The sequence below is a fragment of the Bacillota bacterium genome, from assembly GCA_012842395.1.
Lineage (GTDB): Bacteria > Bacillota > SHA-98 > UBA4971 > UBA4971 > UBA6256.
On the sequence record DUSX01000009.1, the window covers coordinates 57,672 to 173,014 of the forward strand.

93 protein-coding genes, 3 tRNA genes, 1 pseudogene and 1 riboswitch (2 of these 98 cut by a window edge) are annotated in these 115,343 nt (G+C 63.8%); of the genes and pseudogenes, 69 read left to right on the plus strand and 28 right to left on the minus strand.

From position 1 onward, the window contains the following. From galT to GX515_03785, 9 genes are all read left to right on the plus strand, one after another. On the plus strand, nucleotides 1–166 hold the end of the coding sequence (galT, locus tag GX515_03745) for a galactose-1-phosphate uridylyltransferase (protein ID HHY32130.1). It extends 887 nt beyond the left edge of the window; the window shows 166 of its 1,053 coding nt (coding positions 888–1,053); its start codon lies off the left edge, out of view; it ends in the stop codon at nucleotides 164–166. A gap of 33 nt (nucleotides 167–199) precedes the next feature. Further along, a riboswitch (glycine riboswitch) is annotated at nucleotides 200–355 on the plus strand. A 384-nt stretch (nucleotides 356–739) separates the two neighbouring features. Further along, the gene (gene gcvT, locus GX515_03750) at nucleotides 740–1,834 is read left to right on the plus strand and encodes a glycine cleavage system aminomethyltransferase GcvT (protein HHY32131.1); all 1,095 of its coding nucleotides are present in this window, start codon (nucleotides 740–742) and stop codon (nucleotides 1,832–1,834) included. Between the two features lie 414 nt (nucleotides 1,835–2,248). After that, complete coding sequence (gcvH, locus tag GX515_03755; GenBank protein ID HHY32132.1) at nucleotides 2,249–2,650, plus strand: glycine cleavage system protein GcvH; 402 nt, start codon at nucleotides 2,249–2,251, stop codon at nucleotides 2,648–2,650. Next, the gene (locus GX515_03760; protein HHY32133.1) at nucleotides 2,647–3,987 is read left to right on the plus strand and encodes an aminomethyl-transferring glycine dehydrogenase subunit GcvPA; all 1,341 of its coding nucleotides are present in this window, start codon (nucleotides 2,647–2,649) and stop codon (nucleotides 3,985–3,987) included. Before gcvH ends, GX515_03760 begins: the two co-directional genes overlap by 4 nt. Further along, entirely contained in the window at nucleotides 3,984–5,465 is a 1,482-nt protein-coding gene (locus tag GX515_03765) for an aminomethyl-transferring glycine dehydrogenase subunit GcvPB (protein HHY32134.1), read from the plus strand. Before GX515_03760 ends, GX515_03765 begins: the two co-directional genes overlap by 4 nt. A 203-nt stretch (nucleotides 5,466–5,668) precedes the next feature. Beyond that, nucleotides 5,669–6,538: a radical SAM protein gene (locus tag GX515_03770; GenBank protein ID HHY32135.1), complete on the plus strand. Its 870-nt coding sequence runs from the start codon at nucleotides 5,669–5,671 to the stop codon at nucleotides 6,536–6,538. Further along, nucleotides 6,535–7,518 carry a radical SAM protein gene (locus GX515_03775; GenBank protein ID HHY32136.1) on the plus strand — a complete coding sequence of 328 codons (984 nt, stop codon included), beginning with the start codon at nucleotides 6,535–6,537 and terminating at the stop codon, nucleotides 7,516–7,518. The genes GX515_03770 and GX515_03775 overlap by 4 nt, the downstream gene beginning before the upstream one ends. A gap of 123 nt (nucleotides 7,519–7,641) precedes the next feature. Then, nucleotides 7,642–8,523: a lipoate--protein ligase family protein gene (locus GX515_03780; GenBank protein HHY32137.1), complete on the plus strand. Its 882-nt coding sequence runs from the start codon at nucleotides 7,642–7,644 to the stop codon at nucleotides 8,521–8,523. Between the two features lie 168 nt (nucleotides 8,524–8,691). Beyond that, complete coding sequence (locus GX515_03785; protein HHY32138.1) at nucleotides 8,692–10,053, plus strand: glycerate kinase; 1,362 nt, start codon at nucleotides 8,692–8,694, stop codon at nucleotides 10,051–10,053. A 70-nt stretch (nucleotides 10,054–10,123) separates the two neighbouring features. On the opposite strand, the gene GX515_03790 is transcribed toward GX515_03785, so the two are convergent. Further along, nucleotides 10,124–10,897, minus strand: coding sequence for a LysE family transporter (locus GX515_03790; protein ID HHY32139.1), 774 nt, complete (start codon nucleotides 10,895–10,897; stop codon nucleotides 10,124–10,126). A 462-nt stretch (nucleotides 10,898–11,359) separates the two neighbouring features. On the opposite strand from GX515_03790, the gene GX515_03795 reads away from it, so the two are divergent. The 16 genes from GX515_03795 to GX515_03870 all read left to right on the plus strand — a co-directional run bounded on the left by GX515_03795 (nucleotide 11,360) and on the right by GX515_03870 (nucleotide 26,457). Then, entirely contained in the window at nucleotides 11,360–12,193 is an 834-nt protein-coding gene (locus GX515_03795) for a phosphate ABC transporter substrate-binding protein (protein HHY32140.1), read from the plus strand. Nucleotides 12,194–12,371: 178 nt separating this feature from the next. Beyond that, on the plus strand, nucleotides 12,372–13,268 hold the full coding sequence (gene pstC / locus GX515_03800) for a phosphate ABC transporter permease subunit PstC (GenBank protein HHY32141.1): 897 nt from the start codon (nucleotides 12,372–12,374) through the stop codon (nucleotides 13,266–13,268). Nucleotides 13,269–13,417: 149 nt separating this feature from the next. Next, the gene (gene pstA, locus GX515_03805; GenBank protein HHY32142.1) at nucleotides 13,418–14,236 is read left to right on the plus strand and encodes a phosphate ABC transporter permease PstA; all 819 of its coding nucleotides are present in this window, start codon (nucleotides 13,418–13,420) and stop codon (nucleotides 14,234–14,236) included. Between the two features lie 243 nt (nucleotides 14,237–14,479). After that, on the plus strand, nucleotides 14,480–14,803 hold the full coding sequence (locus tag GX515_03810; protein ID HHY32143.1) for a phage holin family protein: 324 nt from the start codon (nucleotides 14,480–14,482) through the stop codon (nucleotides 14,801–14,803). A gap of 491 nt (nucleotides 14,804–15,294) precedes the next feature. After that, entirely contained in the window at nucleotides 15,295–16,236 is a 942-nt protein-coding gene (locus GX515_03815) for a mechanosensitive ion channel family protein (GenBank protein HHY32144.1), read from the plus strand. A gap of 101 nt (nucleotides 16,237–16,337) precedes the next feature. Further along, a complete protein-coding gene (locus GX515_03820) occupies nucleotides 16,338–16,571 on the plus strand; it encodes a DUF951 domain-containing protein (GenBank protein ID HHY32145.1) in 234 nt (77 codons plus the stop codon). A 2-nt stretch (nucleotides 16,572–16,573) separates the two neighbouring features. Next, the gene (gene ychF, locus GX515_03825) at nucleotides 16,574–17,677 is read left to right on the plus strand and encodes a redox-regulated ATPase YchF (GenBank protein ID HHY32146.1); all 1,104 of its coding nucleotides are present in this window, start codon (nucleotides 16,574–16,576) and stop codon (nucleotides 17,675–17,677) included. A 163-nt stretch (nucleotides 17,678–17,840) separates the two neighbouring features. Then, on the plus strand, nucleotides 17,841–18,128 hold the full coding sequence (locus GX515_03830; protein HHY32147.1) for a 30S ribosomal protein S6: 288 nt from the start codon (nucleotides 17,841–17,843) through the stop codon (nucleotides 18,126–18,128). Between the two features lie 26 nt (nucleotides 18,129–18,154). Next, nucleotides 18,155–18,583 (plus strand): single-stranded DNA-binding protein, encoded by a 429-nt coding sequence (ssb, locus tag GX515_03835; GenBank protein HHY32148.1) that lies wholly within the window; start codon nucleotides 18,155–18,157, stop codon nucleotides 18,581–18,583. 190 nt (nucleotides 18,584–18,773) lie between these two features. Beyond that, nucleotides 18,774–19,007, plus strand: coding sequence for a 30S ribosomal protein S18 (locus GX515_03840; protein HHY32149.1), 234 nt, complete (start codon nucleotides 18,774–18,776; stop codon nucleotides 19,005–19,007). Between the two features lie 398 nt (nucleotides 19,008–19,405). Then, nucleotides 19,406–19,753, plus strand: coding sequence for a hypothetical protein (locus GX515_03845; GenBank protein ID HHY32150.1), 348 nt, complete (start codon nucleotides 19,406–19,408; stop codon nucleotides 19,751–19,753). A gap of 4 nt (nucleotides 19,754–19,757) precedes the next feature. Next, nucleotides 19,758–20,717 carry a YybS family protein gene (locus tag GX515_03850; GenBank protein HHY32151.1) on the plus strand — a complete coding sequence of 320 codons (960 nt, stop codon included), beginning with the start codon at nucleotides 19,758–19,760 and terminating at the stop codon, nucleotides 20,715–20,717. Further along, complete coding sequence (locus GX515_03855; protein HHY32152.1) at nucleotides 20,714–21,181, plus strand: 50S ribosomal protein L9; 468 nt, start codon at nucleotides 20,714–20,716, stop codon at nucleotides 21,179–21,181. Before GX515_03850 ends, GX515_03855 begins: the two co-directional genes overlap by 4 nt. Continuing rightward, a complete protein-coding gene (gene lonC / locus GX515_03860) occupies nucleotides 21,178–23,220 on the plus strand; it encodes an ATP-dependent protease, Lon family (GenBank protein ID HHY32153.1) in 2,043 nt (680 codons plus the stop codon). Before GX515_03855 ends, lonC begins: the two co-directional genes overlap by 4 nt. Before the next feature lie 427 nt (nucleotides 23,221–23,647). Next, nucleotides 23,648–25,000: a replicative DNA helicase gene (dnaB, locus tag GX515_03865; protein ID HHY32154.1), complete on the plus strand. Its 1,353-nt coding sequence runs from the start codon at nucleotides 23,648–23,650 to the stop codon at nucleotides 24,998–25,000. Nucleotides 25,001–25,173: 173 nt separating this feature from the next. Further along, on the plus strand, nucleotides 25,174–26,457 hold the full coding sequence (locus tag GX515_03870; protein HHY32155.1) for an adenylosuccinate synthase: 1,284 nt from the start codon (nucleotides 25,174–25,176) through the stop codon (nucleotides 26,455–26,457). A 121-nt stretch (nucleotides 26,458–26,578) separates the two neighbouring features. Here GX515_03870 and GX515_03875 read toward each other — a convergent pair whose 3' ends face one another. Then, nucleotides 26,579–27,070, minus strand: a complete 492-nt coding sequence (locus GX515_03875) for a ferritin-like domain-containing protein (GenBank protein HHY32156.1) — start codon at nucleotides 27,068–27,070, stop codon at nucleotides 26,579–26,581. Nucleotides 27,071–27,267: 197 nt separating this feature from the next. Between GX515_03875 and GX515_03880 the strand changes: the two genes are divergently transcribed. Together GX515_03880 and GX515_03885 are read left to right on the plus strand one after the other, a co-directional pair. Beyond that, nucleotides 27,268–28,071 carry an AzlC family ABC transporter permease gene (locus GX515_03880; protein HHY32157.1) on the plus strand — a complete coding sequence of 268 codons (804 nt, stop codon included), beginning with the start codon at nucleotides 27,268–27,270 and terminating at the stop codon, nucleotides 28,069–28,071. Nucleotides 28,072–28,091: 20 nt separating this feature from the next. Beyond that, on the plus strand, nucleotides 28,092–28,421 hold the full coding sequence (locus GX515_03885; GenBank protein ID HHY32158.1) for an AzlD domain-containing protein: 330 nt from the start codon (nucleotides 28,092–28,094) through the stop codon (nucleotides 28,419–28,421). A 60-nt stretch (nucleotides 28,422–28,481) separates the two neighbouring features. On the opposite strand, the gene GX515_03890 is transcribed toward GX515_03885, so the two are convergent. After that, the gene (locus GX515_03890; protein ID HHY32159.1) at nucleotides 28,482–29,369 is read right to left on the minus strand and encodes a radical SAM protein; all 888 of its coding nucleotides are present in this window, start codon (nucleotides 29,367–29,369) and stop codon (nucleotides 28,482–28,484) included. 24 nt (nucleotides 29,370–29,393) lie between these two features. On the opposite strand from GX515_03890, the gene GX515_03895 reads away from it, so the two are divergent. After that, the gene (locus GX515_03895; GenBank protein ID HHY32160.1) at nucleotides 29,394–29,777 is read left to right on the plus strand and encodes a C_GCAxxG_C_C family protein; all 384 of its coding nucleotides are present in this window, start codon (nucleotides 29,394–29,396) and stop codon (nucleotides 29,775–29,777) included. A gap of 91 nt (nucleotides 29,778–29,868) precedes the next feature. Here the strand turns inward: GX515_03895 and GX515_03900 are convergent. From GX515_03900 to GX515_03945, 10 genes are all read right to left on the minus strand, one after another. Beyond that, nucleotides 29,869–29,943: transfer RNA gene (locus tag GX515_03900), tRNA-Gly, on the minus strand. A gap of 138 nt (nucleotides 29,944–30,081) precedes the next feature. Next, nucleotides 30,082–30,158: transfer RNA gene (locus tag GX515_03905), tRNA-Val, on the minus strand. Nucleotides 30,159–30,328: 170 nt separating this feature from the next. After that, nucleotides 30,329–30,404, minus strand: a tRNA-Glu gene (locus GX515_03910). A gap of 144 nt (nucleotides 30,405–30,548) precedes the next feature. Then, complete coding sequence (locus GX515_03915) at nucleotides 30,549–31,406, minus strand: metal ABC transporter permease (protein HHY32161.1); 858 nt, start codon at nucleotides 31,404–31,406, stop codon at nucleotides 30,549–30,551. Next, the gene (locus GX515_03920; GenBank protein ID HHY32162.1) at nucleotides 31,400–32,191 is read right to left on the minus strand and encodes a metal ABC transporter ATP-binding protein; all 792 of its coding nucleotides are present in this window, start codon (nucleotides 32,189–32,191) and stop codon (nucleotides 31,400–31,402) included. Before GX515_03920 ends, GX515_03915 begins: the two co-directional genes overlap by 7 nt. Before the next feature lie 135 nt (nucleotides 32,192–32,326). Beyond that, on the minus strand, nucleotides 32,327–33,304 hold the full coding sequence (locus tag GX515_03925) for a zinc ABC transporter solute-binding protein (GenBank protein HHY32163.1): 978 nt from the start codon (nucleotides 33,302–33,304) through the stop codon (nucleotides 32,327–32,329). Further along, a complete protein-coding gene (locus tag GX515_03930; protein HHY32164.1) occupies nucleotides 33,271–33,714 on the minus strand; it encodes a transcriptional repressor in 444 nt (147 codons plus the stop codon). Before GX515_03930 ends, GX515_03925 begins: the two co-directional genes overlap by 34 nt. 338 nt (nucleotides 33,715–34,052) lie before the next feature. Then, nucleotides 34,053–34,295 (minus strand): hypothetical protein, encoded by a 243-nt coding sequence (locus GX515_03935; GenBank protein ID HHY32165.1) that lies wholly within the window; start codon nucleotides 34,293–34,295, stop codon nucleotides 34,053–34,055. Between the two features lie 100 nt (nucleotides 34,296–34,395). Next, complete coding sequence (locus GX515_03940; GenBank protein HHY32166.1) at nucleotides 34,396–35,799, minus strand: Ger(x)C family spore germination protein; 1,404 nt, start codon at nucleotides 35,797–35,799, stop codon at nucleotides 34,396–34,398. A 16-nt stretch (nucleotides 35,800–35,815) separates the two neighbouring features. Beyond that, nucleotides 35,816–37,660, minus strand: coding sequence for a spore germination protein (locus tag GX515_03945; protein ID HHY32167.1), 1,845 nt, complete (start codon nucleotides 37,658–37,660; stop codon nucleotides 35,816–35,818). Between the two features lie 116 nt (nucleotides 37,661–37,776). Between GX515_03945 and GX515_03950 the strand changes: the two genes are divergently transcribed. The 3 genes from GX515_03950 to GX515_03960 all read left to right on the plus strand — a co-directional run bounded on the left by GX515_03950 (nucleotide 37,777) and on the right by GX515_03960 (nucleotide 41,174). Then, nucleotides 37,777–39,006: an endospore germination permease gene (locus GX515_03950; GenBank protein ID HHY32168.1), complete on the plus strand. Its 1,230-nt coding sequence runs from the start codon at nucleotides 37,777–37,779 to the stop codon at nucleotides 39,004–39,006. A gap of 188 nt (nucleotides 39,007–39,194) precedes the next feature. Beyond that, the gene (locus GX515_03955) at nucleotides 39,195–39,824 is read left to right on the plus strand and encodes an HD domain-containing protein (protein HHY32169.1); all 630 of its coding nucleotides are present in this window, start codon (nucleotides 39,195–39,197) and stop codon (nucleotides 39,822–39,824) included. A 114-nt stretch (nucleotides 39,825–39,938) separates the two neighbouring features. Continuing rightward, on the plus strand, nucleotides 39,939–41,174 hold the full coding sequence (locus GX515_03960; protein ID HHY32170.1) for a hypothetical protein: 1,236 nt from the start codon (nucleotides 39,939–39,941) through the stop codon (nucleotides 41,172–41,174). Here the strand turns inward: GX515_03960 and GX515_03965 are convergent. Then, on the minus strand, nucleotides 41,150–42,187 hold the full coding sequence (locus GX515_03965; GenBank protein ID HHY32171.1) for an ABC transporter ATP-binding protein: 1,038 nt from the start codon (nucleotides 42,185–42,187) through the stop codon (nucleotides 41,150–41,152). The two genes, GX515_03960 and GX515_03965, sit on opposite strands and share 25 nt — an antisense overlap. Nucleotides 42,188–43,000: 813 nt before the next feature. On the opposite strand from GX515_03965, the gene GX515_03970 reads away from it, so the two are divergent. Both GX515_03970 and GX515_03975 read left to right on the plus strand, forming a co-directional pair. Next, entirely contained in the window at nucleotides 43,001–44,728 is a 1,728-nt protein-coding gene (locus tag GX515_03970) for a S8 family serine peptidase (protein ID HHY32172.1), read from the plus strand. A gap of 5 nt (nucleotides 44,729–44,733) precedes the next feature. Beyond that, nucleotides 44,734–45,237, plus strand: coding sequence for a hypothetical protein (locus tag GX515_03975; protein ID HHY32173.1), 504 nt, complete (start codon nucleotides 44,734–44,736; stop codon nucleotides 45,235–45,237). 392 nt (nucleotides 45,238–45,629) lie between these two features. On the opposite strand, the gene GX515_03980 is transcribed toward GX515_03975, so the two are convergent. Continuing rightward, nucleotides 45,630–48,203: a leucine--tRNA ligase gene (locus GX515_03980; GenBank protein HHY32174.1), complete on the minus strand. Its 2,574-nt coding sequence runs from the start codon at nucleotides 48,201–48,203 to the stop codon at nucleotides 45,630–45,632. Between the two features lie 1,658 nt (nucleotides 48,204–49,861). Here GX515_03980 and GX515_03985 point away from each other — a divergent pair. The 4 genes from GX515_03985 to GX515_04000 all read left to right on the plus strand — a co-directional run bounded on the left by GX515_03985 (nucleotide 49,862) and on the right by GX515_04000 (nucleotide 56,055). Beyond that, nucleotides 49,862–51,052: a pyridoxal phosphate-dependent aminotransferase gene (locus GX515_03985; GenBank protein HHY32175.1), complete on the plus strand. Its 1,191-nt coding sequence runs from the start codon at nucleotides 49,862–49,864 to the stop codon at nucleotides 51,050–51,052. 354 nt (nucleotides 51,053–51,406) lie between these two features. Then, nucleotides 51,407–52,516 (plus strand): GNAT family N-acetyltransferase, encoded by a 1,110-nt coding sequence (locus GX515_03990; protein ID HHY32176.1) that lies wholly within the window; start codon nucleotides 51,407–51,409, stop codon nucleotides 52,514–52,516. Between the two features lie 465 nt (nucleotides 52,517–52,981). Continuing rightward, complete coding sequence (locus GX515_03995) at nucleotides 52,982–53,956, plus strand: caspase family protein (protein HHY32177.1); 975 nt, start codon at nucleotides 52,982–52,984, stop codon at nucleotides 53,954–53,956. A 389-nt stretch (nucleotides 53,957–54,345) separates the two neighbouring features. Further along, a complete protein-coding gene (locus GX515_04000) occupies nucleotides 54,346–56,055 on the plus strand; it encodes a hypothetical protein (protein HHY32178.1) in 1,710 nt (569 codons plus the stop codon). Between the two features lie 78 nt (nucleotides 56,056–56,133). Here GX515_04000 and GX515_04005 read toward each other — a convergent pair whose 3' ends face one another. From GX515_04005 to GX515_04025, 5 genes are all read right to left on the minus strand, one after another. Then, on the minus strand, nucleotides 56,134–57,168 hold the full coding sequence (locus GX515_04005) for an ArsA family ATPase (GenBank protein ID HHY32179.1): 1,035 nt from the start codon (nucleotides 57,166–57,168) through the stop codon (nucleotides 56,134–56,136). 2 nt (nucleotides 57,169–57,170) lie between these two features. Continuing rightward, nucleotides 57,171–58,148: a TRC40/GET3/ArsA family transport-energizing ATPase gene (locus GX515_04010; GenBank protein HHY32180.1), complete on the minus strand. Its 978-nt coding sequence runs from the start codon at nucleotides 58,146–58,148 to the stop codon at nucleotides 57,171–57,173. Nucleotides 58,149–58,217: 69 nt separating this feature from the next. Further along, nucleotides 58,218–58,436 (minus strand): hypothetical protein, encoded by a 219-nt coding sequence (locus tag GX515_04015; protein ID HHY32181.1) that lies wholly within the window; start codon nucleotides 58,434–58,436, stop codon nucleotides 58,218–58,220. Between the two features lie 85 nt (nucleotides 58,437–58,521). Continuing rightward, a complete protein-coding gene (locus GX515_04020; GenBank protein ID HHY32182.1) occupies nucleotides 58,522–58,791 on the minus strand; it encodes a hypothetical protein in 270 nt (89 codons plus the stop codon). A gap of 465 nt (nucleotides 58,792–59,256) precedes the next feature. Next, nucleotides 59,257–60,966, minus strand: a complete 1,710-nt coding sequence (locus tag GX515_04025; protein HHY32183.1) for a hypothetical protein — start codon at nucleotides 60,964–60,966, stop codon at nucleotides 59,257–59,259. 517 nt (nucleotides 60,967–61,483) lie between these two features. Here GX515_04025 and GX515_04030 point away from each other — a divergent pair. The 9 genes from GX515_04030 (at nucleotide 61,484) to GX515_04070 (ending at nucleotide 70,303) form a co-directional block, all read left to right on the plus strand. Next, nucleotides 61,484–62,626 (plus strand): L,D-transpeptidase family protein, encoded by a 1,143-nt coding sequence (locus tag GX515_04030; GenBank protein HHY32184.1) that lies wholly within the window; start codon nucleotides 61,484–61,486, stop codon nucleotides 62,624–62,626. A 76-nt stretch (nucleotides 62,627–62,702) separates the two neighbouring features. Continuing rightward, a complete protein-coding gene (locus GX515_04035; protein ID HHY32185.1) occupies nucleotides 62,703–64,199 on the plus strand; it encodes an extracellular solute-binding protein in 1,497 nt (498 codons plus the stop codon). Between the two features lie 77 nt (nucleotides 64,200–64,276). Then, a complete protein-coding gene (locus GX515_04040; protein ID HHY32186.1) occupies nucleotides 64,277–64,879 on the plus strand; it encodes a radical SAM protein in 603 nt (200 codons plus the stop codon). 406 nt (nucleotides 64,880–65,285) lie between these two features. Continuing rightward, nucleotides 65,286–66,314 (plus strand): DUF348 domain-containing protein, encoded by a 1,029-nt coding sequence (locus tag GX515_04045; protein ID HHY32187.1) that lies wholly within the window; start codon nucleotides 65,286–65,288, stop codon nucleotides 66,312–66,314. Further along, nucleotides 66,284–67,219, plus strand: a complete 936-nt coding sequence (gene rsmA, locus GX515_04050; protein ID HHY32188.1) for a ribosomal RNA small subunit methyltransferase A — start codon at nucleotides 66,284–66,286, stop codon at nucleotides 67,217–67,219. The genes GX515_04045 and rsmA overlap by 31 nt, the downstream gene beginning before the upstream one ends. A gap of 16 nt (nucleotides 67,220–67,235) precedes the next feature. Beyond that, nucleotides 67,236–67,706 (plus strand): hypothetical protein, encoded by a 471-nt coding sequence (locus tag GX515_04055; protein HHY32189.1) that lies wholly within the window; start codon nucleotides 67,236–67,238, stop codon nucleotides 67,704–67,706. 92 nt (nucleotides 67,707–67,798) lie between these two features. Next, entirely contained in the window at nucleotides 67,799–68,704 is a 906-nt protein-coding gene (gene yabG, locus GX515_04060) for a sporulation peptidase YabG (GenBank protein HHY32190.1), read from the plus strand. Between the two features lie 223 nt (nucleotides 68,705–68,927). Then, complete coding sequence (locus GX515_04065; protein HHY32191.1) at nucleotides 68,928–69,203, plus strand: Veg protein; 276 nt, start codon at nucleotides 68,928–68,930, stop codon at nucleotides 69,201–69,203. Between the two features lie 320 nt (nucleotides 69,204–69,523). Beyond that, nucleotides 69,524–70,303: a sporulation protein gene (locus GX515_04070; GenBank protein HHY32192.1), complete on the plus strand. Its 780-nt coding sequence runs from the start codon at nucleotides 69,524–69,526 to the stop codon at nucleotides 70,301–70,303. A 100-nt stretch (nucleotides 70,304–70,403) separates the two neighbouring features. Here the strand turns inward: GX515_04070 and GX515_04075 are convergent, their stop codons facing one another. After that, complete coding sequence (locus GX515_04075) at nucleotides 70,404–71,177, minus strand: hypothetical protein (protein ID HHY32193.1); 774 nt, start codon at nucleotides 71,175–71,177, stop codon at nucleotides 70,404–70,406. A 121-nt stretch (nucleotides 71,178–71,298) separates the two neighbouring features. On the opposite strand from GX515_04075, the gene GX515_04080 reads away from it, so the two are divergent. The 16 genes from GX515_04080 (at nucleotide 71,299) to GX515_04155 (ending at nucleotide 97,995) form a co-directional block, all read left to right on the plus strand. Then, the gene (locus GX515_04080) at nucleotides 71,299–73,725 is read left to right on the plus strand and encodes a glycosyltransferase (GenBank protein HHY32194.1); all 2,427 of its coding nucleotides are present in this window, start codon (nucleotides 71,299–71,301) and stop codon (nucleotides 73,723–73,725) included. Beyond that, nucleotides 73,715–75,181 (plus strand): glycosyltransferase, encoded by a 1,467-nt coding sequence (locus tag GX515_04085; protein HHY32195.1) that lies wholly within the window; start codon nucleotides 73,715–73,717, stop codon nucleotides 75,179–75,181. The genes GX515_04080 and GX515_04085 overlap by 11 nt, the downstream gene beginning before the upstream one ends. A gap of 8 nt (nucleotides 75,182–75,189) precedes the next feature. Next, on the plus strand, nucleotides 75,190–75,903 hold the full coding sequence (locus GX515_04090) for a glycosyltransferase family 2 protein (protein ID HHY32196.1): 714 nt from the start codon (nucleotides 75,190–75,192) through the stop codon (nucleotides 75,901–75,903). Further along, entirely contained in the window at nucleotides 75,900–77,156 is a 1,257-nt protein-coding gene (locus tag GX515_04095) for a glycosyltransferase family 4 protein (GenBank protein HHY32197.1), read from the plus strand. The genes GX515_04090 and GX515_04095 overlap by 4 nt, the downstream gene beginning before the upstream one ends. Nucleotides 77,157–77,412: 256 nt before the next feature. Then, nucleotides 77,413–79,362 carry a DUF3794 domain-containing protein gene (locus GX515_04100; GenBank protein HHY32198.1) on the plus strand — a complete coding sequence of 650 codons (1,950 nt, stop codon included), beginning with the start codon at nucleotides 77,413–77,415 and terminating at the stop codon, nucleotides 79,360–79,362. A gap of 986 nt (nucleotides 79,363–80,348) precedes the next feature. Then, a complete protein-coding gene (locus GX515_04105) occupies nucleotides 80,349–81,665 on the plus strand; it encodes a DUF3794 domain-containing protein (GenBank protein HHY32199.1) in 1,317 nt (438 codons plus the stop codon). Between the two features lie 278 nt (nucleotides 81,666–81,943). Next, nucleotides 81,944–83,020 (plus strand): glycosyltransferase family 4 protein, encoded by a 1,077-nt coding sequence (locus GX515_04110; protein HHY32200.1) that lies wholly within the window; start codon nucleotides 81,944–81,946, stop codon nucleotides 83,018–83,020. A 95-nt stretch (nucleotides 83,021–83,115) separates the two neighbouring features. After that, a complete protein-coding gene (locus tag GX515_04115) occupies nucleotides 83,116–83,799 on the plus strand; it encodes a hypothetical protein (GenBank protein ID HHY32201.1) in 684 nt (227 codons plus the stop codon). A 193-nt stretch (nucleotides 83,800–83,992) separates the two neighbouring features. After that, complete coding sequence (locus tag GX515_04120) at nucleotides 83,993–85,510, plus strand: LysM peptidoglycan-binding domain-containing protein (GenBank protein HHY32202.1); 1,518 nt, start codon at nucleotides 83,993–83,995, stop codon at nucleotides 85,508–85,510. Between the two features lie 68 nt (nucleotides 85,511–85,578). After that, a complete protein-coding gene (locus GX515_04125) occupies nucleotides 85,579–86,649 on the plus strand; it encodes a GDP-mannose 4,6-dehydratase (protein HHY32203.1) in 1,071 nt (356 codons plus the stop codon). Then, the gene (locus GX515_04130; GenBank protein ID HHY32204.1) at nucleotides 86,646–87,731 is read left to right on the plus strand and encodes an NDP-sugar synthase; all 1,086 of its coding nucleotides are present in this window, start codon (nucleotides 86,646–86,648) and stop codon (nucleotides 87,729–87,731) included. Before GX515_04125 ends, GX515_04130 begins: the two co-directional genes overlap by 4 nt. A gap of 164 nt (nucleotides 87,732–87,895) precedes the next feature. After that, on the plus strand, nucleotides 87,896–89,488 hold the full coding sequence (locus tag GX515_04135) for a DUF3794 domain-containing protein (GenBank protein HHY32205.1): 1,593 nt from the start codon (nucleotides 87,896–87,898) through the stop codon (nucleotides 89,486–89,488). Nucleotides 89,489–89,696: 208 nt separating this feature from the next. Further along, the gene (locus GX515_04140) at nucleotides 89,697–91,115 is read left to right on the plus strand and encodes a DUF3794 domain-containing protein (GenBank protein HHY32206.1); all 1,419 of its coding nucleotides are present in this window, start codon (nucleotides 89,697–89,699) and stop codon (nucleotides 91,113–91,115) included. A 731-nt stretch (nucleotides 91,116–91,846) separates the two neighbouring features. Beyond that, nucleotides 91,847–93,427, plus strand: a complete 1,581-nt coding sequence (locus GX515_04145) for a DUF3794 domain-containing protein (protein HHY32207.1) — start codon at nucleotides 91,847–91,849, stop codon at nucleotides 93,425–93,427. A gap of 508 nt (nucleotides 93,428–93,935) precedes the next feature. Further along, nucleotides 93,936–94,448: a DUF2284 domain-containing protein gene (locus tag GX515_04150; protein HHY32208.1), complete on the plus strand. Its 513-nt coding sequence runs from the start codon at nucleotides 93,936–93,938 to the stop codon at nucleotides 94,446–94,448. A gap of 703 nt (nucleotides 94,449–95,151) precedes the next feature. Then, a complete protein-coding gene (locus GX515_04155; GenBank protein ID HHY32209.1) occupies nucleotides 95,152–97,995 on the plus strand; it encodes a DEAD/DEAH box helicase in 2,844 nt (947 codons plus the stop codon). 130 nt (nucleotides 97,996–98,125) lie between these two features. On the opposite strand, the gene GX515_04160 is transcribed toward GX515_04155, so the two are convergent. Both GX515_04160 and GX515_04165 read right to left on the minus strand, forming a co-directional pair. Next, nucleotides 98,126–99,337, minus strand: a complete 1,212-nt coding sequence (locus GX515_04160; protein ID HHY32210.1) for a PLP-dependent aminotransferase family protein — start codon at nucleotides 99,335–99,337, stop codon at nucleotides 98,126–98,128. Nucleotides 99,338–100,077: 740 nt separating this feature from the next. Then, entirely contained in the window at nucleotides 100,078–100,947 is an 870-nt protein-coding gene (locus tag GX515_04165; GenBank protein ID HHY32211.1) for a phosphatase PAP2 family protein, read from the minus strand. A 361-nt stretch (nucleotides 100,948–101,308) separates the two neighbouring features. Here GX515_04165 and GX515_04170 point away from each other — a divergent pair, with 361 nt between their 5' ends. The 4 genes from GX515_04170 (at nucleotide 101,309) to GX515_04185 (ending at nucleotide 104,642) form a co-directional block, all read left to right on the plus strand. Continuing rightward, nucleotides 101,309–101,713, plus strand: a complete 405-nt coding sequence (locus GX515_04170; GenBank protein HHY32212.1) for a hypothetical protein — start codon at nucleotides 101,309–101,311, stop codon at nucleotides 101,711–101,713. 82 nt (nucleotides 101,714–101,795) lie between these two features. Beyond that, on the plus strand, nucleotides 101,796–103,025 hold the full coding sequence (locus GX515_04175; GenBank protein HHY32213.1) for a phosphopentomutase: 1,230 nt from the start codon (nucleotides 101,796–101,798) through the stop codon (nucleotides 103,023–103,025). Between the two features lie 348 nt (nucleotides 103,026–103,373). Further along, entirely contained in the window at nucleotides 103,374–104,276 is a 903-nt protein-coding gene (locus GX515_04180) for a nucleoside phosphorylase (protein HHY32214.1), read from the plus strand. A gap of 213 nt (nucleotides 104,277–104,489) precedes the next feature. Further along, nucleotides 104,490–104,642 (plus strand): hypothetical protein, encoded by a 153-nt coding sequence (locus tag GX515_04185; GenBank protein ID HHY32215.1) that lies wholly within the window; start codon nucleotides 104,490–104,492, stop codon nucleotides 104,640–104,642. 654 nt (nucleotides 104,643–105,296) lie between these two features. On the opposite strand, the pseudogene GX515_04190 reads toward GX515_04185, so the two are convergent. The 5 genes and pseudogenes from GX515_04190 to GX515_04210 all read right to left on the minus strand — a co-directional run bounded on the left by GX515_04190 (nucleotide 105,297) and on the right by GX515_04210 (nucleotide 109,247). After that, nucleotides 105,297–105,488, minus strand: a pseudogene (locus GX515_04190) (hypothetical protein). Between the two features lie 199 nt (nucleotides 105,489–105,687). Then, nucleotides 105,688–106,911 carry a cation:proton antiporter gene (locus GX515_04195; protein HHY32216.1) on the minus strand — a complete coding sequence of 408 codons (1,224 nt, stop codon included), beginning with the start codon at nucleotides 106,909–106,911 and terminating at the stop codon, nucleotides 105,688–105,690. Nucleotides 106,912–106,944: 33 nt separating this feature from the next. Continuing rightward, nucleotides 106,945–107,325 carry a hypothetical protein gene (locus GX515_04200; protein HHY32217.1) on the minus strand — a complete coding sequence of 127 codons (381 nt, stop codon included), beginning with the start codon at nucleotides 107,323–107,325 and terminating at the stop codon, nucleotides 106,945–106,947. Between the two features lie 33 nt (nucleotides 107,326–107,358). Further along, nucleotides 107,359–108,417 (minus strand): hypothetical protein, encoded by a 1,059-nt coding sequence (locus GX515_04205; protein HHY32218.1) that lies wholly within the window; start codon nucleotides 108,415–108,417, stop codon nucleotides 107,359–107,361. Between the two features lie 314 nt (nucleotides 108,418–108,731). Then, nucleotides 108,732–109,247 (minus strand): nitroreductase, encoded by a 516-nt coding sequence (locus GX515_04210; protein HHY32219.1) that lies wholly within the window; start codon nucleotides 109,245–109,247, stop codon nucleotides 108,732–108,734. Nucleotides 109,248–109,519: 272 nt separating this feature from the next. On the opposite strand from GX515_04210, the gene GX515_04215 reads away from it, so the two are divergent. The 3 genes from GX515_04215 to GX515_04225 form a co-directional block, all read left to right on the plus strand. Then, nucleotides 109,520–110,740, plus strand: coding sequence for a glycosyltransferase family 4 protein (locus GX515_04215; GenBank protein HHY32220.1), 1,221 nt, complete (start codon nucleotides 109,520–109,522; stop codon nucleotides 110,738–110,740). A 433-nt stretch (nucleotides 110,741–111,173) separates the two neighbouring features. Continuing rightward, nucleotides 111,174–113,174: a DUF1957 domain-containing protein gene (locus GX515_04220; GenBank protein HHY32221.1), complete on the plus strand. Its 2,001-nt coding sequence runs from the start codon at nucleotides 111,174–111,176 to the stop codon at nucleotides 113,172–113,174. A gap of 33 nt (nucleotides 113,175–113,207) precedes the next feature. Then, a protein-coding gene (locus GX515_04225) for an NTP transferase domain-containing protein (protein HHY32222.1) crosses the window boundary here: on the plus strand, nucleotides 113,208–115,343 show its 5' portion. It continues 396 nt past the right edge of the window; only the first 2,136 of its 2,532 coding nucleotides appear in the window; its start codon is at nucleotides 113,208–113,210; the stop codon falls past the right edge of the window.

Here is a 115,343-nt window from a genome sequence, read left to right on the forward strand (position 1 = left end):
TTACCACTGGCACATCGAGATCTTCCCGAAACTCACTGTGGCTGCGGGATTCGAGTTCGGGATGGGCGTATACATCAACGTCACAACGCCAGAGAGCGCGGCGGAATTCCTCAGAAACCAGATTGAAAGAGTGCGGTCCGGGAGGAATTCCGGGTCTCAACGCTAATATGATATACTGCAACAAGAGAATAGCGGCCGGATGAAGCTGGAGGGAGATGCTCGGCTGCCGCGGGAGGCGATGTGCAACCGCCGGCATGGCGGGGCGCACGGGCGGCGGCGCGAGAGCCGAAGGAGCAAGACGCTTGTTTGCCACGCAGGCGTCCAAACTCTCAGGCAAAAGCACCTTCACTGACGGCGCTCTGGAGAGGCACCCCTGAGCTGCAGGCGTATTTTACTAGACGCTGCGCACGAGGCCTGATCGTACCGATGAGGTGCCGCCGACGGAGTAACCCGCCTGCCGTGCTTTGCTTGCTGCTTGGTGCGGGCGCGGCCGGTGCGGGAATCTCTCAGGCGTCAGGACAGAGAAACGGGCAACACGTTTGCCCGTTTTATGTTTTCCAAGGGTTTTCTCAAGCACGACGGTGCGGGTCCTCGCGCGCGCCCTCGCGCCGAATGCGGCGCGGCCGCCGGCGGCGCGCGGACGGGGACTCGAGACCGGGACTCGACGGGGGCCTGGGTTCTGTGCCAACGAGAGACTGAGATCCTGGAGGTGGGGCAAGTGAGCTCTGGAGGGGTCGAGATGAGGAAGACGCCGTTCTATGACCTCCACGTGAGTCACGGCGCGAGGATGATCGAGTTCGGCGGCTGGCAGATGCCCGTTTATTACCGTGGAATCATTGAGGAGCACAGGAAGGTCAGGGAAAAGGTTGGATTGTTCGACCTGTCACACATGGGCGAGATCGAGGTCAAAGGTCCGGGGGCGCTCGAATTCATCCAGAAGATGACCACCAATGACGCGTCGCGCCTAAACGTCGGCCAGGTGCAGTATTCAGTCATGTGCTATCCGGATGGTGGCGCCGTGGACGACATCCTTGTCTGCAGGATGGCGGATAGGTTCTATCTGGTGGTGAATGCCTCCAACGCCGCGAAGGACCTGGACTGGCTGAAGACTCACGCCGGCGCCGATGTCACCGTGACAGACCTCTCGGACGAAACCGCCCTCCTTGCGATCCAAGGGCCCGAGTCTGCGGCGGTGCTGGCCAGGCTGACCGACGTACACTTGGACGGTCTCTACTACTACCATTTCGCGGAAGGCAAGGTGGCCGGGGTAGACTGCATCGTCTCGCGCACTGGATACACCGGTGAGGACGGCTTCGAGCTCTTCTTCCATCCGCGCCATGCCCGGCACATGTGGGACGCCCTCCTGGAGGCGGGGCGCACGTTCGACATCGAGCCCGTCGGGCTGGGGGCGCGCGACACGCTCAGATTGGAGATGGGGTACGCCCTGTATGGTCACGAGTTGGATCCAAGCACGAACCCGCTCGAGGCGGGGCTGGGCTGGGTCGTAGCGATGGACAAGGGCGAGTTCATCGGCAGGGACGCGCTCGCCGCGGCGAAAGAGAGGGGGCTTTCGCGGCGGCTCATAGGCTTCAAGCTGCTCGAACGAGGCGTGCCGAGGGCGCACTGCGAGATCACGAAAGACGGCATGGTGATCGGAGAGGCTACGAGCGCGTCGCTGTCCCCGTTCCTTGGCGTGGGAATCGGCATGTGTTACGTGACGCCGGACGCGGCGAAGCCTGGGACGCGCTTCGATGTCATCATAAGGGGCAAGGGGGTGGCAGCGGAAGCCGTGAGGCCGCCGTTCGTGAAGCCTCGCGTGCGCAAGGCGAAGTGAAGAACCAGAGCGTGGGAGCTTGGGGCTGGGAATTCGCTGGGCGCGCGGGCGCGCGCCCGCGAGACGCTGTTTCACGTGGAACAAGAATACATTCTTGGGTGCGTTTGCCGAGCTAGAGACCATATGAGCCGCCTGGCCCTCCACACCGAGCAGCTTGAGGCGCCTTCCGCTCGCCGCCCGTTGGTTTGAGGCGTAGCCGCGGGCGAATACTCTAAACAGACTGGTGGGTTCGGTGCGAGCAAGCTCGGCGCGGGCTGCAGGGCGCCGACGCAGGGTGAGCAGGACAGCCGTCGCCCGGAAACGACGGCGTGCTCAAGCGCGGACGAGAGCGGAGAGATCCGCTCGTACTCGGGAAAGACAGCCGGCGGCCACGTCACAAACCCAATCAGGTTAGCCAATCAGGTTAGAAGGAGGATGGAGCGCATGTATCCCCGGGATCTCAAGTATACGGTCAAGCACGAGTGGGTTCGTGTGGAAGGTGGGCTTGCAACGGTGGGTGTCACCTCTTTCGCCCAGGAGCAGCTGGGTGCCATTGTTGGAGTAGGCCTCCCTGACGAAGGCGTTGAGTTGGATCAAGGCGAGCCCCTGGCCGACCTAGACTCCATGAAAACCGCTGACCAAGTCTTCGCCCCGGTGAGCGGCAAGGTGGTAAAGGTCAACCGGGCCCTTGAGGAGCACCCGGAGTTCATTAACGATGACCCGTATGGGGACGGATGGGTCGCGGTCATCGAGATGGCCCGTCCCAGCGAGCTTGACGACCTTATGACCGCTGACGAGTACGAAGCCTTTGTAGCCAAGGAGGCGAGCGGAGAATGAACTACGTCCCCCATACCGACCGGGACCGTAGTGAAATGCTCGCCCAAATCGGGGTCTCCAGCATCGACGAGCTCTTCTCCGACGTGCCCGCGGAGGTCAGGCTCAAGCGGGCCCTTCGCCTCCCGGAGCCGATGTCCGAGTATGAGCTCGCCCGGCACATGGCCGCGCTTGCGAAAAGGAACGCCACGACGGACGACCTGGTATCGTTCCTCGGGGCCGGGTCGTACGACCACTTCGTGCCAAGCGTGGTGCGGCACATCGTGTCGCGGTCGGAGTTCTACACGGCTTACACGCCTTACCAGGCCGAGATAAGCCAGGGTATGCTCCAGGCCATCTTCGAGTACCAGACACTGATGTGCGAGCTCGTCGCCATGGACGTGAGCAACGCGTCGCTCTACGACGGCGCGACGGCGGTCGCGGAGGCGGCTACGATGGCATGCCGCCAAGCCCGGCGCCAGCGAGTGGTGGTCTCCAGGGGGGTACACCCTGAGTACCGGGCCACGCTCAAGACCTACGCGCGAAACCTCGGGATAGAGGTGGTCGAGGCCGCCTTATCCGACGGGGTCACCGACCTCGAGGACCTGGACCGGGTCACGTCCCCGGCGACCGCGTGCGTGATCCTGCAGAACCCGAACTTCCTCGGGTCTGTGGAACACATGGACGCAGCTGCCGAGATCGCCCACGCGAGCGGCGCGCTCTTCGTGGCGTCCGTGGATCCGATCTCCCTGGGTGTCCTCGCTCCTCCTGGGGAGTACGGGGCTGACATCGCGGTCGGCGAAGGGCAGGGCCTCGGAAGCCCCATGAGCTATGGCGGCCCATACCTGGGCTTCCTCGCGTGCAGGCAGGAGTTGGTGAGAAACATGCCGGGCCGTGTAGCGGGTGAAACCCGCGATCCCGAGGGGCGGAGGGGCTACATTCTCACACTCCAGGCCAGGGAGCAGCACATCAGGAGGGAGCGCGCCACGTCCAACATCTGCTCCAACGAGGCCCTATCGGCCTTGGCCGCGGCGGTATACCTCTCGTGGCTAGGGAAGAGCGGGATAAGAGAGGTCGGCGAGCTGTGCCTCCAGAAGGCGCACTACGCCTTCGACAGGATCACGGCGATCCCCGGGTTCGGGCCCGCAAGCTCCGCGCCATTCTTCAAGGAGTTCGCGGTGCGGATGCCCGTTCCGCCGGAAGAGGCCGGCAAGGCCCTGGCGCGTTCGAACATCCTTGCCGGACTGCCGCTCGGTCGATTCTACCCGGACCTCGGCGATGCCATGCTCATAGCTGTCACCGAGAAACGGACGAAAGAAGAGATAGACTCATTCTGCCGTGCACTGGAGGGATTGGCATGACCATGCCGCTCATCTTCGAGCGAAGCGAGGCCGGCAGGAAGGCATATTCCCTGCCTCCGTGCGACGTCCCGAGGAAGGACGTCACCGAGCTGCTCCCCGGCTGGGCGCTCCGGAAGACCCCTCCAGCCCTGCCGGAGGTGAGCGAGGTAGACCTGGTCCGACACTATACCAAGCTTTCCCAGCGCAACCACGGGGTTGACGTGGGGTTCTACCCTCTCGGCTCATGCACGATGAAGTATAACCCCAAGGTGAACGAGGATGCTGCCGCGTTGCCGGGGTTCACCAACCTCCACCCGTACGAGCCCGAGGACCTCGTCCAGGGCGCTCTAGAGCTCATGTATGAACTGGGGCGCTACCTCTGCGAGATCGGCGGCATGGACGAGATCACGCTGCAGCCTGCGGCGGGCGCCCACGGCGAGCTCACGGGGCTCATGATCATAAGAGCCTATCACGAGAGCCGCGGGGACGGCGCGAAACGCACGAAGGTGATCGTCCCCGATTCCGCCCACGGCACGAACCCCGCAAGCGCGGCGTTTTGCGGGTACAAGGTGGTGGAGGTGAAATCCGACGCGCGCGGTGGTGTCGACCTCGACTCGCTCAGGGCGGTGATGTCCGACGAGGTAGCCGCGCTCATGCTCACAAACCCCAACACGCTGGGGCTCTTCGACGAGAATATCGTGGAGATCGCCAATATAGTGCACGAGGCTGGGGGCCTTTTGTACTACGACGGCGCGAACATGAACGCCATCATGGGCATCGCTCGGCCTGGGGACATGGGGTTCGACGTGCTCCACTTCAACCTTCACAAGACGTTCTCCACGCCTCACGGCGGCGGCGGCCCGGGATCGGGGCCCGTGGCCGTGAAGAAAGCGCTCGCTCCGTTCTTGCCGGTCCCAGTCGTGGACAAAAAGGACGGGCGATTCGTGTTGGACTATGACAGGCCGCAATCCATCGGTAAGGTGAAGGCCTTCTACGGCAACTTCAATGTGATGGTCAAGGCGTACGCGTACATCAGGGCCCTCGGCGCGAGAGGCCTGCGCGAGGCAAGCGAGAACGCGGTTCTCAACGCGAACTACCTGATGAGAAAGCTTGCGCCCTACTATCACCTGCCGTATGATCGACACTGCAAGCATGAGTTCGTCCTCTCAGCGGCACATCAGCTCGCGTGCGGGGTCCACACCGCAGACATCGCGAAGATGCTCCTGGACTACGGGTTCCATGCCCCCACGGTGTACTTCCCCCTCATTGTGAGGGAAGCCATCATGGTGGAGCCCACGGAGACAGAGTCCAAGGGCACGTTGGACGCGTTCGCAGCCGCGATGGTCGAGATCGCCCGCCTGGCGGAGACGAACCCGGAGGTTCTGCACTCTGCACCCCACAAGATGGTTGTGGGGAGGCTGGACGACGTCACCGCGGCACGCAGGCCCGTGCTGCGCTGGAGGCAAGGAGAGCAGGCGAGCGGAGATTGCGGGAATTGATGAGTGTCCGCGGGTCAGGTGTCGGGGAGACTGGAGATCGCTCTGCCACGGCCGCGTGCAGCCGTGACCTGTGTGCGCGTGTCCGTCCCGTTCCTGGCGCCGTTCCTGGCGAGGTCCGGGACGGACACGAGTGCCTCGGACATGGACGGGTCTGGGCGCCCCGCGCGGACGCGCGCCCGGCGTCGGAGGCGCCCGACGCCGATCTGCCACCGGCCCTGCAGGCGCTCCTGGACAAGGCCTGGGAGGCCCGGCGAGCGGCCTTCGGCGACGCCATCGAGTGGGTGAACCCTGTGCGCACAGCGGTTCTGAGCGTGACGGGGACCGCGTGTGCGCTCGGGTGCGCCCATTGCGGAGGCCACTACCTCAAACACATGATTCCGATCGATAGGTGGCCCGAAGTGGCCGCGGATGAGGGTGTGAAGAGCTGCCTCGTGAGCGGCGGGTGCGACCTGCGGGGCAGGGTGCCCGTGGCGGCGCACATGGACGCTTTGACGGAGCTCGCGGCGAGGTTCCGGCTGAACCTTCACCTCGGGCTCGCCGACGAGGCGGACGTGGCGCGACTTGCCGCGCTGCGTCCGGTGGTCTCGTTCGACCTCGTGGCGGACGACGCCACGGTCCGAGAGGTGTACGGGCTGGACAGGCCGGCTGCCGACTTCGTCTCGACCTACAGCCTTTTGAGGCGTTATGTGCGTGTCGTGCCGCACGTGTGCATCGGGCTCCGGGGTGGGGAACCATCAGGCGAGCTTGAAGCGCTCCAGGCGCTCGCGCGACTCGGAGCTGACGCGATCATCTTCATCGTCTTCGTTCCAACCCCGGGCACGCGTTACGCGTCCCGGAAGCCGCCTGCCCTCGAAAAAGCGGTCGAAGTGATTGCCCGCGCCCGGCTGATGTTTCCCGAGACCCCGATATACCTCGGATGCATGCGCCCTCGCGGTGCTTACCGGGAGGCCCTGGACGCACTGGCAGTCCGGGCGGGTGTCAACAGGATAGTGGTACCGTCGCCCCGGGCGCGTGGGGAGGCCGAGTCGCTGGGCCTCTCCGCAAAGTGGCGAGAGGAGTGCTGCGCGTTGTGAGCGAAAAGATCAGGGTATCAACGGGAAGCGCGGCGGTCCTGGGCCTTTTGGACGCCCGCCTCGACGACGCGCCGACCACCATCTATCTCCTGACGGGCGGCCGGTGCGCCGCCACGTGCGCGTTCTGTCCGCAGGCGAGGACGAGCAGCTCGCCCGACGACCTGCTGTCCCGCGTCAGCTGGCCCGAGTTTGAGGTGGATCGGGTCCTCGAAGCGCTCGATGGACGCCGGCCCGCGGGCGCGAAACGCGTGTGCGTCCAGGTCACCCGCACGCCGGGCGGGCGTGCGGCCCTGCGCCGGCTCCTTCCGGCGTTGCACGCGCTCAGGCGGGGAGACGCTGCGCGCTTCGAGATATCCGTCTGCTACCATCCCGCCACGGCGGCCGAGGCGGGCGAGGTGCTCGCCCTAGGCGCCGACAGGATCGGGATCGCCCTGGACGCGGCGTGTCCGGAGGTTCACGCGAGGACCAAACCGGGCTCGTGGGCGAGCACGATGTCGCTTCTCGAGGAGGCTGCCAGCCTTTTCCCGGGGCGCGTGAGCACGCACCTGATCGTGGGCCTCGGCGAGACGGAAGAGCACATGGTGCGGGTCATGCGGCGTCTCGCCGCGGCGGGCATCACGATCGGCCTCTTCGCATTCACGCCGGTGAAGGGCACCGCCATGGAGCGAGTGCCGCAGCCGCCCATCGATGCTTACCGCCGGGTGCAGCTGGCACGGCACATCATCGTGAACGGGCTCGAGGGCGAACAGGGGTTCAAGTTCAGCAGCGGGCGCATCGTGGGCTTCGGGATGGAGCCGCTGAGAGTCCTCGAGATCGCCCGCAGCGGGGCGCCGTTCCGGACGTCTGGCTGTCCGGGCTGCAACAGGCCCTATTACAACGAGCGGCCTGGCGCGATCATGTACAACTACCCTAGGCCCCTCACCCCTGCCGAGGCGGAGAGGGCCGTCTTTGAGGCGCGCCTGTCGGCGGAGAGCGTCTAAGCATGGCGCAACAAGTTTTCAAGCTTGCCGTCCTCCAGCGGCAACACTGACGACCCTGAACAGCAGTCGCGCGCTCATGAGCATCTCGCACTCGCGGTGACCAACTTAGTGGGGGATTCAGCTGTGGACATGAAATGGAGGCTTCTCCGAACGGGGCACAGGCCGGGCGCATGGAACATGGCGGTGGACGAGGCCATTATGGTGCAGGTGGCGGCGGGCGCTTCGCCTCCTACGTTCAGGCTCTTCGAGTGGGACCCGCCGAGCCTGTCGCTGGGCCGGGTGCAGTCTTTCCAGAGGGATGTGGATGCGGAGGCATGCAGGAGGCTCGGGGTTGACGTCGTGCGCCGGCCCACCGGCGGCAGGGCCGTCCTGCACGATGTGGAGGTCACGTACAGCCTGATCATGAGCCAGAATGATCCCGTGCTCCCGGCGGGGCTGGGAGAGTCGTTCAGCCTTGCGACCCAGGGCATCATAAAGGGGCTCAGGCTCCTGGGGGTCGAGGCGGAGATCCGCGGGCGCGACGAGGGCGATGGATCGGGTCACGTTGCTGGTGCGCCGGCCGAGGCCGTGGGCGCGGCTGGTCCGGTGCGCACCGGGGCGTGCTTCGACTCGCCGTCCTGGTATGAGGTGGTTTCAGGTGGGCGGAAGCTCGTGGGAAGCGCTCAAGCTCGGCTGATGGGCGTCTTCCTCCAGCACGGATCGATCCTCATCGAGCTCGATGCGGAGAAGCTTTGTTCCCTGCTCAGGTTCGACTCGGAGGACGAAAGGGCCGTGGCTGTGAGACACTTGCGGTCCCACGCCACCTCGATCTCGGAGATCCTCGGGCGCCGGGTGAGCTTCCGGGAGGTCGAGGACGCGGTGATCGCCGGAATGCGCTCCCACATATCTCCGATTGAGCTCGTCGAAGGAGAGCTCACTGCCGAGGAAACCGCCCTGGCAAATACCCTTATTTCCCGGAAATACGGCTCGCCTTCCTGGACCGTGCACCGTAAGGCGGAGGCTTGACACAAGGGACTGAAATGGACTAGCATGTCGCGGAAAACGTGCCTTCGCGCGGGGCGGGCGCCGTGCGCGTGTGAGCGTGACGGAGCGCCCGCGCGCAGTGTGGCCCCGCCGAAGGGTGGCGCGAACTTTTGGCGACATACTTAGCGCAGCGGAGAGGAGGCTTGCGGAATGGTGTCAGATGAGACCGACGCCCGGGGGAGCGCCGCGCGGGAGCCTCTGCGGCGCGACGCGCTTGCCATCATGAGAGCGGCGTTGGCGGCCGTGGATCCCTACGAGGCGGTGAAACGTCAGCTGTCGCTCGAAGGGGATATCCTCACGATAGGGGGACGGCGTTACGACCTTGCGAAGATCGCCCACGTGTATGTGGTGGGCGCTGGCAAGGCGAGCGCCCGCATGGCGCTTGCGGTGGAAGAGGTCCTGGGGGACCGGGTGACAGCGGGGCTCGTGAACGTAAAGTACGGTCACTCCGAGGCGTTGAGCAAGGTCCGCGTTCGGGAGGCGGGGCACCCGGTTCCCGATGCCGCAGGGCTCGAGGGTGCGCGCGAAATGCTGGACCTCGCGAGCGCGGCCGGGGAGGACGATCTCATCATCTGCCTCATCTCGGGCGGCGGGTCGAGCCTCCTGCCGCTTCCGGCGCCCGGCATCGGGCTTTCGGACAAGCAGGCGACGACGCAGGCCCTTCTGAGGTGCGGCGCCACGATCCATGAGATGAACGCGGTCAGGAAACACATCTCCCTCGTAAAAGGCGGCGGCCTTGCCCGGGCGGCCGCGCCGGCCCATGTGGTCTCGCTCATCCTTTCGGACGTGATCGGGGACGACCTCGATGTAATCGCCTCGGGCCCCACGGTCCCGGATACGAGCACGTTCGCCCGGGCCTTCGAGGTGCTGGATCGTTACGGCGCGCTCGAGACCGTCCCGGCAGCGGTCAGGCATCGCCTTGAGGCGGGGGTGCGGGGCGAGGTTCCCGAGACGCCGAAGCCTGGAGATCCGCTCTTCGAGAAGGTGGCCAACATCATCGTCGCCAGTAATGCCCTGGCAGTTGACGCCGCGGCCCGGAGCGCCACTCGGCTGGGTTACAATCCCCTCGTGCTGTCGTCGCGCGTTCAAGGCGAGGCCAGAGAGGTGGGGCGCGTGCTCGCCGCCATCGCACGTGAGATCCGTGCGAGCGACCGCCCCGTGCCCAGGCCCGCATGCGTGTTGGCGGGAGGTGAGACCACGGTGACGCTCAAGGGTGCCGGGCTCGGAGGACGCAACCAAGAGCTCGCGCTGGCGGCCGCGCTCGACATCGAAGGTCTCGACGGCGTGCTCGTGATGGCTGTGGGCACCGACGGCACGGACGGCCCGACGGATGCGGCGGGCGCTATCGCCTTCGGCGACACGGTGGCGCGGGCGCGCGAGGCCGGGCTTGACCCCCGAGCGTATCTCCGGGACAACGATTCGTACCATTTCTTTGACGCGCTGGGCGACCTCGTTATCACAGGCCCCACGCGCACCAACGTCATGGACATCATCGCGGTCCTCGTAAGGTAGTCGCGGGGTGCGCCCAGCAGAGCCCGGGCTCGGCGGCTCGATGGCGGCGGCAGGTGGCCGCCGTGGATCACTATCCTGAAAGCATGATTATCCCGGCCAAGGCGAAGTACACCGCGAGCACCACGAGGAAGCATCCGCACACCAGAAGGACGGCCCTGTATACGGCGTCGTTGAGCAGTCTCCTTCCGGTCACCACTATCAACGAAACCAGGAAGTACCACGCGAAGTCGGAGGAGATGTGGCCAGCGTAGAAGGCCGCGGAGGCCGCGCGTCCTTGCTGAAGGGCAAGCCCGACCGAGGTCGCGCCGATGGTGGCCCACCAGAGTGTCCAGTAGGGGTTGGAGACGGTTGCCAGCGCGCCGGCCGCAAAGGAAGCGACGTCTCCGCGCGCGGCCGACAGCTTGCCCGAGGCCCGAAGATGCGGCCCCGCCTCAGGCGCTGGCGCTCGCTGCTGCCCCCTGACAGCCACGGGCATCGGGGCAGCGCTCCATGCCGTCTTGATGGTGCCGTACGCCATCCACGCGAGCATGACGCTCCCGGCAAGCCCTATGGCCCCAGCCACAGGCCGCCTCGAAAGGATCCCGCCGAGCCCGAAGGCGAAACCGACAACCACCATGAGCTCCAACACTCCGTGCGCGGTTACCGCGAGCATGCCCCCGCGGAGCCCCCGTCTCGACGTCTCGCTGATGTTGACCACGAGGAGGCTTCCCGGCATCATCGCGCCGGAGAGGCCCACGACAAAAGCGCTGGCGAATATGGCTGCGATGTTCATCGTCTCTTTCACCGTCCGCTCCGCAAGTTGTCGTTCTACATTCATCACGCGTGCCAAGATTCCTCCAAGCATGGCGCCGAGACTCCTCGTCTTTTCTCAAGAGGCGGCTGAGGTCGGCAGTGGTGGCCGCAGGTGGCCGTACGGCAGGGCGTGGGAGAGACCTTGTCGCGTCCGCGGCGCCCGTCCCCGCCCGCGCCCCACTCCGGCGGGCGCTGACCGTCCATCTCCCCTTAACCAGCGTGTCACAATCGTTAACATGGGCGTCACATGCGGGTAAACTCGGTATGCAATAATAGCCGTGGCTCGAGCGGCTCGAGCCGAACATGAGCCAGCGTCCAGCTCCACGCGCTCGCCGGAGGAAACGCGCGACCCGTCTCAACCGGGGCTACTGCCGAGCCGGGCCGTGGCGGTAGGTGGGGGTCGCCGCCCCGCTCCATCACCACGCGCCGACCCGGCAGACGGGAACGCTGGGATGCAAGTTCATCCGAAGGAGGTTTTTGGAGCATGAAGTTGGACACAAAGAGCGAGAGCTTCATGAAAGCGGCGCCTGCTCTCATCCTCGCTCTCGTGCTGTGTGTAAGCCTCTCCGTAGGGCGGGTTGAAGCGAGGAGCCAGATAACCATCCAGGGCTCCACGACAGTCCTTCCCATCGCCCAGAGGGCGGCCGAGGTCTTCATGGCGAAGCATCCGGAGGTATCCATCTCCGTCAGGGGCGGTGGCTCTGGCAACGGCATAGCCGCGCTTGTCGATAAGGCCGTCCAGATCGCGACCGCCTCTCGCTTCATCAAGTTTGACGAGGTCAAGAAGGCGGTAGCAAACGGGGTGTACCCGGTCCCGCACCGGGTTGCCTTGGACGGCATCGCCGTGATCGTGAACCCTCAGAACCCCGTGGACAAGCTCACCGTCGGTCAACTGAAAAAGATATTCGCGGGCGAGATCACTAACTGGAAACAGGTCGGCGGGCGCGACCTGAAGATCGTGGTCGTGTCCCGCGACTCGAGCTCGGGAACGTTCGAGACATTCCAAGAGCTCGTGCTTCAAGGGGCGAGGGTCGCTGCCAGCGCCCTGTTGCAAGCCTCCAACGGCGCGGTGGCGGATGTGGTGACCAGGACCCCAGGAGCGGTGGGTTACGTCGGCCTCGGATATTTATCCGGCAAAGTGAAGGCTCTCAGGATCGGCACGACTGACAAGGCTTACGTGGACCCGTCAGTGGCGACGGTGCAGGCAGGGCAGTACCCGCTCGCGAGAGCGCTTTACATGTTCACAGACGGCTGGCCCACCGGCGATGAGGCGAGGTTCATAGACTTCGTGTTGAGCGCGGAGGGCCAAAGGATAGCGCAGGAGGAGGGCTTCGTCCCCCTCCGTTAACCCGCCGCGTCAGCCGGCCGCATGTGGCTCGGCAGCTCTCTTGGGCCGTCGGTCATAGCACAAAGCGCGCGGACAGCGCGGAAGGCACGCGGGCCGCGGAAGGACGGAGGGACGGAAGGAAGGCCGCGACGACCTTCCACAGGCGCGTCACGGAGACCCTGGCGCGGAAGCGGGAGGGATGGAATTGCGGAACCGAGTTCGAATACGCGAGACCCTCATATCGATCGTTCTCACCGTCGTTGCGTTCTCGTCGTTGGCGTTTCTCGTCGGCATCGTGCTCGTCCTCTTCAGGGAGGGTCTTCCCATATTCCGAGAGACCGGGCTTGGCGCGTTCATATTCGGGCGTGACTGGTACCCGACGTACGACCCTCCTTCCTTCGGGACGCTCCCGCTTATCGCTGCGTCGTTTCTGGTGACGGCAGGTGCCATGGTCATCGCCGTTCCGGTCGGCGTGGGCTCGGCGATCGCGATCTCGCAAGTCCTTCCGACACGTGCCCGAACGGTGGTCAAGCCGGTCGTGGAGCTTCTCGCGGGCGTGCCCTCGGTGGTATACGGGCTCTTTGGGATGCAGGTGATGGCACCGCTCGTGATGGACGCGTTCGGTCTTCCCACGGGCCTCACGGCGCTGACCGCCTCCATCGTTCTGGGGATCATGGCCCTCCCGACTGTGGTGAGCATCGCGGAGGACGCGATATCCGCCGTCCCCGGCACGTACAGCGAGGCCTCCTACGCGCTCGGCGCCACTAAGTGGGAGACCATGAGCCGGGTTATCGTCCCGGCTGCCTCCTCGGGCATCCTCACTGCCGTGCTGCTTGGGATGGGGAGGGCCATAGGCGAGACCATGACGGTCCTGATGGTCGCAGGCGGAGCCGCCGTGGTGCCGACCTCCTTCCTCCAACCGGTCCGGCCCATGACGGCCACGATCGCCGCTGAGATGGGCGAGGCGCCCGTGGGGGGAAGCCATTATCACGCGCTCTTCGCCATCGCTCTCGTGCTCTTCGTTGTGACGCTCGCGTTCAACATGGTGGCCGAGGTGTACACCCTGAGGTTCCGGAGGAGGGTGGCTGGCGCATGAGCGGTTCGCGAGATGCTTCGCGAGATGCTTCGCGAGATCTGGTGGCGGTGAGCGGCGCCGCCCTGAAAACGAAGGATGTTCGAACGGCAAGTCACGCGACTCAGGCGAGCGGCGACCTTTGGAAGAGACGGCGGCGGCGTCAGACGGTGATGTTGGCGCTCATCACGAGCACCCTGCTCGTCACCCTCGGGTTTCTCGCGTTGCTGGTGGGCTTCGTTGTCGCTCGAGGCGCAGGCGTCATAAGCTGGGAATTCATCAGCGAGATGCCGCGCAACGCCATGACCGAAGGAGGCATACTCCCGGCGATCCTCGGGACCCTCTACCTTGTCGCCGGAGCGATGGTGGTCGCCGCGCCGCTCGGCGTCGCGTCCGCCGTGTTCCTCACGGAATACGCGCACCAGGGACCGCTCGTGCGGGTGATCAGGATCGGCGTCAATAACCTCGCGGGGGTCCCGTCGGTGGTGTTTGGCTTGTTCGGTCTCGCGGTGTTCGTGAAAACGCTCGGGCTCGGCGTATCGATCGTCTCAGGCGCCCTGACGCTCGCGATAGTCGTGCTGCCCACGATCATACGGGCGTCTGAGGAGGCGATTCGAGCGGTCCCGGCCTCGTACCGGGAGGCGTCCCTCGCGCTGGGCGCCACGAGGTGGCAGACGGTGCGCTACGCGGTGCTCCCGTCGGCCATGCCCGGCATCCTTACAGGCTGCATCCTCGGTATCGGGAGGATCGCAGGAGAAACCGCTCCGATCATGTTCACGGCCGCCACGTTCTATACTGCACGTCTCCCCGGGTCCATATTCGAGGAAGTCCAGGCGTTGGCGTATCACATATACGCGCTCGTTACGGAGGGCACGCATCCCGAGGCTCAGGTGCCCATCGCTTTCGGCACGGCGCTCGTGCTTCTCGCGCTCGTCCTGGGCGTGAACCTTGTCGCGATAATCCTGAGGTCGCGGTATGAGAAGGCTCGCTAGACATAGGCGTCAACACATCAACGACACATCAACGCCGCGAATCCCGAAAGACGGCAGCCAATAAGGGCGACGAATGGGGCGGCGACCAAGGGCGACAAGAACACGTGGCGCAAGACTCAAACCGGAACGCGAGACGGCTGGGCGCGTCCCGCCTTAATGCGCATATTGCAGCAGGATATGGTTACTCTATGGTTAGCATCAAGCCAATCTCAGCGCAGGGGGTGAAAGCAAGTGGGCGACTGGCTGCGCCACATCGTGAGATTCATCGTGTCGGCTCTGGTGCTCATGTTCATCGGGCTCATAGTGCCGGGCTTCAGCACCTTGAGCTTCGTCAACGCCCTGATCGCAGCAGCGGTGATAACGGCGCTCGGATACATCATCGAGGCTGCCGTGGGAAGGAGCGTTTCTCCGTTTGGTCGGGGGGTAGTGGGATTCCTTGTGTCAGCCGCGGTCATCTACGTATCGCAGTACGTTGTTCCGGCGATGCGCGTCACGGTCCTCGGCGCCCTGATAGCCGCGTTCATTATAGGGCTCGTGGACACGTTCATCCCGACCACTTTGAGATAATCCGGCCGAGAGCCGACACATTGAGTACAAGGCCATGCGCACGGCCGAAAGCCTCGACTCGCGAGTTCCCCGCCCGTCCCGGACGGGGATTTTCGCTTGCTCCACCCCGCCTGCCGCGCCGCGTGCGCGAGCGCGCGTGCCGCCCCGCAAGACGCGCCCGCCGAACGCATCCCCCGCCATCCCGCGCCAGGAAGCGGCCTGGGCCGGACGGCATGGGAGGATATCACGCCACCGCTGACGAAACATCATTCGACTGCCCCAATTGGGTGCGGATTAGTTCTCGCCTCCTTTCGAGCAGTTACAAGGTTGTCGGCCTTGAACTCGGCGCGGCGTCCCAGGCGAGGCGCGCCTCGCCAAAGCCCAGCCCGCCTGGCTAGGCAACGGGGTTCTGAGCGGCCTTGTGCAATCACCGGCAGTCTCCTCCGGAAAGCCGGGAGCATCTTTGCACTCCCGCCTGGCGGGTTGGCCGGAGAACGAGGAGGAAAGCATACGTGAAGGGATTGTTGGACGTGATGGGACAGACCTTTTCCGGCGGGGTGCCGGTTGACAAACTCATTGACCTCGTGGTCGGCGCGGGCGGGACCATCATCCGCATCGTGCTTACGCTCATCCTTGCCTTCGTTCTGGTCAAGGCCTCGAACGCGCTTATCGACAGGCTCGTGACGCAGAGATCGGCGGAGGGAGAGGGACGCAGGTTCATGGACGAGCGCAAGGCCAAAACCCTCCGGTCCCTTCTCAAGAGCCTTCTCAAGTATGCCATATACCTTTTCGCCGGGATATCCATCCTCAACGAGCTCGGGGTGGACACCACGAGCCTGCTCGCGGGGGCTGGGCTCGCCGGCCTCGCGATAGGCTTCGGTGCGCAGAACCTCGTGCGTGACGTGATCAACGGCTTCTTCATCCTATTCGAGGACCAGTTCGCCGTCGGGGATTACGTTACGGTCGGCGATGCCGAGGGAATAGTGGAGTCCATAGGTCTTCGGACCACCAGCATAAGGGCTTTCAGCGGGGAACTGCAGATCGTGCCGAATGGTCAGATCTCCAAGGTCATCAACCACATGGGCAGTGCGATGCGCGTCCTGTTCGGAGTCACAGTAGACTATCGCACCGACATCGACCATGCGATGGAGGTGCTTACCCGCGACTTCGAGAAGGCAAAGACGGAGATCCCCGACATAGTTGAGGGCCCGACCGTTCTCGGTGTAAACGCGTTGGGCGAGTCCGGCGTGGAGCTTCTCGTCATAGCCAAGACGAGGCCCATGGAGCAGTGGCGCGTCGAGCGCGCCCTCAAGAAGCGCATCAAGGAGGTCTTCGATCGGGAGGGCATCATCATCCCGTACCCGTACATGCAAGTTCTCCTGAAGAGAAGCGAGGACGAGCCGTCAGATGGCCGGGACGGGAAGGCCGAAGGCCGAGGCGCCGCGACGGCGTGATCGGTCCAACGGGTTGCCGCCCGCACTCACGTTCGCCCCGTGAGGCCGCGAGGTGCAGCTTCCGGCCGGGCGCTGCACTACGTGCACCACGGGGGCACTCGATGGGAGAGCGGAGGAGGAGGCAAGGGCTCTTGAAATTCTACATAGGAGATGTGGTTAGGCTGAAGAAGGAGCACCCGTGCGGCTCCTACGAATGGGAAGTGATGCGCGTCGGGGCCGATTTCCGCATCAAGTGCCTGGGATGCGGGCGCGTGGTGATGATCAGCCGGTCGAAGTTCGAAAGGAGCGTCAAGCAGATAGTGTCGCGGCCGGGGGCCGGGGAGGGTGAGGCGTGATGGTGCGCATCGGCATCGTGGGGCTTCCCAACGCGGGCAAATCCACGCTCTTCAACGCTCTCACACGGGGCTCGGCGCTCGTGGCGAGCTACCCGTTTACTACTATCGACCCGAACGTTGGGGTCGTCCCGGTGCCAGACGAAAGGCTCGATACCATCGCTAGGCTCACAAGGCCGGAGAAGCTTACCCCCACCACAGTCGAGTTCGTGGACATCGCGGGGCTCGTGAAGGGCGCGAGCCGGGGAGAAGGGCTTGGCAACCGCTTCCTCGGGCACATAAGGGAGGTCGACGCCATCGCGCACGTGGTGAGGTGCTTTGAGGACCCCGACGTGCCGCACGTGGCTGGAAGGCTAGACCCGGTAAGCGACGCCGAGGCCGTCGAGATCGAGCTCATCCTGGCGGACCTCGAAACCGTGGAGAAGAGACGGGAAAAGACCGCGAGGATGTGCAAGGGCGGCAACAAGCGGTACGCAGAGGAAACAGCGCTCATGGACAGGCTGAAGAGCGAGCTCGAAGCGGGCAAGCCCGCCAGGCTCGTCCCCGTCTCTCCCGAGGAGAGGGAGATCATCGAGGGGCTGTTCCTCTTGACGATGAAGCCGGTCGTGTACGTCGCCAATGTCGGCGAGGACGATCCCAAGGACGCGGCAGGACGCGTGCGCGCCCTCACGGCATGGGCGGCGGCCCGTGCGGACCGGGCGCCCGTGGTTGCGATATCGGCGAAGATCGAGTCGGAGCTCCTGAGCCTCGAGCCGGGCGAGGCCGCGGAATATCTGCGCGAGTTGGGAATTGAGTCGTCGGGGCTCGACAGGGTTGTGCTGGCGGCGTACCGCGTCCTCGATCTCATAACCTTCTACACGACCAAGGGGCCGGAGACGAGGGCGTGGACTCTGCGCAGGGGAAGCACCGCTTACGAAGCGGCGGGCAAGATCCATACCGATATCCAGCGGGGGTTTATCAAAGCAGAGGTGGTCGGTTACGATGAATTGGTGGCCGCGGGCTCGTTCGCGCAGGCGAGAGAGAGGGGGCTCCTGAGGCTCGAAGGCCGGGACTACGTGGTGCAGGACGGAGACATAATCCTCTTCAGGTTCACCGAGTCGGCCCACTAAGGATGGAGGCCCCCCGGCGAGGCGCGCAAGTCACCCGTACGTGTCGTTGCTCCGCGCCGGCGACGATGCTATAATAGGGACGGCGATTGTCCCGAAAACGCCAAAGCGTCATCCCTGCTCCACGCGTGGCGTGGGGCCATAAGTCCAGAGGGAGGTGAAAGAGATGCGGGATTATGAGACCATGTTTATCCTCAAGCCCGACCTGGAGGAGGAAGCCGTCAACGCGGCGGTCACGAAGTTCCAAGACCTGGTGACCGGCGGGGGCGGAACCGTGAGCAACGTTGACAGGTGGGGCAAGAGGAGGCTCGCGTACGAGATCGCGGGCTACACGGAGGGCATATACGTGGTCATGGAGTTCTCCGCGGAACCTGGCGTCGCTCGCGAGCTGGAACGGGTGTTTCGCATCACCGACGAGGTGATCAGGCATCTCATCGTGAGGAAGGGCGACTAGCTGCCGATTAGCGATACGCCTGGGCGATGCCCTGGGCAGGGTGGTGTGCGACGGTGAATAAGGTCCTTCTTGTGGGAAGGCTGGCACAGCAACCGGAGCTCCGTTACACCCAGAACGGGGTCGCCGTTGCTAGGTTCACGGTGGCGGTGAGCCGCCCGTTCACCAACCAGCAGGGGGAACGCGAGGCCGACTTCATTGACGTCGTGGTCTGGCGTACCCAGGCGGAGAACTGCGCCAATTACCTTGCCAAGGGAAGACTTGTGGGCGTGGAGGGGCGGCTGCAGATCCGATCGTACGAGACTGCCGAGGGGCAGAAGCGGCGCGTAGCCGAGGTTGTCGCCGACAGGGTGGAGTTTCTCGACCGTGGTAAGGAGGGCGCTCAGGGCGGGCAAGACGTGCCGGGCCAAGGTTTTCCGGATGACGCGGTCGGCTCCGGCGATGATGTGCCGTTCTGATTCGCAAGGCTACGGTGGGGGCCACGGGTGAAGGCCCGGGTCGAGGTTTCCCTATTGCGGAGGCCGCTCGAAGCGGGCGGCGAAGTCCAGTCCGAAAGGAGCGAAAGCCTGGTAAGCGAGAGGTCGGCTCGCAGACCCGATCTGTGCGGTCTGCGCCAAGGGATGCCGAGCTCCTGAGCCAGGAGTCGAAATGAGACGTGAAAAAGGGCGCAAATCCAAGAAGCGAGTTTGCAGCTTCTGCGTGGACAAGATAGACGCCGTTGATTACAAGGACGTGGCGCGGCTGCGCAGGTTCATCACGGAAAGGGGCAAGATCATCCCGCGCCGTATATCGGGGAACTGCGCAAGGCACCAGCGCCAAGTCACGACAGCCATCAAGAGGGCCCGGCTCGTGGCGCTGCTGCCCTTCACAGCGGAGCAGTAGGCGGCGGACACCGCCGAGGCGCTGGGGCGACGGAGCACACGCACGGGCGTGCACCGGAATCTTAGGTGTTTCGGGCGTTTCATCCGGCGGGAGGGGGGATAACCCCCTCCCGCTTTTGGGGCGATCCCCTTCGGCGCGATCCCCTTCGGCGCCTGCGCGACTATGCGAGGCGAGGCGATGGACGGAGGCCCGCGGCGGGCGCCCGCACGCAGATTCCAGCGTCCGCGGCACGAACCCCAGGGCGCCGGGTGGAAGTGGACTGGTGGCCGTCGTGACGGCCATCTTCCCAGTCGTGCCAGCAATTGTTTGGATGCGGCCTGAAGGAGAAGGGCGTAAAATTAGAGAATAAGTCAGGCGAACGCGAGGGCCGCGTCGGGCGGAGGGAGGCAGGACACCATATGGCTTTTCTGGAAGGCGTCGGGGCCAGGGAGCAGGAGACCATCTCCCGGGCGGACATCGCCCGCAACCTGAAGACCATCGAATGGCTCAAGACGGAGCTTGTGTCGAATATCGCGTCCCTCTTCAAAAGCATGTTGAAGACGAGCGATGAGGGCAGCGCGGATTCGCTCGCCAACATCGTGGTGGGGTGCTACCTTCTCGGCAAGCGCCTTGGCCTTCCTCACTCAGCGCTTGACGCCAAGATAAGGGAGAAGATCAACGCCAACATCGAGCAAAACCACGAGATCGAAGCTTGGTATGGCGATTTCACGGCCTTGAAGAGGCACCTTGCCGAGAGGAAGATGTGAAGGAATGCCCCGCCGTTCGATAGCCACGAGGACTCTAGTAGAAAGCGCGCTTCTCGTGGCGATGGCCACGATATTCTGTGTGCTTGACGCCTACGTGCCGGTTTTCGCCCTGGTGTACCCGCTGCCCATCGTCGTGCTGGTGGTGAGGCACGGCGTGGAAGCGGGAGTGTGGGCCACCGCGGTCACGATCGCGGCTACGAGCATGTTTGTGGGGTTTGCGCAGGGCTTGACGGTTCTGGCGAAGGTCGGCATCATAGGCATCACGCTCGCCTGGTGCATCAGGCGACGGCTCCCGCCCTTGCGAACGCTCCTTCTGACATGCGTCGCGGTGGCGGTCGCGATGGCACTCATACTCGGGCTTGGCGCTTGGCTGGGCGGGTTCAGCCTCGCGGCGGTCGAGGAGATGTTCCGCAAGAGCCTGAGCTCAGCCGTGGACTTCTACAGAAGGCTTGGGATGTCTGAAGCGCAGCTTCAGCAGGTGCAGACGCAGTTATCGCAGCTCGTCGAGACCGCCAAGGTCATCCTCCCCGCGTCGATCACCATGGCGATCGTGGGGATTGCCGGGGTCAACTATCTTATCGCGCGGCTCGTCCTGGGCCGGCTGGGATACAAGATGGAGGAGATACCGCCGTTCGCCAAGTGGAGGGTTTCGTGGCCCTTTGGATGGGGGTATATCGCTGCGCTGGTCCTTTCCATGGCCGGCCAGGCAACGGGGATCCCCATCCTATGGAAGGCCGGGGCCAACCTCCTGTCGCTCTTCAGCACGCTTTTCCTTGTACAGGGGCTTGCGCTGGCCTGGTATCTCATGAACCGCTACCAGCTGAACACGGCGGTGAGGATCCTCCTTGGAGTGTTCGCGGCCTTGAATCCGACCGTCCTACAGATAGTATCTTGGGTGGGACTGTTCGACGCATGGTTTGATTTCCGCAAGCTTTCTTGGGGAGGCGGGGGGAAGAGAACGTGAAAGTGATTCTGAAGCAAGATGTCAAGGGGCTCGGGCGCGAGGGCGATACCGTAAAGGTGGCCGACGGGTACGCTCGCAATTTCCTTATCCCCCGTGGGCTTGCGATCGAGGCGTCTAGCCGCAACCTCAGAATCCTCCAGGCGGAGAAGGCAGCCATGGAGAGGAAGGCCGACAAGGAGCTTGCGCTTGCACGCAAGCTCGCCCAGGAGTTTGCGTCCGGTGGCATTACGATACGCCGCAAGAGCGGCGAGGGAGGCCGCCTCTTCGGGTCGGTCACCGCCAGGGACATCGCCGACGCCATCAAAGAGGTGCTCGGCGTGGAGGTCGACAGGAGGAAGATCGAGCTTTCCGAGCCCATCAAGGCGGTGGGCTCCTATACAGTCCCGGTGAGGCTCCACCCACAGGTGCCGGCACGAGTAATGATCGATGTGCAGCCGCAGTCGGAAGGGGACCAGGATGGATGAATGGCATCATAGCGAGGATATTCAAGGGATCCGGCGCGCAGCAGGCAGCACCGCGGGGCGCTGCTGAGGACGAGCTTCAGAGGCAGGTTTCGGCGCTCATGGGCGTTCTCGCCCACATTTACGGCGCCGACAAGCTGGTGCTCAAGGCGGGGAAGCTGGAAGCGCTGGAGCTCATGAAGTCCGCGGCCCTGCGCGATCGGGTCATCGCCCTGCAGCGGCTCGTGTTCGACGACCCCACTATCGAGGAGATCCCCCAAGGGAAAGACATACACGACGTGATAAGCGAAGTCGAGGACGAGATCGCGGACATCCTTGCCAGGCGCGAGGTGGAGGGCAGGCTCGAGAAGCGCATCGCGGAGCGGATGCGCAAGAAACAAGAAGAGTACGTGCGCGAGGTCAAGATGCAGGTTCTCAAGGAAGAGGGACCTGCCGACAACGCGCACACGTTGAAAAAGTACGCGGAGCTCGAGAAGCTCGAGACGAGGAAGCTCGCGAAGTCCGCTATGGAGCTCCTGAAGCCGCGACGCCTCAGCGAGGTGGTCGGCCAGGAACGTGCGATCCAGGCCCTCCTCTCCAAGATCGCATCGCCCTTCCCGCAACACGTGATACTTTACGGGCCGCCGGGGGTCGGCAAGACCACAGTGGCGCGGCTGGTCCTGGAAGAGGCGAAGAGGCTCAAGTTCACGCCTTTTGCAAGGAACGCGAAGTTCGTGGAAGTCGACGGTGCGACGCTCCGCTGGGACCCTCGCGAAGTCACGAACCCCCTCCTGGGATCGGTGCACGACCCCATCTACCAAGGGGCAAGGCGCGACCTGGCGGAGACTGGAGTGCCCGAGCCGAAGCTCGGCCTCGTGACGGAGGCGCACGGGGGAGTCCTCTTCATCGACGAGATAGGAGAAATGGATCCCATCCTCCTCAACAAGCTCCTCAAGGTGCTGGAGGACAAGAGGGTGTACTTCGACTCGTCGTACTATGACCCGCAGGACCCGCACGTGCCGAAGTACATCAAGAAGCTCTTCGAGGACGGCGCTCCGGCCGATTTTGTCCTGATCGGGGCGACGACTCGAGATCCCTCGACCATAAACCCGGCCATCAGGTCGAGGACGGCCGAGGTGTACTTCGAGCCACTGACATGCGCGCACATCAAGCAGATCGTGGAGGACGCGGCACGCCGCATGAAAGTCACGCTTGAGCCCGGCGTCGCCGATATAATCAGCGACTATACCATCGAGGGGCGAAAGGCGACTGCCATACTGGCAGACGCGATGGGTCTCGCGGTGTACCGGGCCGGCGAGAGGCCTCGCAAGCTCACGGTCACGGTGGAACATGTGCTGGAGGTCATAAGGAGCGCCCGAATGACGCCCTTCGTTCTCGTGAAGGCCCAGGATCGCGCGGAGGTCGGGCACGTGTTCGGCCTCGGCGTGAGCGACTTTGTGGGCACGGTCATCGAGATGGAGGCCATAGCCTTCCCTGCCCGCGAGGGCGGCAAGGGCACCATCAGGTTCAACGACACCGCGGGGAGCATGGCCAAGGACTCCGTGTTCAATGCGGCGTCGGTCTTCAGGAAGGTGACCGGGCGCGACCTCGCAGACTACGACGTGCACGTGAACGTGGTGGGCGGGGGGCTCATAGACGGTCCGTCCGCTGGGAGCGCGATACTCGTGGCCATCCTCAGCGCCGTCACCGGGACGCCTGTAAGGCAGGATGTGGCGATCACGGGTGAGATATCCATCCAGGGCAAGGTGAAGGGCGTTGGGGGCGTCTTCGAGAAGATCTATGGCGCACGCCAAGCGGGCATGAAAAAGGTTATCGTCCCGCAGGAGAACGCGAAAGACGTTCCGCCGGACCTGCGGGGTATAGAGGTAGTGCCAGTCGAGCGAATCGAGGACGTGATCGCCCACGTTTTCGAGGGCGGCGCGCTGAAGCCTCCCGAGGAGTGGGAGGGCCGGGACGCGCCGTTTTCCCGGAGCGCAGCGACCGTCCAGGGCTCCAGCTCCAGCGAGGAGGGGCACGCGGCATCGCCCGCGCAGGCACTCTAGCGACGGGCGACGGCGAGACGCATTGAGCGCCGCGTCGGCGGTCGAGAGGTCCTGCTGGCGCAAGCCTGCTTCTGACAGGCGGGCGCATCCTGCCCGGGCCCGGGTGGTGAGCGGCGGGGGCGCGGCGCGCGGGCACGGCGGGGTGGACGGCGCAGGCACAGGGCGCGAGCGTGGGGTGCGCGATTCTGAGCGCGCCCGCGGGTCCCGGCGCGCTCCGCTCGGGTAATGGGGAGCTGTCGGGCTGGGGCTGCGCGCCGTTGCGCGCACTAGGGCTTGGCCATATCGGCGCCTGAATTGTGGCAATAATACTACTTGGGAAGGTTGGGAGAGGGGACCACCCCTTCCCAGGACGGTTGTCCGTGCGCGGCCAATAGTGCGGCCGGTAGCACGGGACACGCGGGTTATTTGCACGGGAGGTAAGAACCGCATGGAGGCAGCAGTTGGGCTGGAGCGCGTGCCGCCTCAGAACACCGAGGCGGAACAGGCAACTATTGGCTCCATGCTTCTCGAGAGAGACGCAATCGTCAAGGCGCTCGACATCGTGGGCGCAGAAGACTTTTACAAGGATGCCCACAGGGTCATCTTCGAGACCATCGTCAACATGTATGATAGAGGCGAACCCATCGACCTGGTGACGGTCACGGAGGAGCTCCGCAAACACGGGGCGCTCGAGAAGGTCGGGGGCGTATCGTACATAACGACCCTCGCGGGCGTGGTGCCCACTGCGGCGAACGTTGAGTACTACGCCAGGATAGTTAAGGAAAAGTCCCTTTACCGCGCCCTCGTCAGGGCGGGGACGACGATAGCGTCCCTCGGCTACGAGGGAACTGAGGACGTCGAGCTCGCGCTGGACCAGGCGGAGCAGATGATCTTCTCCCTCTCGCAGCAGCGCGGCAGGCAGGGCGTGGCGGACATAAAGGCCGTCCTAGTTGATACGTTCGAGCGCATCGAGAAGCTGTATGAAAGCAAGGGCAAGATCACGGGCGTCCCGACGGGGTTTACGGATCTCGATGCGATGCTCACGGGGTTGCAGCCGTCGGACCTCATCATCATCGCAGCGAGGCCGTCCATGGGGAAGACGAGCTTCGCCCTGAACATCGCCGCCCATGCCGCACTGAACGAGAAGATACCCGTGATCATCTTCAGCCTCGAGATGTCCCGGGAGCAGCTGGCGATGCGTCTGCTCTCCGCCGAGGCGAAAGTGGACGGGCAGAGACTGCGCAGGGGCCAGCTCGTGGACGAGGACTGGAAGCGGCTTTCATACGGTCTCGGACGGTTGAGCGAGGCTCCCATCTTCATCGACGACAGCCCCTCCATGACCGCCCTCGACATCAGGGCGAAGGCGCGGCGGCTCAAGGCGGAGCACGGATTGGGGCTCGTGGTCATAGACTACCTGCAGCTCGTCCAAGGGCGCGGGCGCGCGGAGAGCAGGCAGCAGGAGATAGCCGAGATCACGCGTTCCCTAAAGTCTCTCGCCCGTGAGCTGAAGGTGCCCGTGGTTGCACTTGCCCAGCTCAGCCGGGCGGTAGAGGCTGCGGCGGAGCGCCGGCCCTTGCTGAGCCATCTCAAGGAGAGCGGCGAGATCGAAACTTCCGCGGACGTGGTGGCGTTCATCTACCGGGAGGATTACTACAACAAGAACACGCAGAAGAAGAACATAGCCGAGATCATCGTTGCTAAGCAACGGAACGGGCCGACCGGCTCAGTCGAACTCATGTGGCACAAAGAGTACACGCGCTTCGAGAACCTCGAACGCGTCGGGCGTCCGACGTCCGCCTGACATATTTGACACAACCGCGTCGCCTTGGGTCGCCTTGGCCCAAGCTTTAGCGTCATACGCGCCGTGCGCCAGGGGGAACCTAACAAAACAGGCGTGGGGCCGCGCGGGGCGAGGCCTGAGCAGCCGCGGCCTTGGGGCGGCCCAGGGAGAGCGATCAAGGGAGGTGGGCCCTCGTGCCCGCAGTAGCCGTCGTGGGAGCCCAGTGGGGCGATGAAGGAAAAGGAAAAGTGACCGACCTTCTGGCCGGCCGCGCGGATGTGGTCGCGCGCTATTCGGGAGGCAACAACGCCGGCCACACGGTGCAGATAGATGGCGAGATCTTCAGGTTGAAGCTGATCCCTTCCGGTATCTTCTATCCCGGCAAGATAAACGTCATCGGCAACGGGGTGGTAGTCGATCCCGCCTGGCTCGTGGAGGAGATGGACTACCTGGAAGGGAAGGGTATCAGCCTCGCGGGCCTCAGGATCAGTGAGAAGGCTCATGTCATCATGCCGTACCATATCCTCATAGAAAAGCTGGAGGAAGAGGAGAAGGGCGCCGCCCGCATCGGGTCCACCGGGAGGGGCATAGGGCCGGCATACACGGACAAGGTTGCGAGGCTCGGCATAAGGATCGTGGACCTCGTGGACAGGGATGCTCTTTCTCGGAGGCTGGATGTCGTCCTTCCCATCAAGAACAAGGTGATCGAGCGGGTATACGGTGCAAAGGGCTTCGACAAGGATGAGCTCATGGAGTGGGCTTTGAAGCCTGCTGCGCGCATAAAGCCGCACGTCACCGACACCTCCGCCCTGCTGAACGACGCCATTGACAGCGGCAAGAACGTGCTTTTCGAGGGCGCGCAGGGCACGATGCTCGATGTGGATCACGGCACGTATCCATTCGTGACCTCGTCGTCGCCCACCGCTGGCGGCATCGCGCCGGGCACCGGAGTCGGCCCGAGAAAGATCACAAAGGTCATCGGCGTCACGAAGGCCTACACCAGCCGTGTCGGTGCGGGCCCAATGCCGACTGAGCTCAAGGATGAGACAGGGGACAGGCTGCGCGAGCGCGGCCAGGAGTACGGCACGGTCACAGGGCGTCCGAGGCGGTGTGGGTGGCTCGACGCTGTCATCGTGCGCTACGCGGCACGTGTGAACGGCCTCGACGGCATCGCCGTCACGCACCTCGACACGCTCTCCGGCTTTCCCAAAGTGCGGATATGCACGGCGTACAGGTATCGCGGCGATGTCCTGCGCGATTTCCCCGCGAACCAGAGCGTCTTCGCCGAGTGTGAGCCTGTGTACGAAGACCTGCCCGGCTGGCCTGAAGGCTCGTGCACCGTCCAACGATATGAAGACCTCCCTGCGGCAGCCAAAGCCTACCTGACGCGCGTAACAGAGCTGGTGGGTGTGCCGGTGCTCATCGTCTCCACGGGCAGGGAGAGGACCGAGACACTCGTTCTCGGGGAGATCTTCTGATAAGCGAGACGATAAATAAGCGAGAGCGCGGTGGCCGCCGGCGCCAGCCAAGGTCGCTGGCGGCCGCCGCAGGCGCCCCGCGCTCGACGGCTGTCAAGTGCCCGCTCTTGTCTGCGCTCGCCTACAGCTGGCTCGCCCGTCTGATCCCGAGGGCCTTCTCCAGGTCTATGGCGTGGTTCTGCTCCACCAAGACGATGTTGCGGATCTTTTGAGCGGCGTCGTACAGGCCGACAGCTTCAAGCTGCTGGATGCGGGTGAGGTACCGCCCTATGGCGTCGTATTCGGCCTGGAGATCTTGGGTGATCATGGTCGCGTTGTCGGGCGACGTCGCGCGGTCGGCGACCTCGACAGTAGGCACGCCCCCGAGATACTGGACGAGGTCTGACACGATCACGCTATGCTCGTGCTCGTCCTGGGCGTGTTGCAACTCTTCCTGAATCACCGCCACGTATTCTGGCCCGGTCAGCATGCTTGCGTGTTGGATGTACTGGATCATGGCGGCGTATTCCCACATGAGGTCCAGGTTGAGCCCGGCTATGATCTCGTCCCGGTCCCGCGCCGGGATCCTGTAGGGTGGCTGGAGATACGCGCGATCCTCGCGCTCCCCGGTCATGTGACTCACCTCCCGATGCGTCCTGAGCGTCATCTTGGCGTGGCTCCATCAACACACTCTATGCACCGGCAGCCGATACTGTACCGGTCGACTCCACGCCACGGCACGGTCGTAGGCGGGCTTTCGACGGCGCTGTGGGAGGAAAACGGGTCGCTACGGCGAAGACATGGTGCCAAATGAGGAGCTGAGCAGGTAGCATGGCACGCACTCGAGAAAAGGGCCAGGGAGAGGGCAACCGGTCGCTCGCTGCGTTCGCGCGAGGGGCGAGGCTTGCGGTTCCCGTGGTCATGGGGTACGCGCCCGTTGGCCTCGCGTACGGGGTGATAGCACGCCAGTCAGGGCTGTCGCCCGCGGAAGCGGTGCTCATGTCGGTTCTGGTGTATGCAGGATCCGCGCAGTTCATCGCGTGCGGCCTGATATCGTCGGGAGCTGCGGCGGCCGGGGTGGTGGGCACGACTCTTCTCGTGAACCTGCGGCACGTGCTCTACAGCATGTCCCTTCTGCCTAGGGTGAGGCATTTGTCCCAGAGTTTGCTGGCGCTGGTGGCGTTCGGGATAACGGATGAAACCTACGGGGTCGCGATCGGCGCCTTTCCCCCGGACGAGCGTGCGGACTGGAGGGAGGTCGCCGGGCTCAATTTGGTCTCATACGCTGCCTGGGTTGCGACGTCGCTCGGCGGAGCGGTGCTCGGAGAAAGGGTGGGGGACGGTGCGAGGCTGGGGATGGATTTCGCCCTTCCGGCGATGTTCATCGGCCTCCTCGTGATGCAGCTGAGGAACCGCATAGCGCTGCTCGTGGCCGGGGTAGCGGGCGTGGTCGCCGTCGCCGTGGCGGCAAGCCCGTTCGACCGGTGGGCCACGGTGATCGCGACCGTGGTTGCTGCCTCTGTTGGAACGGTCCTGGAGGCGACGGGCCGAGGCGGTGCAAGCGGTAACCCCTCACAAGGGGACGGGCGACCGAGCGCAGGGCCAGGGCGCGCAGCCGGGCGGCTGCGCGATTAGGCGGTGAGGACGACTTGAGCGTGAGGATCTCCATACTGGCGATCGTGGGCGGGATGTTCGCGGTGACGTATCTGTCCCGCGCCCTGCCGCTCGTGACGTTATCTCGCAGGCAGATGCCGCTGTGGCTCAAGACGTGGCTCGTGTACGTGGGGCCAGCGGTGCTCGCGGCGCTCGCCGCGCAGAGCATCCTTGTGAGCGGTGGCAAGCTCGCGTTCGGCAAGGAGAACGTGTACCTCATCGCCTCGGTGCCCACGATAATCGTGGCGGCACGCACCAAGGGCCTGCTGCTTCCCGTCGTGGTTGGCGTGGGCTGCGTCATGATCCTGAGGGCTATGGGTGTAGCTGGCTAAAGGCGGGGCGAGGCAGCCTCACGGGCATACCAGAAAGGATCGGCGCATTTCCGGATCGGGCTAACGCGCGAAACGATGGAGGCCCGCCTTCCGGGCGAGCCGCACGGCCTCCTCATACTCCCGCGCCGTTATCGGGCGGTCCAGCGGAGGATGCTCGCGGGCGCGGTACTCGGGGCGATATTGCGACATGATGTTGATGTACGTGTCGCGCGAGATCTCGTCCGCAATGAACTTGACGATCTCGGCGGTCCCCGCGAGCCCTCCCGGGAGGACCAGGTGGCGCACGAGAAGACCCCGCCAGGCAATGCCGTCCTCGTCGATCCACAGATCTCCTACCTGGCGGTGCATTTCCTTGAGGGCCGCCTTGACCACCTTGGGGTAGTCCGGCACGTGCGAATACCGCAGGCCTATATCGGGATCGGCGTATTTCACGTCGGGCATGTAGATGTCGACGACCCCATCGAGGAGCCTGAGAGCGGAGACCGATTCGTAGCCGCCGCAGTTGTACACGAGCGGAACCTCGAGGCCGCGCTCACATGCGGCGACGAGGGCCGCCAGAATATGTGGCATGTAGTGCGTGGGCGTCACGAGGTTGATATTGTGGCACCTCATGTCTTGCAGCTCTATCATCATGTCTGCAAGCTCCGATATTGAGACAGTGCGCCCTAAGCGCATCTGGCTTATGTCCCAGTTCTGGCAGAAGACGCAGCGGAGATTGCATCCGGTAAAGAAGATCGTGCCCGATCCATGGGTGCCGACGAGAGGCTCCTCCTCGCCGAAGTGCGGGCCGTAGCAAGAAGGAATAGGCCGCGCCAAGTCAAATAGATGCGTTCGAGGCGAGCAACGCAACGATCCATGGGAGGAGGAGCCACGATGGCAGGTGCTGGGGCAGGTGCTGGTGTTGACGTCGGCAGGCTTGCCGTGTCGTACTTCGACGGTGGGTTCAATTGCGCAGAGGCCACGCTCAAGGCTGTGTGCGAGGCCCTCGGGCTGGACCACGAGCGGATCCCGGCCATGGCGACGGCTTTCGGAGGCGGGATAGGTCGCAGGGGCTACACGTGCGGGGCCGTGAGCGGCGCAGCGGTGGCTGTCGGCTTGATGATGGGCCGCATGCGCGCGCAAGACCCAAAGGACCCTTCGTACAACACCGTAGGGCGTTTCGTCGACGACTTCGTTAAGGAGTTCGGGACCCTCATGTGCAGGGATATCTCGGGCGTGGACTTCCTGACCGAGGAGGGGCAGAGGAAATACAAGGAATACGCCCACTCAGAAAGGTGCTGCCCGGCTGTGCAGTTCGCGGCACGCAGGATATGCGACCTTTTAAAGGCCGGAGTCGCCGACACTGGCGGCCGCTGAGGAAGCTCAGAGACGAAGCTCAGAGACCTCACGGCACCATAGCCAAACGGGACGGCATCTAGCGCGCGAACGAACATCTGGGGTACAAAAATGGAGCGGATGACGGGATTCGAACCCGCGATCCTCGGCTTGGGAAGCCGATGCTCTACCGCTGAGCCACATCCGCTCGTAAGAGTTGCGAATTTTACTTGTCGTTAGGCGACATCCTGCCGCCCATCCTTAGTATACGTCGCCCGCCTGCCCGAGTCAACTCACCACTCAACGAAGCCGTGGCGCGCGTGCAGGGCTAGGAACGAGCCAAAAGTGGTGGTCGCTGCTGGACTCGAACCAGCGACCTCTACGATGTGAGCGTAGCGCTCTAACCAACTGAGCTAAGCGACCACTTCAACCACATGACCGTGCCGTCGACTCTGTCGGCGCACTGTCATTATACCCCAAGACGCCATGAAAGGCAAGAGGGGCTTCGAGCCTTGAGCGTCGCCTGCGCGGGTGTGCCCGGCGGCGGCCCCTCCCTTGCCGTCCACATTGCCATCGATCACGTACAAAACAAATGGCGCTCCCAGCGGAATTCGAATCCGCGTCGCCGCCTTGAAAGGGCGGTGTCCTAGGCCCCTAGACGATGGGAGCGCGAGCTCTATTCTCCATAGAGACTGCGGTTCGTGATCCACCGGCACTTCCGGCGGCATTTCGTATGCTACCACAACAACCTCGCCCCTGTCAAGACCGGCGGCTCGAGGCCCGAGCGAGGCCCGAGGCCCCGAGTAGGCGAAGCTATGCGGGGCGCGACGGCGGCGGAGAGGGCGTGAGCGCCGACGCGGCCGTCCTTCGGTGCCGGAGAGCGCGCCAGACCGATGAGAGCGCGAAGGCCACCCCGGAGACCATGACGATGGCGGCGCCCGGGGTGAGGTCGAACGCGTAAGACAGCCACAGGCCCGTCAGGGTGAAGACCGCGCCGAGGAAGCTCGAGAGGGCCATCATCCTGCCGAGGTGGGCGGTGAATTGTCGGCTCACGGCCGCGGGGATCGTGAGGAGGGCTATGGTCAGGATGAGGCCGACGACGCGCATGGCCATGACGGCCGTGAGCGCGACGAGGCCGAGGAGAACGAGGTACAAGGCCTCCACGGGAGCGCCTGCAACCAGTGCGAACTCCTCGTCGAACGATACGGCAAGGAACTCCTTGTAGAGGGCGACCACGGTCAGGATGATAACGGCGTCAAGCACGGCCATGAGCGTGATGTCGCTCGCGGGAACCGCGAGTATGCTGCCGAACAGGTAGCTCATGAGGTCCGCGGAATAACCGGGTGTCATGTCGATGAGGATTATCCCAAGGGCCATGCCCATAGCCCACATGATGCCAATGGCGATGTCCACGCCCTGCCGCGCCCGCCTGCTGACGACGCCCATGGCGAGGGCCGCGCCAAGGCTGAATGATACCGCACCTGCGACCGGGCTTGCGCCGAGGAAGATTCCAAGGCCGATGCCGCCGTATGCTGCGTGCGAGATGCCCCCCGCCAGGAACACGATGCGGTTCACCACTACGTAAGTGCCGATTATCCCGCACGCCACGCTGACCAGGATGCCTGCCGCAAGCGCGTTTCTCATGAACTCGTATTGGAGCGCGTTCAGCATCGATCATGGACCTCCCCGGAGACGTCGGTCGTCATCTCGTTGTGCGTGTCCAGGACGCGGTGGGCGAGCCCGTGCGCGATGAGATCCACTGGACACTCGTATGCGACGTCCAGCATGTCCCTGGTGATCTCCCTGGAATCATGGTAAACGAGCCTGCGGTTCAGGCAGGCGATGGACTTCACGTAAGAGGAAATGACGCCGATGTCGTGCGACACCATCACTATCGCCACTGTCTCGTTCAGAGCACGCAGGAGATCATATAACCCCGCCTCGACGCGGCTGTCGAGGGCCGCCGCGGGCTCGTCGAGGAGAAGGACCTTGGGCTCTGCGGCGAGCGCCCTCGCTATCAGCACCCGCTGCCTCTGGCCCCACGAAAGCTGTCCTATCTGGCGGTCTTTGAGTTGGAACATGTCGACGGCCTCGAGCGCCCTTGCGGCGATCGCCTGGTCTGCGCCGGTGTACCCTCGGAAGAGCCCCCTGTGCCCCAGCCGCCCCATGAGCACGACATCCCAGACGCTTACAGGGAAGTCCCGGTCGAAGAGGGAGTATTGCGGCACGTACCCGAGGAACCTGCGCCCTTTCAGCGGTGTTGTTCCGAGCACCGTCACCCTTCCGCGTCTAGGCTTCGTAAGGCCGAGGATGGTCTTGAGGAGAGTAGTCTTGCCGCCGCCGTTGGGGCCGATAACCCCAATGAAGTCGCGCTCGCGCACGGCAAACGTGACGTCCTCCAACACGGTGGCGCCGTCGTACTCTACCCAGACGTTTTCGAGGCGTATAACCTCCATCCTTAAGATCACGCTCCCAGGGTGGCCGGTCATGTCGCAGGCCTGTCTTGGCCATTCTTGGCCACGGCCCATCACTCATCGCCACGACGCGCCGGGACGCGGCCGGTGATGCAAGACAGCGCCGCGTTCAGGGGTTCAGGGCCTGGCCTTGTGAGCTGTGCCCCCGCCGCTCGCGCCAAGGGCCTCCGCAATGGCGCGCGCCGCGGCGCGAAGGTTGGCGGGCCAATCCCGTGCGAGCGGGTCGAGGGTTACGACGCGGGCCCCGATTTGCTGCGCCAGCACCTCGGCCGTCCTCGGGTTCATCTGAGGCTGCACGAAGATCACGCGAACCCTGTCGGCCTTCGCCGCCTCGACGAGCGCGGCCAACTCCCGCGCGCTCGGTTCCTTGCCTTCGACCTCTATCGGTACTTCCTCGAGGCCATAGTCCCTGGCGAAATAGCCCCACGCGGGGTGGAGCACCATGAAACGCCCGCCCCTCACAGGCGCGAGGATCGTCGAGATCTCCTCGTCCAGGGCGTCAAGCTCGCGCAGGAATGCCTCTTCGTTGCGCTCGTAGACCTTCCGGCCGTCCGGGTCGATCTTCGCGAGACCCTCGTAGATGTGCTCGGCTTGAATCCGCACGAGCCTGGGGGACAGCCACACGTGGGGGTCTTTGTCGCTCGAGAGCTCTATCCCGGACGTGGAATCCACCACTAACATGTTCTTGTTAGCGGCAGCGATGCGCGGCATCCACGCCTCCTCAAAGTCCACGTGGACCCGCACGTACATTTGGGCGCGGGCCAGCTCGCGCATTTGGCTCGCGGTCGGCTCATACGTGTGGGGGCTCGCCCCCGGTGGGACCATGACCAATACGGACACCCTCTCGCCGCCGATGCGCTCCACGAAATAGGCCTGCGGCAGGATGCTCACAGCAACCTTCACCTTCGCGTCGCCGCCTGCGACGCCCCCTGGCGCCGCACCGCTACCGCCGCCTGATGAGGCCGCCCGGCACACCGGGGCCGGCATCTCACCCGAGCCCCCGCCGAGCGCGGCAAAGACCCCGGCTGCTACCACGATGATGGCCGTGATGGCAGAGGTGATCAGCGCTTTCCTTGACATGGCTTTCCTTGACATGCCGGGCACCTTCCTAAGAGCTGTAGCCAGTGATCCTCAACCTTGAAACCGGTTTTGGAAGCCACGGAATCGAGCAGAGCTGTAAGGTCGCACCCCTCGAACTCCACGGCCCTACCGCACTCTACGCATATGACGTGATGGCGGTGGCCTGGGGACGCAGGTGCGTAAGTACTGCACCCGTCAGGCAGGTGCAGGCGCCTCAGGACACCCATGTCTGCAAGGATGTCGAGGGTGCGGTACACCGTCGTGAGGCCGATCTCGGGACATTCGGCTTTCGCGTCCTCGCAGACCGTCGCGGCGTCAAGTCGCCCCTCGGTAGCGGTGACCACGCGCAACACGGCGCGCCGCTGGCGAGTCAGCTTGCAGCCGCGGGCTCTAAGCTGCTGTTCCAGGCTTTCCAGGCTTATCATGTGGCCTGCTCTCCCCAATGTGGCGCCACGAGTCCCTTCCTCGCCTCTCTTCTTGCGGATGCTGAGGCTGCCGGTGCTTGCACGAGGGGCGTCGAGAATTTCCCCAGCTCGCGCGCTGAATCGAACGGGGCGCCCTGCAAGCGTTCCGTCGCCAGGGGCCAAGGCCGGCAACAGCGGGTAGGACGTGCGTGCCGAAGAGTAGCGCAAACTCATGGCGACCTAGTTAGTTGAACATCATTTTCAATTAGCAGCATACGCTCTCTCCGCGCCAGTGTCAAGGGACGCACGCGCGCACGCAAGAAAGCATAAAGCATACAGATATACGAGCGCGGTCCTTCTCACTGGGTGCCCGGTGGGCCGAGGATCCTGGCCGCGATAGGCTCGAGCACCCTCATTATGTGACGGTTGATGGAGACGGGAGGGCGCACGATGCCCCAGTAGAGAGCAAACGCGACGGTTATGAGGTAGATCCCCATATAGACGGCGAATTCCCGCCACCGGCGGCGCCGTATGAGCGATGGGCCATCCATGAGGAATACAGCGATACATACCAACACCAGCTCAACAACGATGACAAACATTGGATGTCACGCCTCCTTCCCTCCTTTCTCTGACCCTCCTTCCTCTGAGGGCCTGGGCCTGCGCGTTTCCGCTTCTGCGCGCTCCTTCTGCGCGCCCAGCTCAGCGCAATTCCGGCGGTTTGAGCGTCAATCCCGTCCTTCGCAGCCTTGCTTTGACCTCGATCGTCACCGGGAGCCTCCGGTACTCATCTGGCCAGCGTGCTTTCATCGAGCGCCATAGCGCCGGGTTGGCCCGGTGGAGCGCGGGCCCGAATCCCGCTAGGTCCGTGCCGTATGATTTCGTCTTAGCCAGGGCCTCGGAGATCTCGTTTCGCACCGCCTCTGCCAAGCGGCTCTCCAGGGACGCGAGGGCGCGCTCCGTTGAGAGGTCGGTGTCGCCGCCTTGTTCGGCCACGTTGCCCTCAAGCTGTACCTTCACGGTGCCTTCGAGAGCACCTTTCTTGACCCGCACACCTACCTGAGCGGAGGACCTCGTCACCTCGAGGGCGACCGGACTTCTGGAGCCCGGGCACTCGACCTCCACCACCGCGCCCGGGACTTTGTTCCTCATCCACATGACCCCGCGGGTTTCCCGCGGGCTGAGCTCACCGACCAGCTTGTCCCGGTAGAGCACCCCTGCGCCGGTGAGCCTTGCGGTGGGCATCACCGCTGGTGTCCAGACTTTGGGCTCCTGTCCCTGCGGCACGGGGCCAGGCTCAGCGGGCTCAGGAACCGGGCCCAGCGTGATGAAAGGGATCACTGTGCACGCTGTGTCCCCGGTGATGTCCAGAAGGACCGAATGGACCGTTGGGACGGCACCGTACCCGCTCCTCGGAGCGACCCTGGAGATCCCGAGGATCTCCTCTGCCAGAGATTTTTCGAGTACACTCTGGGCGCGCGTTACGATCTCGCCGGCAGGCCCCCGGCTCAGGAGGACGAGCGTGCTCCGCCGGATCTCGGGATCCCGGTCCCACAGATCGAGGAGCTCGAGCGTGCCATGTCGCGCCAGATCCTCGCCAATGATGGAGGCCGTCTGGTGGGCCCAGTAAGGGTGACGGGGCATCTTAACGTCCAACTCCTCCACGGCACCAGCGATCGTCCAACCCGTGCCCACCCCAACCGACACCCGTCGGCCTCCGGTGTCGTCGCCGCCATCGCCGCCTGCCGTAGCTCCGCCCCGTGGCCGGTAGAATTCAGCCGTGACCCGGAACCGCGGCTTCGCCGTTCCTAACTTCGTCTCGGCCGCCGTTGCCATGGGGCCTTCGTCGGAAGGTACGATATCCACCGCTCCGACCGAGACCATCGCAAGCTGGTTGATCTCGCGCCGGTCCCAGCACCCGGCGACGAGCCCGCAGACAGCCCCGCAGACTGCCAGGGCGGACGCCATGCGCGCGATGCGCGCGGCCGCCAACAAGACGTCGGAGGCCGGCGCGGGGAGGGGGGGTTTGGCGCGCCGACCGTGCGAACTTCGCGCCGGGCGTGCTTGAGCACCTTCGTGTCGGAACGGGAACGTCAGGCGAGCCATGTGATGCGACCTGCTCTCACCACAGCCTGTTGACCGGGGCACCTGCCGCACCCTGGGCGTCCTGGCCTTCGTCGCGGCCCTTGCCCCTGCCGTCGGCGCCGCGAGGTCCGCCGGGCCCCGAGCCCACGGCCACGGCAAGTCCTTTGAGCCTGTGCGGCATCTTCCCCTGGATTTGGAGGCGGGCCTTGGCGCGTGCCGGTGCGGGCGCGGACTCCTCGAGCACGCGCTCTGTGGTGGCCTGCTGTCGCCACCGTGCGGCGATGCGCGGGAAGTCGAGCCTCGGCTCCATGCGATGAGGGTTCTTGTAGCCTATGAGCCGTGGGCGCAAGCTCATCGCCCACCACGGTGCCCTGAACACCTGGTCGAGCTGATCGGAGAGCACGAACGGCGCAAGGCCGCTCGTGAAGGGGACGCCGAACGATTTCAGGGTGGAGATGTGGATGAGGATCGCCAGGAAACTCGCCAGGATCCCAAAAAGCCCGAGGATTCCTGAAATCACGGTGAGGGGCAGCCGCAGCATCCTCGCCACGAGGGCGAGGTCATATGAGGGAAGCACAAAGGTTGCAAGGGCTGTGAGCGCAATCGTGATGACCATGGCCTCGGACACGAGCCCCGCTCTGACTGCCGCCTCTCCTATGACCAGAGCCCCCACGATCGTCACGGCGGAGCCGATGGGGCGCGGCAGCCTCACGCCGGCCTCGACCATTATCTCGAAGGCGAATATCATCACCAATGCCTCAAAGATAGCCGGGTACGGCACGCGCTCCCGTTGCTGGGCGATGGCTACCGCAAGCCCGGTCGGGATGAGCTCCTGGTGGTACGATGTGAGCACCACATAGAAGGCGGGCGCCACCATCGAGATAAACAGGCTCAACCAACGGAAGAGGCGTATTCCCACGACTACGGGCCATCGTGAGTAATAGTCTTCCGACGACTGAAGCAGCAAGGAGAAGGTCAAGGGGACGAGGAGGGCGAACGGCGTGCCGTCTATGAGAATGGCGGCGGCACCTCCGAGGAGCCGCATCGCCACGCGGTCGGGCCTTTCAGTGTGGCCGATCGTCGGGAATATGGAGAGCGGCTGATCCTCGATGAGCCCCTCCAGCTGCCCACTCTCGATGATGCTGTCCGCGTCAATGGCAGAGAGCCTGTTCCGTATGGTCTCCACAAGATGCTCGGGCGTAAGGCCACGTATGTAAACGATAGCGATCTTTGTAGGAGAGACCCTGCCTATCTGCACTTCTTCCATGCGCAGGCTCGGGGTTCGGAGCCGCCTTCTCAGAAGGGACGTGTTGGTGCGCAGGTCCTCGGTGAATCCTTCTCGCGGCCCGCGGACCACCGACTCCACATCTGGTTCGGATACGGCTCGCATCCGCCACTGCTGCACGGACGCGGTGAGGGCCATGTTCCAGCCTTCTCCGAAGATCGCGACTTGCCCATCCAGCATGGATGAGATCGCCTCCTCGATGGAGGCCGCCTTCTGCACGTTCATCGTGGCGATGCTGGCTTCAGCGAGACGTTTCGCGGCCTCGCCGATCGGTACCCCTGTTGTGCCGTGGGAAGCCTCGGTGAACCTGTCGATAAGAGCCCTCACAACGTCGCGATCGACCCCGTCTCGGCTTACAAGGCCGTCGATCATCGCGACGCCGAAGGAAGCCTTGCCAGACCCGACTTTCCTCAGGACGAGGTCAGCGGCCGGCTCAAGTGCCTTCCTGATCGCAGCGAGGTTTTCGTCGATGCCCGGGTAGATCGGTGTATTCGCCTGGCCTCCTCGTTCCTGGGCAGCCGATCGCGCGCCCCACCGGGGAGCGAGAAGCCTTGCCAACCTTCGCAGGACCCTGCCTGCGCGTCCGAAAGCATTCATAGACGTGGTAGAACCTCCGCGAATTAGTATTTCACTTCTGGGAAAGCATAGTCGCGGAGCCGCGGGCGCTTGGCGCGACAAGCCGGCTGCCGAGGCCAGGGCGGCCGGCAGAACGCGTGGGCGCAAGACCTTCCGGCCGCGCGGGCGGCGTGGTGCTGGCCGCCCGGCGACCTGGCGACGAAGGCTTGGAGTTATGCGAGGACAGCGAGGCTGAGGAGGATGAAGGGAAAGGGCGTCGTGAAGAGATGGCGCAGCCCCGCATCTCAGGGTTTCAGTTTGTGACGTTGGCATTCTGGTACACGGTAGGTACCTCCACGCTCTTGCTACCAGCGAACTATGGGCGCCAGGACACGTGGCTTTCAATTCTGATCGCCGCCGCCGCGGCCTTGTTGGCACTTGTGGTGTGGTTCAGCCTTGGTGGAAGATTCCCTGGCAAGACGCCTTTCGGATACGCCAAGGATATCTTCGGCCCCGTGTTCGGCACGCTTATAGGCGTTGTGTACTTGCTGTATTTCACGCACCTTTCGTCTCTCGTTTTGAGAAACGTGACAGAGATGTACGCCACATCCATACTTACTCGGACGCCGCCCGTCGTCTTCGTCGGAACAATGGCGCTTCTGTCTGCCTGGATAGTGCGGGCCGGTCTAGAGCCGCTAGCCCGTACGGGCGAGCTTCTTGTGCCTTTCCTCGGCATCGGCATGCCTGTTCTGATCGCGCTGGCGTTCGCCACGCCAGGCCTTACCCACTTCGAGTTTCTCTTGCCCGTGCTCGAACGAGGGATGACGCCTGTGTTGCGCCAGGCTCTGTGTCTACTGGCCTTTCCCTTCGGAGAGCTTGTCGTGTTCCTTTTCATAGCGCCGGCCACGGCCCATCCCGAGCGCGCCGGTAGACTACTGGCAGTGGCCGTGGTCGCGGGCGCGGCGGCATTGGTCTTCGTTTTCATCAGGAACTTGGTAACGGTCGGCCCGAACGAGCTTGTGAGATTGAGTTTCCCGAGCCTCACGACGATCCGCGAGATCATGCTCGGACAGTTCCTGCAGCGCATCGAAGTGCTCGGCATCCTCCAATGGACCGCGGGGTCGTTTGTCAAGCTCGCGCTGACGCACTATGCCGCCGTGCTGGGCGCCGTCGAGGTGTTCTCGCTCGAAGATCCGCGCCCCGTGGCCGTGCCCCTGGCGTTCCTCATCTCGGTTCTGTGCATCGCGGGATATAACAACCTCCCCGAGATGGTCGAGTTCGCCGCGCGCGCCTTCCCGATATACGCCTCCGTGGTGCAGATAGTCCTTCCCCTCGTGATGCTGGTGGCATCGTGGCTTCGAGGACGCACTGCGAAGCAAGGGACATGATATACTTGTGTTGTGTCTTGGCTGGCACCCTGGGCACGGTGGGCACGCCTGCCCCAAATAAGGTGCCATGAGACCTTTTCTCTTTACCGGTATCTGGAGAATCTAGCCATCGCGCGCCCAGTTCGAACAGGGCGGGACGAGAGGATGAGGGGGGCATCGAGGGAGACGTGGGAGAGGGTGGAAGTCACGTGAGGCTGGTCTCTCAGTGTGTGGAGATCCTCCGCCGCTACGCGCTGCCTGACGGCGTGATCGAGCACTCCGTCAAGGTGGCCGAAGTGGCGAGTTTCATTGCCGCGCGGCTCGCGGAGCGCGGCGAACGCATCGACTTGGAGCTCGTGGTGAAAGGGGCGCTCCTCCACGACGTGGGGAAATCCCAGCGGCACGTGCGGCGTGGCGCGCGCAACCATGCCGAGGCGTCCGCGGAGATCGTGCTGGACGAAGGGATGCCGGAGGTTGCGGGGATAGTCGCCCGGCACATCCTGGACTCCATCATCAGCAGGGAGGACTACCCGCGCAATTGGGAGGAGAAAGTTGTTTTTTACGCGGACAAGATCGTCACGCGCCGGCTTGTCACTGTGGAGGAGCGGTTCGCCGACCTGCACGAGAGGCGGCAAGACATAGCGGACCTCCTCAGGGCGTCGCTTCCCCCGACGAAGGCTCTCGAGGCAGAGATCTTCGAGGCGGCCGGCCTCACCTGGGATGAACTCGCATCGCGCTTCGGCGGCGACTGGGTGGCTCGGTTCGGAGGTCGGAGGGGGCAGGATCACGGGCAACGGCAGGCAGGTACAGGATGGCAGGGCTCACCAGGCGTGGTATAATGGCTTCGGGGGCGGGGTCCGGCGGACGCCTCGTTTTCCAGATTGCCGAGGGAAGGAGTTTGCCTAAGCGGGATGAGCGACGAGTCACGGTCTCTGACCCGTGGGTCACGAAAGATGCAGGCCCTCAGGCAAATATGCGAGAGGAACGGGGTGGGCCTGTGCTATCTCTTCGGGTCGCAGGCCGAGAACGCCTACCGGATGCTTTTAGGTAGGCGAGCTCAGATCGAGGATCCCCTGACGGACATAGACGTTGGCGTGGTTCTGCTTGACTTCGACCGCCTGGTGCGGGCGGGACAGCTCCACGTCCTACACGCGCAGCTTTACGGGTCGATGGCCGATCTCTTCGTCCCGTTTGACCTCGATCTTGTCCTCCTTCAGGAGGGCCATTCCGTATTTCAGTTCGAGGCCGTTAAGGGCATATGCGTGTATGAGGCATCGGCGCGCTTCCGCGGCGAGTACGAAGAAATGGTCGCCAGGAAAGCTGCTGACTTCCGTTATGTGCTGGAGACTTACCTCTGCGAGAGGACGGCCGACTTAGCAGGGCCTCAGGAAGACCGCGTCTTCACATTAATAATGCCCGAGGAGGCCGCGCGCCTTCGCGGCCCTTTCGCACGCCGAGAAGATAGCGAGCCCCGCCGCGAGGTAGGCTACTCCAACCGCAAGGGCGGCCAGTACATCTGCCGCCGGCAGTTCCCACAGGCGCTTCCCTTCAGCCATGACCCTATAGATGAGGGCGTTTCCCGTAGTGAGCGGAAGAAGCTTTGCCCACGGTATGCGCGATGGGACGACGAGGCACCCGACGAACGCGAACTGGATGACCTGGAAGAATGCTTGTATCCTCTTGAACACGAGCGCGAGCCCGCCCAGGGCGAAGCCCGTGCCGTACGCCCCCAGCACCGTCACGATGATGAGCGGCGCGATGCTCACGACGTCGAGGTTGAGCCACCGGCCGGTGGTCGCCATCATGGCGAAGAGAAAGGCGACGGCTGCAACCATGTTGACAAGGAAGTCCACCACCAGGCTGAACGTGCATATCCACTTGAAGCCAGCGGGGGAAAGATAGAGCTGCTCGAGCGTGCCCGTTTGCGCCTCGTTGATGAGGTCCCACGAGGCACTCGAGTAACCAAAGATCGCGAGGGTCCACACGAAAAAGCCCACGATCGCCCCTTCGAACGTTCCATCCAGGGCGCCCGACGCCGATACGGCAGCGAACGCCTTCAGGCCGAAGAACGCGAGGCAGAAGACGATATAGATGGATACGAGAGCGGACACCGTGTTGAACAGGTACCGCTTCATCATGGTTATGTTGCGGCGGATCACCGCTGTCAGGGCGTGTGCGAGTTGCACTGATTCTCCCTCTCCTTTCGGACGATCTCGAGGAAGACCTTCTCGAGGTCCGGCTCTTCCTGCGAGAGCCCCTCGATGGTAGCGCCCGCGTCGCGCAAGAGGTCCATTAGCGTGTAGATGTCGTCCGGCTCCGGAAGTCGCAACCGTATCTGGGTCAAGTAGGCCGATCTCTGCAACTCCAGCCCGGGGAAACGCGCGGCGAGGCTGGCCTCAAGCTCGTCCAGCGCGGGACCCCGCAGGGCGAGCCGGTACGCCTTGGTCCTGAAGAGCCCCATGAGGTGCTCGATGGAGTCGTCGGCAACTACGCGCCCCGCAGCCATTATGATGACGCGCTGGCACACATCCTGGACCACGTCCATGTCGTGGCTGCTCAGGACGACCGTGCGGTTTTCCTCCCTCGCGAGGTCTTTCAGGGTCTCGCGGAGCTCGTATGAGGTCTCCACATCAAGGCCGAGCGTGGGCTCATCGAGGAAGACGAGGGGTGTGCGCTTTGCCAGCGCGCAGACCACCGCGGTCTTCTGCTTCATCCCCTGAGACAGCTTGCGGACCTCTACGTTCCGCTTCTCGGCGAGGCCGAACCGCTCGACGAGATGGTCGAAGTAGCGGAGGTGTTGCCGTCGCGGCAACCCATGGATGCCGGTGAAAAACTCGATGTTCTCCCACACGGTCATCCTCCAGTAAAGGTTGCGGCTTCCTTCGAGGACCGCGCTCACCTGGCTGAGGATGCCGGGGTAGTGCGAGGCGATGTCGCGTCCGAAGATGGTCACCCTGCCCGATGTTGGTTGGACGAGGCCGAGGATGCACTTGATGGTGGTGGTCTTGCCTGCACCGTTCGGGCCGAGGAGGCCGACCACTTCCCCGGGTGCCACCCTGAAGCTGATTCCATCGACCGCCCGAATCTCACGTGCGCCCCGTTCGCGGAACACCTTTTCAAGCCGGTCTACTTCAAGGGCAAGCCCGTCGCGACGCTCCATCATGCCCCTCCTTCGCACCACACTCATCTCCCTGTTCGCCATCGTTGGGTGGTTTCCTCCACGTCGCGGGAGGCCGTCCCGTCATAACTATGCCGCGCTCGCGGGCGACCGTGCACGGATACACCGTTTCCTGATGTGGGCCCGCTCTGCCACCAATTCCCTGCCGAGCTACAACCGGTGCTTGCAGGATCTGGAGGGCCTCTCGGCTAATTGAAACAGCACTGCTGCTTTCCAACTATGGAGGCTTGCGGTCTCGATGCCGCCGAGTTCCGGGGACCTGCGCTGGCCGCCCACGTTCCCCACTTTCGTTCCCCACTTTCCGGGCAACCACTTTCGCCGTCCGATGCCGGGGCGGGGGTGGGCGCGCCCACTGCCATCCACTGCCAAGCGGCGGCCGGCGCGAGGGCGGTGGGTCAGTGCATCAGAAGGAGGAAAACCATGAACAAGGGAACACACTTCGGAACACGCTCTCTGCTCGAACCTGCCAGGCGAATTCGGCGCTTAAGACAGCCGGATTCTCCACGCCCCGTTGTGCAAGCACCGGCAACCCCAGCGCCGTCAAGAAAGGAGACGAAAACTCATGGCGCCATACTTAGGCGTGGCCGTGCCGGCGCACCCGAAGGTCCCATGCCGACAAACCGCCGCGCCTACCGCGCATACGAAGGCGCACGCGCATCCGCGCATCTGCTTGCGGCAGCGTCAAGGCTCACGCGCGCGGCCGCGCTCGTCGCGCTCTTGGTCATCGCCCTTGCCGGGTGTTCACCTGGCAGCTTCGGAACATCCCCCTTGCCGCCCTCATCGCCGTCCGACCCTGGAGGAGGCGGAGGCACTCAGCCGCCTTCCGAGGAGCCGCGCGTGTACGGGCGGGTCCTCGGGCACGTGGTGATGGAAAACGCGTACGCGTCGAGCCTTACGACCTCGACGACCGCCGTGCCAGGCGTGGTGGTTCAGGGTGCAACGCGGAGCAAACCTCTCTCGACTCCAGGCGGTCCGGCCTACTCGCCTTCTGATTTCCTGGCTAGCTTCCGTCCGGGCACCACGTCCGACCAGATCCGCGCTGCAGCGGAGCGACACGGCTACAGCATAAAGCGTATCATCGAGGGCACGGGCATATACGTCATCGCCGTGCCACACGGCACCGATCCCGCCAGTGCCGCTGAGGAGTTCAAGGAGGACCCGCTCGTGGAGCACGCGCAGCCCAACTACACGGCCCGTGTGGGCGGAGCGGCGGCTCCGACGATGCTGGCGAGCGCGCTTGGCACGGCCAAGACGGCGCGCGTCGTCCCCAACGACCCATATTACCCGCGGCAATGGGGACCGGAGGCGATGAGCCTTCCCTACGCGTGGGAGTTCACCACCGGAAGCTCGTCCGTGACGGTGGCGGTGATAGACACGGGCGTCCAGACCGACCACCCCGATCTCGCGGGGCACATCACCACGGGCTACGATTTCTACAACCGTACCACGTATGTGCGGGACATCAACGGCCACGGAACTCACGTGGCAGGAATCATAGGGGCCGTGACAAACAACGCCATCGGCATAGCGGGCATCAACTGGAACGTGCGCGTCATGCCCCTTAAGGTGACGGACGACTCCGGCTCTGGCTACCTCGACCTTTCGATGATCATCGAGGCCCTGCGGTATGCCGCCGACCACGGCGCGGACGTCGTGAACATGAGCTTCCAGATAGGCGACGCCACGACGGGCGAGGACCCCTTCATGGACCAGGCCATCGAATACGCCTACAGTAAGGGTGTGACCATGGTCGCGGCCGCGGGCAACGACGGGAAGCTGTGGGTCGCGTACCCCGCGCGTGACCCAAGGGTCATCGCCGTAGGCGCAGTGGGCCCCGACCTCGTCCGTGCCTCGTGGAGCAACTACGGCAGCGAGGTGGACGTGGTCGCCCCGGGCTCTGACATCCTGAGTACGTGGCCCACCAATTCTTTTGCGAACGCCTCGGGGACCTCGATGGCCACGCCGCACGTGGCGGGCCTCGCCGCCCTGATGATCGCCTCGGGGGTCAGGGGACCGGCCGCGGTGGCGAAGGCGCTTCACGAGACGGCCATGGACCTTGGGTCCCCAGGGCAGGACAGCGAGTACGGGTGGGGCCTCGTCAACGGCCACGCTGCAGTAACCGGTTCGTCCATAACGACTATGAAGGTCTTCGCGGGCGAGGACGACGGGACTACGCTCACCTACCACAGTGCGGTGGCAAGCCCCGCTCCCGGCGGGCTATATGAGGTGGACGACGTCGAGGCTGGCTCCTGGTACATTTACGGTTGGATCGACGTCAACCACAACGGCATGATCGATGACGGTGACTATTACGGGCGCACCCCGGGAAGGATCACGTCGAACGGGGACACGATCACCGGGGTGGACCTGTACGTGCGGATCAACGCTGGCTCGGTGCCAACAGCGAAACTGGCGGGGGCAAGCTCGCCAGAGTCGCGAGGAGGGCTGTCTAGAGGGCCTGGTGCAGGGGCGGACGTGGCGGACGGGGACGGCGGCGTGCGCCTTGTGCGCCTGACGCCCAAGGGCTCTGCCGGGACTAGCTCTACCGCGGGAAAGGGAAGGTGATTCCCGTGCTGCAAACGATTCCCGTGCTGCAAGCGCTGAGATCACGAAGTATTCGGTCGATCACGGGCGTGGTGATGGTAGTGCTCATGTCGGCGCTCTTTTCGGGTTGTTCTGCAAGGGCCTTCGAAAACCTCAAGATCCAGGTGGGCGTGAGTGATGTCCGGGTCGACGGCCGCGCGCTGAAGGTGTTCACCATCGCTGCTCTCAATACGGGTGGGGACCCCGTCCGCCTGCAGTTTTCAAGCGGGATGCAGTTCGACTTCGTGGTGACGGCGAAGGACGGCACGGAGGTGTGGCGCTGGTCGTCGGGCAAGGCAGCCATCATGATGCTGACCGAGCGAAACATAGCCCCAGGGGAGCTGGCTGTATACTCGGTCGTTTGGGACGGCACCGATTCGACCGGCGCCCCGGTCGCGCCGGGCGAGTACGATGTTCATGCCGAGGTCCTCACGAAACCTCGACTTGTTACAGACAAAGTGCCGTTCACGCTTCCGGGCCTCAAGCCCTGACGGCCCGATTGCGCGCTAGCGGCCAGAACCCAGGGCGCACGCTGTCTGGTTAGCGTCGTTCTGTCGTTCTATTGTGTCTTCTCGCTTCAGCCTGAGGACTCGGGCTTGAGGGTTCGGGCTGTGGCCGATAGGGCCTGTACAGACCGTGAACCGGACACAAGTCAGTCGGGGCCGGGCTGAGCCTTGACTTTCAGAGATGGAAAGTACGTCTTGTAGAATCCGCGGTCTCTTGACAGCAGCCGGTCTGCACGGGTGAGAGCATGCCCGCCGATAAGGAAATCGGTGATTATATGCTGTCGCGACGTGATGGCATCACCGCACTGAGCACAGCAGAGGCCTGGCAATGCCAGGCCTCTTGCGGACTTGAAGTTGCTTCGGGCGGAATTGTGCTTTCACCGCACGACGATGTTGACGATCTTCCCTGGAGCGTATATCTCCTTAACGATCTGCTTCCCGGCGATGTGGCGCGCCACGGTGCCGGCCTCCCGGGCGGCCGCGATGACCTCCGCCTCCGGCGCATCCTTATGCACCTGGATGGTGCCGCGAAGCTTGCCGTTGACCTGCACAGGCAAGGTCACGAGGTCTTCCTCGACTTTCGCGGGGTCGTACTCGGGCCAGCTCGCCGTGAACACGCTCTCGTTGTGGCCGAGCCGCTGCCACAGCTCCTCCGCGATGTGCGGCGCGAACGGGGCAAGGAGCCTCACGAGCGTCTCGAGGCTGTCCCTATCTACCGCGCCGTTCTCGTCCGCCCAGTCGTTCAGGAAGTTCACGTAAGACATCAGCGCGCTGACCGCAGTGTTGAGCTTGAAGGCCTCCAGGCGCTGGGTGACTTCCATGGCGGCGCGGTGTCGCTCGCGTTCAAGGGCCGCAGGGATTTGGCCGGCAACCCGTGGCCCCACAGCACCTGTCGCTCTCACGGCAGCCTCAGCCCCCGTCGCGGGCGCGGCCGCTGTCCCCCTGCGAGTCGCCGCCTCCACGCCTTCGCGGCAGTGGTGGGAGTTCACGAGATGCCACACCCTGTTGAGGAAGCGGTACATCCCCTCAATGCCGCTGTCGTTCCATTCCGAGTCGAGCTCGGGCGGGCCGATGAAAAGCTCGTAAAGCCTGAGCGAGTCCGCACCGTACCGCTCGACCATGTCATCAGGGCTTACGACGTTGCCCTTGGACTTGCTCATTTTGGCGCCGTCTTTGTAGATCATGCCTTGGTTGAAGAGCCTGCCGAAGGGCTCGTCGAACCCGATGGCTCCGATGTCGTACAGGAACTTTACGTAGAACCGGGAGTAGAGCAGGTGCAGCACGGCATGCTCTATGCCGCCGACGTAAAGGTCCACAGGCAGCCACGCGTTGGCCTTTGCCGGGTCGCAAAGCTGTTTATCGTTCTTCGGATCGACGTAGCGAATGAAGTACCAGCACGACCCTGCCCACTGCGGCATGGTGTTGGTCTCACGCTTCGCGGGCCCTCCGCACTTCGGGCAAGTGGTGTTCACCCATTCGGCTATCGCTGCGAGGGGCGATTCACCGGTTCCGGTGGGCTCGTAGCGCTCGACGCGCGGCAGCAGCACGGGAAGCTGGTCCTCCGGCACGGGGACCTCGCCGCACTTCTCGCAGTGCACGATGGGAATGGGCTCGCCCCAGTAGCGCTGGCGCGAGAAGACCCAGTCGCGCATCTTGTAGTTGACCGTGAAGCGTGCCTTGCCGGCCTTCGCCAACTTCTCAGTAACGGCCTTCTTGCCTTCCTCGGACGTCATTCCGTCAAACTCGCCCGAGTTGACCATGACGCCGTATTCCGTCTCGGCGTGGTCAAGGGGCATCGCGGCAGCGCCCGCCATGTCCCGGCGCGCGATCTCCGTCGGAGCGATCACCCTTATGATGGGGAGTCCAAAAGCCGTGGCGAAGTCAAAGTCTCGCTCGTCGTGGCCCGGCACGCCCATGACCGCGCCCGTGCCGTAGTCCATGAGGACGTAATCGGCGATCCAGATGGGGATACGGCGGCCGTTGATGGGATTGATGGCGTAGCCCCCCGTGAAGACACCGGTCTTCTCCTTCGTCGCGGTCATCCGGTCCACCGATGACTTGGCGAGGGTGCGCTCGATGTAGTCGTCGACTGCCGGGCGCATCTCGGGCGTGGTGACTTTCGCGACAAGGGGATGCTCCGGCGCGAGGACCATGTATGTTGCACCGAAGAGCGTGTCGGCCCTGGTCGTGAACACCGTGATAGTGTCCTGCGTGCCCTGCACGTCGAAGGTGATCTCCGAGCCGTAGCTGCGGCCGATCCAGTCTGCCTGCATCTTCTTGACCTTTTCAGGCCAGTCGAGCTTGTCGAGGTCCTCGAGGAGCCTGTCGGCATACGCGGTGATCCTGAGCATCCACTGGACCAGGTTCTTCTTCGTGACCTTGGTGCCGCAGCGCTCGCACTCGCCTGCCACGACCTCCTCATTGGCGATGCCCGTCTTGCAGCTCGGACACCAGTTGATGGGCATCTCCTTGCGATAGGCGAGGCCCTTCTCGAACATCTTCAGGAAGATCCACTGCGTCCACTTGTAATACTCCGGGGAGCTCGTATTGATCTCGCGGCTCCAGTCGTACATTGCGCCGATGTCGTGGAGCTGGCGCTTGAAGGTGGCGATGTTGCGCGCCGTGGACACCTCGGGGTGGATCCCCTTCTTGATCGCGTCGTTCTCTGCGGGGAGCCCGAACGCGTCCCAGCCCATCGGATGGAGCACCGCGTAGCCCTGCATCTTCTTGTAGCGGCTCCACGCGTCGCTCAGGACGTAGCCGCGCCAGTGGCCGACGTGCAGGCCCGAGCCGGACGGGTACGGGAACATGTCCAGGCAGTAGTATTTGGGCTTGTCGGGGTTCTCGTCGGTGCGGTGGGCGCCAGTCTCCTCCCAGATATCGCGCCATTTCTTCTCTATAGCCTGATGGTCGTATCTTTCGATGCGCTCAGGTGCTCGCTCAGTAGCCATCTTGAACTCTCAAACCTCCTCGTGCGGTGTGCGGGGCGCGAGCCGTGCGCCAGGCACGGCTACGAACACGGCCACGGGTGCAGGTGCGGATGCGGCCGCCGGTGCGGGCGAAAACGCACGCTCCGGCGCGGACACGGGCACGAGCACGGGCACGGGTGCAAGCCCCGGCAGCAGTCCTTCTCAAGGATTAAGGAACCCATCCAAAAAAACACCCCGTCTCCATGAAGAGACGGGGGTAATCAGCTCATCACCCTCGCGGTACCACTCTACTTGGCCGGATGCCGCCCGCCCTTCGGATGGATGCAACCGTCGCCGACGCCACGCCCCTGCTGCCCCCGCTGTGCGGCTTCCCGGCACCGAGGCCGGCAGCATCATCCAAGAAGGCTCGCGTCGAACGGGCCCCGCCTGAAGCGGCGTTTCCTTTGGCGGTTCAGGCCCTCTCAACTGGGCTCACGCAACGGGACAGGATCGCTTCGGCTACGCCACGCGTTCCGCGACACGACTCGCCTCTGCCTCCGCCTTTGCTTCTGCTCGCGCGGCGTTTCAGCCGCATCGCGCTGCTCCCGCCATCCACCATGCGGCAGCAACCAGAAGCCGACACCGGTCTCCAAGCAAACGCGAGCTCTGCGCCTTGCGCCGCGCTGCGGCCAGGCCTTGGTCGGGCCCGGCCCGGCGAGCCCACGCTCGCCCATGCCCGAATGAGGCGGTCCCTGCGTGCGCCCTCCCGGATAACGGCGGGTCCGTCTTCGCCTACTGGCGCCGACATTGACACGGCACGGGCACGGCGTGCCGTCGGATCAACGAGCCGTTCGGCGTGAGACTCCCGGGCGAGTTCGGCTGCGCCGAGGTTGCCGCCTCGCACCGTCCGGCGGCTCTCTTCAAACGCTCCGTGAGCCTACTGCTCCCGTTCATCGCCTTTTGCGTTATTCGCCTTTGCGTTGTCGTAGTTGCCCTTTCACGGGCATCTTGTGCTTGAAAGCCTGCTGTTGTCTCGTATTATACCATCCCATGCCTACAGGCGCAATAAAAGCTTTACCCGCGGCCTAAGTGAGGATGCATTAATCCTCGCCCCTCTTCCAGCAGTTGCCGGGTTGCCGGTGTTGCACTTTGGGACGGCGCCCCGAGCGGGGCACCGTGACAAAATCCGGCCCGTCAGGCCAGTGGCCGGATTTTGTCACCCCTCGTGCAATCACCGGCAACCCCTCCCAAAAGTCGGCAGCACTTTTGCAGCCTCACTTAGGTCACGGTTGACAGGGCACAAGAAAGCCCGGCCTGAGCCGGGGGCGCAATAAGGGCTTTTCCTGCGGCTTCGCTCACGGATGCGCCGGCGCAGAAACGCCTTGGGGCCGCGAATTCCTGCCTCCCTGCCTCGCTGCTCCCTGCCTATCTGCCGCGTTCCGCCTTGCAGCATCCCGCAAGGGAGGACTACCGGATTGCTTGTTGAATTAAGTCGAGGCGAGCAAGGCGGTTGAGCTTCCCTTCAACCCCCCGGTTCAAGCGACCCCAGCGACTAACCAGCGACTGATTTCAGGGCCTTCGGCTGGCCGAGGTGGGACGTGGCGCAGCGAAGGAAAGCTCAACGGTGTCCCGCGAGGCGTACCGTCGTTCCAATACTCCTAACCTATTTACTTATGTGAAAGGGGTGCAGCCACGAGGCGATGGCGAGAAGGGTTGAAGTCACAAGAGCAGGCATTCCCCAATCACGCAGGGCGTGTGAGATCCCGCCCTTCATAGTCATGGATGTGCTCGAGAGGGCGAAAGAGCTCGAGCGGTCGGGGAGGAGCGTCATTCATCTCGAGGTGGGTGAGCCGGACTTCCGGACACCCGAGCCGATACGGGAGGCGTGCCGCAGGGCGCTCGCCGCGGGCGAGACAGGGTACACGTCCAGCCTTGGTATTCCCGAGCTGCGCGAGGCGATAGCCAGGTACTATTCCGAGAGGTACGGCATTGATGTGCCCGCCCGGCGTGTGATCGTGACGCCCGGGAGCTCTCCCGCACTTCTCCTGGTTTTCGAAGCTCTCCTGGACCCCGGGGACGAGGTCATCATCTCCGATCCGTGCTATTCATGCTACCCGAACTACATCCGGGCGGCCGAAGGGGTCCCCGTGCGTGTGAAGGTGCCGGCGGAGAACGGGTTCCGGTTCGTCCCGGATGAGGTGCGGTCTCGCGTCACTCCGAGAACGAAAGCCATCCTGATCAACTCGCCGGCGAACCCCACTGGTAATCTCCTGAGCGCGGAGGACCTTCAAGCCCTTGCCGATATCGGCATTCCCATCGTGTCCGACGAAATATACCACGGGCTGGTGTACGAAGGGCGAGCCCACTCGATCCTCGAGTTCACCGATAATGCGTTCGTGATAAATGGCTTTTCGAAGACCTGGGCTATGACGGGGTGGCGACTGGGTTACGCCATCCTTCCTGAGGAGTTTGTGCGACCCGTGCAGAAGCTGCAGCAGAACCTGCTGATTTGCGCCGGGTCCTTCACGCAGCGCGCTGCGGTGGCAGCGTTCTCTGACGAGTGTAAGCCTTACGTAGACGAGATGGTTCGCACGTACGACGAGCGCCGACGGTATATCGTCCCGAGGCTCAGAGAGATCGGCCTCCCGGTGGCGGGGGAGCCGACAGGCGCCTTCTACGTGCTCGCGGACGCCAGGAAATACTCCAACGACTCCTACAACCTGGCGTTCAGGATCCTCGAGGAGTGCGGCGTGGCCACCGCGCCTGGGATAGACTTCGGCCCGAATGCCGAGGGCTACCTGCGCTTCTCTTATGCGAACTCCCTTGAGAACATCGAGGAGGGGCTCCGCAGGCTCGAGCGCTTCTTCGCGGAGGGCGGGGGATGCCGCTAGGTTGCCTCGAAGAAACCGTGCGCGGCGCGGCGTGCGGGGTTGCCGGTGCCGCACTCCGGGGACGGCGCGCTTGAGGCGCGCCTCGCTCGAATTCGGCGCGCGGGAGTGCCGAATTCTCAACGCCCCGTCGTGCAAGCACCGGCAACCCCGGCGCTGTCAAAAGGGAAAAGTCGGGTTCGGGCCGATATTGAACCCGCCTGGCCTCATCGAACGCGTGTCCACCCTTCCGTCGACAGAGAGCTGCCTTGTGCGGTGAGGCGGCGGCGCAGCCGGCCGGTTCAAACAAGGCGTCCCGGCTACTCGATGGCTACCTAAGCTGCGGCTATACACAGCGTTGCGCCGTGGGAGGGCATCATGATGCCGTCCGACGAGAGATCACGATTGGGAGCGTCAGGATTCAGAATACGAGAGCTCAACGAGGCAGATCTATCCTTGATTGCCGACCTCACTCGCAGAGCTTTCTCAACGCCGCACGTTCCTAGTCCCGGTCTGCCGGCGCCGGGCGCGACGCACGAGACCCGCGAAGGAATCGTGAAGGAGTTGAGAGCGGGCACGCGCGTTTTTGTGCTCTATCTCGGTCCCGGCACAGGGCAAGACGGAAACGGCTTAGGGCCCGCAGGCATCGTCCGCGTTACACCTCGTCCCCCGGACGCATGGGTTTTGAGCCGGTTCGGCGTGCTCCCCGAATTCCGGGGACGCGGGGCGGGAACGCTCCTTCTCAGCTCCATCGAAAAGCAGGCGAGAGACGCCGGGGTGAGGCGGCTCGTGCTCTACTGCGTTGTGGAACGTCTCCTAGTCCCATACTATCAGCAGCGTGGTTTCAGGGTGACCGCCGTCGCGCCGCACACCGAGAAACCCCTCACCGTCGCCACAATGGAGAAGGACATCGGGCAAGACAGCTGCAAAGAGAACTGCGGGGACTCCCTTACCCGTGTCACCCGCGCTACTCCGGACGCGGACGTCACCCCTGAATGGGGCGCCCTGCCTCAGAGAGGCCTTTACGTTCTGTGGCTCTACGTGCCTGAGCCCAGCGTGGTCCGTATCGGAAGTCTGGGCGAGCACTCGCTCGACAGGGGGTTGTACGCCTACGTCGGCTCCGGCGTCAAGGGTCTCCCCCATCGCCTCCGCCGCCACTGGACGGGCGGCGGAAGCCGCCGCTGGCATGTGGACTGGCTCCGGGCGGTAGCGAGACCCGTGGGAATCGATGTCGTCCCAATTGTGTCTCGCGAGGTGGAAGCCTCATCGGTGGTCTCATTGCCGACCCTTTCAGAGTGCGAGCTGGCGGATTCCCTGTGCAAGGTGTCGGGCGTGACTCGGCACATACCTCGCTTCGGGGCGAGTGACTGCGGGTGTGCAGGACACCTCTTTTCCGTCCCTCGCACCTCCACGGCGCATTCCTTGCCTCGCTCATGGCAGGACAGCCTCTTGTGCTGCTATCGCCATCCGTACGCGACGAGGCCGTAGCGGCGTCCACGAACCCGCCCGGATGGCGACGGACGGCACAGGCCTGGCACGCCACGAAACTACGCCGCGCACTAAGTCGATCGCCTGAGCCGCGTCACCCGGGCCTACAAACAAAACCTGCCTGTATGTCGGCCATGCTTCTGCCTTCCGAAAGAGCGAGATACCGCAGCGCCTCGTGTTCCTCCTCCGTAAACCGAACATTCGTGAGCTTGTACTTCGCCATTGGCCATCACCTCACCCGCATGATACCACACTACCGCGGTAGTGGCACGTGAGGACGCGTGAGACTCCAGGGCGTGCTTCACCGAAACCTGCCCGCAACGCCGATGGCCGAGTTTGACCCCCTTGTCATAGTTAGTGGTGTTGCATTCCGTGCTTGGATGAGCTAGACTGAGTTGCCAAGATAGGGGCATGCCCCTGGCGGCCGCCTTTCATGGTTCATAGGTGGTTACCTCGCGGCATATCTTGTTGTGCGGACATGCGCTTAAAACGACGCTGAGCCCAGGGACGTATGACGTTTCGATAACACACGAGAGGTTCATAAACGGCCTGACGTATCCCGGCGTGTGGGTGGTCGCGGACACGACGACTCACCTTGGCGAGGCCAAGCTGGGCTCGTTCTTCTATCTCATCATCGGGATAAACGATTACCCCGACGAAGCGAACGACCTGCACTATGCTGTTGCCGATGCGGATTTGTTGGAATCTACGCTCTGGGGCACCAATGGGTATGCGGGAAAGGTAGTGAAGCTAACCGACCAGCAGGCGACCAAGGCAGGCATTTTGAACGCCATAGCGGCCATAGGGGATGAGATGAGCCCGGACGGCCAGGATTACTTCGTCATGACCTTCTCAGGGCACGGCGCATCGGACGGTGAACCCAGCCCAAACCCCGGGGACCCTCCGTACGAGTGTCTTGTTGCCTCAGATGGTCAGGCCATCTACGACTACGAGCTGAGGCAGTGCGTGGCCTATTACATACCGGCGTCGCCGGTGACCGGGACCAGATACTGCACATTCATCTTCGATAGTTGCCGGAGCGGGGGGATGTTCAAGGGGGTCGGCGGCGCCAGCAGCAGCGGCGCTGCTTCGACGGCGGATGGGAGCAAGAGCTTTAGATCTGGCTTGTCGCGCATGGCCCGGAACCTCAGCGCAGCGGGGTACGTGGTGATCACCGCGTGCGATGATACAGAGGTCTCGTACGAATCCTCGGACCTCCAGAACGGAGTGTTCACGGAATTTTTCTGTGAAGGGTTAGCCAACGGGGCGGCGGACTCGAACGAGGACGGGCTCATAAGCGCCTATGAGGCTCTCAGCTACGCCGCGCCCCGAGTGCAGGAATATGTCTCGGCGGAATTCGGGCCGGGTGCAGTGCAGACCCCTCAGCTCTTCGCCTCGCCCGATGCCCTTCGTGACGTGCCGATCTACCGCGTGCAGTAGCGCGCGGCGTCTCCCAGGGGGCTCGCGCTCGTGAGCCCGCGGCAACGCGGCCGCCCATAAGCTTAGGCGGCCGCGTTGGCGTCGTGAGGATCGACGTAATCACCAGCCGTTTCCACCTGAAGCCTTTGAAGGCTTTCCACCGGCTCAGTTCCTCTTGCGCTCCCTCTACCCGGCTGGAGGAGTCCGTTGCCGCACGTGCGGAGTCCAATGAAGCCCAAACCGTTAGTGTGCAACCAAAAACGCCGCACGGGCTCGGCGGCTGCGGTACGGGCGTAGTTGGACACGGTCGAGGTTGGCAGCCTCAGGCAGACTTGACCTGGATTTGGCAGATGGTAGTATAGAGCCTGGAGCGGTTACAACTGACGTAACGGGAGGAGCGAACGTCATCAATGGGGAGACTGATGATGCGGCGGAGGCTCCGGGTGGCCATGTACGCAGCCGCGGCTCTGGCGACGAGCGTGCTCATTGCGGGCTGCTTTGGGAGTGATTCTCCGCGGCCTGGCTCGGTGGATGGGTATGTGTTCAAACCAGCAGGGTACAGCGCCGTCGCGGCGACCACCACCGTCCGCCCGGCCCAGAGCGCGGCCCTTGTTGCCGAACCAGCCCCCGCCCCAGGGCTGAAAGTCCTCCCGGCCGGGGCGCGCGGCGCGCCAGCACCGGCCGTGCCTGAGGGATACGAGCCGTGCGCGGGTGCTGTGGTAAGAGTGACCGGGTCCGGCGGGCTGGCGGTGACTGACGCTGCGGGTTACTTCAGGAAAGACGGGGTCTCGCCCGGGACGCAGACGGTTAGCGTCGTGTACGAGCCTTACCGGCTGGACGTGAAGGTCCTCGTCCGCAGCGGGCAGGTCACCACAGTGAACGAGACCTACGGCAACCTGCTCGGGAAGTGGACCGTTATGGTGTACATGTGCGCCGACAACAACCTCGAGTCCGCGGCGATAGCCGACATGAACGAGCTGGAGGAGGTCGGCTCGACGGACGAGGTCAGGATCCTGGTCCAGATCGACAGGGCCGACGGGTTCGACACGAGCAACGGCGGCTGGACCGGCACGCGCCGTTACTATGTAGAGAGGGATCCAAACCCGCCGGGCTCGCTAGCCTACGACACCATCGCGTCTCCCCTGGCGCCGTGGGACGGGAATTACGACAGCAAGACTGAGGTAAACATGGCAGACCCCGCGCAGCTCCGCGATTTCGTCTCTTGGTGCATGACGCACTACCCCGCCCAGCATTACGTGCTTATCCTCTGGGACCACGGCGACGGCTGGACCATCTGGCGGACCGCGCGCGTCGAGCCGCGGGCGATCTGCGTTGACAACGGCGGGAGCGAGCCCGCCGCCCTCGACGTGGACCAGGTCCGCTCGGCGCTCCAGGGCCTGCCTCGCCTCGATATCATCGGCTTCGACGCGTGCCTCATGCAGATGGTCGAGGTGGCGTACGAGATGCGCGGCGTTGCGGACATCGCCGTGGGTTCGGAAGAGATTGAGCCCGAGGAAGGCTGGGACTATGGCGCCGCCCTGGCAGGCCTCGTGGCAGATCCATACGGCACGTCGCCTTGGGATCTGGCGAGAGCTTTCGTAGACACGTACCTCGCATCATACGGCGCGAGCCTCTCGTGGGGCGTCACCCAGTCTGCGTTCCGCCTTGAGCACGCCGACGACGTGGCGGCCGCGGTCAAAGCTCTGAGAGACGAGCTCCTACGCCGTATACAGGCGAACTCTGGCGGCTCCGACGCGGCCAAGATCGCGCAGGCCATTAGCATCGCAAGGCTCGATGCCATCCAGTACTGGAACTGCGCGCACTTCGACATAGCGGACTTCGCGTCGAAGCTGCGCGCCCGCGTGGCGGACCCGGCATCCGGCATATCGGCCCCTGCCCGCGAGGCCATCTGCGCCAAGGCCGACGCGCTCGTGGCAGCGCTTTCCGGGTCGTGGATGTATGCTGGGGCGCCCTATACGCGTGCCTGGGGGAACGGGCTTTCAATCTATCTGCCGGATCGTTATTCCTGGAGCCCCTATTCCAAATACGATTACCTCCAGTTCGAGCGAGACACGCACTGGAGCGACATCTTCACATACGTCGACCCCTATCCGTATTGATTGAAAGAAGAGCGGCCCGCTCCTGTCAGACGGTGCGGAGCCGCTCTCTCTGCCTATGCCTGCGGAGCCAATCTCAGCCTATCCGGCCTGGCCCGCCTTCTGGCTGCATCCATCCTTGAAGAGCGCTTCCGCCACCCGCATGATCATCGGCACGCCGCGCACCTCGGTCTCGAAGAGCGGCACTACCGCGCGGACGTCCGGGAACATCTCGTATATCTGCTTCATATAGCTTTGTTGCATCTCCACACGGTTCAGCACGAACTGCGAGGTGCCCTCGTCCAAGTCCTCCGCCTTTATCACGCCGTTCACTATGACCCCGCCCACCGGGATGCCGAAGTCGTTGAACCAACCGATGAACCTCTTGATGACCGCGATGGGCAGCGCCTCCGGCAGCGTCACGAAGAAGAACGCCGTCTTGTCGTAGTCGCAGAGCAGCTCGCGGGCGTGTCCGATGCGGTCCCTGAACGAGAGGAGGTAATCGAGGAGCGGGTCTTTCTCCTCCTTCCTCCGGAAGGACAGCGCCTTGCGCAGGGCCGTAGCCTCCTCACGACTCTTGAGCATCTTGTTGACCCAAAGCGAGTACACCTGCGACATGCCGAGGAGGCGCCTGGCGTTGGCCGTGGGCGCGGTGTCGAAGACGTACACCTCATACTTGTCTTCGAACATGATGTTGATCATGTTCTCGAACATGGCCGACTCCTCGAAAGCCGGGTTCATTGTGGCGGTCTGGACGAAGTCGTCGGCCTTCGTCGGGATGTCGGCGAACTTGAGGAACATCCTGATCTTGTCGCTTATCTCGCGCTTCGACTTCTCGATAGTGTCCTTTGTGTCTATCTCGTACGCCTCAAGCCCCGGCGCGCCCTCCACCGGCTTCGGGCTCCCGAAGACGTCCTGCCCGAGGAGGCTGCTCAACGAGTGAACGGGGTTCGTGGACGCGAGGAGCGTCCGGCGGCCCTGCTTTGCGAACCAGCACGCCGCGGCGCCGGCCATCACGGTCTTCCCGACGCCGCCCTTGCCGCCGAAGAACACGTATTTGAGATGAGGCTTCGCCGCGAGGAACTCCGACATCGAGCCGGACATGGCCGGCTGCGCTGGGCTGACTGCCTGTGCCACTTTCACCACCCCCCGAACATCGCGTGGGCCATCTTTTCGATCATCGGGATGCCCCTCACGTCGCTCTCGAGCTCCGGAACGCGCCCGAGCACCTTTTCGCCGAACGATCTCTCGATCTCCTCGAGGAACCCCTTCTGCATGGTGATCCTGTTGCGCAGGTATGTGGGGATATTCTGGCCGAGCAGTTCCTGGGGGACTACCCGGTTCACGATGTACCCGCGTATCGGCACTGAGAACTTCGCAAACATATCGGCGGCCTTCTTCGTATCCAGGATGATCATTTCCTCCGGGGTGAGCACGAAGAAAAACGCGGTCTTCCGCGAGTCTGTGAGTATACCCGACGAGGCGTTGATGCGCCCCTTGATATACTGCAGCTCGTTCAGGATCTGATCCTCCTGAAGCTCTTTCTCACGCCTCACCGTCGCCATCACGCGGTCGTACTCGCGCATCTGCTCGCGCAGGCGGGTGATCTTGCTGATCCACTGGTCGTACACCGACGCCATACTGAGGTAGTAAAGCGCGTGGCCGAGCGGCACGAGGTCGTAAATGTAGTAGTCATACCCGCCTTTCACCACGATGTTGACGACCTCGTCGAATATGGCGCTTTCCTCCATGGCTGGCTCGGCAGACGCCGCCTGCATGTAGTTCTCGATTTCCTCAGGGATCTCTTCGAACCCGTACATGTCACGGATCTTCTGGCGGATCTCGTCCTGATACTCCTTGATGCGGCGGTCGGCATCGATCTCGCAGGCGTAGAGGTTGGGCAGTATCTCCACCTCGCCCTGCCCGAAGATGTTCCTCTCGAAGATGTCCGACAGGGACGCCTGTGGATCTACGGAGAACACCAGAACCTTGTGCCCTTTCTTGGCTAGGTAATAGGCGGTGGCAGCGGAGAAGGTGGTCTTTCCCAGGCCGCCCTTGCCGCCGTACATGATGTATCTAACGTCCGGATAATCTTCGAAGAATTTCGCCAGTGACACGGAGTCGTTCACCTCCAACTTCCAGCGGGCCCTCCAGCGGGCTTCCGCGAACCTGGGCGTCCCAGGGTTTCAGAATATGGCATCCATCAGGTCCTTCTCCCTGAGCATGCGCCGCTTCCACGTGGATATCTGCGGGACTACGTAAGGCAAGAGCCGCAGCGAGTAGTAGGGCGGCAGGATGGGGACTCCGAGCATGTCGCCCATGGTGATCAGGATGAAGAGATGCTCCATGCTTGAACGGGTCTTCAGGGCGAATCTCGTCATGTCATGGGCCGCCATTCCGTAGATGAACTCTTTGGCGGCTTGGAAGAGCCCCCCATGCCTGCGGGGCGTCGTATCCTTGTTTGATTCCGTCGCGGGACCCTGTGGGATCTCAGGCGAGTTCATGCGCAAACACCTCCGTTAGATCCTTTTCCTTGAGCACGCTGCGCTTCCAGCCGGGCATCCTGGCCGCGAGATATGGCAGAAGGCGCAGCGAATAGTACGACTGCGGAATCGGCACGCCGAGGGCGCATCCGAAGAGCGCACACATGAAGGCCTGCTCGCATGCGGCACGCCTTCGCCTCGCCGTCTCGGCTATCTCGAATCCAGTGAGACCGTAGAGAAACTCACGCGCCACACGAAGCGCCCTTTCAAACACCATTCGTCCGTCTCCCCAGTATGGGTGCCGCACGGACCCACCGCCCGGCGCCCAACGCTCGGCGCCGGGCGCATGTACCCGTGTTGGCGTCCACAATGCGGCGTCCACCCGATGTCCATCCATGCCGTGTCATCGGACGCGGAGCCGCCCCGGCCGGGGGTGCGCACGGAACGCCGCATCCCGCGCCCGGACGACGCCACGGCGCGCCACGGCGTGCGTCTGCCGGGACGCGTCTACGTGCGAATCGGAGGCGAATCGCATGTGATTCACACGCGACACAACGATTTGCGTGTAAGCACGCGCGGGCTTCGCCTCTCGCCCATCCGCGTGATGGCAGAAGCCGCGGGGCGCGGGCCGACTGAGCCCGAGGGAAGGGAGGGCCCGCGCCCCGCCTGGGGAAGGGAAGGCCCGCGCGTGAGATTCGCCGCCGACCGCTTCTTACAACTCTCTGCATTCTCTCGGAGGTCTCTATGCCTTGGCCGTCGGTGCAGCCGCGGGCGCTTTGCCAAGCTTACCGGCTCTAGCCTTACCGAACATCCTCAGGCCATCGTACGCCAGCACGAGCGCGGCGATGATCAAGAACACGGCTATCGCAGCGGATATGATGTTGCCGCCGATCGCCACACCCACGCTCTGCCCGGCGGGCGGACTCGCGGTCCCCGCCGACAGCTTTGAGGCGGTGATGATAAGGTTCCTCGTGGTGAGCACGAGCGCGGCGATGGTCGTCACGAGCATGAACAGCATCGGGTAGTACGTGAACTGCCAAGCCTTGCCCTCCTTCGCCAGCCATATGGAGGCGAGCATGAGGGCGAGCGCGGCCATGAGCTGGTTAGCACCGCCGAACAGGGTCCAGATGTAGCTCCACGTGCCCGTCATCACCAGTATGTAGGTGAGCAGCACGGCTACGAAGGCCCCCACGTAGGTGTTGCGCAGAAGGGGCACACCCTCGCCCGCTATCTCCGCCGTGGCTATCCTCATGAACCTCACGGCGAGCTGCATGATGGTGATAGCGAGGACCACAAGCATCGCGCCGGCGAAGGCCTTGCCGAACTCCGCCCCGATCCCGAGCTTGTTGAGGAGCGCGCCGAGGCCGGCCGCGAAGATGCCCGCGGGGCCGAGCGCCTTCAGGTTCGCCCCGTACTCGTCGAACGTCGCGAAGGAAGCGGCGCCGATTATGAGAGCGATGAGCCCGAGGAGCATCTCGAGGAACATGGAGCCGCCCGTGACGTAGCGCGTGTCGGTCTCGTTCTCAAGCTGACGCGCCGTGCCGCTGGACGACACGAGGCTATGCCAACCCGAGATCGCGCCGCACGCGATGGTGACGAAGAGGATCGGCCAGAGCGGGCCCACGCTGATGGAGAAGGTCGTGAACACCGGCACGCTGAAGTTCGGGTGACCCACCAGTATGCCGAGAACCGCGCCCAGCATGCCGAGGGCGACGAGGTAGAATGAGATGTAGTTGATGGGTTGAGTGTAGCTCCAGATGGGCAGCACCGCTCCTATGAAGCTGAACAGCAGGCCGAACACGACCCAGGCTCCGTACGACCCCTTGATCGGGATCACGGTGCCAAGCCAGATAGCAAATATGGAAAGAACGACCATGAGGATGGTCACGGCGAGAATGTCCATCTTTTTCTTGTAAATGAGGTAGCCGGATAGTAAGCCGACCGCCATTAGCGCCAAGATGGCCAGCGGCACGCTGGGGGTTCCCTGGAGCATGCTGGCGACGATGCTGCCGAAGGCCGACACTATGAGCAGTAGATAAAAGTACATGAAGCTCAGGAGTATGACGCGACCTCTCGGGGAGATCAATTTGTAGCTCAGGGCGCCGAAGGTCTCGCCGTCGTTGCGGAGACCGATGATAGCGCTGGAATAGTCGTGGATCCACCCTATGAAGAATGTTCCCAGAAGGATCCATAGGAGCCCCGGAAGCCAGCCCCACTGCAGCGAGATGATCGGACCCAGCACTGGGCCGAGTGCTGCGATGGACTTGAACTGATACCCGAAGAGCACGTGCTTGCTCGTGGGGATGAAGTCCACTCCGTCCATGTACATTTTGGCCGGGGTGGCCTTCTTGGGATCTACTTGGATGACCCTCTCATCAAAATACCGCGCGTACCAGTAATACCCGATTCCGGCCACTATGAACCCGATAACCAGGGCAACAACTGAGTTCATCCTTCTCCCTCCTTGCCTCTCCGATTCGCATCCCTGGTTCCTCTGCCAAGCAGACCGAGGAGCCTACCGCAGTTATGACGCACGAAAGTGGAACCTGAAGCGGAACGGATCACATGCAAGCGGAAAGAAGCAAGCATCTCAGCGCGGTGTCGTGCCACCACCTCCTTGTCGTGGACCGTCTTCGCCCAGGCCCTTTGCGCAACCGTGCGGTGCGTGAACATGCCGCCGGGTTGTGCCGATTCTGACAATCCGAAGATTCTCCAGAGCATCGTGTTTTCCTGCTTGTGTCATTCCTTCAGATTATCATGGTGTTGCCCTCGCGCACCCGCCGCAGGCACGCGCCGGCCGTCGCTCGGGCGGTCTCGAAAGAGCGACGCAGGCTGGCCCAACCGACCCCAGGCTCGGACCGCAAGGGGGACCGTAAAGGCCCCTTCCTCATATATGCCGCTCGCTCTCATATATCTTTGGTACGACATCTATGAGGGATCCGCCCGAGATAGTCAGGGGTGTTTTCTGGATGGGCAGGAGACGAATGGCGCGTGGGGTGGCGCGTGGGGCGCGCGTGCTCGTGCTGGCCTTTCTCGTGGTGACGGTCGTGGCGGCGGTCGTCGCAGCGGCGGCAGCGGTTGCCGCGGTCGCGCGGCGCGTCGTTCTCTCCGCGGCGCCGGGCCCGATGCCTTCCCCGTCCGCATCGCAGCCGACACCCATTGCAGAAACCTCGCGTCGCGATCCTGCCAGTCCTGCAAGCCCTGCAAGCCGTGCGAGTCATGTAAGCCAAGAGTCAGCGAGCCGCCCACGGTCGTACAGGGTGGTCGTCCCCAAGTGTGGCGAGACGAACCGCCGCCTGTATCTTACGAAACCTCGTCTCAAGGGCAATGACGTATTGGAGCTCCAGGAGCGCCTGCGAGCGCTCGGCTTTTTCAGTGGCAAGCCCGACGGCGTCTTCGACCTGTCCACCGATGCCGCGGTCCGAGCGTTCCAGCGGGCCGTCGACCTCGAGCCTGACGGCGTCGTCACCCCCGACACGTGGCTCAAGATGGCCACGGGCCGTGCGCAAACGCTTCCCGCCCTCACGGAGGCCGAGATGCCCAGCGGCGAACGGAGGATAGTGGTTGACGTCACCAAACTGACGCTGACTCTCTATGCAGGTGACAAAGTCGTAAAGCAGTACCCCATCGCTATCGGGAAATGGCATACACCGACCCCGATCGGCGAGTTCGCCATAATCGAGAAGGATTACGCGCCCGGCGGAGCTTTCGGGTCGCGTTGGATGGGACTCAATGTCCCGTGGGGCGGATACGGCATTCACGGCACGAACAGGCCGTGGTCCATAGGCACCGCGGCGAGCGCGGGGTGTATCAGGATGTTCAACGAGGACGTGGAGGAGCTCTTCGAGCTCGTCCCCATCAAAACGAGGGTCTTCATTGTGGGTTACGAGCCCGAAGGGGATATTACGCGCGAGCTTGGTCCCGGGGCCACTGGACAGGACGTCCAGGTGCTCCAGTACTACCTAAGACGCGAGGCGTTCGACGCAGGCCCTCTCGACGGCAGGTTCGGCGAGCGTGTCGAGGCGGCGGTGAGGGAGATGCAGAAGTTCTACGGCGTTCCCGTGACCGGCCGCGTGGGGACGAACGAGCTCTATCTGTTGGGCTTGAGGTGAGGCCCGCCGCAAGCGGGGGATCGCTGCGGGCTGAGGCTTGTCGCGAGCGAACGCGCAAGCGAACGGAGGTTGCACTATGCGATGGCTTCGCACGGCCGTCCTGGCTTTGCTGGTCCTCGGCGCGATCGGGTTCGCCGGCGCTGTGACCGCGGTCTTCGTCAGACCCGAGCTCATGCCGCCGGGGCCGTATCACCCCCGCGGGATTTACTACGCGCTGCGCGGCTACCGTGTTCACCCATGGATCAGGGTGGATCCGGTGAAATCGTACACGCTGAAGGTGTGGAGCACGCGCTGGCCACTGTTCAGAGGTGGGTACGGATACGACGACCTCATCGACGAGACTAGGGCCGAGTTCCGCGCGCTCTACCCTAACGTCGAAGTGGAGTACGTGCTGCTGAGGCTCGACGAGATCGGCGAGGCCATCGCGCAGGCCGTTGACAACAACACGCAGCCGGACGTCTGCGTCGCGCCGTTCGACCCCTCCCTGGTCGAGAGCGGCGCCGTGGTGCCGGTGGACGCGTTCATGGACCGCACCGTGGCGGGTGACGCGGGGGCTGAAGCCTTCGAGCCCCGCGCCCTGCAGGCGCTGACCATCGAGGGTCGAGTGTGGGCGTGGCCCTCGTGGATCGCGGTACAGGCTTGGGCGGGAAACGCCCAGCTTCTCAGGAAAGCTGGCGTTGACGTTGAGCGGGTCATGACTTTCGGGTGGTCGTACGACGACGTCCTCGCGATGGCGCGGGCCCTGGCTGCTCAACAGGTCGGGGTCGATGAGCGCTACCGGGCTTACCCGCTCGTCCTGGAGACGACCTCCACAGCAACTCTGGACACACTCATGAGGGCCGCGGGGAAGGCGCTAGCCGTCAACGCCGACGGCAGCCTGGCCTGGCACGGGGCGTCTCTAGCGGAAACCCTATCCTTTTTGGAGGAGGCAAGGGACGAAGACGCGTTCCCCGAGCCCGTCCCGCGAATGGGCGAGCGCATGCTCGAGCTTTTCTGGACGGGCAGAGCGGCGGTCATAGGACCGGTGGGCCCGGGTTTCGCGCGTCACGTCCGCGAACGCCTGGAGCGGATCGCGAAGGGAGAGTTCCCGTCAGCGCGGGAGGGTGTGGAGCCCGTCCTGCTCCCCATCCCACACCCGCCCGGCGGAGAGGCCAATTCCTGCACATCCGTGACTTCGGTGATGGCGTTCAGGCGTCCGGGCCCTGGCGGAGAAGACGCTGCCCGACTCGCGGTGGAGTTCGCGCGCCAACTCGCGAGGAAGGAGGCGTTGTGGCTCGCAAAGGAGATGTGCGTCGTCCCCGCCCATCTGGGCGACAGGCAGGAGGTGCTCGGGATGATCGGGCCGGACGGAGCGAGCGAACGATTCCTGACCCTGTCGGCCGCATCAGGAACGCCGTGCGGTCACAGGTCCGCCCGCCTTGCTCTCATGGAGAAGGACGTCCGGACGCGGGCGATCGCGCCGGCGCTGGCGGAGTTCTGGGAGGGCACCCTCCGCGCCCGCGATTTCGACGCATACGTGGCGCGGCTTCTCGCCAGCGGGGCGCCTGCGCCGGAGCGGGTGAAGAGGAATTGAGGCGGGTTTGGCGAAGTGATAGCCAGTATGCGGGCGCCGGCCCGCGTGGCCTCGTGACGGCCAGGAGGCGGTTCCCAGTGCAGTCGTCCATCGTGTACAGGCTCGGGGATTCATTGTACATCAATCTCACCAACCGCTGCACAAATGACTGCGAGTTTTGTATCCGCCGCACCTCCGACGGGGTGGGCGGCGAGCGGCTGTGGCTGGACCAGGAGCCTAGCGTGGAGCAGGTTATCGAGGAGCTTGAAAAGGCACCCACGGCCCATCTCAAGGAAGTTGTGTTCTGCGGCTTCGGTGAGCCGATGATGCGCCTGGACGAGGTGAAGGCGATAGCGAAATGGCTCAAGGAGCGCGGGATGTACGTCAGAATGAACACTAACGGCCACGGGAACCTCATACACGGCCGCAACGTAGTGCCCGAGCTCGCTGGCCTTGTGGACTGCATGTCCATAAGCCTCAACGCCTCGAACGCGGCGGCGTATGATGCGCTGTGCCACCCCATATACGGTAGACAAGCCTTTAAAGCGGTGATATCCTTCGCCCGGGAATGCAAGAAACACATTCCCAGGGTGGTACTCAGCGTGGTACAGGTGCCCGGTGTGAGCATATGGGGGTGCCGGAGGATCGCGTCCAAGTTGAAAGCCGAGTTTCGCGTTAGGCACTACGACTCGCACATATGACACGTGTTAGACGGGTGCTAGGACGGGTGCAATATGGCCCCTAGAGGGCGACGTGTACATGAGCCCCTTCGAGAGCGCATGCCGTGACGCAATCCGCGGAACGCCTGCCCGAGAGTGCTCCGGAGGCACGGCCGCGGGGAGGCATGAATAATACAATAAGTACCTGCCGATAATGGTGTCGGGTGCTTTCCTAATAATGGGGCGTACAGGCTGCGTGTCGCGATATTGCGATCGAAGGAGGATTTTGCTGATTTTAGGCGAATATGACCGAACAGGTATTTCGGCCCGGTGTGCTTCCGGTGTGATTCGACCGGGGTGATTGGAGAATGCGGCGCGCGCGCCTGGGCCGGCTTTGTTCGTGGGATGTCACCGAGAGTTGGCGCGACGCCGCAGGGAGGATGAGGAGATGAAGTCTGGCCCTTATAAAAGGCGGGAGCGGCCGTCCGTTTTCACCGAGCGAAAGAGGGAGATCGCGCTCGTGGTGTGCACCGCCGTCCTTCTCGTGACGGGCCTTGCTGGTGCCGCCAGGGAGGTCAAGGTCATCGTGGATGACCAAGTCATATCGGTGGCTACAACCGCCCTTAAGGTAGGTGACATCCTGAGGCAGGCCGGGGTCGAGCTCCACGAGGGGGATGAGGTAACACCCGGCGTATCGGAACGTGTGTACGGTTCGGCCACTATCACGGTCACGCGCGCGGTCCCGGTCACGCTGGCTGTGGACGGTCGCGAGATCAAGATGGTCACGACCGGTCCGATGGTGAAACACGTCCTGGCGCAGGCGGGCGTCTTGCTGAGGCCGGACGATAAGGTGAGTCCCGGAATGGAGGCGGGCCTCACCGCCGGGATGCAGATAAAGGTCATCCGCGTGACATCTGAGGTGGTCACCAAGCAGGTGAGGCTGGCTTACCGGATAGAGAAAAGGTCCGATCCCAGCATGGACCGGGGCAAGACGAAGGTGCTCCGGCCCGGCGTAGAGGGCGTCATGGAGCAAAAGGTGCTCGTTACATACGAGGACGGAAGACCGGTCAAGGAGAAGGTGCTCTCCAGCAAAGTAGTGCGGCAGCCCGTGTCGAAGCTCTTGGCGGTGGGAACCCGCAATCCCGTGCGCACCTTGTATACGTCGCGCGGCGCGTACAGGTACCGTGAGTGCTACACAATGCTCGCCACCGCGTACGAGCCGGGCCCGACGAGCTGCGGGAGGTACGCGGACGGGTACACAGCCATAGGCATGAAGGCCGAGCCGGGCGTCGTGGCGGTTGATCCCAGGGTGATCCCCCTTGGAACGAAGCTTTACGTCGAGGGCTACGGCCCAGCCATCGCCGCCGACGTGGGGGCGGCCATCAAGGGCAACAGGATCGACTTGCTTTTCGAGACCGTGGAGGAGGCTCTGCGATACGGAAAGCGATGGGTGAAGGTGTACGTTCTAGAACCGTGAAACCCTGCGCCCGCAGGCTGAGGGGCAACCCCTCGATCCGGCCGAGGAAAAACCTCGGCCAGAACTTTCTCGTGGACCATTCTTGGCTGAACGTCATCATCAGCGCGGCCGATCTCGGCCGCGCTGATGCTGTGCTCGAGATCGGGGCGGGCACGGGCGTTCTCACGCGCGCCCTTGCCGAGCGGGCGGCGCACGTCATAGCGGTGGAGCTCGATGACAGGCTCGTTGAGAGCCTCCGGACGGACTTTCGCGGCTGGCCGAACGTGGACATCGTTCATGCTGACGTTTTGGACGTTTGCTTGACAGAGTTAATGCAATTTGATAGACTTGCTTACAGGAAATGCAAGGTCGTTGCGAACCTGCCGTATTACATCACGTCGCCCGTCATCTTGAAGATCCTCGATGAGGCGAGGTTCCTCGAGCGGGTCGTGGTGTTGGTCCAAAAAGAGGTAGCAGAAAGGATGGTTGCCGCTCCGGGCTCGAAAAGGTACGGAGCGTTTTCTGTAGTTGTGCAGTATCGCACGCTTCCTGAGATCGTTGCCATTGTGCCTCCGGATGCGTTCCGACCTGCACCGAAGGTGGACTCAGCGGTGGTGCGCCTTGTCATGCGGCGCGAGCCGGCAGTGAAGGTGGTCAGCGAGGATGTGCTGTTTCGCGTGGTGAGGGCGGGGTTCGGCATGAGGCGCAAGACGCTCCTACGGGCGCTAGTCATGGCGGGGCCTGGCGCCCTGGGCCTTCCGAGAGCGGACGAGAGCGTCATCCGGAAGGCCATGGAGATGGCAGCCGTTCAGCCGGAGAGACGGGCGGAGACCCTGAGCCTCGATGAGTTCGGCAGGCTAGCTGACGCACTCCTTGCAGTTGCCATGAGGGTCAGGCAAGAGCCCAACGGGGTTTCATCCTCCTGAGATCAAGGTGAGGAAAGTGGTCTTTATAAGCCCGACAAAGGGCAAGCTCAGCTTCAACGAGACTTTCAAAGACATCATGGATTACATGCAGGAGGTCCCCGGCGTCCCATACAAGCTCATCATCGGGACCGACTCGCAGCTGCGTGAGGACGCCTGCTTCGTCACGGCCATAGTTGTCCACAGGGTGGGCAAGGGAGCCCGGTACTACTACAGCAAGGAAAGGGAGAGAATGGGGCGCAGCCTGAGGCAGAGGATCTTCTACGAAACGGCGAAGAGCCTCGGAGTCGCGAGCAAACTCGCCGAAAGGCTTGCGAAGAACGGTTACGGCGATCTCGACGTGGAGATCCACCTGGATATCGGGCAGAACGGAGAGACCAAGGACCTCATCCGTGAGATCGTCGGCATGGTCACCGGGACGGGGTTCGCGGCGAGGATCAAGCCCGACTCCTACGGTGCGTCAAAGGTGGCGGACAAGCACACGAAGTAGGCAACCGCAGGCTGAACCTCCATTGGCACCTTTTCTCGTCCACCTCATAGTATGTTGGTAGCGACCGAGACGGTGCTGATGGAGGGGAGAGCGTGGAGCTTATCAAGGTAGGAGACGCGGTCTCTCGGAAATCGCACGGGTCTGACGTCATATTCGCGGTCATCAGGATCCTGACAGGCCCTGCACGTCGCGCCATAGCGGTCCTCAAGGGGCTGAACGCACGCCTTGTGGCGGACGCGCCGCTTGCGGACCTCGTGCGCGTGCATGAGAGGGACATAGAGTCCGCCCGGGAGCAGGTGCACAGGATTTCCAGGGAGTCCCTGGAGAAGGTGTTCCTGCGCCGGATGGCGGAGGAGATCAGCGCGACTGGCTTCAGAGGACGAGCAGCCGATGCACTTCCCCCAGGCGTTAACTACGGGAAGATGCCCGGCCGTGTCCTTCACCTCGACGGGGACGGGGATTACCTAGGGAACTGCATGAGGTATTACCGTGAGCTCGGGGTGCCCGCCGTGGGGGAGCACGTTCCCGAGGAGGCCCAAGCGGACAGAGTTGTTCCCTTGATCCGGGCTTATTTGCCGGATATCCTCGTGCTCACCGGGCATGATGGGCTAATCGCGCGCAGGGGTGACAGGGCGAAGCTCGAGAACTACCGCACGTCGCGGTTCTTCGTGGAAGCAGTGAAACGCGCGCGCCAGGTGGAGCCGGACAAGGACGCACTGGTCATAGTAGCCGGGGCGTGCCAGTCCCACTACGAAGCCATCTTGGAGGCTGGTGCCAACTTCGCGAGCTCGCCCGAGAGGGTGTTCATCCACTGCTACGACCCGATCCTCGTGGCCGAGAAAGTGGCGTTCACGCCCTTTGACAGCGTGGTATATGTGAGTCACGCCATCGAGAACACAGTGAGCGGTATCAAGGGCATCGGCGGGATAGAGACCAAAGGTAAGCTTCGGCTCAGCCTGCCGGATACTTCGTCGAGGGTCACGACTGAATCCGCGTGAGATGATGGACCGAGCCAGCCGTAAGGCGAACGGTTGAGATTCGTGATGCCAGAGGGGAACCTCGCCGTGTTTCGGCGATTGGCGGCTATCGGAATCGCCCGGATGAGGTCAGAGTGCGATTGACAGATATGGGCTGGTTGGTTATACTAGTTAGCCTTTCTTGACGGATGCCCATTTGTGTGCTAAAATAAGAGAGGTATGGCCCGCCAAGGAAGGTGGTAAAATGGCAGCCAGAAACGCTCTTGAGGATATCAAGAGAGACCTGGAATCATTCGTCGGCAAGACCATCACGCTGCGAGCAAACCAGGGTCGCAAACGGGTCCTCGAGACCGAGGGGGTTCTTGAGAACACGTACCCAAGAGTGTTCGTAGTGAAGTTGTCTGAGAAGCCGGGAGTAGTCAAGCGTGTCTCGTACACTTACGCCGACGTGCTTACAGAAACGGTGAAGCTATCGGTGCGGTACAGGGACCGCGAGAGAAGAATCGGTTGCGCGGGCTAACGAGCAAGGTTTCCGATCCGAAGCAGGGCAGGGTGCCGATGGGGACGGCACCCTGCCTCTGTTTTTCCCGTTCGTGTCCTTTCGGCTCTCTCGCACGAGGCGGCGGGCGTCGTAGGGAACGCGCGGGGTGCTGCAGTGCGCTTCGATGCGCCCGTGTGCGCCCCGGTGCGAGCGCGACACCGGCAACATGCAAGCTCAAAGGCATATTGGTCGCAATTCCCAGTTGAACAAGGGTGCCTGGACCCTTACCATAAAACGTAAGGGGAGGTGTTCACGTGAGACGAAAATCGTTTCTAGCAGTAGTGGTACTACTTGCGAGCATCGCGGTCCTTGCCTCATCGGCACAGACACTCGCGGCGACGTACTACACAACCACGAAAGGCTCCACGTATTACGGGACGACCTACTACTCCGGCAGCAGCAACTCCTATTACTTCAGTGGCTCGAATAACTCCGGCTACTATTACAGCGGCAACGCCGGCACCGGCAGCAGCGGGAACTACGGGAGCTACGGTGGCACATATTACAGCGGCGGCTCTTACTCAGGTTCCGGAGGTACATACTACTATAGTTCCGGGTCCAACTCGGGAAACACCTGGTACTACTATAGCAGCGGCTCGTACACACCATCGAGGCCGGTGCCTCAGCCTTCGCCTCAACCGACCCCCCAGCCCACGCCCCAACCGGCGCCGCAGCCTAGCCCGACTCCGGGTCTCAGCGCTGACGAGCAGCGCATGATCGACCTCGTCAACCAGGAGAGGGCGAAAGCGGGCCTTGCACCGCTTGCCGTCGACATGACGCTCGTCGATCTCGCCCGCAAGAAGAGCCAGGATATGGTCGCCAACAACTACTTCAGCCACACGTCGCCCACATACGGGGATCCTTTCACAATGATGACCAACGCGGGCGTGAGCTACCGCACAGCCGGCGAGAACATCGCAGGCGCGCCCACGGTCGACCAGGCCCACGCCGCCCTCATGAACAGCGCGGGACACAGGCAAAACATCCTCAATCCCAACTACAACAAGATAGGCGTGGGAGTGGCAACCGGCGGTCCGTACGGAAAGATGTTCACCCAGCTCTTCATAGGCACCTGGTGAGCTCGAGCGTTGACGCCCGTCCGTAAGAGGGGTCGCACGCCGAATTCATGCTCAGTCCAGAAGTGCCGCACCGGGGCTCCCTCCGCTTCCCTCTCCGTCCTCAGGACGGGGAGGGAGACGATGAGGGAGCCTTTCGTTCGGGCGTGACCCCCGCGCCCTCAAAGAACAGGACAAGCCCTCCAAAGATGGCCTCGGCGAGCTGGCCGCGGTACGACGGGGCGAGAAGCAGCTCCTTTTCCTCCGGGTTGGACAGGAAACCCACCTCGACGATGACGGCGGGAAGCTTTGCCTCGTTGAGCACGTAGTAGTCGCCCTCCAGGACCGAGGAGCCCTCGTGGGGCGCGATGTCCTTGATGGCGGTGTGGATGCAAGTGGCGAGGCGCTTGCTCTCTGAGTTGTTGCGGCTGTAAAAGACGATGGCCCCGCGTGTGGACGTGGACCGCACCTTGTTCACGTGGACGCTGACGAACGCGTCAGCTCCCGTCCGGTGGGCGATGTGGATGCGAGCGGCGAGGTCGCGCCTGTGGCGCGTTGTTTCGTGCTCGATTATCGGGCTCATCTCCCAGTCCCCGTGGCGGGTCAGGATCGGCACGGCCCTTGCCCGCGCGAGCAAATAACAGACGTCCCGCGCTATCTCCAGCACTATCTCTTTCTCCATGGCACCTTCGCCATCGTGGGAGCCTGGGTCGATGCCTCCGTGTCCGGGGTCGACCACGATCACCTTGCCGACTACCGCGGCTCCGGGAGGCGCAACAACCGGCACGGCCCGTCCTGCGAGCGCCGCCAGCGCCGTGAGGAGGAGGATACCAGCCGCAGCGCTGGCAACGACCTTCCTCACGATCACCACTAGCACGATCCTCCTGGCCCTTCCCATACGGGAGCCCCCTCCGCCTGCGACTGCCTCCTCTGTCATCAAGTTATATGCCTTCGGAACTCCTCGCAGACGATGGACATAGTATATCGCAGAGTCTTGACCATGCCCGAGAGCTGTGGTGATGTCTCTCGTGGACCTGATAGATATCGGCCCGATATTCGAGGCCGTAGGATACGCTGAGGTTAATAGGAATATCGTGCTGCACCTCCATAAGCTTGGCGTCGACATCCGCGTGAAGCCAAAGCCGCTAGGGCCCGTCCATGTTGACCTGGATCCGGCCACGCGCGCCATTCTGGAAAAGATGGTTCGGAACGTCCGCATCACCCGAGCGCCTGCTCTCTTCGTTTTCCTCGGGGGGTTCTTCGAACGCGAACCGGGATGCTATTCCATCGGTCTCACTATGCTGGAGACCGACCGGATACCGCAGGACTGGGTCGCACGGTGCAACCTCATGGATGAGGTCTGGGTTCCGTCCACGTTCAACCGCGAGACCTTCATCTCAAGCGGTGTTGAAGAGGCCAAGGTGCGGGTAATGCCGCTTGGCGTTGACAAGAACAGGTTCCACCCGGGGGTCTCGCCCATGCCCATCCCTGGGCGGAGAGGATTCGCGTTCCTCTCGGTGTTCGAGTGGATCCCGCGAAAAGGCTACGACATACTGCTCCGCGCGTACCTTGAGGAGTTCCGCCCGGATGAGGACGTCTGTCTCATCCTGCGGGTTCACGACAACTCCGCGTATGACCCTGCTGGTTCCCGCATAAAGTCAGAGATCTTCGCGTTCCAGCGCGCTGCGGGGAAGGAGGCGGGCCCGCCGATACTCGTCATCCCCTCGGTTATGAGCGCCTCGGACATCCCGCGGCTCTATGCAGCCGCTGACTGCTTTGTGCTGCCGACCCGGGGCGAGGGTTGGAACATGACCGCCATCGAGGCGATGGCGTGCGGCCTTCCAACGATATGTACCGGCTGGTCGTCGCACCTTGATTTCATGACGCGGGAAACCAGCCTGCTCGTGGACGTCGAATGCCTGGAGCCGGTGCCCGCGTTCGGGATACCGAACGACAAGGTATACGCGGGCTCTCGCTGGGCCAGACCGAGCGTGGCCCACCTTCGGGCGCTCATGCGCTGGGTCTACGAGAACCGAAGCAAAGCCAAGGAGATCGGCATGCGGGGGTGCAGGGACGTTCTCCAGAGGTTTACGTGGGAGAAGGCGGCGACGCGTATGTTCGCGAGGCTTCAAGAGATCCAGGGAAACGAGCCGGGCGGGCCGCGCCCCCAGGGTCCGGCGTTGCGTCCGGTATTGCCCGGTGGCCCGATACCGGCTTCGATGCCGGGGCCGGCGGCCTCTAGGCGCCGCGCAGGCGCCGGCGGCGGGATGAGCTTCCCGCGCGGCGTCTCGGTTGAGCTGGGCTCCGGGGAGGGGCGGCCAGGCACAGTCCTTATGGTGGCTCCGTCCTTGGGAAAGCCCTGCGGCATCTCGGATTACACGATGTCGCTCGTGGAGCACCTGCGCCGTTGCGGTGTGAGCGCGACCGTCGCAGGCCCCGGCTGGAGGGAGGCCGTCTTGGCATCCATCACGAAGTCGGCCGCTGCCGGCGGTTCTCTCGGCCATTCCCCGCAGACGCACGGCGGAGACCTGGGAGGCCGCATAGACATCGTTCACTTTCAATACGAGTTCGTTCTGTACGATTTCAACGAGCTCACGTCCACCGTGGCGGCGCTTCGTGCCGCGGGCGTGCCGGTGGTGGCAACCGCACACGACTTCGTTCCGGGCCTTTGGCGCTACAACGAGGTGGTCGCGAGGCTGTTCTCCCGCATCATCGTGCACTCGCAAAAGGCGCATGACGCATACTGCGGGGCCGGTGCAGACCCGGCACGGGTCGTAGTCATCCCCATGGGCTGCACGAGGTACGAGCTGGATGGGGAGGCTCCGGACATCGGTAGTAGGCCCGCCGTGGGCTTTTTCGGGTTTTGCCTGCCTCACAAGGGGATGATTGAGCTCGCCATGGCGGCGCAGGAGGTCCGTCGCAGTTATCCAGGCTTAAGATGCTTCATGCTGTCGTCCGTGGCGCCCTACCCCAGCTCACGCGCGTTCGCCACCACGCTTGTGGAAACCATGGATCGCCTTGGGCTTGCTGAAAGCGTGACGCTCATCGGCGACTACCTTCCGGAACGCGAGGTCGTGAGATTCTTGCATGCGATGGACGTGAACGTGCTTCCCTACCGCGACCACGGGCTCATCGGAACGTCAGCTGCCGCCCGGACGGTGATGGCCGCGAGGAAGCCGATGATCGTTACTGACGTGCCGTTCTTCTCAGACCTGGGGCCGGAGGTGTATAAAATCCCATCGGCGGATCCCGGCGAGATCGCGAAAGCGCTCAGAAGAGTCCTCAGCGACCCCGAGCTCCGTGCCGAACTCGTGCAGCGGATGGACGAGTACCTGGAACGCAACGACTGGTCCGTCGCTGCGATGAGGCACGCGGCCATGTACAAGCAGGTCCTCCAGGAGGCCACGCCTCGCGGCATGGCGGAGGTGTCGTCGCGTGTACCATAAGGCTTGCTGGTCAACGTGGACTCCCGGTGTACAGATCGGCTTCGCGGCCACAAAGGGCTCCCGTGGGCCGAACGGCCCGAAGACGTGCCACACGGCCGTAGTACGGGATCAAACGTTCATCTCCTCGTACGACACGTCGTCGGGTACCGTGCGCGGCGGCGCCGGGGGCCGTGGCGCCGCGCCGGGGGGCTGGGCGAGGCGAGGAGCCGACTCAAATCCCGATAAGCCCCCGGGCGAAAGCCGCCCCGGGGTAGTCGTGGTGGTTCCTTCATGGGGGCAGCGGTGCGGTGTCGCGGAGTATACCAGGTTCCTCGTGGACGAGTTGCGTGGCCAGGGCTTCGCCGCTGAGGTGGCAAGGGGACAGGAGGATGAAGTCTATAATCTCGTGCGCCGCGGAGGCTTTCGCGTGGTACACGTGCAGTTCGAGTACCAGTTGTTCAAGCCCACGGGCCTCCGACACTTGATCCGCCAGCTCAAGGCGCGAGGGCTCCGTGTCATCGCCACGGTCCATGATTTCCTGCCCGGCCAGGTCGCCGCGAACCGACTGATAAAGGACGAGTTCGACGCGGTGATAGTCCACAGCGCCCGCTTGCGCGAAGAGCTCGCGAGAATCGGCGTGCCCCTAGAGAGGATCCACGTCATTCCCATGGGATGCCCGCGTGTGGTGCTGGGCGATGAGGGCGCAACGCGCGCGGCACTCGGGGTCGGGCCAGGCCCCGCCATCGGGTACTTTGGGTTTGCGTTGCCGCAAAAGGGCATTATCGAGTTGGCCGTGGCTGCAAAGGCCCTCAGAGAGACCGTTTACCCCCACCTGAAGGTGTTCGCGTTCGCAGCTCCCGCCTTTTTCGGGACCGGGTACGCGGCAGAGCTCGCCGCATGTCTCGCGGGGGTGGGGCTCGCCGACGGACTTGTGCTGCGGACGGAGTATCTGCCGGTGCAGGATGTGGCAAACGCCCTGCACGCCATGGACATAAACGTGCTGCCCTATAAAGAGATGGCATACGTGGGCACGTCATCGGCGGTGCGCGTGCTCATGTCGGCGGGGAAGCCCATCATCACGACGGATATCCCCTACTTCGACGATCTTGATGGGGAGGTGTACAAGATCCCGTCCGCTGACCCGGCGCACATAGCAGAGGCGGTACTTTACCTCATGGCGAACCCGGCGAAGCGCGAGGACATGGTCTACCGCATTCGCAGGTACGTGGAGGCCAACAACTGGACCCGGATCGCCGGGCGCCACGCGAGGCTCTATGCGCATCTGGCAGCCACGGCCTCGGGGACGCAGCCGTGGGACCCCGGGCTGCACGCGCACGACAAGGCGGGGTATCCCCAGGCAGCAGGGTGGGTGGAGGCCGCCGACGCTGCCTGGACCGGAGACGGCCAGCCCCGCGTGGCGGCGGTGCCCGACGAGGTGTGGGAGCGAGTGGTGAGGCGATTCGGCAAGAGAGGGTGATGGGGTGTATGGCCAAGGCTACCGTGAGCGCCATGTACATCGTGAAGAACGAGGAGGAGTTCCTGCCGTTTTCCATCCGGTCCATATACAACGTGGTGGACGAGATCGTGGTGGTCGACGGGGGGTCCACCGACCGCACGGTTGAGATCGCCAGGAGCTTTGCAAAGACGCGAAAGGTGCTCTTCTGTGACAGCCCGGATTACTCGGTGAACAGAAACCTCGCCCTGGAGGCGGCCACCGGCGTCTGGCTCATGCCGATGGACGCGGACATGGTGTTCTACAGCGACATCAACGAGGCAGTGCCGCGGCTCATCCGCAATCCCCACGTGGACGTCTACTATTGCTGGTTCTATCACCTGATGCGGGAGCCGAACCTAATGCAGAACCAGAGCGACTGCGATCCCCTCTATCGCCGGGAGTTTTTCCTGGTGAGGCGGCGGCCGGGGCTTCGATGGGTCGGCGCGGTGCACGAGCGCTTGGAGGGCACCGGGCCCAACGTCGCCGACTCGGGGCTGCACTTCGTCCACTACGGTTACGTCAAGCCCCAGCGCGAGGTGTTCAAGAGGTGGGTCAAGTACGCGATGCTCGAGGGCAAGGGCGAGCGAGCGTACGAGGGCGTTTGCCCTGACACCATCTTGGACGACCGCCCTGTGCGGCCGTTCACCCGCGGGCATCCCGAGGTCATCGCCGACTACATCAAGCGGAGGAGCGGTGCGACGTGAGCGCCGTTCGCGGGTGGCGCCGCGCAGACACATCGGGGTCGCCAGCCTCAGCCTGGCGGACCCTCCCGGATGAGTCGCGGGGGACACGAGGGGCGCCGGGTGCCTTCGCGACCACCGTTCCACCCGTGGTGTGGGAGGGAGACTTCGAGAGCCTTCACAGCTTCGCTCACGTAAACAGGGAGCTTGTGCTCGCGCTCCTCAGAAGAGGCGTGGACGTGCGCATCAGCCCGGTTCCTTCCCCCGTGCAGGCGCCCGCCCCGGCCTCGTCCGCTCCCGGGGCTTTGCCGCCGGTGCTGTCGTGGGGCAGATACGAGCCACTCCGGAAAGCCGCAGGGACCCCGCGCCCGGGCGGGGGCCACCGCCGTCCGGTCCACGTGAGACATCAGTGGCCGCCCAACTTCAGGCGGCCGAGTGCCTGCAGCAAGTTCGTTCTGATCCTGCCGTGGGAATATGGCTACCTGCCTTCCGCGTGGGTCGGCCCGGTAGCCAGTGAGGTGGACGAGGTGTGGGCGTACTCGGGCTATGTGCGTGACTGCTACGTAAGGAGCGGGCTTCCTGCGGCCAGGGTGGCTGTAGTCCCATTAGGGGTCGATCCCTCGTTGTTCACTCCGCATGCATCGCCAGTACCCATCCCGTCCACCCGGGGCTACAGGTTTCTCTTTGTCGGAGGCGCGGCCACGAGCCGCAAAGGGTTTGATGTGTTGCTGAGGGCGTTCGTTCGGGCGTTCCGCCGGTCCGATGATGTGTGCCTTGTGGTGAAGGATCACTTTTACGGCCCGGTGACGGGAGAGATCGACGCTGTGCAGGCGGACCCCGCCGCGCCCGAGGTGGTCTACGTTTATGGAGATGCTGACCCTTGGACGATGCCCGGGTACTACACAGCGTGCGACTGCCTGGTCCTCCCGTACAGGGCGGAAGGGTTCTGCCTGCCGGCGCTCGAGGCAATGGCCTGCCAGCGGCCGGTGATCGTGACTGGGCACGGAGCGGCGCTCGATTTCTGCGAGCCCGACTCAAGCTACCTGATCCCCGCGAAAGAGGCGGTGTTCCCAGAGATGCGCGTTGGTGACTTTCCGACCTGCGGACCGCCTGGGTGGGCGGAGCCCGATGAGGACGCCCTCGTGAGCCTGCTGCGTCACGTGTTCACCCACAGGGACGAGGCCGCGGCGAAGGCGCACGTGGCACGTGCCAGGGTGCTCGAGCGGTTCACGTGGGACGCAGCGGCGGCCGAAGCCATCCGTAGGCTCGGGGAATGAGCCGTGCCGGAGACCTCCACCTCGTGCGGTCTCGCGGGCTCCGTCGGCTCGACGGCCCAACGATAGGAGCGGCCTGATGGCAAGAGAGGTCGCGTGTTCATACAATAGGGTGCAAGGCTGCTGGGCTTCGCGAAGAGATGTCTAGACGTGTCGCTGTGAGTTTGGCGCAGAGGTCTGCGCTGCGCTGTGGCACGCGGGCGTGCAGGGGCTGCCGGCGCTTGCGCTCCGGCGACGGCCGCGAGGGGAGGGCAGGTCAATGGCGACGACCGTGGGGAGGACGCGAAACAGCCCCGAGGTGCAGTTCACTCTGCCCATGAGGGCTCTCAAGATCAAGAATATCCGTGCTGACGTGACGAACGTCAGCGTTGAGATAATACCTGACAAAGTGATCGTTCAGGGAACCATCGCCAAGCAAGTCTTCTTCGTTGCTGAGGACGATATCGTTCACCACTTCCCCGAGGAAATGCGCTTCTCCGCGCTGGTCGAGGTGCCGGGCGCGCGTCCCGGGATGCTCGCGCAGGTCCATCCGAGCATTTTCAACGTCATTGCCTTCCTCAGCCCCGACGGAAACCAGATTCTCCAGAAGGTCATCGTTGACGTGGACGTGGTGGTTACCGACTTCGTTCAGCTCCGTGTGGCCGAGGACCCCTACGGCACGCCGGTCATCACCGAGGCCGTGGTGGGAGAGGCTACCGGGCAAGTGCTGGAGACGGGGACGGTGACCTTGGCCGTGCCCGCCACCAAAGTAACGGAGATCCGCGCAACTCCCGAGATCACCGGTGTGACCGTGAACCCCGGTGAGGTGATTGTGAACGGGAACATCCTCAAGCAGTTGTTCTTTGTGGGCACGGACGGGGTCGATCGCCACCAGGGAGTGGCGGCGCCTTTCTCGGTGACCGTAGCGATCCCCGGGGCCCAGCCGGGGATGAACGTGCAGGTACACCCGATGGTGAGGGACGTGGCTTTCTCGCTGGAGCCGCAAGGCATGCTTGTGGCGCAGGAAGTGGTCCTCGATGTGTTCGTGAAGGTCACCGAGACTACCGAGCTAGTCCTCGCGCTGGGTGAGGGACCCCTCATCAAGACCGAGCGGGTGCTCGGCCAGGGGTTCACGGAGCTCATGGAGGAGGCCACGGTCACGCTGGCGCAGCCCGCAGCGAGCCTCGTGGGGATAACGGCGCGGTTCGAGAGCGTGCGCGCGCGTGCCATCGAGAACAAGGTCATCCTACAGGGGACCATCGTCAAGGATGTAACCTATGTGACGGCCGCGGGCACGCAGGCTACGGAGACGTTCACCATCCCCTTCAGCGATTTCGCGGACGTGCCCGGCTCGAGGCCCGGCCTGAATGTGTTCGTGAGGCCCGAGGTGCGGGCGGTGTTGTTCGATCCGACGCAGACAGGCACGAACATCTCGGAGAAAATCGTGGCGGACATCTTCGTGACGGTCACCGAGACGGCGCAGATCCCGGTGGCTATAGAGCCGTATGGGCCGCAAGTCAAGGTGCAGCAAGTCATAGGCGAGGGGACAGCTCAGGTCCTCGCCGAGAAGGTGATCGCGCGGGTCCTCCCGATCAGCATCGAGTTCGCCAGGATCTTGATATCAGAAGGCGTGGAGGTTTCGAGGCAGGCCCTTCTCGAGACGACGGTCGCCGCGCCCGTGTCGGCGGTCAAGATACGGGCTGTCGACGCCGCCGCGGAGGGTGTGACGTCGCGCATCCTTGGGGACAAAGTCCTCGTCGAGGGCGTGGTGACAAAGCAGATATTCTTCGTTGGCACGGACCAGATCGTTCACCACGTCCAAGACACGCTGCCTTTCAGCGTGCTCGTGGAGTTTCCCGGGCTTGCGCCTGGCGCGAGCGTCACGGCGTCGGTGCGCGTCGAGAACGTGATCGTCAAGGTCGTGCAGGGCGGCGCGGCCTTTCATCAGCTCGTGATACTGCTGGTCACGGTGGGCACCTCTACTCAGCAGGTCCACCAGGTCGTGACGAACGTGACCGGGCCCGGGGTCGTGGTGACGAAGGGAAGATTCCTCGTGGACGTCATCGAGGATAGCACGGTTGTGCGGCGTCCGCTCGACATAGTCACCGACCTCACCGGTCCGCGAGTCGCAACAGTCACACGTGAGACGCTGCCCCTCATCAGGATCGTGGACGGCACGGTGGGCCCGGAGCCGGTGTCGGTGGTTACGGGGGCGACGTTCAGCTCGTGATTCATCACACTTGCGCGGGGACCTCAATACGATATATGGAGAAATGCAGCGAAAGGGGACCGGCCGTGGCGCTTGGTGCAGCCTGGCAACTAGTTATCATCCTGTCGATCGCGCTCGCCGTGCTGGAGGTCGCGGTCGAGTTCTCGCGCCGCAGGCGGGCTCGCCGCGCGGCGCCCGCGGCATGCCCGGCTTCGTTTGTCCTCGCTGCCTCGTCACGGTTCGATCCCGGGCTCGTCCACGGCGGGGGCGCGGGCGAGCAGCCGAGATCGAGTGCATCCCCCGCAGACTCGGGCGTCCACAAGGTGCGCTCCACACGGAGCGGCGAAGGAAGCCCGCCATCGCGGAGAACCGCAGATCCGCATCACGCGCTTCGCGATACCACAGGGCCCGCCGGGCCTGGATGTGCCGGAAACGCGGAGCCTCGTCCAGAGAATCCCTCAAATACCCCGCCCGTTCGAACGGGCAGAAACCTTTTCCTCGCTGCTAGCGTGTCATGGAAAAGCGACAGAGCGGCGGATCCGCCGGCGGCGGCAGCACGCCAGCCGGAGGAGGAGCTTGCGCGCGCGCCGGAGTCCACGTGCAGCCCCGGCGTTGCCGCGCCCGTGGCTGAAGCGTCCGCAGTTACCGCGACGCCGGCCGCTACGGCGGCGACGCCGGCTGATTCCGCGGCGCGCGCGGCCGCGGCACCGCCTGATGCCGGCGCGTTTGCGTGCGCGAACGAGGGGCCCGGTGCCGCGCCTGCGGTCTCACCCGAGGCACCGCCTGCGCCGGAGGCACCGCCTGCGCCAGGGACGCGCCTGGAGCGAGCCGAGGCGTCTCATGCACATAGCAACGTTCGCGTGGATGAACGAGCCCGGAGGCACGGAGGCCCGTCCGATCCATATAGACGACTGCCTAAAGAAAGGGGGGACTGGAGGAAGGCTGGGCCCGCCTTCCTCAGGTCTTCAAGAGAAAGCTCCACGAGGAGCTTGAAAGGAGGCTCACAGATGATTGACATAACGCAGATCGTGGACCAGAAAGCAACGATCAAGGTGGAGAGGGTCATTGGCCACGGCACGAAGGAGGTGCTGCTGGAGGAGACGAAGACCGTGCCGGCCATCAAGATAGTTGAGATCGTTCCTGTTCTCACCAACGTCCGGTCCATCGTGAAGAACGGGAAGGTCATCGTTCAGGGCACCGTTCATAAGCAGATCTTTTACATCGGCACGGATAACCTCGAGCACCATCTCGCAGAGGACATCGATTTCAGCGAGCTCGTCGACGTGGTGCCGCTCGACCCGGCGCGTCCGGTGACTGAGGGCATGAACCAGCGCGACATGTCCGTCATCGAGAACAACGTGTTCGAGTTCGACCCGGCGACCGGCACTCTTACCCAGAAGATCGTGCTCAGGCTCCAGGTGAAGGTGACGGACACAGAGCAACTCGCGGTTGCGTTGTCGCCCTACGGCACCTTCATCAAGGCTGCCGTGGTCGTAGGGGAGGCGACCAAGCAGAAGTTCATCGAAGAGACGAAGACATTGCCTGCCACCAAGGTGATCGAGATCATCCCGCGCATTTCCAATATAAAGCACATAGTCAAGAACGGTAAGGTCATAGTGCAGGGCACGCTTCACAAGCAGATATTCTACGTGGGCACCGATGACCTCGTTCACCACATCGCCGAGGACATAGGGTTCAGCGACCTAGTCGAGGTGCCACCGTTGAACCCTAACTTCCCGGTGCAGGAGGGCATGGACTCGCAGGACCACTCCGTCGTCGACAACCTCGTATTCGAGTTCGACCCGGCGACAGGGACTCTGACGCAGAAGATAATACTCCTCCTGGGCGTGAAGGTCACCGAGACGGAGCAGATACCGGTTGCCGTCGACCCGTACGGCACGGTGATTGCGGCTGACCTCGTGGTAGGGCATGGCACGAAGCAGAAGCTCATCGAGGAGACGAAGACCTTGGCAGCCACGAAGATCGTAGACGTGGAGGCCAGGATCAGCGAGATCAGCTCGATCGTGAAGAACGGCAAGGTGATAGTGCAGGGGATCGTGCACAAGCAGATCTTCTACGTTGGCACCGACGACCTCGTCCATCACCTCGCGGAGGACCTGCCCTTCAGCGAGATGGTGGAGGTCACGCCGATAAACCCGGAGGTGCCCGTGCGCGAGGGCATGGATGAGCAGGATCACTCGTTCATCGAGAACATCGTCTGGGAATTCGACCCGGCGACAGGCAGCTTCACAGAGAAGATCGTGATCCGGATAGACGTGAAGGTTACCCAATTCGGGCAGATCGGAGTGGTCATCGACCCGTAACGAAGCCCGCGGCGTAGCGCAGCAGGACAGCTCGGCAGCGGGTCCGCAGGGCGCTACGCCATGCTGCGACGAACTTGGGGCGCAGAAGACGGGGGCGCACGATGGCGGCGCGCGGGGAGGGCACGCGCTGACGGCGCGTGCGGGGGCGCGCCCGGGGATGCGGCGAATGCACGAGGAGCGCGGTGACTGCACTGCACGAGGGGCAGACCGGGCAGGTATCGGGAATGGTACCTGCCTTTCCCACGTATAAAGGGTAAAAACGGGGAGGAGGCGGGGACGTGCGGGTTCTTCTGCAGAGCAGGGCTGATCTTCTCACCCTTCCGGCTGGCGACACGATCCAGGTCCTCGAGACCCAAAAGGCCCTTTGCGCGCTTGGGGTGGACGCCAAGTACAGCGGGGATCTCGCGCCGGACCTCGAAGGCTACGACCTGGTGCATCTGTTCAACCTGACGAGGGTGGCCGAAACCGCCGCTCAGTGCGAGAACGCTGTGCGACGCGGCAAGCCGGTGGTGGTATCGCCCATTTACTGGAACCCGGAGGAGTACATTCTCCACGAGAGTCCCCGGTTGCAGGCGGCGCTGCTGAAGTACTGGCGCCAGGATGACCCGTTGCGTCGCAGGGTGGTGCAGTCTGCGGCGATGCTCCTGCCCAATGCCGAGGCCGAGATGCGCCTCATCGAGAGAGACCTTGGGGTGACAGCGCCGTTCCGCGTGGTGCCGAACGCGGCCGACCCGGCCTTCGCGCGAGCGGACGCGAGGGAGTTCCTGTCGAGGTTCGGGCTGACGGATTTCGTGCTCTGCTGCGCCAGGATCTCGCCCAGGAAGAACCAGCTCGCGTTGGTGAGAGCGACGCGCGGCTTGGGATTCCCAGTGGTCTTCATAGGCCCGGTGAACGACCCGTTCTACCTCGAGGCCTGCAGGAAAGAAGCTGACCAGTCCCACCATTTCCTCGGCTTCATGCCCCAGACGCAGCTGGGCAGCGCGTATGCAGCGGCCCGGGTCCACGTGTTGCCGAGCTGGTTTGAAACGCCCGGCCTTGCCAGTCTCGAAGCCGCGCTGGCCGGGTGCAACATCGTATCGACGGACAGGGGGACGGCCCGGGAATACTTCGGGGATCTCGCCTGGTACTGCGATCCCGCCGACGTGGGCTCCATCAGGGAGGCGGTGACGGCCGCCTATCGGGCGCCGCGGCGGCGGGAGTTGGCGGCTGTTGTGAGGACCCGCTTCACCTGGGAACGCGCGGCGCGGGAGACCGCCGAGGCTTATGCCCAGGTCTTGGCGGGGTCCGGGCGCGGGCGATGGGGCCCGGGAGCCGCGGCGCCCCGAGGCCGAATACAGGGCTCGAGCCGCGAATAGCCATTTCAATGCACCGCACCAACGAGCGAGCGCGATGCGCGCACGAGGATTTCACAGTGAGCATGAGCACGCGGATCCCACACAAGGGCCTATGCGTGAAAACGGAGACCCTCCGTGTCGAGCGGGTCGTGTGCCGGCTCGCACGCGAGGTCACCATCGAGTCCCGCCACCCGGCACCAGAGGACGTGCGCCAAGCCGTGGGCATCGCCGTGGATGTGAGGGGGCCGTCGTGGGACGTTTTCCGCGGCTCGGCCCTTGCTTCCGCGACGATCACTGTATGGGCGTACTGTCTGACGGAAGGGGGGCTCATGCGCGCGCTCTCCTGGGCGGAGGACCTTCGCGTTCTAATGGAGGATGCTGCCCTGCAGCCCGGCATGCGCGTCGAGGCCCGCGTGAGCGCGGAGCCCCAAGAGGCGCTGGTTGTTCTGGAGGAGGACTCTGCCTTTGCCCCCGAAACCCGAGCGGAATCACACGCGGCAGCCGCGATCCCCCGGAGCGGCCGACAGGTACTGGTCGTGACGACGGTTCACATCGAGGCCATCGTGCTCGAGGCCGCGGTGCTTCCGGTCGTCGTGTGTGTAGAAGCCGTGGAGCCTGCCGAGTGCGGCGGGCCCGTCGAGCTCGTCGAGCCTGCCAGGCTCCCCGGTGGTGAGGAAGGGGCTCGCGGGAACGGACGCGTTGAGGCCGCTCTGCCAGGCGGGGCATGGGCGTGTGTCCGGCGGGTGCTGGAGGGGCTTCGCTCGCGTGCCAAGTGGAAGTGGCGGGCGGCCCGCGTATAGGTATGACGCCCGAATTCGGCTGTCCCGTCCGAACGATGCGCGCCATACCTACGGGCGCCGCCCCGGGGGAGCGCGCGGCCGAAGCGTGTGCACCTTCGCACCGCCGGGGTAACACCCCGGCGTGTCCGGGCATACAATGCAGCATGAGCCTGCAGCGGAGATGGACTTCGCTGTGTGGAGGGCATCCTGAAGGATGGCTGGGTCCCAGAGGCCGACCAGGTGGAAGCGCACGCTCCGGTTTGGAATGAAGGGCCACGACGTGGCCCTCCTTCAAGAAGAGCTGTCGCGCCTGGGTTACTACACTTACGACATCGACGGGGTTTTCGGCTTCCTCACTAAGGAAGCGGTGAGGGAGCTGCAAAAGGCCCACAGGCTCCGCGTGGATGGGATCGCCGGCAAGGAAGTCTTTGCGGTGATCCGCTCCGGCCTTGCGAAGCCCGTGCTCAGGCACTGTGTCGCGCGCGGCGAAACGTGCGCCCACATAGCAAGGCGCTACAACATCCCCATAGAGCTCCTCCTGCACGCCAACGGTCTGCGTGACCCCGAGGTGCATGAGGGCCAGCAGCTCGACATCCCAGTCTCGCGCCTCCTCGCGTTCTTTGCAGGCGGCGATGCAGCCGAGAGGTCCTGGAGCTCCTACGAGCGTCACCTCGCCTACATTTCCGCGGTGGCCCCGCGCTGGTTCACTTTGGAGGCCGACGGCACGGTCACAGGCGAGCCGGCCAAGCGGGTCGTGTCCCTCGCTTCCCTTGCCGACATCCGCGTCGTTCCGGTGGTCGCGCCAGGACCGCCAGGACGCCGCGGTCTCGGTGCGACGGACGACGGCGATCGCAATCAACCTAGCCCTGGCGACCGTGGTTCAGTCACCGAGAGCGGCGCGAGCAGCGACGGTGGGCCCCGAGTCCCGCAGGAGGAGGCGGCGGCGAGAGACGAAGGCTCCGCCCTCGAAGCGGTGTTGATGGACGCCGCGGCGCGCCGAACCGCGATGAAGTGCATAACAGCGGCAGCAGCGCGAAGCCGTGCCAACGGCATCATCCTCTCGGTGGCGGGGGCTCCGAGCCCGAGCCCCGCGGACGCTTACGCGCTCACCTCCTTCGTACGAGAGCTTGCGTTCGCCCTCGAGCGCGACAAGCGCGACCTCACCATAGAGATCCCCGCGCCGCGCATAGCCGCGGGCGGCGTCGGCAAAGAGGGCGACCCCGGGGAACGCCCCCTGGAGTACGAAGAGCTGGCCCGGGTTACGAGAAACCTCGTCGTGCGGCTGCACGAAGAGCCGGAGCGACTCGCGATGCCAGGCCCGCCCGCGTCTCCCGCGCTCGCCCGGACCGTCATCAGGCATATGATGCGCTTCATCCCACCGTGGAAGATGATCCTGGGCATCCCGCTTTTCGGTGTCGACTTTTCAGCCGCGCCCGGGGCCCTGCCCATGCGCCGGGCCCATTCCGAGACGAAGGACATCCTGGACATCTACAAGCCCTCGGTGGTCCGGGTGGAGCCCGGCGGCGCTTGCATGTTCAGGTACAGGTCTTTCCGCGTCAACCACACGGTGTTCTTCACGGACGCGCTGGCAGCCGGAAGCTACGCCGACCTCGCCATCAAGTTCAACTTGGCGGGGCTCGCCGTGGCGGATCTGGGGGACGAGGATCCCCTAGTGTGGGACGCCTTCAGGACCAGGTTCAAAGCCCTCCGCGAGTCCGTTTTGCCAGCCTGACGGGTGCCGCCCTGAGGCGATACCCCGGGGCGACACCCCGAGGCGACGGCCAAGGAGGACAAGGTAAGATGCCGAGAGCCCTCGTCACCGGGATCACCGGCTTTGCCGGGAGCCACCTGGCTGAGTACCTGTTGAGCCGCAACGATGTGGAAGTATTCGGCACGGTGAGGTGGAGGAGCAGGACTGAGAACATCGACGCCTTCCGCGACCGAGTGAGGCTCGTCGAGTGCGATCTTTCGGATGCAACCTCAGTGGACTCGGTCATTCGCGATGTGCGACCGGACCTCATCTTTCATCTCGCTGCGCAGAGCTTCGTGCCCACGTCCTGGCTCGCCCCGGCCGAGACCCTGATGAACAACATCCTCGGAGAACTCAACCTGTTCGAGGCGGTGCGACGCGCCGGCATAGACCCGCTCATCCAGATCGCGTGCTCTTCGGAAGAGTATGGGCTCGTGTATGAGGACGAAGTACCCATAAACGAGCAAAACCCCCTCCGCCCGCAAAGCCCCTACGCCGTGAGCAAGATCGCCCAAGACTTCCTGGGCTATCAGTATTTTCGCAGCTATGGGCTACGGATTGTCCGCACGCGCACCTTCAACCACACTGGGCCCAGGAGGGGCGAGGTGTTCGCGACATCCAATTTCGCGAAGCAGATCGCCGAGATAGAGCACGGGTTGGCCGAACCCGTGCTCAAAGTGGGGAACCTCGAAGCGAGGCGTGACTTCACCGACGTGCGCGACGTCGTCCGCGCATACTGGCTCGCGCTCGAGCGCGGGGAGCCGGGCGAGGTATATGTCATCGCGAGCGGCCGGGCCTACCGGATCTCCGAGGTCGCAAACATGTTGCTGTCCATGTCCAACACCGAGATACGCATCGAGCAGGACCCCTCGCGGATGAGGCCGTCCGACGTCCCGATCCTGCTCGGCGACGCGACGAAGTTCCGGCGGAGGACCGGCTGGGAACCGGTTATCCCGTTCGAGAAGACCCTTGCCGACCTGCTGGACTACTGGCGCGGCAAGGTGAAAGCACGGTGTGCCGCACACGAGACGATCTGCCGGGATCACGGCGGCGGCGCCGACCAGGGCTGCGTCGCCGGGAAAGATGGCGGAAGCGGCGGGGACGGGGGGAACGGGGCATGAAGGCGGTGGTGCTCGCCGGCGGGAGAGGAACAAGGTTGCGGCCCCTCACGCACGATACACCCAAGGGACTGGTCCCGATGGTCACCAGACCTTTCATCGAGTACCAGATCGAGCTCCTCCGCACCCACGGCATACACAGGATCGTGCTTTGTCTGAACTACATGGCGTCCGAGTTCTCGAAGCTGGTCCAGGACGGCTCCAAGTGGGGGGTGTCTGTGGAATACGCCGTGGAGGAAACGCCGCTCGGGACGGCTGGGGCCATAAAGAACTGCGAGGCCTTCCTGGGCGGGGAGCGCGCGCTCGTGCTCAACGGCGACATCCTGACAGATATCGACCTTGCGAGGCTCCTCGCCGAGCACGAGGAGAGCGGAAGCGTTGTGACCATAACGACCGCCACGGTGGATGACCCCGCTGCGTACGGCCTTGTGCTCGCCGACCGGGAAGGCCGCGTCACTGGGTTCCTGGAGAAACCCGGCTGGGACGAGGCCGCGGTGAACACGATAAACGCGGGGATATACGTGATAGAGCCCTCGGTCATCGCCGCGCTCCCGCAAGGTCGCGAGGTCTCCTTCGAGCGCGAGGTGATCCCGGCGCTCCTCGCGAAAGGCGCCGCCGTGCGGGCTCATTCGACCCACGGCTACTGGCTGGACATCGGGACGCCGCGCAACTACTTGAAGGCTCATATGGACGTTCTCGACGGCAGGATCGATGTCATGATCCCAGGCCGCAAGGTGGGACGAGGGATATGGACCGGCAAGAACCCGGCGGTCCACCGGACCGCGCGTCTCACCGGACCCGTCGTCATGGGACACCACGTTTCGGTCCAGGCGAGGGCGCACGTGGGCCCGCGGGTCGTTTTGGGGCACGGGTGTACCGTGGCCGAGGGAGCGCAGGTATCCGAGTCGGTGCTTCACGAGAACGTCCATGTGGGCAAGGGTGCCAGGGTCCGCAGGTGCGTGCTTGCGGCGGGTGTCAGGGTTGGAGATGCATGCTGCTTGGACTCGATGATCGTGGCATCCTCGAGCTCGATCGGGGCGTGGACGTGTGTCGATCCTGGGCTCGCGGCGCCTCTCCTGGAGTAGATCGAGATTGCGCATTCTTCCGCGATGCGCTGTGGCCTCGCCCCGTTCCCGCAGAGGCTCCGCGTATCGAAATGTGCGCACATTTTGGCTAGTTGCCCGCATATAGTAGAAATGAAAAGCGAGTGTACTGGTCTCATGCCTGTCACGAGAAAGGGGGAGAGGAGATGGCTGTGGGTGTCGAGCTCAAGGAGGAGCTCCTCAAGGTCGAGCAGGTCGTCGGCGAAACCACGGCCCGTAAGGTCCTGCGCGAAATGCTCACAATTCCTGAGAACTTGCCTACCGCCGAAAAGGTCATCAGCGTCGACGCGGACATCCTCACAAGTTCGTTCCAGCTCATAAGGGGCAAGGTGCTCGTGGAGGGCACCATCAGGGTGCGGGCGCTGTACGTAGCACGGGTGGCTGCCGGCACCCAGCCGGTGCAACTCCTTGAGCAGGATGTATCCTTCGAGGTCATTGCCGAGATCCCGGGGACGGACCCCTCGATGAACGCTTTCATCGATGTGGACATCCACGACGTGTCGTTCGACTTGGTTGACGTCCGCACCCTGGACGTGCGTCTGGTTCTGTCCGCGATGGTCAAGGTTACGAGGACCGAGCAGATCGAGGTGGTGACCGAGGTCACCGGCCCGCCGGACCTCCAGGTGGCTAGGGAGCTCTTGAAGGTCGAGGATGTGGTAGGGGAGGCGACCGCGCAGGCCCTTGTGAGCAGCCGGCTTGCAGTCCCGCCTGAGAAGCCGGACATCGAGTCGGTCATCAGCGCGGAGGCGAAGCCCCGACTCACCGACGTCCAGGTCCTCGACGGTCAGGTTGTGGCCGAAGGCCTCATCGATGTTGACGTCCTGTACGCGGCGGTGCCTCACGATCCTTACATGCCGAGGTTGCCGGTGCATTTCTTCTCGACGCAGCTTCGGTTCTCGCAGGTCATCGAGGTCCCTGGGGCGGCTGTGGGCATGAGGGCGCAGGTAAGGCTCGTGCTAGAGGCGGTGACCTTTACCGAACTTGATTTTCGCACGGTGAGCGTCGACGTGGTCCTCAAGTTGACCGCGAAAGTCACGGTCGTCAGGCAGCTCGAGGTCGTCACGGAAGTGACCTCCAAGACCACCGTGCTCGACGTGGAGAAAAGGCTGCTCCGCGTGGAAGACGTCATCGGCGAGGACACGGTGCAAACGATACTCAAGGAGGCGCTCGAGGTTCCAAGGGAGAAGCCGAACATCGAGCGCGTCCTCAGAATCGACTGCTCGGTCAAAGAGGCATCTTACAGGATCATCGATGGCAAGGTGATCGTCGAGGGCGTCGTCGAACTGCAGACGCTTTACGTGGCCCAGACCCCCGAGCGCGACCAACCGGTGCACCACATGTCCCATCGCCTGAAATTCACTCAGGTGGTTGAGGTGCCCGGGACTCAGGAAGGGTTCCTGGCCGAGACGCGCATCGCGATAGAACACGTTGACTTCGAGGTGCTTGATGACAGGCACTTCACCGCGAAGGTCCTCGTCGGCGTGTTCGCGAAGGTCACCGAGCCCGTCCAGCTAAACGTTGTGGTGAACGTCGTGGTCGTCACGCCGCCGGAGGTGCCGTGCGCGCAGCCAACAATCGTAATGGTTACTATCCAGCCTGGCGATACTCTCTGGGCTCTCGCGCGCAAGTACAACACGACCGTGGCCGCGATAATCCACGCCAACCCGGGCATTCAGCCGGAGAATCTCCAGGTGGGCCAGGTGATCCAGATCCCCGCCTGCCCGGCGCCGAAGGGCTGAGCCGAGCTGGCCGAAGCAGCAGCGTTTCAGGCCCGTCATGACTTCCGTTCCGGGCGTCGGGCGCCTGGGCAAAGGCCACGGGGACCGTGCCCGTGGCCTTTGCCCGAAAGAGGCACGCAACTTTAGCCCGGCGGCGGGAGGCGACCGGTGGTCGCTTCTTTGCGGGGTTCAGGAAAGCACGATTGCGGGAAAGGGAGGGAGAAACGAGATGGTTCTAAGGAGGGAGCGGCTGAAGCTCTTCGAGGTGGTCGGCGAGCGGCTGACCAGCGTCACGTTGAGAAGCGTGCAGTCGGTGCCCAACGGGAAGCCCGACGTCCAGAAGATCTTGAGCATCGTGAACGTGACGGTGTCGGCCACCGGCACGCCGCTGCCACACAAAGTGGTCGTGGAGGGCACGGCGACGGTCCAGACGATCTACGTTGCCGCGACCGCTGACCAGCCCGTGCACCACATGGAACATACCATCAGCTTCGTCCAGTTCGCGGACGTTCCGGGGTCACAGCCGGGCATGACCGTGCTCGTGAGGCCGAGGGTTACATTCTCGGACATAGTGATCAGGAACCCAAGGGAAATCGAGATCGAGCTTATAATCGAGCTCCTTGTGAAGGTCACTCAGCTTGTGCAGCTTGACGTCGTGACCGACGTGATGTTCAAGAGCATCCCGGTCAAGGTGGAGAAAAACCTCGTCCGAGTCGAACGCGTGGTTGGCGAAAACACCGGCCAGGTGATACTGAGCAACACGCTCACCGTGCCGGCCGGCAAGCCGCCGATGATGAAGATCCTCGGCATCATCAGCACAGAGGTGATGCCCACTGAGGTGAGGGTGATCCCCGACCTCGTCATCATCCAGGGGCAGATCAGGACCCAGATTCTCTACGTCGCGAACTTGCCGGACCAGCCGGTGCATCACATGCACCAGACCGTCAACTTCCTCGTGAACATCAGGATCCCCGGGGCCATGCCCGGCCTTATGGTCGAGCTTTTCCCAACTGTGGAATTCGCCCAGGCGACGCTCGTAGACCCGATGACGCTCATGCAGGATATCGTCATAAGCATATTCGCAAAGGTCACGGAGATCCAGCAGATGAGGGTCGTGACCGACGTCAGGTCCGACAGAATACCCATCAATGCCGTGCGGCAGCTGGTCGCCATCGAGGATGTTGTGAACGAGTCGACCCAGCAGGTCAACGTCCGCCAGCAAGTCACGGTTCCTGCCGAGAAGCCCGCGGCCGCCAAGATCATCAGCGTCTTCAGCTCGGCGGTGGAGATAACCCGCTCGGACATCCTGGACGGCAAGGTGATCATCGAGGGCAGGCTCGTCCTGCAGGTGATATACGTCGCGGCGCTGCCAGATCAGCCGGTTCACCACATGCACCTGGAGGTGCCGTTCACCACTTTCGTGGACCTGCCAGGCGCGGCCGCCGGGATGAACATCTTCGTGCGGCCGAGGGTGGAGTTCGCCAGCGCTCAGCTCCTGCCGGTAGGGGTTACCCCGCCACCCGAGATCGGCACGCGGGACGTGCTTGTCGACGCCATAGTCGAGCTATTCGTCAAGGTCACGAAGACCGTGCAGAAACACGTGGTCGTCGATGTGCTTGTGCCTGATGAATTCCGGGACATGAACTGACTATACCCGGGGTTGCCGGTGTTGCCTTCAAGGGGCGGCGCGCTTGCGGCGCGCCTCGTTCGAATTCGGCGCGGGGGCACGCCGAATGCTCGACGCCCCGTCGTGCAAGCACCGGCAACCCTAGTACCATCAAGGAGAGTGGCGAAGACTTGCGGCGCCATGCCTTGGCGAGGGTGCGTTAGTCCTCGCCGCTCTTCCAGTAGTAGCCCAGTAGCTGCCGGGTTGCCGGTATTGCACTCGGGGACGGCGCCCCAAGCGGGGCGTGGGGCGTAGGGCGTGGGGCGCAGGGCGCAGGGCGCGGCGCGCGCTTCGGCCAAATGCGGCCCGCCTGGCCAGCGGCCGGGTTTTGACACCCCTTGTGCAATCACTGGCAACCCTTGTCATTGAGCAGAGGCATTATGGCGCCTGCACTCAGGGGCGCGCGCGTACCGAGAGATGACGTGGTAAAGAGGCAACGAGAGGCAACGGGCAATCGCCGGGGTCATTCGACCGTCCCGTAGCTCGCGACCATTGTGCTGTCCCGCTAAGAAGGTGTTTGTAGTGCGGAAACGCGCCCAGACCCAGAGAAGAGACGGCAACTCGTCGCAAAGGTCGCTGCACCTCTGCACCTCTGTACCTCTGCACCTCCCCGGCAGCTGCCAACCGCAGCGGCTTGGCGGCGGCGTTAGCGCGGAACACCGCTGCGGCATATCATATCCTGGTAAAGTTGCTAGTAGGAGGGAGGGAACAAGGTGTCTTCAGATGTGACCGTAACCGGTTTTCCCAGGCGAAAGGTCAAGGTCGAGGTTGTCGTGGCCGACGTCACGACGAGCGTCGTGGCGAGCGGTCGCCTCGTCGTGCCGGCTCCGAAACCGGACATCGCGTCGATCCTCGATACCCAGGCACAAGTGACTATTTCTCAGGTGAGCGTGATCCCTGGGGCAGTGGTGGTGCAAGGTAACGTGAACGTGAATATCCTCTACGTCTCCACTGCGCCGTCGCAGCCCGTGCATGCCTTTGAGGGCACGTTGCCCCTATTCGGAAGCGTAAGCGTGCCTGGGGTTTTCACGGGCATGATCCCCGAGGTGCGTGTGACGAACGTCTTTGCAACATCGCGGCTCGTCGATCCAAGGACGGTCGACGTGAATGTGTTGGTATCTCTGCGCGTGCGGGTGTTGAGGGAGGAGATAAGCGAGATAGTGATCGGTGTGCCCCCCACGATCGTGATCCCGACGGTGGCGGTTCCTGTGACCCCTGTGGTGAAACGACGCGTGGTTACCGTGGAGCGCGCTGTGCTGCAGGGAGAGTCTGAAACCGTTGTGACCGGGACGATATCGATACCGCCTGACAAGCCGGGCGCGTCCCAGATCATCCGAACGGACGCCGCGGCGTCGGTAAGCACCGCCCAGGTCCTGAGGGACAAAGTGGTGGTGAACGGGACCGTGTCCGTGCGCGTCCTTTACGTGGCCATAAGCGCCGGGCAGCCCGTTTTCTCGGTCGACGGCGCCTTGAGCTTCAGCACCATCGTGAGCCTGCCGGGTGTGCAACCCGGGATGTTTGCGCTGGCCTCTGTGCGGGTCGAGACGGCTGACGCAGAGATCGTGAACGCGCGCACGCTCCGAGTGAGGGCTGTGCTCCACGTGTCTGTGGTCGTCACTGTGGATAAAGACCTCACGCTCGTCACGGCCATCGACAACCTGCCGGGACCGCTGGTGGCTGTGCGACGGGATTTCCTTGTGGAAGAGATCGTCGGCCAGGTGGAAGACAGCTCCACGATTCCCGTGCGGATCGTCGTGCCGGCCGAGCTGCCCGCGGTTGGTCGCGTGATCCAGCCGTTGGCACGAGCCCGTGTTACAAGGGTCACGGTCTTGGACGGAGTGGTGCTGGTCGAGGGCACCTTACGGATCACTGTGCTTTATTCGGATCTTCCGTCCCAGAGGGTGTTCGCAACCGTCCAGACGGTGCCCTTCTCGCTGACACTACGCGTGCCGGGCGCTGTGCCCGCATACTACGCCGTGTGCGACGTGGACGTCACAAGGGTCGTGGCCGTCCCCGTTGAGGCACGCGCCGTAAACGTGAGAGTAGGCCTGCGCGGCTGGGCGATGGTCACGCGGATCGACACGGTCTCGGCCGTGGTGGGCGTGAACGACCCGACAACCGCGAGCGCGGGTGAGCAGGGACCTACGTCGGGCCGCGTGCACGTAGTGCAAGTGGGCGAGACGCTATACCAGATAGCCCGGCGGTACGGCACAACCGTTGCGGCGCTCACGCAAGCAAACGCGATCCCGGACCCTGACCGCATCGAGGTCGGAGACACGCTGGTTATCCCATGAGTCGAGCGCGGCGCGGTCGCGGTGAGTCTCCGCCGCTGTCCGCGAGGAGAATGCGAAGGCTGAGGATTGCCCATACGCCGTCCGCCGCGAGGGAACTTCGATGGCTGAGGATCACCCATGCCTGCGTGCGGCGCGCGCGTGCGGGGCGCGCGTGCCGCGAGCGCGGCGCCGACCCGGGAGCGGAGGGGGATCGAGCGGGGAGAGGGCGGTTCCCGTCCCGCCCAGTCCAGCACCGGCGCGCGGACCCTCTCGGTCGTCGGGGGCAGCTCCAATCGTGCCGTGCAGGAGTCCACGATGAAAGCACCCTTCCAACGGAGACCGTTGCCAGCCCACGGAATGCCGCATATGCGCGGGTACCTGCGTGTTGCAGTAACCAGCAGGGCGGCGGCAGGACAGCCGGGTCGCGTTGTCGAACTAACACTAGGCCGCCTTGGGCCCGCCAACAACCTTGTGGGAGATCATTGGAATGGTGCAGCAAGGAAACGCTACGCGGGGGAAGGGGACAGAATTGGAGGACAAATACGCGAAATACGCTGAGCTAGCAAGGAGCCTAGGTGCCGTTGACGCCCTTGTGATCGATGCACGGGACATAGTGTTCGACCCCAGGACCTACCTTAAGTGCATGTACGGCTGTTCCACCTGGGGGAAATGCTGGGTGTGCCCGTCAGCCCCTGGGGCGCTGAAGCCATGGGAGGCCGAGCAGGTATTGTCGCGCTACAGGCGCGCCCTGCTCATCCACACGCACGACAAGGACTCATCCCAAAGGATCTCCTTCGCCGTGGAGAGCCGGGCGTACGTGGATGGGTACTATTTCGCGTTCAGCATGAGTGATTGCGGTCTGTGTGCCGAGTGCAGCCTCCCGGAGGACAAGCCCTGCCGCTTCCCGGACAAGGCGCGTCCGGCTATGCAGGGTATGGGGATCGATGTATACGCCACCGCGCGAAGGCAGGGGCTTCCGATAGAGACGCTCGCCGACGAAAGCCAGCAGCAGAACTGGTATTCGCTTGTAATGATCGAATAGGTATAACGCGGACGGAAGGCGAGCTACCGTCGCAACACGGCCGGGCCGCAACGCGGCCAGGCGGCGATGGAAACATGGCCGGGCGGCATCCATCCGAACGAAGGACCTACGAACGAAGGGCCTACGAAGGGCTTAAGTGGGGGCGCAGGAGAGCGTTGAACTCTCCCCACGTTATGTCGCCTCGGCCCAGTTGAAGCCCACGAAGCCGTCGCCGGGGCCGCGCAGATTGGCAGTTACTGGGGAAGTTCAACAGTCTCGTGCGGAAATCCTTCCGACTTTCCGACTATTGGGAGGGGCTGCCAGCGGTTGCACGATGGGTGTGAGACTCCGTCTACTGGCCTCACAGGTCGGGTTTTGGCGGAGCGAGGCCCGCTCGAGGCGCCGTCCCCGAGTGCGATACCGGCCACCAGGCAACTACTGGAAGTGGGGCAACGACTGACGCATGAAACTGTTGAACTTCCTGAGTACCTACCAGTTCGGCCGGGCACGCCGACCGTCTTGCGCGACTCAGGTGAGCCGTGTTGCTGTAGTGTGGGAAACATCAACAGCGTCACGCATCCTCACTTGAACTTAGAGGAAGAACAGGGAGCGGAAGGAGCGGCGAACTGACGGCAGCGGGATGGGACAGGGGGCAACGCACCGAACGCACCAGCAGGCAGGGAGCCTGCCACCCGCCGTGCCGTGAGGTCGCGCGGCAAAGGACATGGACGCGGCAAGATTCATAGAGCGGCTGAAGCTTGCCCCGGAGTACCGGGGCCAAATCGTGCACGTCGAGGACATCCCCGCGCGGGAGGCGCGTTACGGCGAGCTTGTCCCGCCGCTTCACCCGCGCGTGGCCGGGATCCTGGCAAAGGCAGGCATCGAACGGCTCTACACGCATCAGGCCCAAGCTATAGCTGCGATCCGGGAAGGGCATGACGTCGCCATCGTGACGGCCACGGCGAGCGGCAAGACCCTTTGCTACAACGCGCCTGTCCTCGAGAGGCTTGCTGTGGACCCTGGGGTGAAAGCGCTCTACCTGTTTCCAACGAAGGCGCTCGCTCAAGACCAGCTCCGGGGCCTCCTCCGCTACCGCGAGATCGATCCTGATATGCCGATCGTGGCAGGCACGTACGATGGCGACACGCCGCCCAACGCCAGGCGCAAGCTGCGCGACGAGGGGAACATCATACTCACGAACCCTGACATGCTGCATCAGGGCATCCTGCCACGCCACCCGTCGTGGGGCCCGTTCTTCGCGAACCTCGCCTTTGTGGTCATCGACGAGATGCACACCTATAGGGGTGTCTTTGGCTCCAACGTCGCGTGCGTCATCCGGCGCCTCGAGCGCATCTGTGAACACTACGGTTCGAGGCCGCAGTTCATCTGCTGCTCGGCGACGATCGCAAATCCGAGAGAGCTTGCGGAGAAGCTCATAGACCGCCCCGTCACGCTCATCGATGACGACGGCGCACCGCGCGGACCCAAGAAATTCGTGTTCTGGAACCCTCCGTTCGTGGACGCGGCGCGGGTGGAGCGAGGAAGCTCGAGCGTCGAGGCGGAAAGGTTGTTGGTCGAACTCGTCCGGAACAGGGTGCAGACCATCGCCTTCGTGAAGGCGCGCGTGGTGGCTGAGCTGATCTACAGGTTCGCGCAGGAGCGCCTCCAGCAAATAAGCCCGTCGCTGGCACGCGCCATCAAGCCCTACCGCGCGGGCTATCTCCCCGAAGAGCGGCGGGAGATAGAGCGACGCCTCTTCTCGGGCGAACTCGTCGCGGTCACGTCCACGAACGCCCTTGAGCTCGGTATCGACATCGGCAGCCTTGACGCGGCTATTCTCACGGGCTATCCTGGCACGATTGCAAGCACCTGGCAGCAGGCCGGAAGGGCGGGGCGGGGGCGGGAGGAGGCTCTCGTGGTGCTCATCGGCCAGTCCACCCCGATAGACCAGTATCTCATGAGCCATCCCGAGTACTTTTTCGGGCGCGCTACCGAGGGAGCGGCAATTGACCCTCATAACCCGTACATTCTCGCGAGACACTTGCGTTGCGCAGCTTTCGAGCTGCCCCTGGGGGCGAAGGACGTCGCACGGTTCGGTGAGTACATGCCCGCCATCCTCGAGATCCTCGAGGACCATCGGGAGGTCGTAAGGCGCGGGAACAGGTGGTACTGGTCTTGCCCGTCCTATCCGTCGGAGGCGGTCAAGCTGCGCACCGCGTCCGACAACACCTACACCATAGTGGATACGACGCAGGACCCGGCGGGGACGGCGGCCTGGGCGGGACGTGACCGCCGCCCGCCTTCGGTGAAGGACACCTCGGCGAACCGCGTGATCGGCACCATGGACGAGCCTTCGGCTTTCGAGCAAATCCACCCAGAGGCGATCTATTTGCACGACGGGGAGACCTACTTCGTATCAGAGCTCGACGTGGAGAAGAAGGTCGCCTTTGTGGAGAAGGCTGACGTCGACTACTTCACGCAGTCCATCTCTGAGTCGACGGTGAAAATCGAGAACGAGCAGGAGAACAAGGCGTTTCATCAGGCGACCGCGGCGTTCGGCGACGTCACGGTGACCTCGCTCGTGTACATGTTCAAGAAGATCAAGTTTCACGGCCGGGAGAGCATCGGTTTCGGGAAGGTGAGCCTCCCGCCGCAGGTCATGGGGACCGTCGCCTTTTGGCTGGTGCCGCCGATCTCCACGCTCAATCTGGTGCGCAAATGGGGCAGGGACCCATCCGAGGGGCTCTACGGGATCGGCAACGTCATCACGGAGGTCGTGCCGCTTTACGCCATGTGCGACCCGAGGGACGTGGGGGCGGTCGTGGACTCGCTCAATACAGGCTCGCCGACGCTGTTTGTGTACGACCGCTATCCCGGCGGGGTGGGATTCGCCGAGCGCGCGTACAGGTCGCTTGAGGACGTGCTGAGGGCGTGCCTGGAGCTCGTGAAGGCGTGCAAGTGCGAGGACGGCTGCCCGTCCTGCGTTGGGGCGCCGGTTCCGCCCTTTGCACAGAACGACCCCGATCTGTCGCCGCGCGGCCGCGTTCCGGACAAGGAGGCCGCTCTCATCATCCTCCACGATCTGCTGGAAATGGAGCCATACACGCCCAAGCCGGTGGAGCGGCCTGCCGCAGTCTCGGTCGTGCCGGGGCGAGAGGCGACGGGCTGGCACGAGGCTTCCGGGCCTTCTGTGGCATCGACAGAAACACGTGAGGCCGAGGGGGACGGAGCCGGCGAGACCGGCGGGCCCCGGCTTGGTTCCGGGCCGTTTCAGGCCGGAGGCCAAGGGCGGCCGGCACGCCACCCGTGGCAGCCATGGCAGCGCTCACACCCGTGGCAGCGGTCGGGGCCGGAGCCGGGGCCGGGCAGGTCGAGACTTGACGGCGCCCCAGGCGACCCGGGCGCCGGCGAGTCCGATGCCGGTGAGCCTATTCCCATTCCTGTGCGCCGCTTGCCTGCGAGCATCGAGGCGCGGCTGCGTCGCGAGCTGGCCAACTTCGGCCGCATCGGCGGCACGAACGGGAACGGGCGCCAGGGCAACGGGCCATGGCGAGGACCGAGATGGTGAGCGCGGACGGCAGCGCCGCCCGACTTCTTGCGCTGTTTCTTGTGCCGCGTGGGCTCAAATACGGTGGACCCGGACAAGGATTCCTTTTCACGCCGAAGGAGTCTGATACTGCGTCGCTGGTTCAGTTGGTCTACTGCGCGAGGCGCGCGCTAAGACACTCGTGCAACCGACGGATGCCCTCCTCGATCTGGTCCACCCTCGGCTGGCTGAAGCAAAGGCGGGCCTGGTTCCCGCCGGAGCGATCGGCATAGAACGACGGGCCTGCAACGTAGGCGACGCGGTATTCCTTGACAGCGCGCGGCAGAAGCGCCACCGTGTCGACGCCCTCAGGGAATGTCACCCATGTGTAGAATCCGCCCTGGGGAATGGTATAGGTTATGCTGTCGCCAAAGCACGTGCGGAGAGCCTTCAGTGTCTCGTCCTTCTTCCTCCGGAGGCTCGCGATGGTGACTTCTATCTGCTTCTCTATGAGACCCCGCTTCCCGTATTCGAGCGCCATCATCTGGCCCAGCGAGTTGGAGCACTGGTCTGTGCCTTGCTTGAAGAGGATAGCCTTCTCCATGACCAGCCTTGGGCCGACCATCCAGCCCAGGCGAAGGCCGGGCGAGAAGATCTTGGAGAATGTCCCGAGGTGGACGACGATGTCGTCTTCGTCGAGGGCCTTCAGAGAGGGGATATCCTCTCCGTCGTACCGCAGTTCGGCGTACGCGTGATCTTCCACCACAGGAACGCCGAACCTGGACGCGACGCTGAGAAGGGCCCGCCGCCTTTCGAGGCTCAGGGTGCACCCCGATGGGTTCTGGAACGATGGAATCGTGTAGATGAACTTCGGCATGCGGCCGCCTGCCCGCTTGCCTGCGCGCACGTCCGCGAGCAGCGACTCGAGCTCATCGATCCTCATGCCCTCGGCGTCTACCGGGACGCTTACGATGTCCACTTCGTAGCCTGCGAACGTCTGGAGAGCCCCAATGTATGTGGGAGCCTCGGTGAGCACCACGTCGCCTGGCTCGAGGAAGACCTTGCAAACAAGGTCCAGGCCCTGGAGCGAGCCGCTCGTTATGAGGACGTCAGCTGCGCTGCACTTCATCCCCTGACGGGTGAGCCGCGCCGCCATGAACTCGCGGAGCGCCGTGAAACCGGGCGTCGGGCCGTACTGGAGAGCAACCCCGCGGTTCGTGCGCATTATCTCCTCGCTTATGTCGATGATCTCCGGCAGGAACCACTCGGGGTCGGGAAAGCCGCCCGCGAACGATATCACCGCAGGCTCTTCCGCTAGCGCGAAGAGAGCCGCAAGCTCGGAGCGCTGGACCTTTCGTGCGCGCGAGGCGAACGTGCTTTGCATCTCAGGACCCTCCTCGAGTTTTCGTTCATGTTACCCGCCTATCTGCCCGCCGGCCCGCCTGCCTGGCGGCCGACTGGTGCCGCACATCATCTTTGCGGCCTCACCCATTCCCCACATCACGGGTTCTTCACAAAGCGTTTCCTACATCTCCTACGTCACTCGTCGAGGCGGGGCGGGTGACGCGTGTGGCGGGTCCTTCCCCAGCCGTTCCTTGCGTCATCATTGAGAGCCGTCCAGTGATGTGCATCACTGTTCCGCCCCTTATGTGTTCCGCGCATCGCGCGTGCGAGGCGAAGCGCGATGTGCGTAATGCTTGCTGCCCCCCTGTTCCCTACGTCACGGCATGACACCGAACCAGCCCCTCGCGCCTGCTGACGCTGGAGCCCGGCAGACGCGGGGCGTGGCTTTGCTCCTAGGCAGACCAGTATTTGCGCGCAGTGACTTGTATTCGCGCCGCCTGCGCGATTTCCTGCCCGTTTTCCTCTCCTGCTCCCGCTCCCGCTCCTGCCCCTGTCCATGCCCGTCCGACTCCCACTCCCACTTCCACCCCCACTCCCAGTCCCACTCCCCGTCCCCGTCCCCGTGCCCGTGCCTATGCCCGTGCCTCCCGCCTTTACCAAAACACCGCAGAGTCCGGAATCCGAGTCCCTATGTGGGCTCAATGCCCGGTCTGGCCCGATCTGGTCTTCTGGACACAAAAGGGCTTGGGGCGCGGGGCGCAATCTTCAAGCCCCTATCTTTCACGGCTCCCGGGGGATGCCGAGCACCCGGGCGAATACGAAAGGCGCGCCCAGGCTCGCCCACACGGCCATCGCCGCATACCGCACGAGAGAGAGCACCACCGGCTCAGGAGCAAAGAGCGCCTTGAGCCCCGCGCGGAGCGCGAAGACTCCCCCGAGGCCGATGACCACCTTCGCGACCTGAGTGGCGATGGGCGCGCGCTCCTCTGAGCGCACGAACCTCTCCTCAAGCACGTAACCCGCACCGACGCCCGCCAGGAATCCAACCATCTTGAACGCTTCGGGTGACCTGTAAACGAGGAGCAGAGCGAACGGGGCCGCAGCGACCACAATGACGAGCAACCAGGTGCGCGCGGAAGAGACCGCGCCGAGCTCTGGGCGGCCGGTGACCCAGATGTACGCTGCGAGGATGATCCCGCCGAACAAGAAGCCGCCGACTACGTCGCCGGGAAAGTGGACCCCCAGGTATATCCTGGAGAGGCCTATGAGGAAAACGAGCACGATAGCGACGGCGGTGAACCAGCGCTTTCGGATGGTATGAGCGAGATAGCCCCAAAACACCGTCGACGCTTGTGCATGACCGCTCGGGAACCCGTATCCTCCGCCCGTCTCAGGCATTATGACGCGCACGTCCTCGGGAGACGGGCGGGGCATCCGGAAGAGGTCTTTGAGCTCGGAATTCACGAACGACGACAGGATGAGGAGCACTCCCGTCCTCACGGCGAGCCGCTTTGACACCGTCCAGAAAAGCACCGCCACCATCGCCACGAAGAAACCCTCGGCGCCCAACATAGTGATGGCGCCGAAAACCACGTCGAGCACGGGGTTTGCCACGGATTGCACCGCCCGTATGATGTCCACCTGGCTCACACCTGCCACCTCCATCCGCATCAGGCCATGCCTTTGCGACCGGCTCCGCCTGCCACCAACCGTGCCCGCGTTTCGGCCTTCCCGAATCAAGCCGAGCCGAGCCGGCTCCGCCAGCCCCGCCGGCCCCGCGGGTCCACATCGTAAGTTTCGCCGGCAACCGAGATCTTCCTGCGCACAACAAACGAGGCGCATCAAACCCGCCGCGCCACCAGCGGCGCCGACCCGCGCAACCCTGGTACCCTTGTGACGGGCGGGGGCTGACGCACCGCCACCTGGGAGCCATCCGGGTGCACCTAGACCTAGGAGGGATTTGGCCTGACGGGGCGAAACCACAAATGTACGACGGAAAGGTGGGAAGGTTATGTCGAGGAGGATTTCAATAACGGCTGGAGACGTCAAGGCGGTGGCGGTCCTCAACGAGACGCGCACTGCCGACGCTATCTGGGGCGCGCTTCCCATCACCGGGCTTGCGAATAGATGGGGCGACGAGATCTACTTCGAGATTCCCGTGAGGCTTTCGGAAGAGAACGCGAAGGCCGTCGTGGAGGCCGGCGACCTCGGTTACTGGCCGCCCGGCCGGGCTTTCTGCATATTCTTCGGGCCCACGCCTGTGAGCCGAGGCAATGAGATCCGTCCCGCAAGCCCCGTGAACGTTTTCGGAAGGCTCGAAGGCGGGGCGGAGATTCCGAAGCTCCTAAGAGGCGTGAGGGACGGCGCCAAGGTCGTCATCACCGTGCTCGCCGCCGCCCGCAAAGATGAAGGGTGAAAGATGAGAGAGCGCATTGCCCCCCGAGCCGGGCATCTTTGGACATTCGGATAATGGAGGCATGTACCACGTGGGAAGAGGCATGGGAAGAGGCGATATTGTTAGGACCGCACCGGTAGACAGGGTCATACTCATCGTAATGGACAGCGTCGGCATGGGAGCGCTGCCGGACGCCGCCGCGTACGGGGACAGCGGGAGCGACACGCTTCGTAACACCGCGAAAGCGGTGGGAGGGCTCGACATGCCCTTCTTGGGGCGTCTCGGCCTCGGTAATCTCGTAGAAGCCTTCGGGGAGCCGCTCGCGGGGGTGCCTGCCGTGCCGGCCCCGCTCGCCGCATACGGGCGCATGGCTGAGAGGTCCGCCGGAAAGGACACTACCACCGGCCATTGGGAGATCGCCGGCGTGGTGCTGGACCGACCGTTTCCCGTGTATCCGCACGGGTTTCCGCGAGAGGTCATCGACGCCTTCGAAAAGGCGATCGGCACGAAGGTCCTCGGTAACAAGCCCGCTTCGGGCACGGAGATCATCAAGGAGCTTGGCGAGGAGCACATGAGAACGGGGTTCCCCATCGTGTATACGTCCGCCGACAGCGTGTTCCAGATCGCCGCGCACGAGGATGTGATCCCGGTTGAGCGGCTCTACGAAATGTGCAAGATCGCCAGGTCCATTCTCGTGGGAGAGCACGGCGTGGGACGGGTGATCGCGCGGCCTTTCGTGGGGACGCCGGGCAACTTCACGAGGACCGAGCGCCGCAAGGACTTTTCCATCGAGCCTCCGCGCCGCACCGTGTTAGATTGCGTGAAAGAGGCCGGGATGGATGTCATCGGGGTCGGCAAGATCGAGGACATCTTCGCCTTCCGGGGCCTCACGAGGTCGGACCACACCGGTAACAACGAGGACACCATGAAAGCGGTGATCCGCTTTGCCGCCGAGCGCGGCCGGGGGCTCATATTCGCGAACTGCATAGACTTCGACATGCTCTGGGGACATCGCAACGATGTCCACGGTTACGGAAGGGCTCTCGCCGAGCTCGACCGCATGATGGAGGACCTTGCGGGCGTGCTCCACGAAGGCGACGTGCTCGTCATCACCGCCGATCACGGGTGTGACCCCACCACGCCGAGCACGGACCATTCGCGTGAGTACGTCCCGCTGCTCGTGTACGGGAGCGCGGTGCGGGCGGGCGCGTTCCTCAGCACGCGTCACACGTTTGCAGATCTCGGTCGCACGGTCGCGGACTGGCTGGGCGTGCCCGCAGGAGACCTCGCGGGAGACAGCTTCAAGGCGATTTGCACCAGGTGCGTCTCTTGAGGTGCACCTCTTGGAGGGCCTTTCGGAGCAGGTCCTTTGAGGGGCCATTGATGGCAAGACCCTCGGGGAGGTGGGCCTTGGGTCCGCATTGCGCATGGCCGGGCTCTGGGCTCGCGTGCTTGAGTCATGCGGCACGAAGGCCGAGCTCGAAGTCTAAGTATGTCACCAGAAGTTCGCGCTACTTTTCGGCGGAGGGGTCCTGCCTATGGCTATCGGTGTTGACCTCCGGGGACGGCGCGCTTGCGGCGCGCCTCGTTCGAATTCGGCGCGTGAGATGGCCGAATTCTCCACGCCCCCTCGTGCAAGCACCGGCAACCCTGACGCCGCCAAGAAAGAGGACGAAGACTTATGGCGCCATACTTAGGTGCGCGAGATGGGGAAAGGGGAGGAGAGATGATGGCAGGGACAGCTTGTGGCCGTGGGAAGCCCGAGCTCAAGCTCGAAGTGCTGAACGTGGGCGGGCCGGAGTACACCCAACACCACATCAAGGCCCGGGACGAGGACATCGCGCGTTATTGTTTCATTCCGGGCGACCACATTCGCGGCAGAAAGATCGCCGAGCGGCTGGAAGACGTCAGGCAAGTAAGCGCCACGAGGGGGATGTTCGTTCATACCGGCTATTATGGTGGCGTGCGGATGACCGTGTGTTCCACGGGGATGGGCGGGCCCCAGGTGGCTATCGCCATGGAGGAGCTAGGCAGGATGGGGGCGGACACGTTCATCCGGGTCGGCTCGGCCGGCGGGCTTCAGGATAACATCGGCGTGGGGGATATCGCGATCGCCACGGCAACGTATCGCGACGGGGGGACCTCGTACAAGTTCCTCCCCGGGCCCTTCCCTGCGGTGGCCGACTTTTTTGTGACCCGCACGCTTTATGACGTCGCTCGTGAGCTCGGGGCGCGCATCCACATCGGCGTAGTGTCCGCCGGAGACGCTTTCTACGCTCCGCCAAACCCGGAGTTCAACAAGATGCTGGTGGACGCGGGGGTCATATGTGTCGAAATGGAGAGCGACACAGTGTTCATCCTTGGGCACTACCGACGGTTCCGATGCGGCGCGTTGTTCGTCATGGATGGCGGGCCGAAGACCAAAGTGATCAAGTCGGCCGGCAAGGTATCGATACCCATTGCCAACCACGCCACAGATGAGGATTTCCTGCGCGGCGAGGACATGATCATCTCCATCGCGCTCGAGGCCATGAAACGGATCGCCCTCGAAGACCAGGATAGGAGCGCGAAAGCCGGAGATTGACCCTAGTCATGGCATGGGTCGTGCGGGCGGCGCAGGAGTGCCTCATGGTGGCCCTCCGGGCCTGCGACGGTATCCGAAGTACCCGCGGTATCCGGGACGGCCTGCCGCAGCATATGATCGCAAGCAGGGAGTTCGAATGACGACGAAAGGAGCGCGGGCTCCCGATGCGGCATCATGTGATGCCGAGACAGAGAACGGAGGGAGGAGGTCCGGGTGCTGCGGATTTGCCCGAAATGCGGCCGGGAAGCCGGCCGGGAGTACACCATCGGGATAACCGCGTGTCAACAGGGGTTTCTTTACACATACTGGATGGAGTGCGAGGCTTGCGGCAATCGGTGGCAGGCCGTGCAGCTGCGGAGGGCCTGACCCGGCATGAGCCCGGCGTGATTCGGTGTCCGCTTCGTGTCGGCAGCGGGTCTCGCAAAGAGGGTCCTGCCGAGTGCTGAGAGTGCTGAGAGCCTACAAGCCCCGGGGCCTGCCGGCTTGCCCGGCGGGCCCTGCGTGTCCTTGCGTGCGGGCTTCCCTGGGGCTCCGTGAGTGCGGCATTCCCGTCCCGGCGGCCCGGCGCCGCCGCCGGTGGCGTGGCGCATTAACTAGCGCGGCCCTGCCCCGCCACGGCGGCTACCGCGAGAGGCCGGTGTGGCGGAACCCGAGTCGGCCCAGGACGCTTCTGATGAAGCGGCGCTCAGGCTCGGGAAGCGCGTCGATGAACGAGTCGACCACTTGGGTGAAGCGTCTCCAATCCGCCACCAGGACGATGGCGATCCACAGCACGAATATGGCGAAGTAGCGGGGCGCGCACGCGTAGCTCACAACGAGAGGCAGGGCCGCGAGCGGGGCCGAGAACCCGAGCAGCACGGCCCTGTTGAACCTCGAGAAGAGCGCCGCGACCGCCATGAGCACGGAGTAGCCCGAGAACACGGCGGCCGGGATGATCCCGGCGCGCGCGAATACGTACCCACCGCTCCACATCATGAGTATGTCCAGTGGGAAGTCCGCAGACGCGATCCTACCCCCCGTGCGTCCGGAGGCCCGCGCGAGGTTGCCGTCGCAGACGTCCGTCGTCCATCCTAACAAGGTGAGGAGCACCACAAAGCGCACCACATCGGCAGGCTCCTGGAGGCTCCTCGCGCGCAACAGGAAGATGGCTATGATGCCCCTGGACAGCGTGAGCACGTCAGCCAGAACCTTGAGCGACGCCGCTGCATACATGATACACGCCTCCCCCGACCGTGCATTTGCAGGCGTCTACAGGCGTCCGCCGTCCGCCGGCGCCCGGAAGGCGACGGACCTTGCCGGAGTCTCCAAATCTTCGCGCAAGAGAGGGCAACGAGCCCGCGGTTTCGCTTCTACTCTGATCCTATTCGCCTCTGCGTCAAGTGACACCTACTGCCCCCTGGCTTCGGCCAGGCTAAACGCTCTCGTCTCTAGCCATCCCGACTTCACCGGCCAGCGTGATCCCCATCTTTGAGAATACCGGGCCTATCAGCTCATAGACAACCGTTGACGCTACGACAGTCGTGGATATCATCTCGCCGATGCCCGGGAATTGCTGCTTGACAAGAAGACTTAAGCCCAATGCCACGCCAGCCTGCGGAACCAGACCCAGCCCCAGGTATTTCTGCACAACGCCTGGTGCCTTGGTGAGCGCTCCACCCACTGCGGCACCCGCTATCTTGCCTATGATGCGGAAGAGGACATAGCCTATTCCAAGGATCCCGACGCTTCTCAAGAGCTCGGTGTGGAGGCCGGCCCCTGAGAGCACGAAGAACACCACGTAGATCGGAGTATCCAGAGCCTTGATGGCTTCGAACGCAATCCCTGATCGCTTGGAAAGATTGCCAACCGTTGATCCAAGAGCCATACAAGTAAGAAGCGGGGACAACCCGATCGCTATCGCCAGGCCCGCCGCGGCGAGGATCGAGCCCAGCATGAGCACCTGCGTCTCTGAGCGGTCACGCAGCCCAACCATGAGACGCGTCACCAGGATCCCCGCGGCTGCGCCCATGCCTATCGCGCTCAGGATTTCGGCGATAGGTTGCAGGATCATGGACGTGAGGGAGAGCGATCCGTCGCCCGTGAGCATGACCACTATACCGGATGCCACACCGAAGACCATGACGCATACAGGATCATCTATCGCTACCACGGCAAGAAGGGTATCCGTCATGGGCCCGCGTGCTCTAAGCTCACGGACCACCATTATCGTGGCCGCCGGGGCGGTGGCCGCAGCTATGGCACCGAAAAGGAGTGACACCGCCACCGACTGATGGAAAACCAGCCGCATTGCCGCGAACACGGCTACGGTGCCCCCGAGTGCCTCGAGCGTCGCGATCACTAGCACCCTTGGGCCGAGCCGCCTAATGTTATCAACTGTGAATTCAGACCCTATGCTGAACGCTATAAGCGCCAGTGCGCCATGGCTAATCCACACGGATGCTGAAAGAAGATCTTGCGTAAGCAGATTCAGCACCGGTGGGCCAACGACGATTCCCGCCACAAGATAACCCGTCACAGCGGGGAACTTAAGCAGGTTGGCCGCCTTTCCCGCTATAAGCCCAACCAGCAGCAAAAACCCCCCACTTAGCACGATGTTCATGCTCGTCACGTCTGTCTCGCCTCTCTTCGGGACCACGCCCCCGGTGGCTCCTGCACCGTCAGGACCGACCTACATCTTGTCCTTTTGATCCTCGCCCGTTCGGACTTCGGTCGCGGAGTCATCCGGAGCGAGGCCCACTACCGTCCCGACCGGAACAGTGAAGAGTATGCCTGTGCCGGGACGGGAAAGATCTCCCAGTAGGCGGTTCAACATGTCGATCACCCGCGGCACTTTGTCGTCCTTCATGACAGCGAAAATGGTGTAGTTGTACGGGCGGTCTCCACCGGCGATATACCCGAAGCTAGCGAAAATCGGCACGTGCCGAGATAGTTGCCTTCCCATCCCCGTGCTGTTTATAATGGTTGCCCCACGCACCCCGCAATCGTAAAGGGTCTTGAGGACCTCGTCCAGCTGTTCCGTTTTGTTGAGTACTAGAAAAAGCGCCTGCATACGCAGTCGCCCCCTTATCCTACCGGAGGGTTCTCAGGAGTCTCCGAGATCCTCCAGACGCTCGCGGATGACTTCTGCGTCAGACTCGTCAGCATGCTGAAGAGCAGCATTGAAGATCTCCCGCGCGCGCGCCGCGTACTCGGGATGTGCGTCGGCTCTATCAGCATACATATCGCCCCACCGTATGTAGCCCCAGACCCAATTGGGCCACTGCTGCACGATCGTCCTGAACACCTCATCGCCCTCGTCTACCCGGCCGAGGGCGAACAGTGCCTCGGCTTCGGCCGACCGCATCAGCTGAATGTATTCCTCACCACTCTCGGGGAACACCTCGCAGAACTCCCTCGCGAACCTCAGCCTTTCGCGGGTAAGGCTCGGTATGGACGCGGCCTCGAAGCCGAGATTATCAGCTAGCGTGACGCACCATTCACCGAGCGATGAGGCACCTGAGCAGATCTCCATGGCCTGCTCGATTGAGGCGGCCTTCCCTGCGAAAAGGGCCTTAATGTAATCCCAGGCTCGCAACTGCATCCAGCGCACGGACGACTCCGACGCGGATTCCACCATGTCGAACTCGCTGAACGGGCCTTCGTCCTCGTCCTCATCCTCGTCTTCGTCTTCGTATTCGTCGTCCTCGTCCTCGACATCGAATTCGTCGTAATCTTCCTCCTCGAGCTCTGGGTAGTCCTCGTCTTCTTCCTCATCGCCCTTGCTCCTGGGCACGCGGATATCGAACATGTACTCCTCTGCCATGAGCTCGGTTATGCTTTCGTAGGGGATGGTGTCGCCATCGAGTCGCTCCCAAAGGACCCACGCCGCGTACCACGGGAAGTCTTCGTCCCATCCGGTGGCCGTGACGGGCTGGGTCTCAAACCAGTGCTCGCTCAGGTCCTCCGCGGAGCAGAACTCCTTCACTTCCTCCCGGAAGTCGTCCATAGATATGGAGATGCCGAGGCTATGGAGAGTGGCGAGGATCTTGTCGGTGGTCATCTCACGGACCTCGTCGACGGTCCATGGGGTTTTTCTAGGTATCCTGCTGTTGTTGCGGTGTTTCTTTGGGGCGTTATTCTCGCTGTTTCCTTTGCGTGCCATGACACTCCGCCACTCCCCCATTTCCGTCCCGTCGTCCGTCTGCACGGGCTTGCACGGGGCCCCGCAAGCCAGGGACGGAGGAGGAGGGGCTTTCCTCCTTCCACGAGTTTTCTGACACTCTCTATCTCCGCCCGTCTCCCCGAACCCGGCAGACGCCGCGAACTTCCCGGCCCGTCCACGAGTCGTTGGCGGGCCTAGCGGGCCTGACCGCCCGGGGCGCCTGTCCGCTCGCCCCATCCGTTCTTAGGTTTAGGCCGGGCGCAGCGGCCCTGTGATCGGTCCGCGGCGGGGCGGGGCGCCGGCGAAGGCAGCCCTCACTCTGAGAATCTCTCGTAACAGACGATGTCTTTGAGGGATTTCCTTATCTTGGGTCTCGGGCTGTCGGCTGGGTATCCCAGCGGCATCAGCGCAACGATCTTGTACTGATCCGGAACCCCCAGAACCTCCCTGGCCTTCGGCTGCGAGAACGCTCCGATCCAACACGTGCCGAGCCCCTCGGACGCGGCCGCGAGCGCGATGTGCTCCATGGCGATAGCGAGGTCCACCGCGTAACTGGGGACTTCACAGCTCATCACGTGGTTAGTGCGCAGGGCGACCCCAGCTATCACCACTGGCGCCTGAGCCACGAACGACTGGCCGTTGGCAGCCTCCGCCAGGCGCTGGCGCCTCTCCGGATCGCGCACCACGATGAACTTCCACATCTGACGGTTGCTCGCGGACGGCGCGAGCCTCGCAGCCTCCAGCACCCTTTCGAGGGTGTCAACGGATACGTCCCGGTTCTGGTAAGCACGCACGCTTCGTCGCTCCTTGACGACATCCATGAAATCCATGCTCGACCCTCCGCGTTCGCTCTAGATCTTGCCGGGTGTTGCCTGCTCGCGCACGGGCGGCGCGCGGGCACCCCTGTCATCGCCTATTGTTTACTACATTGACTCGAGGATTCCTTGTTCCAAGGATCGCGGGTTTCGAGCCCGCTCGACACGGCCGGGGCCCTGGGTCGGGGGGATCCCGCATGCCCGGCTGTGGGCCGCGGGCGCGTGGGCGGCGGGGAAGGATACGCGGGAGGTTCTGTAGAACCATGACAACACAGGAGGCGGGATCCATGCGCGTTTTGATGCTTTCGTACGAGTACCCGCCTGAGGTGGTCGGAGGGCTCGGTGCCGCGGTCTCGGGCCTCGCGAGATCTCTCACAAGACACGGCGATGAGGTGCATGTGATATGCGCGAGCTCCGGAGGAGACGCGGCGTCTTCGGTTCAAGACGGCGTGAAGGTGTCCCGGGTCGCGCGCTCGATCATCCAGGCAAGCGGTGATCCTTACGGCGGTGGCGGGGGGGCGTTCCTTCATACCGTCATGGAAGCCAACTTCGGGCTTACCAGCCGAACGGTATCGGAGGCGCGCGGCTGCGATGTATACGACGTTCTGCACGCTCACGACTGGCTGGTCGGGTTCGCGGCCAAGTCCCTCAAACACGCCCTGCACATACCGCTCGTCCTCACGGTTCACTCCACGGAATACGGTAGAAATAGAGGCATCCACTCGGACCTTCAGAAATACATTCATGAGGTCGAGTGGATGATCACCTATGAGGCGTGGAGGGTCATATGTTGCAGCCACTACATGGCTGACGAGCTCAGGAGGATATTCTCGCTGCCCGGGGACAAGATAGACGTCATCCCCAACGGCGTGGACCCCGAAATGTCTCGGCCGCCGGACGCGGAGTTCGTGAGGCAAACGCGACTTCGGTTCGCCCGTCCCGAGGATCGACTGGTTTTCTACGTGGGCAGGCTCGTATACGAGAAAGGAGTTCACGTGTTGCTCGACGCCGTCCCCCAGGTGCTTGCGGAGGTGCCGAACACGCGGTTCGTCATCGCTGGCGACGGGTACTACGCGAGCGTCCTCCAGGAAAAGGCCGCGAAAATGGGACTTGGCCAGGCGGTGACGTTCGCGGGCCGCATCAGCGATGAGGAGCGCGACGCGCTCTACGCCGCGGCCGATGTGGCGGTGTTCCCCAGCCTCTACGAGCCTTTCGGCATCGTGGCGCTGGAGGCGATGGCGAGGGGCACGGCGGTCGTGGCGTCGGACGTCGGCGGGCTTTCGGAGGTCATCCGGCACGAGGAGACGGGCGTCAAGGTCTACCCAGGGAGCGCCGACTCTCTTGCCTGGGGGATCCGCCGGGTGCTCTGCGACGCCGGCTTTCGGAGCCTCCTTTCGCAGCGCGGCCGCGAGGACGCGCTCTCAAGGTTCGGGTGGGACGCGGTCGCGGCCTCCACGCACTCTGTGTACGAACGTGTCCGCGCCGAGGCGGCCCGGGTGGCGTGGTAGGCGTGGCGGGGCAGGCGGCGGGGCGCATGTGTGTGGTGCTGTGTGCGCGGCGCGCGCGGTGCGCGGTCGGCCGCATCGGGGGCGGCGGGGGCAGGCCAGGCACGAGGATGCGCAATGCAGGGCACGCAAAGAGCACGCAAAGCCCAGCCAGGCCAACAGGAGACGAATGACGGGCGGGCGGCAGGGCGGGCCTGCCCCCGCACAGTGATACGTTACGTGAAGACGCACGCGTGAAAGGAGGGAGCGGCGAGGCGTGCCATTCAGCCGAACCGGGCCGTTGCCCCACCACTCTTGGCGGACGCGGTAGACGCTGAGCTGAGGATCAGCCTGGGGCCTGGGGGCCGATAGGCGTTGCAGACCGGCCTGCGGCCTGCGGGCCTGAGGGCTGCGGGCTGCGCGGGCAGGGCAGGGCGCGCGGAGCCGCGCACAGAAGATGGCCACCGAGGTGCATCGCGAGGCGGGTCTTTCGCCGGATCCTCCGGCGGGCGACACCGGACCCAGAGGATCTCTCGTATTCGTGTTTCATAGCCACATACCCTATTGTCGTAAGGCGGGAATGTGGCCTTTCGGAGAGGAATGGCTGTACGAGGCGATGCTCGAATCGTACATCCTGCTCTTGGAGCTCCTCCGGGCGGTTCCTTGGGAACCCCTGGCAGAGGCGCAAGGGGCGGAGCGCACACGGACGCGGCGGTCGCAGGGGGAGGGGGGCGGCTCGGGAGCAGATGAGCCTGCCAGAGCGGGGCACCTCTCCGCCGTGCAGCGCAAGGGGTCCGTGAGCGTGACTTTGGGCATCACCCCGATCCTCCTGGACCAGCTTGATGATGATTACATGCGCGAGGGCTTTCTGAGATGGGCGGAGGCCCGCCTCGCGCGGGCAGAGAACGACCGGGGCCGGTTCAGGCTTGCGGGCGATCGCGCCCGCGAGCGACAGGCGGCGGCCTACTGTGAGAGGTACGGGCGCGCGATAAACGTGTTCCGCAGCGAGTACGCCTGCGACATCGCGGGGGCGTTCGGCGAGCTCCAAGAGCGCGGGGTGGTCGAGATAATCACGTCGGCGGCTACGCATGCCTACCTGCCGCTCCTACGCGAGGACACGTCTATTCGAGCCCAGCTCGCCGCCGGATGTGAGAGTTACACGAGGCGTTTCGGCAGGGCTCCGCGGGGGATATGGTTGCCGGAGTGCGCCTACAGGCCCGGCTTGGAAGACTATCTTCAGGCGCTGGGCCTGGAGTACTTCTTCGTCGACAGGCATGCTGTCGAAGGCGGGGAGCCCATCGGCATAGCGAGTGGTCACGGTGATGGGCCAACGGGCACGGGGGCGCGGGCCGAAGCGGGCGGCGGCGCGGTTCACGCGACGGCTGCGGGCGCCGGTGCCGCTTGGAGCAGGCCCGCCCGAGCTGACCAGACCCTGGCCGGCCAGGCGCGAGCAGGCCGGGGCGGCGAGTCGGGACGAACGACTTTCAAGCCCTACTTTGTGAGTGGGTCGCGTGTGGCATGCTTCGGGAGGAACGAGCGCGTAACGGCCCAGGTGTGGTCGTCGTGGCTTGGTTATCCCGGTGATGGGGCGTATCGGGAGTTCCATAAGAAGGACGATATCTCGGGCCTCCAATACTGGCGCGTCACGTCGAGGGACACGGACCTGGGAGCGAAAGAGGTTTACGATGTCGATGCGGCGTCGGCCAAGCTCAGGGAACACGCAGCCCACTTCGTCGGACTCGTCCACGAGCTTGTAAACGACTGGTGGGTGAAGACGGGCGAGCATGGCGTGGTCGTGGCGCCGTACGATACGGAGCTCTTCGGACACTGGTGGTACGAGGGAGTGGAGTGGCTCGGCGAAGTGCTCAAGGGGCTCTCAGGGAGTGCCTGGCTGGCCGCGAGATCCGCGGGGCAGGTGCTCGACGAGCACCCACCGCAGGAGGCCATCGATGTTACCGAGTCGTCGTGGGGACGAGGCGGGGGGCACGATGTGTGGTTCAACGACGGGACCGCCTGGATGTGGGAGATCATCCACGCAGCCGAAGCGCGGGTGAAAAGGCTCGCGGCGTTGTGCGAGCCTGACGGTGGCCGGTCGGCCGGTCGGCCGGCGGGCCAGCTGGAGGGAGGCGGTCGTGCCTGTCCCGACTTCCTTGATAGCATAAAGGCCCAGGCGTTGAGGGAGTTCTTCCTGCTCATGTCCAGCGACTGGCCGTTCCTCGTGACGGAACGGCAGGCGACGGAGTATGGGGCGAGGCGTTTCAGGGAGCATGCCGAGAGGTTTGACAGGCTCATGGACTACGCGGAGGAGGTCCTCGAGGCGGCCGGGCCCGGTGGCATTGGGGCTGGGTCGGGAGCGAGCGTCGAAGCCCGCGAGGAGGCCGCGCGTTACCTCGCCACAGTGAGCGACCTGGATGACGCGTTCCCGTGGCTCGATTTCTCGGTGCTGTCGCCGAAGTAAAACGGGACCGGCATTGCGAGTGGGGGGCTTGACATGAAAGCGGTGGTCATGGCGGGTGGAGAGGGAACCAGGCTGCGTCCGCTTACGTGCAACCGTCCGAAACCGATGGTGCCCGTGGCCAACAAGCCCATCATACAGCACATCTTCGAGCTCCTGAAGCGCCACGGCATCACGGACATCGCCGTCACGCTCTATTATCTTGCCGACGAGATCGAGAGCTTCTTCAGCGACGGGGCCGAGCTCGGGCTGCACCTCTCCTATTCGGTGGAGGATGTGCCCCTCGGGACCGCCGGCAGCGTAAAGAAGGCTGCCGAGGTATTCGGCAGGGAACGAGTGCTCGTCATAAGCGGTGACGCGCTCACCGACATCGACCTTCGGGAAGCGGTGAGGTTTCACGAGGAGAAATCGGCTGTCGCTACCATAGTCACCACGAGGGTCGACAACCCCCTCGAGTACGGCATCGTGGTCACCGATGACGAAGGTAGAATCCGCAGGTTCCTGGAGAAGCCGAGCTGGGGGGAGGTGTTCAGCGACACGGTCAATACCGGGATATACATCCTCGAGCCCGAGGTGCTCGACTACATCGACCCGGGGAGGCCCGTCGATTTCAGCCAGGACGTTTTCCCCGCGCTTCTCCGCGACGGGAAAGGGCTATACGCGTACGTGGCATCCGGGTACTGGTGCGATGTCGGCAACATCCAGCAGTACAGGCAGGCCCAGGTGGACGCCGTGATGGGTAAAGTGAAGGTGGAGATCCCGGGCAACAAGATGGGCGCCGACATCTGGGTTGGCGAGGGCACGGAGATCGCTCCTGACGCCCGCCTCTCCGGCCCGCTCGTCATAGGCCGGAACTGCCTGATAGGCCCCGGCGCCGGCTGTTTTGAGTACACCTTCATGGGTGACAACTGCATAATCGAGAGGGATGCGGTCATCCAGCGAAGCATCCTATGGCCCGACACCTTCGTGGGCCAGGGCGCCGAGGTGCGGGGCGCCATAGTCGGGCAGCACGCGATCGTCAAGGACTTCGTCACGTGCCATGAGGGCGTGGTCGTAGGCGACAGGTGCAGGATCGAGCAAGGCGCCATGCTCCAGCCCCAGATCAAGGTCTGGCCGAACAAGATCATCGAGCCGGGGTCGCGTGTCACCATGAGCCTCATTTGGGGCACGAAGTGGCCGGGCTCCATCTTCAAAGACAGGGGCGTCACGGGCCTCACAAACATCGAGCTCACGCCCGAGTTCGCGATGAAGCTCGGGGCGTCGTTCGGCAGCTCCATCGGCAAGGGGGCGACCGTCACGACGAGCCGCGACGACCATCCGGCGTCCAGGATGATCCTCAGGTCCATCATCTGCGGCCTCATGACGGTGGGCGTGAACATCTTCGACCTCCGGTCCACACCCCTTCCCGTGAGCCGCTACAACATAAAGCCCCTCGGGGTGGACGGCGGGGTGCACATCCGGGTATCTCCGGACAATCCCAAGCTCACCCTAATCGAGCTCTTCGGCAGGCAGGGCATCAACTTGCCCAGGGCTCACGAACGCAAGATCGAGAACATCTTCTTCCGCGAGGACTTCCGCCGCACCGACGCGGACGAGGTAGGTAAGCTGGAGTTCCCCGGACGGGTGCTCGAGCCTTACACGGAGGCTTTCTTCAACTACGTGGACGAGCGTATCATCGCGGAGTCGCGCATTAGCGTGGTTGTGGACTACGCTTACAGCAGGCTGTCGATGTTCCTCCCGAGCATCTTCGGGAGGCTGGGATGCGAGATGGTCGCCCTGAACGCGTACCCCGACCACTCGCGCGCCCCGAAGACCCGTGAAGACCGAGAGGCCCATCTCAAAAAGCTGTCGGAGACCGTGAGCACGCTCAAGGCCGACGTCGGGGTGCTGGTGGAAAGCGACGGCGAGCGCCTGGCGCTCGTGGACGAAACGGGCAGGGTGGTGGAAGGCAACACGCTCCTTGCGGCCATGGTTTGGTTGGCGACGCGCGATGCGGCCGGGACGGCGGGCGGCGCGACCGGGGACGGTGTTCTCATCGCGGCGACCGTGGGCGCCACGAGCGCCGTGGACCGGATCGCGGCACAGCATGGCGCGAGAATAGTACGGACTAGGGAGGACGCCCGGTCTCTGATGGAGTTCGCCTCCAGGGCGGGCCAGGACGTGCTCTTTGCC

What these genes read in the sequence shown, in the direction of transcription:
- gcvT (HHY32131.1), top strand. Translation starts at nt 740, where the DNA reads ATGAGGAAGACGCCGTTCTATGACCTCCACGTGAGTCACGGCGCGAGG.
- gcvH (HHY32132.1), top strand. Translation starts at nt 2,249, where the DNA reads ATGGAGCGCATGTATCCCCGGGATCTCAAGTATACGGTCAAGCACGAG.
- GX515_03760 (HHY32133.1), top strand. Translation starts at nt 2,647, where the DNA reads ATGAACTACGTCCCCCATACCGACCGGGACCGTAGTGAAATGCTCGCC.
- GX515_03765 (HHY32134.1), top strand. Translation starts at nt 3,984, where the DNA reads ATGACCATGCCGCTCATCTTCGAGCGAAGCGAGGCCGGCAGGAAGGCA.
- GX515_03785 (HHY32138.1), top strand. Translation starts at nt 8,692, where the DNA reads ATGGTGTCAGATGAGACCGACGCCCGGGGGAGCGCCGCGCGGGAGCCT.
- GX515_03790 (HHY32139.1), bottom strand. Translation starts at nt 10,897, where the DNA reads ATGCTTGGAGGAATCTTGGCACGCGTGATGAATGTAGAACGACAACTT.
- GX515_03795 (HHY32140.1), top strand. Translation starts at nt 11,360, where the DNA reads ATGAAAGCGGCGCCTGCTCTCATCCTCGCTCTCGTGCTGTGTGTAAGC.
- pstC (HHY32141.1), top strand. Translation starts at nt 12,372, where the DNA reads ATGGAATTGCGGAACCGAGTTCGAATACGCGAGACCCTCATATCGATC.
- pstA (HHY32142.1), top strand. Translation starts at nt 13,418, where the DNA reads ATGTTGGCGCTCATCACGAGCACCCTGCTCGTCACCCTCGGGTTTCTC.
- GX515_03820 (HHY32145.1), top strand. Translation starts at nt 16,338, where the DNA reads ATGGGAGAGCGGAGGAGGAGGCAAGGGCTCTTGAAATTCTACATAGGA.
- GX515_03830 (HHY32147.1), top strand. Translation starts at nt 17,841, where the DNA reads ATGCGGGATTATGAGACCATGTTTATCCTCAAGCCCGACCTGGAGGAG.
- ssb (HHY32148.1), top strand. Translation starts at nt 18,155, where the DNA reads ATGCCCTGGGCAGGGTGGTGTGCGACGGTGAATAAGGTCCTTCTTGTG.
- GX515_03840 (HHY32149.1), top strand. Translation starts at nt 18,774, where the DNA reads ATGAGACGTGAAAAAGGGCGCAAATCCAAGAAGCGAGTTTGCAGCTTC.
- GX515_03845 (HHY32150.1), top strand. Translation starts at nt 19,406, where the DNA reads ATGGCTTTTCTGGAAGGCGTCGGGGCCAGGGAGCAGGAGACCATCTCC.
- GX515_03850 (HHY32151.1), top strand. Translation starts at nt 19,758, where the DNA reads ATGCCCCGCCGTTCGATAGCCACGAGGACTCTAGTAGAAAGCGCGCTT.
- lonC (HHY32153.1), top strand. Translation starts at nt 21,178, where the DNA reads ATGAATGGCATCATAGCGAGGATATTCAAGGGATCCGGCGCGCAGCAG.
- dnaB (HHY32154.1), top strand. Translation starts at nt 23,648, where the DNA reads ATGGAGGCAGCAGTTGGGCTGGAGCGCGTGCCGCCTCAGAACACCGAG.
- GX515_03875 (HHY32156.1), bottom strand. Translation starts at nt 27,070, where the DNA reads ATGACCGGGGAGCGCGAGGATCGCGCGTATCTCCAGCCACCCTACAGG.
- GX515_03880 (HHY32157.1), top strand. Translation starts at nt 27,268, where the DNA reads ATGGCACGCACTCGAGAAAAGGGCCAGGGAGAGGGCAACCGGTCGCTC.
- GX515_03915 (HHY32161.1), bottom strand. Translation starts at nt 31,406, where the DNA reads ATGCTGAACGCGCTCCAATACGAGTTCATGAGAAACGCGCTTGCGGCA.
- GX515_03920 (HHY32162.1), bottom strand. Translation starts at nt 32,191, where the DNA reads ATGGAGGTTATACGCCTCGAAAACGTCTGGGTAGAGTACGACGGCGCC.
- GX515_03925 (HHY32163.1), bottom strand. Translation starts at nt 33,304, where the DNA reads ATGTCAAGGAAAGCCATGTCAAGGAAAGCGCTGATCACCTCTGCCATC.
- GX515_03930 (HHY32164.1), bottom strand. Translation starts at nt 33,714, where the DNA reads ATGATAAGCCTGGAAAGCCTGGAACAGCAGCTTAGAGCCCGCGGCTGC.
- GX515_03935 (HHY32165.1), bottom strand. Translation starts at nt 34,295, where the DNA reads ATGTTTGTCATCGTTGTTGAGCTGGTGTTGGTATGTATCGCTGTATTC.
- GX515_03940 (HHY32166.1), bottom strand. Translation starts at nt 35,799, where the DNA reads ATGGCTCGCCTGACGTTCCCGTTCCGACACGAAGGTGCTCAAGCACGC.
- GX515_03945 (HHY32167.1), bottom strand. Translation starts at nt 37,660, where the DNA reads ATGAATGCTTTCGGACGCGCAGGCAGGGTCCTGCGAAGGTTGGCAAGG.
- GX515_03960 (HHY32170.1), top strand. Translation starts at nt 39,939, where the DNA reads ATGCAGGCCCTCAGGCAAATATGCGAGAGGAACGGGGTGGGCCTGTGC.
- GX515_03965 (HHY32171.1), bottom strand. Translation starts at nt 42,187, where the DNA reads ATGGCGAACAGGGAGATGAGTGTGGTGCGAAGGAGGGGCATGATGGAG.
- GX515_03980 (HHY32174.1), bottom strand. Translation starts at nt 48,203, where the DNA reads ATGGCTACTGAGCGAGCACCTGAGCGCATCGAAAGATACGACCATCAG.
- GX515_03985 (HHY32175.1), top strand. Translation starts at nt 49,862, where the DNA reads ATGGCGAGAAGGGTTGAAGTCACAAGAGCAGGCATTCCCCAATCACGC.
- GX515_03990 (HHY32176.1), top strand. Translation starts at nt 51,407, where the DNA reads ATGATGCCGTCCGACGAGAGATCACGATTGGGAGCGTCAGGATTCAGA.
- GX515_04000 (HHY32178.1), top strand. Translation starts at nt 54,346, where the DNA reads ATGGGGAGACTGATGATGCGGCGGAGGCTCCGGGTGGCCATGTACGCA.
- GX515_04020 (HHY32182.1), bottom strand. Translation starts at nt 58,791, where the DNA reads ATGGTGTTTGAAAGGGCGCTTCGTGTGGCGCGTGAGTTTCTCTACGGT.
- GX515_04025 (HHY32183.1), bottom strand. Translation starts at nt 60,966, where the DNA reads ATGAACTCAGTTGTTGCCCTGGTTATCGGGTTCATAGTGGCCGGAATC.
- GX515_04030 (HHY32184.1), top strand. Translation starts at nt 61,484, where the DNA reads ATGGGCAGGAGACGAATGGCGCGTGGGGTGGCGCGTGGGGCGCGCGTG.
- GX515_04035 (HHY32185.1), top strand. Translation starts at nt 62,703, where the DNA reads ATGCGATGGCTTCGCACGGCCGTCCTGGCTTTGCTGGTCCTCGGCGCG.
- GX515_04045 (HHY32187.1), top strand. Translation starts at nt 65,286, where the DNA reads ATGAAGTCTGGCCCTTATAAAAGGCGGGAGCGGCCGTCCGTTTTCACC.
- rsmA (HHY32188.1), top strand. Translation starts at nt 66,284, where the DNA reads ATGGGTGAAGGTGTACGTTCTAGAACCGTGAAACCCTGCGCCCGCAGG.
- GX515_04065 (HHY32191.1), top strand. Translation starts at nt 68,928, where the DNA reads ATGGCAGCCAGAAACGCTCTTGAGGATATCAAGAGAGACCTGGAATCA.
- GX515_04075 (HHY32193.1), bottom strand. Translation starts at nt 71,177, where the DNA reads ATGGGAAGGGCCAGGAGGATCGTGCTAGTGGTGATCGTGAGGAAGGTC.
- GX515_04080 (HHY32194.1), top strand. Translation starts at nt 71,299, where the DNA reads ATGTCTCTCGTGGACCTGATAGATATCGGCCCGATATTCGAGGCCGTA.
- GX515_04090 (HHY32196.1), top strand. Translation starts at nt 75,190, where the DNA reads ATGGCCAAGGCTACCGTGAGCGCCATGTACATCGTGAAGAACGAGGAG.
- GX515_04100 (HHY32198.1), top strand. Translation starts at nt 77,413, where the DNA reads ATGGCGACGACCGTGGGGAGGACGCGAAACAGCCCCGAGGTGCAGTTC.
- GX515_04105 (HHY32199.1), top strand. Translation starts at nt 80,349, where the DNA reads ATGATTGACATAACGCAGATCGTGGACCAGAAAGCAACGATCAAGGTG.
- GX515_04120 (HHY32202.1), top strand. Translation starts at nt 83,993, where the DNA reads ATGGCTGGGTCCCAGAGGCCGACCAGGTGGAAGCGCACGCTCCGGTTT.
- GX515_04125 (HHY32203.1), top strand. Translation starts at nt 85,579, where the DNA reads ATGCCGAGAGCCCTCGTCACCGGGATCACCGGCTTTGCCGGGAGCCAC.
- GX515_04130 (HHY32204.1), top strand. Translation starts at nt 86,646, where the DNA reads ATGAAGGCGGTGGTGCTCGCCGGCGGGAGAGGAACAAGGTTGCGGCCC.
- GX515_04135 (HHY32205.1), top strand. Translation starts at nt 87,896, where the DNA reads ATGGCTGTGGGTGTCGAGCTCAAGGAGGAGCTCCTCAAGGTCGAGCAG.
- GX515_04140 (HHY32206.1), top strand. Translation starts at nt 89,697, where the DNA reads ATGGTTCTAAGGAGGGAGCGGCTGAAGCTCTTCGAGGTGGTCGGCGAG.
- GX515_04155 (HHY32209.1), top strand. Translation starts at nt 95,152, where the DNA reads ATGGACGCGGCAAGATTCATAGAGCGGCTGAAGCTTGCCCCGGAGTAC.
- GX515_04160 (HHY32210.1), bottom strand. Translation starts at nt 99,337, where the DNA reads ATGCAAAGCACGTTCGCCTCGCGCGCACGAAAGGTCCAGCGCTCCGAG.
- GX515_04170 (HHY32212.1), top strand. Translation starts at nt 101,309, where the DNA reads ATGTCGAGGAGGATTTCAATAACGGCTGGAGACGTCAAGGCGGTGGCG.
- GX515_04175 (HHY32213.1), top strand. Translation starts at nt 101,796, where the DNA reads ATGGGAAGAGGCGATATTGTTAGGACCGCACCGGTAGACAGGGTCATA.
- GX515_04180 (HHY32214.1), top strand. Translation starts at nt 103,374, where the DNA reads ATGGCGCCATACTTAGGTGCGCGAGATGGGGAAAGGGGAGGAGAGATG.
- GX515_04200 (HHY32217.1), bottom strand. Translation starts at nt 107,325, where the DNA reads ATGCAGGCGCTTTTTCTAGTACTCAACAAAACGGAACAGCTGGACGAG.
- GX515_04205 (HHY32218.1), bottom strand. Translation starts at nt 108,417, where the DNA reads ATGGCACGCAAAGGAAACAGCGAGAATAACGCCCCAAAGAAACACCGC.
- GX515_04210 (HHY32219.1), bottom strand. Translation starts at nt 109,247, where the DNA reads ATGGATTTCATGGATGTCGTCAAGGAGCGACGAAGCGTGCGTGCTTAC.
- GX515_04215 (HHY32220.1), top strand. Translation starts at nt 109,520, where the DNA reads ATGCGCGTTTTGATGCTTTCGTACGAGTACCCGCCTGAGGTGGTCGGA.
- GX515_04220 (HHY32221.1), top strand. Translation starts at nt 111,174, where the DNA reads ATGGCCACCGAGGTGCATCGCGAGGCGGGTCTTTCGCCGGATCCTCCG.